70 protein-coding genes, 1 tRNA gene and 1 riboswitch are annotated in these 106,348 nt (G+C 56.7%); of the genes, 44 read left to right on the plus strand and 27 right to left on the minus strand.

Annotated elements, in window-relative coordinates:
• The first annotated feature begins 64 nt into the window (after positions 1-64).
• The 8 genes from ACFFK0_RS04720 to ACFFK0_RS04755 all read left to right on the plus strand — a co-directional run bounded on the left by ACFFK0_RS04720 (position 65) and on the right by ACFFK0_RS04755 (position 12,197).
• Complete coding sequence (locus ACFFK0_RS04720; protein WP_377468753.1) at positions 65-982, plus strand: carbohydrate ABC transporter permease; 918 nt, start codon at positions 65-67, stop codon at positions 980-982.
• A 19-nt stretch (positions 983-1,001) separates the two neighbouring features.
• Positions 1,002-1,820 (plus strand): carbohydrate ABC transporter permease, encoded by an 819-nt coding sequence (locus ACFFK0_RS04725; RefSeq protein WP_377468754.1) that lies wholly within the window; start codon positions 1,002-1,004, stop codon positions 1,818-1,820.
• Between the two features lie 13 nt (positions 1,821-1,833).
• Positions 1,834-2,577, plus strand: coding sequence for a glycerophosphodiester phosphodiesterase (locus ACFFK0_RS04730; RefSeq protein WP_377468755.1), 744 nt, complete (start codon positions 1,834-1,836; stop codon positions 2,575-2,577).
• A 197-nt stretch (positions 2,578-2,774) separates the two neighbouring features.
• Positions 2,775-6,119 carry an S-layer homology domain-containing protein gene (locus ACFFK0_RS04735; RefSeq protein WP_377468756.1) on the plus strand — a complete coding sequence of 1,115 codons (3,345 nt, stop codon included), beginning with the start codon at positions 2,775-2,777 and terminating at the stop codon, positions 6,117-6,119.
• Between the two features lie 1,104 nt (positions 6,120-7,223).
• Positions 7,224-8,225, plus strand: a complete 1,002-nt coding sequence (locus ACFFK0_RS04740; protein WP_377468757.1) for an AraC family transcriptional regulator — start codon at positions 7,224-7,226, stop codon at positions 8,223-8,225.
• A 121-nt stretch (positions 8,226-8,346) separates the two neighbouring features.
• A complete protein-coding gene (locus tag ACFFK0_RS04745) occupies positions 8,347-8,712 on the plus strand; it encodes a Na-translocating system protein MpsC family protein (protein ID WP_377468760.1) in 366 nt (121 codons plus the stop codon).
• Between the two features lie 99 nt (positions 8,713-8,811).
• Entirely contained in the window at positions 8,812-11,166 is a 2,355-nt protein-coding gene (locus ACFFK0_RS04750) for an FdhF/YdeP family oxidoreductase (protein ID WP_377468761.1), read from the plus strand.
• 167 nt (positions 11,167-11,333) lie between these two features.
• Positions 11,334-12,197 carry a formate dehydrogenase accessory sulfurtransferase FdhD gene (locus ACFFK0_RS04755; protein WP_377468762.1) on the plus strand — a complete coding sequence of 288 codons (864 nt, stop codon included), beginning with the start codon at positions 11,334-11,336 and terminating at the stop codon, positions 12,195-12,197.
• Here ACFFK0_RS04755 and ACFFK0_RS04760 read toward each other — a convergent pair.
• Complete coding sequence (locus tag ACFFK0_RS04760; RefSeq protein WP_377468763.1) at positions 12,194-13,450, minus strand: hypothetical protein; 1,257 nt, start codon at positions 13,448-13,450, stop codon at positions 12,194-12,196. The two genes, ACFFK0_RS04755 and ACFFK0_RS04760, sit on opposite strands and share 4 nt — an antisense overlap.
• A 495-nt stretch (positions 13,451-13,945) precedes the next feature.
• Between ACFFK0_RS04760 and ACFFK0_RS04765 the strand changes: the two genes are divergently transcribed.
• Both ACFFK0_RS04765 and ACFFK0_RS04770 read left to right on the plus strand, forming a co-directional pair.
• On the plus strand, positions 13,946-15,229 hold the full coding sequence (locus ACFFK0_RS04765) for a molybdopterin molybdotransferase MoeA (protein WP_377468764.1): 1,284 nt from the start codon (positions 13,946-13,948) through the stop codon (positions 15,227-15,229).
• A gap of 799 nt (positions 15,230-16,028) precedes the next feature.
• The gene (locus ACFFK0_RS04770; protein ID WP_377468766.1) at positions 16,029-16,631 is read left to right on the plus strand and encodes a hypothetical protein; all 603 of its coding nucleotides are present in this window, start codon (positions 16,029-16,031) and stop codon (positions 16,629-16,631) included.
• A 128-nt stretch (positions 16,632-16,759) separates the two neighbouring features.
• Here the strand turns inward: ACFFK0_RS04770 and ACFFK0_RS04775 are convergent, their stop codons facing one another.
• The gene (locus tag ACFFK0_RS04775; protein ID WP_377468767.1) at positions 16,760-17,317 is read right to left on the minus strand and encodes a hypothetical protein; all 558 of its coding nucleotides are present in this window, start codon (positions 17,315-17,317) and stop codon (positions 16,760-16,762) included.
• Between the two features lie 724 nt (positions 17,318-18,041).
• On the opposite strand from ACFFK0_RS04775, the gene ACFFK0_RS04780 reads away from it, so the two are divergent.
• Positions 18,042-21,680 (plus strand): CheR family methyltransferase, encoded by a 3,639-nt coding sequence (locus ACFFK0_RS04780; RefSeq protein ID WP_377468769.1) that lies wholly within the window; start codon positions 18,042-18,044, stop codon positions 21,678-21,680.
• 45 nt (positions 21,681-21,725) lie between these two features.
• Here ACFFK0_RS04780 and ACFFK0_RS04785 read toward each other — a convergent pair whose 3' ends face one another.
• Positions 21,726-21,941: a hypothetical protein gene (locus tag ACFFK0_RS04785; RefSeq protein WP_377468770.1), complete on the minus strand. Its 216-nt coding sequence runs from the start codon at positions 21,939-21,941 to the stop codon at positions 21,726-21,728.
• 187 nt (positions 21,942-22,128) lie between these two features.
• Between ACFFK0_RS04785 and ACFFK0_RS04790 the strand changes: the two genes are divergently transcribed.
• A complete protein-coding gene (locus tag ACFFK0_RS04790; RefSeq protein WP_377468771.1) occupies positions 22,129-22,269 on the plus strand; it encodes a hypothetical protein in 141 nt (46 codons plus the stop codon).
• Between the two features lie 57 nt (positions 22,270-22,326).
• Here ACFFK0_RS04790 and ACFFK0_RS04795 read toward each other — a convergent pair whose 3' ends face one another.
• On the minus strand, positions 22,327-23,013 hold the full coding sequence (locus ACFFK0_RS04795; RefSeq protein ID WP_377468772.1) for an SOS response-associated peptidase: 687 nt from the start codon (positions 23,011-23,013) through the stop codon (positions 22,327-22,329).
• Positions 23,014-23,488: 475 nt separating this feature from the next.
• Here ACFFK0_RS04795 and ACFFK0_RS04800 point away from each other — a divergent pair, with 475 nt between their 5' ends.
• From ACFFK0_RS04800 to ACFFK0_RS04810, 3 genes are all read left to right on the plus strand, one after another.
• A complete protein-coding gene (locus ACFFK0_RS04800) occupies positions 23,489-25,234 on the plus strand; it encodes an ABC transporter ATP-binding protein (protein ID WP_377468773.1) in 1,746 nt (581 codons plus the stop codon).
• A 705-nt stretch (positions 25,235-25,939) separates the two neighbouring features.
• On the plus strand, positions 25,940-28,027 hold the full coding sequence (locus ACFFK0_RS04805; protein ID WP_377468774.1) for an ABC transporter ATP-binding protein: 2,088 nt from the start codon (positions 25,940-25,942) through the stop codon (positions 28,025-28,027).
• Between the two features lie 50 nt (positions 28,028-28,077).
• Entirely contained in the window at positions 28,078-29,694 is a 1,617-nt protein-coding gene (locus ACFFK0_RS04810; protein ID WP_377468775.1) for a PAS domain-containing sensor histidine kinase, read from the plus strand.
• Between the two features lie 61 nt (positions 29,695-29,755).
• Here ACFFK0_RS04810 and ACFFK0_RS04815 read toward each other — a convergent pair.
• Positions 29,756-29,827 (minus strand) — tRNA-Gln (locus ACFFK0_RS04815).
• 139 nt (positions 29,828-29,966) lie between these two features.
• Between ACFFK0_RS04815 and ACFFK0_RS04820 the strand changes: the two genes are divergently transcribed.
• The 5 genes from ACFFK0_RS04820 to ACFFK0_RS04840 all read left to right on the plus strand — a co-directional run bounded on the left by ACFFK0_RS04820 (position 29,967) and on the right by ACFFK0_RS04840 (position 35,798).
• A complete protein-coding gene (locus ACFFK0_RS04820; protein ID WP_377468777.1) occupies positions 29,967-30,722 on the plus strand; it encodes a SanA/YdcF family protein in 756 nt (251 codons plus the stop codon).
• A gap of 233 nt (positions 30,723-30,955) precedes the next feature.
• Positions 30,956-32,017: a glycosyltransferase family 2 protein gene (locus ACFFK0_RS04825; RefSeq protein ID WP_377468778.1), complete on the plus strand. Its 1,062-nt coding sequence runs from the start codon at positions 30,956-30,958 to the stop codon at positions 32,015-32,017.
• 91 nt (positions 32,018-32,108) lie between these two features.
• Positions 32,109-33,581: a glycan biosynthesis hexose transferase WsfD gene (gene wsfD, locus ACFFK0_RS04830; RefSeq protein ID WP_377468779.1), complete on the plus strand. Its 1,473-nt coding sequence runs from the start codon at positions 32,109-32,111 to the stop codon at positions 33,579-33,581.
• 484 nt (positions 33,582-34,065) lie between these two features.
• Positions 34,066-35,016 carry a UV DNA damage repair endonuclease UvsE gene (gene uvsE, locus ACFFK0_RS04835; RefSeq protein ID WP_377468780.1) on the plus strand — a complete coding sequence of 317 codons (951 nt, stop codon included), beginning with the start codon at positions 34,066-34,068 and terminating at the stop codon, positions 35,014-35,016.
• 86 nt (positions 35,017-35,102) lie between these two features.
• Positions 35,103-35,798 (plus strand): pseudouridine synthase, encoded by a 696-nt coding sequence (locus ACFFK0_RS04840; protein ID WP_377468781.1) that lies wholly within the window; start codon positions 35,103-35,105, stop codon positions 35,796-35,798.
• A gap of 59 nt (positions 35,799-35,857) precedes the next feature.
• Here the strand turns inward: ACFFK0_RS04840 and ACFFK0_RS04845 are convergent, their stop codons facing one another.
• Positions 35,858-36,082 (minus strand): hypothetical protein, encoded by a 225-nt coding sequence (locus ACFFK0_RS04845; RefSeq protein ID WP_377468782.1) that lies wholly within the window; start codon positions 36,080-36,082, stop codon positions 35,858-35,860.
• Positions 36,079-36,567 (minus strand): hypothetical protein, encoded by a 489-nt coding sequence (locus tag ACFFK0_RS04850; protein WP_377468783.1) that lies wholly within the window; start codon positions 36,565-36,567, stop codon positions 36,079-36,081. Before ACFFK0_RS04850 ends, ACFFK0_RS04845 begins: the two co-directional genes overlap by 4 nt.
• A 330-nt stretch (positions 36,568-36,897) precedes the next feature.
• On the opposite strand from ACFFK0_RS04850, the gene ACFFK0_RS04855 reads away from it, so the two are divergent.
• From ACFFK0_RS04855 to sigJ, 3 genes are all read left to right on the plus strand, one after another.
• A complete protein-coding gene (locus ACFFK0_RS04855; protein WP_377468785.1) occupies positions 36,898-39,318 on the plus strand; it encodes an S-layer homology domain-containing protein in 2,421 nt (806 codons plus the stop codon).
• 190 nt (positions 39,319-39,508) lie between these two features.
• A complete protein-coding gene (locus ACFFK0_RS04860) occupies positions 39,509-40,705 on the plus strand; it encodes an NAD(P)/FAD-dependent oxidoreductase (protein ID WP_377468786.1) in 1,197 nt (398 codons plus the stop codon).
• Positions 40,706-40,749: 44 nt separating this feature from the next.
• Positions 40,750-41,613, plus strand: coding sequence for an RNA polymerase sigma factor SigJ (gene sigJ / locus ACFFK0_RS04865; protein WP_377468788.1), 864 nt, complete (start codon positions 40,750-40,752; stop codon positions 41,611-41,613).
• 164 nt (positions 41,614-41,777) lie between these two features.
• On the opposite strand, the gene ACFFK0_RS04870 is transcribed toward sigJ, so the two are convergent.
• Genes ACFFK0_RS04870 through ACFFK0_RS04880 form a run of 3 tightly spaced genes read right to left on the minus strand, consistent with a single transcriptional unit; the run spans position 41,778 to position 43,321 of the window.
• A complete protein-coding gene (locus tag ACFFK0_RS04870; protein ID WP_377468789.1) occupies positions 41,778-42,110 on the minus strand; it encodes a branched-chain amino acid transport AzlD family protein in 333 nt (110 codons plus the stop codon).
• Positions 42,107-42,820: an azaleucine resistance protein AzlC gene (azlC, locus tag ACFFK0_RS04875; RefSeq protein WP_377468790.1), complete on the minus strand. Its 714-nt coding sequence runs from the start codon at positions 42,818-42,820 to the stop codon at positions 42,107-42,109. Before azlC ends, ACFFK0_RS04870 begins: the two co-directional genes overlap by 4 nt.
• A gap of 27 nt (positions 42,821-42,847) precedes the next feature.
• Positions 42,848-43,321 carry an Lrp/AsnC family transcriptional regulator gene (locus ACFFK0_RS04880; RefSeq protein ID WP_377468791.1) on the minus strand — a complete coding sequence of 158 codons (474 nt, stop codon included), beginning with the start codon at positions 43,319-43,321 and terminating at the stop codon, positions 42,848-42,850.
• A gap of 370 nt (positions 43,322-43,691) precedes the next feature.
• Here ACFFK0_RS04880 and ACFFK0_RS04885 point away from each other — a divergent pair, with 370 nt between their 5' ends.
• Complete coding sequence (locus tag ACFFK0_RS04885) at positions 43,692-44,486, plus strand: alpha/beta fold hydrolase (RefSeq protein ID WP_377468793.1); 795 nt, start codon at positions 43,692-43,694, stop codon at positions 44,484-44,486.
• Between the two features lie 157 nt (positions 44,487-44,643).
• On the opposite strand, the gene ACFFK0_RS04890 is transcribed toward ACFFK0_RS04885, so the two are convergent.
• A complete protein-coding gene (locus tag ACFFK0_RS04890) occupies positions 44,644-45,267 on the minus strand; it encodes a pyridoxamine 5'-phosphate oxidase family protein (protein ID WP_377468795.1) in 624 nt (207 codons plus the stop codon).
• A gap of 238 nt (positions 45,268-45,505) precedes the next feature.
• On the opposite strand from ACFFK0_RS04890, the gene ACFFK0_RS04895 reads away from it, so the two are divergent.
• The 8 genes from ACFFK0_RS04895 (at position 45,506) to ACFFK0_RS04930 (ending at position 65,598) form a co-directional block, all read left to right on the plus strand.
• Entirely contained in the window at positions 45,506-56,053 is a 10,548-nt protein-coding gene (locus tag ACFFK0_RS04895) for a carboxypeptidase regulatory-like domain-containing protein (RefSeq protein WP_377468796.1), read from the plus strand.
• 288 nt (positions 56,054-56,341) lie between these two features.
• Positions 56,342-58,231 (plus strand): aminotransferase-like domain-containing protein, encoded by a 1,890-nt coding sequence (locus tag ACFFK0_RS04900; protein ID WP_377468797.1) that lies wholly within the window; start codon positions 56,342-56,344, stop codon positions 58,229-58,231.
• 105 nt (positions 58,232-58,336) lie between these two features.
• Positions 58,337-59,359 carry an NADP-dependent oxidoreductase gene (locus ACFFK0_RS04905; protein WP_377468798.1) on the plus strand — a complete coding sequence of 341 codons (1,023 nt, stop codon included), beginning with the start codon at positions 58,337-58,339 and terminating at the stop codon, positions 59,357-59,359.
• A 19-nt stretch (positions 59,360-59,378) separates the two neighbouring features.
• Complete coding sequence (gene ilvA / locus ACFFK0_RS04910; protein WP_377468800.1) at positions 59,379-60,626, plus strand: threonine ammonia-lyase IlvA; 1,248 nt, start codon at positions 59,379-59,381, stop codon at positions 60,624-60,626.
• 207 nt (positions 60,627-60,833) lie between these two features.
• Positions 60,834-61,892 carry a BMP family lipoprotein gene (locus ACFFK0_RS04915; RefSeq protein ID WP_377468803.1) on the plus strand — a complete coding sequence of 353 codons (1,059 nt, stop codon included), beginning with the start codon at positions 60,834-60,836 and terminating at the stop codon, positions 61,890-61,892.
• A gap of 130 nt (positions 61,893-62,022) precedes the next feature.
• Complete coding sequence (locus ACFFK0_RS04920) at positions 62,023-63,564, plus strand: ABC transporter ATP-binding protein (RefSeq protein ID WP_377468804.1); 1,542 nt, start codon at positions 62,023-62,025, stop codon at positions 63,562-63,564.
• Positions 63,557-64,639 (plus strand): ABC transporter permease, encoded by a 1,083-nt coding sequence (locus ACFFK0_RS04925; RefSeq protein ID WP_377468805.1) that lies wholly within the window; start codon positions 63,557-63,559, stop codon positions 64,637-64,639. Before ACFFK0_RS04920 ends, ACFFK0_RS04925 begins: the two co-directional genes overlap by 8 nt.
• Positions 64,636-65,598 (plus strand): ABC transporter permease, encoded by a 963-nt coding sequence (locus tag ACFFK0_RS04930; protein WP_377468806.1) that lies wholly within the window; start codon positions 64,636-64,638, stop codon positions 65,596-65,598. Before ACFFK0_RS04925 ends, ACFFK0_RS04930 begins: the two co-directional genes overlap by 4 nt.
• Before the next feature lie 592 nt (positions 65,599-66,190).
• Here the strand turns inward: ACFFK0_RS04930 and ACFFK0_RS04935 are convergent.
• Positions 66,191-67,171 carry a stalk domain-containing protein gene (locus ACFFK0_RS04935; protein WP_377468807.1) on the minus strand — a complete coding sequence of 327 codons (981 nt, stop codon included), beginning with the start codon at positions 67,169-67,171 and terminating at the stop codon, positions 66,191-66,193.
• Between the two features lie 171 nt (positions 67,172-67,342).
• On the opposite strand from ACFFK0_RS04935, the gene ACFFK0_RS04940 reads away from it, so the two are divergent.
• Both ACFFK0_RS04940 and ACFFK0_RS04945 read left to right on the plus strand, forming a co-directional pair.
• A complete protein-coding gene (locus tag ACFFK0_RS04940; protein ID WP_377468809.1) occupies positions 67,343-68,035 on the plus strand; it encodes a helix-turn-helix domain-containing protein in 693 nt (230 codons plus the stop codon).
• Positions 68,036-69,471: 1,436 nt separating this feature from the next.
• Positions 69,472-69,708: a DinB family protein gene (locus tag ACFFK0_RS04945; RefSeq protein ID WP_512700669.1), complete on the plus strand. Its 237-nt coding sequence runs from the start codon at positions 69,472-69,474 to the stop codon at positions 69,706-69,708.
• Positions 69,709-69,804: 96 nt separating this feature from the next.
• Here the strand turns inward: ACFFK0_RS04945 and ACFFK0_RS04950 are convergent, their stop codons facing one another.
• From ACFFK0_RS04950 to ACFFK0_RS05000, 11 genes are all read right to left on the minus strand, one after another.
• Entirely contained in the window at positions 69,805-69,969 is a 165-nt protein-coding gene (locus ACFFK0_RS04950; RefSeq protein WP_377468810.1) for a hypothetical protein, read from the minus strand.
• A gap of 105 nt (positions 69,970-70,074) precedes the next feature.
• Entirely contained in the window at positions 70,075-70,827 is a 753-nt protein-coding gene (locus ACFFK0_RS04955; protein WP_377468811.1) for an S-layer homology domain-containing protein, read from the minus strand.
• A 6-nt stretch (positions 70,828-70,833) separates the two neighbouring features.
• Positions 70,834-71,535: a hypothetical protein gene (locus ACFFK0_RS04960; RefSeq protein WP_377468813.1), complete on the minus strand. Its 702-nt coding sequence runs from the start codon at positions 71,533-71,535 to the stop codon at positions 70,834-70,836.
• A gap of 20 nt (positions 71,536-71,555) precedes the next feature.
• Positions 71,556-72,326, minus strand: coding sequence for an SDR family NAD(P)-dependent oxidoreductase (locus tag ACFFK0_RS04965; protein ID WP_377468814.1), 771 nt, complete (start codon positions 72,324-72,326; stop codon positions 71,556-71,558).
• Between the two features lie 22 nt (positions 72,327-72,348).
• A complete protein-coding gene (locus ACFFK0_RS04970; protein WP_377468816.1) occupies positions 72,349-72,714 on the minus strand; it encodes a hypothetical protein in 366 nt (121 codons plus the stop codon).
• Entirely contained in the window at positions 72,711-74,120 is a 1,410-nt protein-coding gene (locus ACFFK0_RS04975) for a radical SAM protein (protein ID WP_377468844.1), read from the minus strand. Before ACFFK0_RS04975 ends, ACFFK0_RS04970 begins: the two co-directional genes overlap by 4 nt.
• Before the next feature lie 11 nt (positions 74,121-74,131).
• Complete coding sequence (locus ACFFK0_RS04980) at positions 74,132-74,944, minus strand: prolipoprotein diacylglyceryl transferase (RefSeq protein ID WP_377468817.1); 813 nt, start codon at positions 74,942-74,944, stop codon at positions 74,132-74,134.
• Positions 74,945-75,624: 680 nt separating this feature from the next.
• Positions 75,625-77,424, minus strand: coding sequence for an ABC transporter ATP-binding protein (locus ACFFK0_RS04985; protein ID WP_377468818.1), 1,800 nt, complete (start codon positions 77,422-77,424; stop codon positions 75,625-75,627).
• Between the two features lie 17 nt (positions 77,425-77,441).
• Positions 77,442-78,269 carry a DUF8832 domain-containing protein gene (locus ACFFK0_RS04990; RefSeq protein ID WP_377468819.1) on the minus strand — a complete coding sequence of 276 codons (828 nt, stop codon included), beginning with the start codon at positions 78,267-78,269 and terminating at the stop codon, positions 77,442-77,444.
• On the minus strand, positions 78,262-80,751 hold the full coding sequence (locus tag ACFFK0_RS04995; RefSeq protein WP_377468820.1) for an FtsX-like permease family protein: 2,490 nt from the start codon (positions 80,749-80,751) through the stop codon (positions 78,262-78,264). The genes ACFFK0_RS04990 and ACFFK0_RS04995 overlap by 8 nt, the downstream gene beginning before the upstream one ends.
• The gene (locus ACFFK0_RS05000) at positions 80,748-81,440 is read right to left on the minus strand and encodes an ABC transporter ATP-binding protein (protein ID WP_377468821.1); all 693 of its coding nucleotides are present in this window, start codon (positions 81,438-81,440) and stop codon (positions 80,748-80,750) included. The genes ACFFK0_RS04995 and ACFFK0_RS05000 overlap by 4 nt, the downstream gene beginning before the upstream one ends.
• 300 nt (positions 81,441-81,740) lie before the next feature.
• Here ACFFK0_RS05000 and ACFFK0_RS05005 point away from each other — a divergent pair, with 300 nt between their 5' ends.
• The gene (locus tag ACFFK0_RS05005; RefSeq protein ID WP_377468822.1) at positions 81,741-83,153 is read left to right on the plus strand and encodes an AAA family ATPase; all 1,413 of its coding nucleotides are present in this window, start codon (positions 81,741-81,743) and stop codon (positions 83,151-83,153) included.
• A 5-nt stretch (positions 83,154-83,158) separates the two neighbouring features.
• On the plus strand, positions 83,159-83,785 hold the full coding sequence (locus tag ACFFK0_RS05010) for a hypothetical protein (RefSeq protein WP_377468823.1): 627 nt from the start codon (positions 83,159-83,161) through the stop codon (positions 83,783-83,785).
• Between the two features lie 68 nt (positions 83,786-83,853).
• Here ACFFK0_RS05010 and ACFFK0_RS05015 read toward each other — a convergent pair whose 3' ends face one another.
• A complete protein-coding gene (locus tag ACFFK0_RS05015) occupies positions 83,854-84,501 on the minus strand; it encodes a response regulator transcription factor (protein WP_377468825.1) in 648 nt (215 codons plus the stop codon).
• 12 nt (positions 84,502-84,513) lie between these two features.
• Positions 84,514-86,925 carry a sensor histidine kinase gene (locus tag ACFFK0_RS05020; RefSeq protein ID WP_377468826.1) on the minus strand — a complete coding sequence of 804 codons (2,412 nt, stop codon included), beginning with the start codon at positions 86,923-86,925 and terminating at the stop codon, positions 84,514-84,516.
• 439 nt (positions 86,926-87,364) lie between these two features.
• Between ACFFK0_RS05020 and ACFFK0_RS05025 the strand changes: the two genes are divergently transcribed.
• Positions 87,365-89,281 (plus strand): ATP-dependent DNA helicase, encoded by a 1,917-nt coding sequence (locus ACFFK0_RS05025; RefSeq protein WP_377468845.1) that lies wholly within the window; start codon positions 87,365-87,367, stop codon positions 89,279-89,281.
• A gap of 278 nt (positions 89,282-89,559) precedes the next feature.
• Here the strand turns inward: ACFFK0_RS05025 and ACFFK0_RS05030 are convergent, their stop codons facing one another.
• Positions 89,560-90,819 (minus strand): methyl-accepting chemotaxis protein, encoded by a 1,260-nt coding sequence (locus ACFFK0_RS05030; RefSeq protein ID WP_377468827.1) that lies wholly within the window; start codon positions 90,817-90,819, stop codon positions 89,560-89,562.
• A gap of 249 nt (positions 90,820-91,068) precedes the next feature.
• Here ACFFK0_RS05030 and ACFFK0_RS05035 point away from each other — a divergent pair, with 249 nt between their 5' ends.
• Entirely contained in the window at positions 91,069-92,319 is a 1,251-nt protein-coding gene (locus ACFFK0_RS05035; RefSeq protein WP_377468828.1) for a DUF6612 family protein, read from the plus strand.
• A 585-nt stretch (positions 92,320-92,904) separates the two neighbouring features.
• Here the strand turns inward: ACFFK0_RS05035 and ACFFK0_RS05040 are convergent.
• The gene (locus ACFFK0_RS05040; RefSeq protein WP_377468829.1) at positions 92,905-93,816 is read right to left on the minus strand and encodes an AraC family transcriptional regulator; all 912 of its coding nucleotides are present in this window, start codon (positions 93,814-93,816) and stop codon (positions 92,905-92,907) included.
• A 420-nt stretch (positions 93,817-94,236) separates the two neighbouring features.
• Here ACFFK0_RS05040 and ACFFK0_RS05045 point away from each other — a divergent pair, with 420 nt between their 5' ends.
• The 6 genes from ACFFK0_RS05045 (at position 94,237) to ACFFK0_RS05070 (ending at position 106,172) form a co-directional block, all read left to right on the plus strand.
• Positions 94,237-95,418, plus strand: a complete 1,182-nt coding sequence (locus ACFFK0_RS05045) for a galactokinase (RefSeq protein WP_377468830.1) — start codon at positions 94,237-94,239, stop codon at positions 95,416-95,418.
• Positions 95,419-95,729: 311 nt separating this feature from the next.
• Entirely contained in the window at positions 95,730-96,722 is a 993-nt protein-coding gene (gene galE, locus ACFFK0_RS05050; RefSeq protein ID WP_377468832.1) for a UDP-glucose 4-epimerase GalE, read from the plus strand.
• Between the two features lie 44 nt (positions 96,723-96,766).
• A complete protein-coding gene (locus ACFFK0_RS05055; protein WP_377468833.1) occupies positions 96,767-98,353 on the plus strand; it encodes a UDP-glucose--hexose-1-phosphate uridylyltransferase in 1,587 nt (528 codons plus the stop codon).
• A 232-nt stretch (positions 98,354-98,585) separates the two neighbouring features.
• A riboswitch (cyclic di-GMP riboswitch) is annotated at positions 98,586-98,681 on the plus strand.
• A gap of 86 nt (positions 98,682-98,767) precedes the next feature.
• Positions 98,768-104,155, plus strand: coding sequence for an OmpL47-type beta-barrel domain-containing protein (locus ACFFK0_RS05060; RefSeq protein WP_377468834.1), 5,388 nt, complete (start codon positions 98,768-98,770; stop codon positions 104,153-104,155).
• Positions 104,156-104,297: 142 nt separating this feature from the next.
• Positions 104,298-105,233, plus strand: a complete 936-nt coding sequence (locus tag ACFFK0_RS05065) for a hypothetical protein (RefSeq protein ID WP_377468835.1) — start codon at positions 104,298-104,300, stop codon at positions 105,231-105,233.
• 471 nt (positions 105,234-105,704) lie between these two features.
• A complete protein-coding gene (locus ACFFK0_RS05070) occupies positions 105,705-106,172 on the plus strand; it encodes an SRPBCC family protein (RefSeq protein ID WP_377468836.1) in 468 nt (155 codons plus the stop codon).
• Positions 106,173-106,348 lie beyond the last annotated feature (176 nt).

Raw genomic sequence — 106,348 nt, forward strand, 5'->3', positions numbered from 1 at the left:
TTCCGGAAGACTATCTCGGCGCTGATGCCGGGGTAGTCTTCTGTCGGATGCAGGGGGGACCGGCTTGACGCCGACACGAACAGAATCGCTTCCTATAGCGCGCACGAATAAGAAAAAATGGAACTGGAAGCCGCACGCCTTCGCCTACGCGCTGCTGCTCCCGTCTTTGGTGTTTTTGGTGCTGTTTACGATTTACCCGACGGTTAAGGCGGTTCACGGCAGCTTCTACAGCTCCAGCTTCGGAGCCAGCCAATTCGTCGGTCTGGACTTGTATAAGCAGGTCTTCGAAGACCGGGTGTTCCTGCAGGTGCTGAAGAACAATCTGCTGCTGGCCGTCGGAACGGTGCCGGCCAGCATCCTGCTTGCCCTTTACATGGCCGTATGGGTGAACGGAAAATTGAAGGGGCTCGGTCTGCTGCGGGCCGCCTTCTTCTACCCGACGATCCTTCCGATGATTGCGATCGCGAATATTTGGCTGTTCATTTACACGCCGAGCTACGGGCTGCTGGACAAGTTTCTCGGCGTGTTCGGCATCGCGTCCCCGAACTGGCTGGGCGATCCGCAGTGGGTGATGCCGGCGATGATTCTAATGGTCATTTGGAAGGAAGCCGGATTTTTCATGATCTTCTACCTCGCCGGCCTGCAAAATCTCCCCAAGGACATTTACGAAGCGGCCATGCTCGACGGGTCCCGTCCTTGGCACACGTTCCGCCGCCTTACGCTGCCGCTGCTCATGCCGACGACGATGTTCGTCCTGGTCATCGCGCTCACGAATTCCTTCAAGCTCGTCGACCATCTGTACATCATGACGAAGGGCGGGCCGAACAACGCGAGCAACGTGCTGCTGTACCACATTTACGAGACGGCGTTCTCGTTCTGGGATATGGGCAAGGCGTCGGTGCTGACCGTCATCATGCTGGTCATTCTGCTGGTGATTGCGATTATTAACTATGCTGTGTTGGATAAGAGAATCCATTATTAGGGGGGGGACGAAAACCATCATGTGGCTTCGACTATTCAACCGGTTGATTATCGCCATTCTGGCGGCTGTGTTCGCAGTCCCGCTCGTATGGGCGGCAGTAACGTCGTTCACGCCTTCCGGCGAAATCATTACGCGTACGAACCCGTTTGCCTTCACGGCGCCGACGCTGGCCAACTATGCGAACGCATGGTCCACGATTCCGTTCATTCAGTATTACGGGAACACGACGGTGATCGTGCTGGGGATTTTGGCGGCGCAGCTCGTTACAGCGACACTTGCGGCTTATGCGTTCGCGAGACTCACGTTCGTCGGACAGGGCGCCATGTTCATCCTGTTCTTGACGCAGATCATGATTCCGCCGGACATTCTGTTATTCCCGAACTATACGACGATGAAGGAATTGCATCTGATCGATACGAAGTGGGCGATTATGCTGCCGTACTGGGCCTCCTCCTTCGGCGTCTTTCTGCTGCGGCAGACGTTCAAGCAGGTTCCGCTGGAGCTGGACGAGGCTTCCCGAATCGACGGCTGCCGCTGGTGGCAGATGATTTGGCACGTCTACCTGCCTTCGGCGAAGCCGACTTATGTCGCGTTCGGTCTCATTTCCGTGAGCACGCATTGGAGCAACTTCATGTGGCCGCTCATTGTCACCAACTCGGTGGAAAATCGTTCGCTCACCGTCGGTATCGCCATCTTCGCGCAATCATTCGAAACGGGCGCGCAGTGGGGAACGGTGACGGCCGCAACGCTGCTCGTGATGCTGCCGCTGCTGGTTGCATTTTTCCTGTTCCAGCGCCAGTTTGTGGCGAGCTTTATGCATTCGGGTTTGAAGGGATAAGGAGGAGCTGACTATGGGGAGCTGGATTCATTCGGCCGGGACTCGGCCGCTCATCATCGCGCATCGGGGAGCGGCGGCTGAAGCGCCGGAAAATACGATGGCCGCATTCCGCAAAGCGATCGAACAAGGGTGCGATGCGATTGAGCTGGACGTACATCTCACAGCGGACGGCCAGGTCGTCGTCTTCCACGACGAGACGCTGGAGCGTACGACGAACCGGAGCGGGCCGGTCGGGAGCCTGACGTGGGATGAGCTTCGGCAGGCGGATGCGGGGGCGTGGTTCGGGCGGGATTTTGCCGGGGAGCGGGTGCCGCTCTTGTCCGAGGTGCTGGAGCTTATGCCGGCGGCTGTTGGACTTAATTTGGAGCTGAAGCTGAGCTACGGCGGGCGGATGGTCGCTCCGGTGGCGAGGCTATTACGGGAGTACGGAAGAGCGGAAACGACCGTGATCTCCTCGTACGATCATAAGCTGCTGTACCGGATGAAACAGGAAGCGCCGGAGGTGCTGATCAGCCTCGTATACGACGGTAGGCTGCTGAACCCGCTGCGGTTGGCGGACGATTTTGGCCATGACGTGTTCTCGTTCTCGCTGCACCACCGGATGGTGGAAGAGGACGACGTTGCGCCGCTGCGGGCGGCGGGGAAGCCGGTCATCGTATGGACGGCGAACCGGGAAGAGGATATTCGGCGGCTTGCGGCTTGCGGAGTATCCGGGATTATTACGGACGTGCCGGGGGCGGCGCGGGCGTGGCTGTGAAGGACGGGGTGGAGTGATCCCCCAGTCGGTCTAGTGGAAGCAACTTGTTCAGATAGTCGCTTGTCACCTGCTGATGGTAGACAAGCGGCTTTTTTTACGCAACCAGGTTTACCAATAATATACATACCCTGGGTTGTCTTTACAGGTAGATAATGATACAATTTGTATCAAAATTCAAGTAGAGGAAGATATAGTTTATGAGAACAAAAGGGAAAGGACTCATCTCCTGTTTGACGGCGTTAGCTACGCTAGGAGGCACGCTGGTTTTACCTGCGTCCATGTCGGCAGCGGATCGCATTGGTTTTCCTGATATTGCGGACTCCTATGCCGCGGCTGAAATAACAGAGCTTGCAAAGGCGGGAATTGTTTCCGGATATCCGGACGGTTTGTTCCAGCCAAAGAAGACGATCACACGTGCAGAGCTTGCGAAAATACTCGTATCTGCCAAAGGTTTGAAAGAAGACGCTGCTAAAGGAGCAACGTTCAGCGATGTGCCGTCAACCAGCTGGTTCAGCGGGTATGTCGGGGCCCTTGTCGGTGCGGGCATTACGCAAGGGACGACAGACACGACATTTTCCCCCGATGCGCCTGTGACCCGCGAGGAGCTTGTCGTATTTTTCATGCGCTCTTTTGAGTTGGAACAAACACCTGCCGAAGCGCTTCCGAAGCTCACTTTCGCCGACCAGACCAGCCTCTCCGACTGGGCCCGGTCATCTGTGGCGCTCGCTGCTGCCATTGAATTCGTAGGCGGTGTGGAGAACCCGGATAAGACCGTTTCATTCCGTCCCAAAGAACGAGCAGAACGGCAGGCGCTTGCCAGACTGGCTTATGAGTTCAAGTTCAAGGGACAATCGTATGTCGATAAGGCGAAGGCATTAGTCGCGGATGCGCAGAAGAAGCTGGAGGTTACGGCGATTTCAGCGGTGAGCAGCACGTCTATCGAAGTGACGTTCGCTGAAGATGTGATGACCGTTCGCAAAGAAGATTTCGTGTTCGAGCCGAAGTTAGAGGTGACTGCAGCCTATCTCAAACCAGGCACGAAGAAGGTTGTTGTCCTGAAGACAGCCGTTCAGAACGGAGGCACCGAATACACGCTGACTTATAAAGGCAAGGCGACCGGCAAGAAAACGACCGGGATCGGCGGGTTCTTCGGAGGCGGATGGTATGGCGGAGGAAGCACGAACGCTAACAACCCTCCCCCGAGCGAATCCGTGGCGCAAAGGCTGGCCAGCGGGAAGCCTCAGGGGGAGCTGACGATTGTCGACTCCGGTACTTACGGACCGGACAAGGGCGCCAAAACGAAAGTAACCAAGCTGACTGTAAACGCGGGTGTGTATAGTGATGTTACACTGCGTAATCTTGAAGTGGATCTGCTGGACATCCGATCGGGCGGCGTGGATTCGGTTAAGATGATTGGTACTACTGTCGGTAAGCTGCAAGTCAACGTCGCCGGTCAGCAGCAGACGCCGGTCCGCGTAGTGGCTGATGAGGGCACCGTCGTTGGGGCGACTTACGTTCAATCCCAGACCGTGTTGGAGTCGACCTATGAGCAAGCGACATTCGGCCCGATTGTCATCGAAGACGGTGCGGCGAACAAGAATGTCGTGCTGCGCGGAAGCATTACAGGGGTAGTGAGCGTGAACGCACCGGGCGTTAACCTGCTAATAGCGGAGCCCACACCCAAGAATGTGGTTACTACAGATGTATATAAAGTCATCGTGAAAGATGGAATTACCGGCATCAAGCTAAATCTGGAGCCCGCAACTTATGTTCGAGCCTTAGAGGCTCAAGGCGGTGTAACTATTGGCGGCGACCCGCTGGCCGTTGCACGTATTGCCGTGACAGGGGCTGTTGAGATTGAAGACTCTATTGCCAATAGGGTTCCAGTCCTGCGAGCTATTTTGGCGATGGAAGCTATCGTCGAATCCGGTCTGTCGTTCGAGGAGAGCTTAGCTAGGATAGAGCATGCGGATAAGGCTATTGCTGCGGCACGGGAGGCTGGGGCGGCAGACGACGACTTAACCGGGTATGCAAACTATGTGAATCGAAGAGACGCGATATTAAGCTTGCGTGATCGCTACAATGCCGTTCAGATCACATTCCAATCAGGCGACTCGGCTCAATCGGTCACTACAGACGTGAAGTTCTTGAATGGCTCGGATTGGAGCTCCAATAAACCGAAAGTGATTGACCGGAATGGACGGGTGCATCGTCCGGCTTATGGCGCCGGGGATGCGGAAGTGACTGTGACGGCATCCGTGTACGCAGGAACGCTCAAGTATCTGAAGAAGTTCGATCTGATCGTAAAGCAATACGAGTCAAAGCCCGTTGAAGCTCTAAGCCTGCGCTCCGATCTCGTATTAGTTGTCTTCGACAATCCTGTCATGAATACCGCCGTTGCAGATTTCAGCTTCGACAACGGCCTTACCGTACAATCATCAACACAGTACCCGCAATTCCCTCGATATGTGCTTCTGACCGTTGGGGGACAAAGCAGCAGCGCGTTGTATGCACTCGGATATAAAGGGAAATCGGCAGGCGTCTCGTTCACCGGGTCAACCTCGAATACTTGCTCGGAGCAGACGTGCGCGGTGCCGGGCTCCTCGGCCCAAATTCCGATTCCGGGAATCGCAGTGCCCGGGAGCGTCACGGGAGCAGTGTATCAAGACGTAACAGGAAGTATCATTGCGAATGCATCGGTGACCCTGTATGGTTCCGATGGGTCGGAGAAGACAATCGTGACGGGCCCTGCAGGAGAGTTCTCCTTCGCCGGCGTGTCGCCGGAGCTAAGCTACACACTGAAAGTAACGAAGGAAGGATGGTCAACGTACACCTCCCCCAGCTTCAGAATCGCTCCAGGCGAGCCGTACCGGTTTGACGCTTCCGACATTGTATTGTATTTGCCTCCGGAACCGGTCAAGAACATCAGGGGAAGTGACTTCGGCGGTGAGATTTTTCTGCAATGGGCAGGCGCATATCGTGAAGATCGCCCCGTTACGTATCATGTGTACAAGGACGATGTGGAAGTTGGCAGCGTAGAGAATCAAAACTATATCACACTGGGAGGGGCTGCGGCGGAAACCCAATATCGTTTTGCTGTGGCCGCTTGTAATGGCGCTGGATGCTCCGGGAAAACTTCCTACACCTATACGACGTCGGCTGTGCTGGAGATTTCTGGTGTCCTGCCGTATCACTCCGTAACGAAAGAAGTTTATGAACCTTTAGTTCGCACTTTGGACGGGAACGACGTGTACATGTATGTGTGGCCTGAGGGGCCAGCTGCAGCGGCGGATTCATTGCTCGTTGAGTTCCGGGATCCGAAAGTGGAGGATGGGTTCAGGGGAGCGGTGGACTACTCCGCCGCTACATACCTGGACAAACGGGGTCAGGCTGTTACCATCAACGGAATCACTTACGTAAAGTTAAATCTCACGAGGGAAAAATTGCCTGAGATTCCGATGTACATTAGCGGAATCAAGTACCGGATCGACTCTAAGGTGTATAAAGTTAACGTGCCAGGGTTATTTATTGCGACGAAGTGATCGTTATAGCCTGTTTGAAAGGTTCTCACAATACAATGGGGCCACTGTAGAACTGGTAAGTATAGTCTGCGTGGCTGTTCTGGAACTGAAAGGAAGACATTAACCCTCAGGGAGGTGTCTTCCTTTTCAACTCTATTTAGTTTTCATATCAGGACATTATTTAATATCTTATATTGAACTAGTATCACCTCCGAATGTTATATCAGATATTAACGCATTTTATTTCAATGGCAAGGTAAGTCTGAGCTGGTCTAATGGCGGAGGCTCTTACCCTACCTCTTATAAATTTTATCAGAATGGAGTTTTTGTCAAATCAGTCACTGGCTTCGTGGTTGAGACGGATCTGTTCCTACAGAGAAGACAGTTACTTTTGCTATAGAGGCAGGTAACGAGGCAGGCTGCTCGGCAAAGAAGGAGCTTCTGTACACGGCACCTGCCTGGCTACAGGTGAAGAAAATCTTTCCGTACAATTCGGTTGCGGAGAATGTCAATGCGGAACTTAACAAATCTAATGGGGAGAACGGCACATACATTTTTCCTGCTTCTGTATAAAACGCGTACTATTTGCTTGTCGAGTTGGCTGATCCGAAGTCGCCTAAGGACCTCAGGGGACAGCTGGATTGTACTCAATTAACCTACATTATCATTGGGTATAGGGACACCGCCGCAGGGCGAAACCAAAGATAAAGACGGACCAAGTATTTGAAAATACCTCTAATTTGGAATCCGATTTATGGCGGAGGAACCCGAGTTAACGAAGCAGGGTTAAGTATGAGATCAGGGAGAAAGCCTATGATGTAGATTTACTGAAAATCCTGGTTCTTCCGCAATGACAATATAGCTCCCAGGCTTGGGGCTTGGGGGCTTTTTTCCGTTTTCGAAGCGTCGCGGCAGACAAAGTGAACCCCAGGTGGGTTGACCTGATAATACAAAGAAACTCCAAGCAAGTTGGGGGTGTTGACAACACAACCTCCAAGCTCTGTGCTTGGGGGCTTCTTCTTTTGGCCGGCAGCAGAGCAATAACACAGCACACCCGATCAAAACCCGCCTTACCCCCTTATAGTAGAATGGTAGCATCAACCTCCACGGAAAGGGGCAGTCAAGTTGGCAGACTACTATACTAGAATGCAGCAAGCGATCGATTACATAGAGAGCCGGTTGACAGAGGATTTGAAGATTGCCGATGTCGCGGCGCGGGCGCATTGTTCAGCGTTTCATTTTCAAAGATTGTTTCAGGCGATTACGGGATTCTCGGTGCAGGGATATGTGCGCAAGCGGCGGCTGTCGGAGGCGGCCGGCCTATTGCGTTCGTCGCAGAAGGGCATTCTGGACGTTGCAGTCGAATACGGGTACGGGTCGCAGGAGGCGTTCACGCGGGCGTTCAGCTCCTTCTTCGGGATGACGCCGGCGCAGTATCGGAAGTCGGAGGGAGGCGGCATGATGCAGGGGAAGGTGGATTTTCACGAGTGGCGGTCTAGGGCCTCTGAGGAGGGGCGGGCATGGGAGTTCCATAAACCAACGATAGAGACAAGGCAAAATGTGACGATCATCGGTTATGCCTATAAGACGAGCTTGGAGGAAGAGCGGTATTATCACGATATCCCGGAGTTTTATCGCGCTTTCGGGGCGGAGGGCAAATATTTGCGTATCCCCTACAGGCGGGCGCCGGATCTGGCGTACGGCATCTCTTGCGGGTTCGAGGACGACGGAACGTTCTTGTTCGTAGTGGGGGAAGAGGTGGAGGACGTTTGGGGAGATGAGGGGCAGGCAGACGGTTCTTTCGGCCAAGACACTGTAGGGCGCGGGGCAACCGCGGAACGCTATGCAGCAAGCGACACAGCAACAGAGGGGGCGGACGCCTGTGACGAGACGAAAGCGCTGGATGAAGGCTTTGTACGTATGACGCTGCCGGCTGGGACTTATGCACATTTTCGCGCGCATGGTTCGGTCGATTTCGTTCAGGATACGAGGCGGTTCATTTACCGGTCATGGCTGCCGAATTCGAACTACGAGCGGGCGGAGGGGCCGGACTTCGAGGTGACGGACGTACGCAGCTCCAGGTACCCGGACATGCTCCGCATCGACATCTACATTCCGCTGAAATAAGTCCGGCTTCATATTGACCTTGGGTGCGGGGCTCCGGTAAGATGGAAATGATACGGAGAATCCCCGCGCGGTGCGGAGCAGCGACCCTGCCGCCGGCCTGCGGAGCGAGAGGACCCCTGTGATGAACAAGGTTGAAGCGGAATTCAGCAATTTGGTGAAAGCGTTTCGAAAGAAGCATATGGGCAAGGGGCCGAGCCGGGTGACGACGACGTTTTGCCGGAATTGGGCGATTTGCGAGCTGGAGAGCAACCTGTCGCCGGTCGAGAAGTTTATGGCCGGGGCGCCGGAGGGCAAGCATCTGCTCCGCGAAGCGCGTACCCAGTGGGTGAAGGATATGTACCGCCAGAACCGTCCGGTGGAGATGGAGGCGCTGCTTGGCGCGACGCTGCTGGATCTGTTCGTGGACATCGATATTGATAAAGATTACGGCATGTCGATCTTCGTGTTCGACTGCAATTTGCAAGAGAAGTTCGGAAGCGGCGCTTGACAGCGAACCTGTCGGAGGCTTATCCGTCTTGGAATCGTGGCTTATATGGCGCGGCTCCGGGGCGGATTTTTTATTTTACATAGGGAAAGTGGGAGAACGATGGGGACGACGAAGCATACGGGGCCGATCAAGCTGCCGAAGGTGCCGGATCCGAAGCTTTGGGTGGGCTTGCGGCCGTTCGGTCTGGGGCGGGTCAAGCCGCGCCACATCCGCGATACGCTCAAGGTGGCATGGGACAACCGCGATAACCTGCCGTACGCGGCGCGCATATTGACGCAAGGGGTGTGCGACGGCTGTGCGCTGGGCGTGTCGGGGCTGTACGACCGGACGCTGGACGGCCCGCATCTGTGCACGACGCGGCTGAACGTGCTGAGGCTGAATACGATGCCGGCGATCAAGCCGGAGGCGCTGCATGCGGACATCGATGAGCTGCGGCGCATGGACAGCACGCAGCTGCGGAAGCTGGGGCGCATTCCGTACCCGCTGCTGCGGCGTAAGGGGGAGCGGCGGTTCGCGCGCATATCGTGGGACGAAGCGATGGAGCTGGCTGCGGTGAAGATTCGGGGTGTAGATCCGAAGCAGGTGGCGTTTTATTTGACGGCGCGGGGCATTACGAACGAGTCGTATTATGCGGCGGCGAAAGCGGCGCGGCTCATCGGCACGAACAACATCGACAATGCGTCGCGGATCTGCCATTCGCCGTCGAAGACGGCATTGAAGCGGTCGGTCGGGATCGGGGCGTCGAGCTGCAGCTATAAAGATTGGATCGGCACGGATGTGCTGGTGTTCTGGGGGAGCGTAGCGGCGAACAATCAGCCGGTGTCAACGAAGTACATGTATGCCGCGAAGCGGGCGGGGACGCGGATTATTTGCGTGAACCCTTACCGGGAGCCGGCGATGGACGGATATTGGATTCCTTCGATCCCGGAGTCGGCGCTGTTCGGGACGAAGCTGGCGGACGATCATTATCAGGTCAACATCGGCGGCGACATTGCGTTCATGCACGGCGTGATGAAGACGTGGTTTGAGATGGAGGCGGCGGAAGGGCCGGGGACGGCTGTAGATTGGACGTTCGTGCGGGAGCATACGACGGGGCTGGAAGAGCTGCGCGCCTGCGTGGAGCGGCAGGACTGGGCGGCGCTGGAGCGGTCGAGCGGGCTGACGCGGGAGCGGATGGCGCAGTTTGCCCGGCTGCTGGCGGGTGCGCGCTCGGGCGTATTCGTGTGGAGCATGGGACTGACGCAGCACCGGTTCGGGACGGACAACATATCGCAGGTAGCCAATATGGCATTGCTGCGCGGCTTCCTCGGGCGCGAGCACTGCGGGTTGATGCCGATTCGCGGGCATAGCGGAGTTCAGGGCGCGGGAGAGATGGGGGCGGATCCGTTCTCGCTGCCGGGAGGAGAGTTCAAAGGCGACGATATTGCGCGCGTGGAGCAGGTGTGGGGGTTCGAGCTGCCGCGCTGGCAAGGGGATATTGTCGGCGTGTCGCTGGAAAATGCCCTGCTGCCCGAAGATCACGAGCGGCGTTTGAAGGTGTTCTATACGTCCGGAGGCAACTTCCTGGAGACGATGCCGGAGCCGGAGTTTGTGCGGCGGTGCCTGGAGGCGGTGGAGCTGCGGGTGCATCAGGATATTATTTTGAATACGTCGACATTGGCGGACGCTTCCGAGGCGGTATTGGTGCTGCCGGCGATGACGCGGTACGAGCAGCCGGGCGGCGGGACGTCGACATCGACGGAGCGGATGGTGTATTTTTCGCCGGAGATTGAGGGGCCGCGGGTGGGCGAGGCTCGTGCGGAATGGATGATTTACTGCGAGCTGGCGGCGCGGGTGAAGCCGGAGCTGGCGGGGCTGGTCGCGTATGAGGACGCCGCGGCGCTGCGGGTTGAGATCGCGCGGGCTGCGCCGAACTATGCGGGCATTGAGCAGCTGGGACGGCGGGGCGATGTGTTCCAGTGGGGCGGAACCTGGCTGTGCGAGGGCGGCGTCTGTCCGACGCCGGACGGCCGCGGCAGGCTGTTGCCGATCGAGCTGCCGGAGCTGCGCAAGCCGGAGGGGCATTTCTATGTAACAACGCGGCGAGGCAAGCAGTTCAACTCTATGATCTACGGCGAGAAGGACCCGTTCAACGCGGCGGACCGGTACGATGTGCTGCTTAGTGCGGAGGATGGAGCGGCGATCGGTGTGAGCGAGGGCGAGGCCGTCGTCGTGTACAATCGGTTCGGAACGTTTCATGGCAGGGCCCGGTATGCGGATGTGGCGCGGGGAAACGTGGAGGTGTACTGGCCGGAGGGCAATTGCCTGCTGCCGAAGGGCGTGTACGAGCCGCATGCGGGCATACCGGAGTACAATACGGCGGTCGTCGTGGAGCGGGCGGATACGTACCATGCGCTGAAGGATACCCGCTATGTGGAGAAACGGGTGGAGGAGCTGGAGACGGAGGTCGGGTGAGTGTACGGCGTGGAAGGGGGAAACTCCCGGAGTCGGGGTGAACCCTCGTTCCGAACGGGGCAGCTTTGGCGAAAGCTCGGGTGGGCCTATGGCTTGGCTAAGAGCGGCAGACGGCTGCACTTTGTTGCAGGCTTGCGGTGCCCCGGCAGCATACAGGAGGAACAGGGATGGCGGATTCAATGCATCGGGAAACCACTCGTTGGCAGGTCACACGGATTGATGACGGCTACAGATCTGAACAGGATGATGAAATTGCAACGGAATACCCGCTGACGATACGGCTGGATGGCGAAGAATTTGCCACACTCGTCTGCACGCCCTCCGATTTGGAGGAGATGGTCATCGGTTTTCTTGCTTCGGAGGGGGTAATCCTGTCGGCCGAAGAGGTGATTGGTTTGGCTATTGATGAGGGACGGGGCATGGCGGATGTCGAGCTGAAGCGGCGTCATACGGTGGGAGCGGAATTTTACGGTAAGCGGTTCATCGGGTCGTGCTGCGGCAAGGGGCGGCAATTTTACCTGCATAACGACGCCCGCACCGCCAAAACATCCACGACACAGCTGAAAGTGACGGCGGCGCACTGCATGTCGCTGATCGCGGAGCTGCAGGGAGCCTCGCAAGCGTACCGGCATACGGGCGGGCTGCACAATGCCGCGTTGTGCCGCGCCGAAGCCGGTTTTGAAGCAACGAATGGCGATGGACTTGCGAGCGGTGCTGCGGACGGTCCGGTTACCGGCAGCGTGCTGGCCGTAAGGTCGGACATCGGGCGCCATAATGCGCTTGATAAGCTGTATGGGTACTGCCTGCAGCATCGTGTGCGGACGCGCGATTTGATCGTAGCGTTCAGCGGGCGGCTGTCCTCGGAGGTTGTGCTGAAGACGGCGAAGCTTGGAGCGGGGGTACTGCTGTCCAACGCTGCGCCGACCGACCTAGCGCTCAAGCTGGCCGAGGAGCTCGGCATCACGGCGGCCGGCTTCGTCCGCGGCTCGAAGATGACGATCTATACGCATCCCGAGCGGATTGTCGGTTAATCCGCCGCAGTCCTCCAGGCACCGGCCAGCAGCAGGATGGCGCCCATCAGCATGACGGCCGCCGCTGCGGCCAGCAGCCAATCGCCTCCGGCGATAGGAGCTAGCCGCCACTGCTGCACGGACTGCAGCGCCAGTACCGATTCGTTCGCGAGGAAGCCGGCCGCGATCAGGCCGGCTCCCCAAGCAGCGAAGCGGGAGCGGGCGGGGATCCAGCCTCGCTGCCCGAAGAGCGCAAGCAGCAGCAGGCTGATGAAGCCAAGCAGCGCGAGGTGCAGGTAGGCGATAACGAGGCTTCGCGTTCCGGCGACTAGCGGCGCCAGCCCGGGCAGCGCCGGCAGCGGATCCAGCGCGGCCTTCAGCAGCAGGCAGAAGAGAGCCAGCGCGCCAAGCCGTTCGCTCCAGCTGAAGCTGCGAGCCCGGCGCAAATCAAGCCACGCCTTGACGAACAGCAGCAGAAAACCGCAAACGAAAACCAGCTGAAGGAGTCCGGCCAGCAGCGCGACCATTTTCCCGGCGGTATTCAAGTCGGCTGTGAAGGATAGCAGGATTGATGGAAGCAGCGTTGCCATAAACAGCCGGTACAGGCGGATGGCGGTCAGCTGCGAATACGGCGCCGGTGTCCCCAGCTTGTCCAGCCGCGCCAGCAGCAGCGCCGCCAAGCCGAGCAGGAACCATCCGTTATACTGGACATGCAAATAAGCGTAAACGGCGTCGTTGAAATAGATCGTATCGGAGCGTCCGGTCGCTCCCAGCACGGCAAGTGTCCACGGCCCAAACGAGGACAGCAGCAGGCACAGCAAAGCCCCCTGAGCATACCGCAGCGAAGCCGGTTTGCGGTCCGCTGCCGAGCTACCGAGTGCCCTTCCGTTGACCGCCCGCCGCGACTGCAGGCGAAACCACGCCATATACACATAATTTAGTATGATGTGAATGCTCGAGAATGCGATCGACCACGCCGCATAGCCTTGCATAAGGAAGGCCGCCGTCATCGGCACGACAACCGCTTGCGTCACCCCGAACTGGATGCGAAACGATCGCCCTCGAACGGCTTCCTCTCCCCAAAATTCATGCGTCAGCAATAACGTCAGCGCCACGTAGCCCCAGCCCAGCATCGCCAAGTGCGAATGGGCGTGAAGGACGTGCACATAATTGACGGAAGGCATCGGGTACAAAGCGTAGATCCGCATATACAGCCCGAAGCCGGCGGCTGCAATCAAGTATACGAGCGGCACCGCTATCCATAGCCTGGACATTGGCGTGCCCCCTTTTTTCGGTTGAATTGTACACGGCCTTAAAGCCGGGCATTGCACTTATCATACTACAAATCGGCTCTTATTTTGTTGAAGTGATCCCATATGGTTGTCCTGGGCGGCTCACGGCGGTATTTTTGCTCTATGAAATCGTCTTGCTTGCCTCAGTGTTTCTGAGATAAACTGAAGGAGTATTTCGCATGAATCGTGCGGTGGAACGGATCTTCAGACATTTTCATGGGTGTGGCCATCTGGGCTCAGCGTGAGCGTCGTCGAACTTCGGAGGCGGCCCGGAAGCAGCTGAACATGAGATCATGCAGGGCTGGGCCGGTATGGAACGGCCCTTTTTCGTATATCGGCGAGAAGGAAAAGTCGGTGGCTGAAGCCTATTCGGCTGCTGACCTAGCGGTATAAGGAAGGGCCGGTGGAGAAGAGCTGATTGGGCTTTCCTCATCCGTGATGGTTAGAGTGTTTAAGCATTGGAAGGAGCAGTAAGCGATGACAGAGCGAAGGCAGGCGATTTCGGTCCCGCTGGCGGTGGCTAAAGTGACGGGGAGCGTTCGTGCGCTGCCGCCGGAGAGCGTGCCGGTGGAGCAGGCGTATGGACGCATATTGGCGGAAAATTTGTACGCCGACGCCGACATCCCGAGCTTCGACCGCTCCGCCTTCGACGGCTATGCGTTGGCGGCGAAGGATACGGAGTCGGCGTGTCCGGACCGGCCGCTGGAATTCGAGATCGTCGAGCGCATTGCGGCGGGGCAGGTCGGGACGAAGGCGGTCGGGCCGTTCCAGGCCGTGCAAATTATGACAGGGGCGCCGCTTCCGCCCGGCTGCGATGCCGTGGTGATGAGGGAATGGACGCAGGAATACGTACGGGAAGGTAAAGCCTGGGTTGTGCTTAAGCGTGCGATGCGCGTCAGGGACAATGTGTCGCTGCGCGGAGAGGAGGCGAAGCAGGGCGATCTGCTCGTCGGCAAGGGTACGGTCATTCACCCCGGCATCGCGGCGGTGCTGGCCTCGTTAGGCATGACGGAAGCGAAAATCGGCCGCAGACCGGTCGTCGGCGTCATGGCGACGGGCTCCGAGCTGCTGCAGCCCGGCGAGCCGGTACGTCCCGGACGCATTCGCAACAGCAACGCGGCCATGCTGGCCGCACAAATCGAGCGGGCCGGCGGAGAGTGCCGCTATTACGGACAGGTGCCGGACGAGCTGGAGCCGCATCTGGCAACGTACCGGCGGATGCTCGCCGAGTGCGACCTGATCGTCTCGACCGGAGGGGTGTCCGTCGGCGATTACGATCTGATGCCGCGAGTGTATGCGACGCTTGGCGCAGCGCTGCTGTTCGACAAGGTGACGATGCGTCCCGGCAGCGTGACGACAGCTGCGCAGCTGGACGGCAAGCTGCTGCTCGGATTGTCAGGCAACCCGTCGGCCTGCTATGTCGGGTTCGAGCTGTTCGCAAGGCCCGCGATCCGTCTCATGCAGGGAGCCGAGGCCCCTTTCGCGCCGCTGATCGAGGGCGAGCTGCTGGCCGATTACCCGAAGCCCAATCCGTTCACGCGATTCGTCAGGGCTCGAATCGTCTACCGGGACGGCAAGGTCGGCGGCGTTCCCGTCGGCTTTGACAAGTCGAGCTCGCTGACATCCCTGGCGGAGGCGAACGGCTTCATCGTGCTGCCGGGCGGCTCAAGAGGCTACAAGTCGGGCGACCGGGTGAAGCTGATGCTGGTCGATGACCGGGACGGGGCGGAATGGCCGTGGGGGGATGACGGGGACGGCTAAGGCCGTTGACTGGGTCTATTACGTTGCAGACTGTGGACGGACGTTGCCGACGGTGGTGCATGGTCTACTATATATGTAATGTGGACTGGGTTGATGGTAGGCGCATTGCCTGCTATGTCGGCGGTGTGGACTGGGTTGACGGTAGGTACATCTGCCTGTTATGTCGGCGGGTGTGGACTGGGTTGATGGTAGGCGCATTGCCTGCTATGCCGGCGGTGTGGACTGGGTTGACGGTGGGCGCATTGCCTGCTATGCCGGCGGTGTGGACTGGGTTGACGGTGGGTGCATTGCCTGTTATGTCGGCGGGAGTGGAACACGCTGACGAGACGGGGATTGCACTGTTTGCTTCTTCGGCTATGCGGACTGTGTTGACTGTACTGACTGCGCCGAATTTATTTATTGAAGTGTGCAGACTACCTTTTACTGCGCTTATAGTTCGTCCTGACAACGCCGTCTGAACAACCGCACACGCCGTCTTCACCGTACCCGCTTCCGCGACGTTAACGATGCAATTCATCGTTAAACCGGACATTGGAGCTGCGTGGGGCAGCGTTAACGAAGTGGGACATCGATAACGGCACCAAGATTCGAGGCTTCCTTGCCGTCTTGTATACTTGGGCAGGCCGCACAGCCGACCGAGACGTCTTTGTGCCGCTTGCTCTTGCTCGAATATTGTCTGTGCCGTCTGTTCTTGCTATAACATTGTCTGTGCCGTCTGTTCTTCTCGAGCATCGGCTGGCCGTTGGCAGGTTCCTGAGCTTTCGGTATAATAGCGCAATCGGAGGGGGACCGTTACTGCATGTCGTTCAAATCGCCCAAATATATCCAAGCACTCACCATGATTCTCATCCCGGCCCTGCTGTTAGCCGGCTGGCTGTTGGCCAAGCCGAAGCAGCCGGCGGAGCTTAAGGCTCCGGACCGGCTGCAATGGAGCGACAAGGCGTCGCAATATAAAGCCATGCCGGGCGGCACGGTCGATGCAACGTCCCCCGCCCCGGCTGGTCAGAACGATGTGCTGCGGATTTCGCCGGAGCAGCTGGACGCGGCCGCGCTGCAAATCAGCTTGCGCATTAAGCCGCGCGGATCCGAGTCAGCGTCTGAAGTCCAACCGGCCGGCAGCGGAACGCTGACCGTCGGCGGGAGCAAATTCAGCTTCGCGATCGATTCCATGTCGGTGCTGCGCCGATATGTGCTGTCGGACGGCAGTATATATGTGCGGGGACCGATGGGCATTACAGTGCAGACTCCTCAGGGAGCACGGCAAGCCGTGCTCGAGGTCAGCTCGGTACTGGACTCCAAGGAAGGCATATGGTTATATGCGAATCCGGACGGTCTCGGTATCGTTCAGTTCGGAACGGGCTTCAAGCCGGAGCGCCAGCCGGAAATCAACGGACTACCGTAACGGGCGCTCCCCCGCTGCAATCCGGCACTCAACCGCAAACCCGCCCTTCCCTACAAAAAAGCACTTTCCCCGCAACCGCACTTCCCCGGCAACTACGCATTCTTGCCCCGCTCTCGGGTGCCGCCCGCTCAATTCCGACCCTTCAATGCTGAAAGCGCCGCCCGGATTTCGTCCATGATCACCATCCCGTATTCGGCTCGGTTCAGCTCCACCAGATCAGGCAGCAGCATTTCGAGCAGCTCGAGGGCGTTCTCAAGCGGCCGGCGCGCTTCAGCGGCGCCGCCCGCAAAAGGAACAGAAGCACCGGCACCAGCCGCACCGCTTACCGCTGCACTGCTTACCGCCGCACCGCTTACCGCTGCCCCGCCTACCGCCGCCCCGGCATCGCTTATCGCCCTACCGCTTGACTGCGGTTGCTCCCGCAGCAGCATGGCATCCTCGGCCGGGCGTACCTTGCTCTGCACCGGAACGAACACCAAATGCCCGATTTCCTCCTCATCCCACTGCTGGTATACGTCGCAGAGGATCGAGCCGCTCTCGCCTGTACGAATATTCAGCTCAATGCGCTTGCCGGAATGGGCCGGTACCAGATACCGCAGAGCCTTGTTCTGCGAACCGTCATCCAATGCGCTCAGCACCCCCGAGCTTCCGTTCAGCAGTTCTATACCGAGAATTGAAGCGGCCACGATCCGGTAATTCCTGTCGATACGAATATAAGGTACGGGCAAATTGACGTAATCTCTAATCTAAACCACCCCGAACCTTCTTCGTCTATTGTCACTCGCGGCATACTCCCGGATCCCCATCATCATGTCCTGCAAATTTTTAACGACAACCGTCTCGCCGCTTCCGTCGTACATCGAAGCTAATCGTCCGCCTATCATCACGGTCGGCAGGTTGGGCCGTAATAGCGAACGTGCCGGCCCTGCTCCCGCATCAGAGCGGAGGCCATTCTTACGCCGAAGTCATGCTCCTCGCTCTGCAAACAGGCTGTCATCGTGTCCTGCCCATTGGCCTCCGCAGCCTCCTCTACCGTCCGCATCCAGGCCAGCGGCAGTTCGCAAACGCCAGAGGCAAAATGCTCGTCGGCGACGGAGATCGGCGATTGTCCTTCTATAACCGATATATCGCATAGCTTCCGTCAAAATATTCTGATATACATAAGCAAATTTAGCCGCCCCGCACGGGTTCGACCAACAAGGTTCAGGAGCTTCGACCACCCCTGGCCGGCATCGATTCGGCCATAGACTCTATTCAGACCGGATTCATCTCTTAATCTTCCGTTAAACTTGTCGAAAATATGTCGATTCTTTAATCATATTGTATACCTTTGACCGATCGATTGACGATAGGAAATAGCTGACTTATAGTGATTAGGATGAACGTTTCGAGACTAAGGAGAATACCTTCATGGGCAATGATTATATCATACCGCATGTGCCTGATGCGCAAGTTTCTAGACAAAGTCACGACGATAGTATGGGTTTAGAGGTTCCTTTTTACGTGGTCGGTATCGGTGCTTCTGCGGGCGGGCTGGAAGCTCTTGAAGTATTCTTCGATCATATGGAACCGAATAGCGGCATGGCCTTTGTCGTTATTCAACATCTCTCTCCGAACTACCGAAGCTTTATGGCGGAGCTGCTGTCTGCAAGAACGTCCATGCAGATTATTCCCGCCGAGCATCGGATGAAGGTGATGCCGAATTGCGTCTATCTGATTCCCCCGAGGAAGACGATGACGATTTCGAAAGGGCGACTCGAGCTCGCGGATAGCGAAGCACAGACGGGCATGACGTTCCCGATCGATTTGTTTCTGCGATCGTTAGCGCAGGACTGCGGGGAACGCGCGATCGCCATCATTTTGTCGGGAACCGGAAGCGACGGCTCGAGGGGGATCGTCGATGTGAAGCAGGCCGGTGGTATGGTGCTGGTGCAGGACGATCAGTCGGCCAAGTTCGACGGCATGCCGAACAGCGCCAAGCTGACCGGCATCGTCGATCAGACGCTTGCGCCGCAGCATATGCCGCAGGCGCTGCTGCAGCATATTAAGGTCTTGGCGGAAAACGGTTTCACGAATTCGCTGCCGGGCAATACGTTGGAGAAGGTTAATATGGATCTGCATTTAAACTATATTTTTGACTTGATCAAGCAAGCGAGCGGGATCGACTTCAACTATTATAAGAGGAACAGCGTATACCGCCGTCTTGAGCGTCGTATGGTGTTGAACAATATCTCTTCATTAGGCGAGTACACGGAGTTTCTGTATCAGAATCCGATGGAGCTGGCCGCTCTCCGCAAGGATCTGCTGATCGGGGTAACCCATTTTTTCCGCGATCCGGAGGCGTTCCACATTCTTCGGGTCAAGGCGCTCCCCCTGATTTTCAAGGAGAAGGAAGCCGACAAGGAAATTCGCGTATGGGTAGCGGGCTGTTCGACGGGGGAAGAGGCGTATTCGGTCGCGATTTTGTTCAAGCGGTACATGGAGCAGCACAATGTCGATTACACCGTCAAAATATTCGCCACCGATCTGGACAAGGAATCGATTGAGTTCGCCGGTCAAGGCTTGTATCCCGAATCCACCATGAAGAACATGCCCTCGGAGCTGCTCGAGCGGTATTTTGTCAAGGAGGACGACTTGTATCGGGTGACGAAGGAAATCCGTAAAATGGTTCTGTTCGCCCCGCACAACATCATTAAGGACCCTCCTTTCAGTAATTTGGACCTCATTACGTGCCGCAACATGCTGATCTATCTGCAGTCGGAAATGCAGCGGAAGGTGCTGTCCCTGTTTCATTTTGTGCTGAATCCCAAGGGGTTCCTGTTCTTGGGACCAAGCGAGAGTATAGGGAGACTGACGAATCAGTTCGAATCGACGGACAGGCGTTGGAATATTTTCCAGCATAAGCGGGCGAACCATCAGGATTTCGAGAATGCCATGGACGTAAGAAAAGAGCTGGAAGGTGCGGACAAGTTAGAGAAGATGGCGGCGAATCGGGTCTATCCGTCCGTCACGGAGGAGCGGCAGTACAAGAAGGCGGACGACCTGTACAAAATTCTCGTCGAAGAGCACATGTACCCTTGCATGCTTATTGATGAGAACAATGACATCATTCATCTCAGCGGGAAGATTAACCCATACTTGAACTTGGCGAAGGGCAAGCCGAGCTGGAATTTGCACAAGATGCTCAATCCGCATTTGTCTGTCGCTATCGCTACAGCCGTGCAGAAGGTCCGCAAGGATCACCAGCCGGAGATCGTCTATAAGAACGTGAAGGCGGCGGAATCGGAGCCGGAGCTGTACGTGAATCTGTTCGTCCGGCCGTTCTCGAAGAAGTTCAAGACGACGGAGAAGCTTGTCCTGGTGGAGATTCAGCAGGCGGAGACGTTGAATGCCAAGCCGCGTACCGGGGAAGAGATGGAATACGATGTCGCGAGCAATGTCAGCCAGCGTGTGATCGATCTGGAATTTGAGCTGCAGCGGGCTGAAGAGACGCTTCAAGCGACGATCGAGGAACTGGAGACGTCGAACGAAGAGTTGCAGGCGACGAACGAAGAGCTCGTAGCCGCGAACGAAGAGCTGCAGAGCACGAATGAGGAGCTGCAGTCGGTCAACGAAGAGCTTATTACCGTGAATACGGAATATCAATACAAAATTCAAGAGCTCACGGATTTGAATAACGATATGAACAACCTCTTCGTGAGCACGAATATCGCAACGGTTTTTCTGGACAAGAATATGTGCGTTCGCCGGTTTACCCCTGCCGTAACGAAGGAAATCAATCTGATGGAGATAGACCACGGACGGCCGATCGCGCACATTTCGCACAATTTTTATTATGACGAGATGGTCGAGGACGCCCGGAGGGTGCTGCTCAACGTAACGCCGGTTGAACGGGAAGTGGAGAGCAAGACCGGGCATTGGTACATCATGCGGATGCTGCCGTACCGGACCTTGGAGCAGCATGCGAACGGCATCGTGATCACCTTCATCGATATTACCGAGCTGAAGCTGGCCAATAACGAGCTGATCAAGCTGTCCAATGCGATTGAGAAGAGCCCGAGCGTAACGGTGATTGCCGACGCGGCAGGATATATCGAATATATGAATCCCTACTTCACGGAGCTGACCGGCTATTCGCAGGATGAGCTGCTGGGCAAGCCGATTTGGTCGTTGAACGAGTGGTCGGCTACGGAGCCGTCCTTGGAGACCGTTCAGAAGCTGCTGTCGGAAGGGCGAATGTGGCAGGGTGAGCTGGAAAACCGCAAGAAGAACGGCGAGGTATACTGGGAATCGGTCAAGCTGCTGCCGGTTAAGGATAGGAAAGGCCACATCGTTCAATATTTGAAGGTGGCGGAGGACATTACGGAGCAGAAGCTGGCGGAGGAGCTGCTGCGCAAGTCGGAGATGCTGTCCGCCGTCGGGCAGCTGGCAGCGGGCATCGCTCACGAGATCCGCAATCCGCTGACCGCGCTCAAAGGGTTTACGAAGCTGATGGCGACGAGCGAATCGAACAGATCCTACATTTCCATTATGCTGGATGAGCTGACGCGAATCGAAGACATTGTAAGCGAGCTGCTGTTCCTGGCGAAGCCGCAAGCGGTCGATTTCAAGTCGAACGACCTGGGCGCGATTATGGGAGACGTCATGCTGATTGTCGACACGCAGGCGATCATGAGCAACGTCGAAATCAAGATGGATATCGAGGATCAGCTGCCTACCGTGTATGGGGTAGAGAATCAGCTGAAGCAGGTGTTCATCAATTTGCTCAAAAATGCCATCGAAGCGATGCCGAACGGCGGACAAATTCGGATTGACATGAAGCAGCACTCGAGTGAAGGGGTGCAGATTGTCATTGCGGATAACGGGGTCGGGATTCCGGAGGAGAAGCTGGCCCGTCTGGGTGAGCCGTTCTATTCGACGAAGGAGAAGGGGACCGGACTCGGGCTGATGGTTACGCTGAAAATTATTGAAAATCACCGCGGCACCGTGACATTTACAAGCGAACTGGGCAAAGGCACGGTAGTGCAAATATTGCTGCCGGTAAAATAGAGCGAAGAGAGGACCCGTTCCTCTCTTTTTTCATTTGAGCGGCCTTCAGGGAAAATCGGAAATAGGAAGCCGCTGCTTATTCGGCATATACTTGTTCTGAAGCTGCACCCAATCTTCGCGAAGATTGGGCCGGTCCAGCAATTCGATCAGAAGCGGCTTCGGCAAATAGCCTAATGTCATCTGTATGCGGCGGTTGGTAGCGTCGATCTTGGAACGGGTCATATGCAAAATATCGTTAAGGTCATACAGCCGATCGTTCATGGCACTTACCCTCTCTGCAGTAGGTTAATATCTCCAAACACAAGAAATATAATAAAACAAGGGAAAAGGGCTGTAAATGAAAAAGAATCGACGATGTTCGCCGCTAATTCGGCGGAAATCGTTGATTTTGTCGTTTTTTTAGATGTATCGACGTTTTGGTGGCGAGATCCGATTTGTCGATGGCAGAATGGGATCGCTCAATGCAACGCTGATTTTCGTCGATCCGGCCAAGCAGCCTCCGCTGAACGAGCTGGAGTCGATGGATGTAATCGGGTATCGTTTTCCTTGTCACCTCACCGCAGCCTCCCGAATGATTGTCGAAAAGTGATCTGTTTTTAGCATAAAAAACAGCCCCGCCGAAGGCAAGGCTTAAATAAAAATCAACTTAAATTTTTAGAAGGGGCAGGCGCAGATCAAGCTCTTCCACGCAGTCAGGCTCCTCGTGGTCGGTACTGTTCACCCGCTGCGAGACGGGATAGGCGCGCATGGTCTCGGCAGGCGCCGGCCGCAGCAGGAAGCGCAGACGGTTCTTATCGGTCAGCGACGGGTCAAGCCACTGCTCGATCCCCTCTTCATCCAAAATGACGGGCATCCGATCGCTCATCGATTCGACGACCCGATTCGCCGCCGTAGTCAGCACGGTACAGGTGCGGATTTCGTAATCGTTCTGAGGAGACGCCCATACCTCGTAGATGCCGGCCATCCCGAAGACGCGGCGGTTCGTCGTGACGATGCGCATCGGCTGCCGGGTCTTGCCGTCTTCCCCTGTGCGCCAGACGTAGAAGCCGTCGGAAGGAATGACGCACCGATTTTTCACATAAATGCGCTTGAAGGCCCGCTTCTCGTCCATCATCATGCTGTCGGCATTGATCGCGTCCTTGCCCCAGAACGGGACGAGGCCCCAGCGGAATTCGTCGAGCCACCGTTCGCTGCCGTTCGTGATCACCGCATGGATCGTTTGGCGGGGGGATACGTTATAGCGAGGCTTGTAGAACGTCAGCACTTTATCGATACGGAACTGCTTGGCCAGCTCGGGCACATCCGTCGTCAGCGAAAATCGTTCGCACATCATCGAGCACCACCTTGTTGGTTTTTTCCAGTATTTGCTCGTTGGGAATAATTATGCGCCGGCGGCGGCGAATCGTTATAGTTATTTTCGCCGTTGACACGGCTGTCAGGTCGATGGTACATTGCACATGTAGATGATTTCCAAATAACTGGATGGACGGAAAGGGGTGGAACCCGGTATGCGAATGATGAACCTTACTGCTGTTCACGGCAAGCCGCATATGGGTATCCGTAACCGATCCGCGCACAATCTTGACGGACTCGTCAAGGTTATGGCCCGCTGAAGCTGAGGCGCATGGTTACGGTAGAGGCTCTCTGCGTAATCATGCGCCTTCTTGACGGCTTGCCGCTCCCGGCAGGCCGGTCATACGAATCCGGCAGCGGATTCACAAAGGCGTATCGCTACTCGAGCGGTATGCCTTTTTTGCTGCTATTGAAAAGTTGGAGACTTGGAATGAAGGAAGGAGAGGACAGCGCTCATGTTCATCGTATTGAGAAAATTAAGCTGGTTCTGGCGGCTCGAGTGGAAGCGGTACACGTCGGCCGTGCTGCTGCTGACGCTGGCAGGGATTATCGACGTTATTCCGCCGAAGCTGATCGGCTATTCGATCGACGGACTGCATCAAGGCACGCTGGGCGGCAGCCAGTTCTACAGTGTGCTCGGCTTCTGGGCGGCGCTGACGGTAGTCGGCTATGCGATTACGATTGTGTGGCACTACCAGCTGTTCGGCGGCGCATTCGTGCTGGAGCGGCTGCTGCGAAACCGGCTGCTGGGGCATCTTGTTCGCATGACGCCCACGTTCTTCGAGCGTAACCGAACCGGCGACCTGATGGCGCGGGCGACGAACGACCTGCGTGCCGTTTCGACGACGGCGGGCTTCGGGATCCTTACGCTGGTTGATTCCAGCTTGTTCATGGGAACGATTCTCGTCGTGATGGTGTTTATGATTTCATGGAAGCTGACGCTGGCGGCACTGCTGCCGCTGCCTTTGATGGCGATCGCGATGCAGGTGTACGGCGCCCGCATTCACCAGCGTTTTACGGATGCGCAGGATGCGTTCGGCCGGATGAACGACGAGGTGCTGGAGACGGTGGCCGGCGTGCGGGTCATTCGCGCGTTCGTGCAGGAGCGGGCGACGGAGCGGAATTTTGCGGCTATGACAGACGATGTGTATCGGAAAAATGTCGCCGTCGCCCGCATCGATTCCCTCTTCGAGCCGACAATCAAAGTGCTGGTCGGCCTCAGCTACTTGATCGGGCTGTGCTACGGCGGGTATCTCGTGTTTCGCAGCGAAATTACGCTCGGCGAGCTCGTGTCGTTCAACGTCTTTCTGGGGATGCTGATTTGGCCGATGTTCGCGATCGGCGAGCTGATCAATATTATGCAGCGCGGCAACGCTTCGCTGGACCGGGTCAATGAGACGCTGGGCTACAAGCCGGATGTTGAGGATGCAGCGGTGAACCGGACGGTTGCTGTGCCGGAGACGATCGCGTTCGAGCATGTGACGTTCCGTTACCCGTCGTCTCCGATCGATAACTTGGTGGATGTGTCCTTCAAGCTGAAGCGGGGCGAGACGCTCGGCATCGTCGGGCGGACCGGCAGCGGCAAGACGACGCTGCTGCGCCAGCTGCTGCGGGAATACCCAGTCGGCGAAGGTGCGGTGAAGGTATCCGGGGTGCCGATCGAGCAGATCCCTCTCGACCAAGTTCAGGGGTGGATGGGCTACGTGCCGCAGAACCCGGTCCTGTTCTCCCGCACCATCCGCGAAAATATATGGTTCGGCCGGACGCCGGGCACGGAGGAGGAGCTGCAGCGCGCGCTGGAGCAGGCATCGTTCGCCGCCGATATTCAGCATTTGCCGGACGGACTCGAGACGCTCGTCGGCGAGAAAGGCGTAGCGCTGTCCGGCGGGCAGAAGCAGCGGGTGTCGATCGCCCGGGCGCTTATCATCGACCCGGAGATTTTGCTGCTGGACGATGCGCTGTCCGCCGTCGACGCCAAGACCGAGGCGCATATTATTGAGGCGATTCGGCGCGAGCGCGCGGGCAAGACGACGCTGATTACGACGCATCGGCTTTCGGCCGTGCAGTATGCCGACCGGATCCTCGTGCTGGATGAAGGGCGCGTTGTGGAGGAAGGCACGCATGAGGAGCTGCTCGCCTTGGGCGGCTGGTACAAGGAGCAGTACGACCGCCAGCAGCTGGAGCAGCAGATTGAAGGCTAGGGAAGCGGCTTGGCGGGCGGCTTCGGCCGCAGACGTGTCGGCATCGCCGGTGAGCGCATGAGGCAGCCGTTCGGCGATTGCGGGGCCCGGTGGCGTGTGGAATGTGGCTAATAAGCCGTACCGGTTCCGGTGACTGATGCGCGCGCTGTTGCCCTTACCGCTGCCGGTGCGGGTGCGAGTTTCCGTGGCAGTACCAGTACCAGTACCAGTGCCAGTACCAGTGCCAGTGCCAGTACCAGTGGCAGTACCAGTGGCAGTGGCAGTGGCAGTGCCAGTGCCAGTGCCAGTGCCAGTGCCAGTGCCAGTGCTCAGTGGCAGTACCAGTACCAGTGCCAGTGCTCAGTGGCAGTACCAGTACCCAGTACCAGTGTAACTGCCAGTACCTGATGCACGCCTCGGAGTGGGATGCCTTCTCTTCGTGGGGAGAGCCGGCGGCGTAGCCAGGCATCCTCCCCGTGCCACGGACTTCGCAATAAAATAACGGACTTTCACGGTCTTATTCATGAGCAATTAAGCGGCTCCCGCCCGATAACGGTTTGCCAGGGTCTTATTTTAGATCAAACGGCAAAAAGAGGGGCGGTAATCGCAAAATAAATCCCTCCCAGACCGCTATTATGCGTGGAGTGCGGTTTTGCGGCCAAATAGCGGTCCCGCAAACCGTTGTGGCCATCAATCCCCCATTTTAAGTAAAGTAGGTGATTGCCTGTGAAGCATCAGACGGGCAAACGACTGTTTCAATATGCTTGGACGTTTCGCAAGCCGACGATTCTCGCCCTGATTATGCTCTTCGCGGCCGTATGCGCCGAGCTTGCCGGGCCGATGATCGCCAAGCAGATGATCGATACGAACATTCTCGGCATCGAGAAGCCGTGGTACGAGACGGCCGACGCCGGCAGCCCCTATGCGGTAGCGTACAACGGCAAGCATTATGTTCGTGAGGACCACGCTGCCGCCGAGGACATGGCTCCGTCTAAGCAGGTGCATGTGCTGCAGGTCGGACGCGGCTTCGTCTTCTTCGAAGGGCAGCTGGCGTTCGACGGCAAACGGAGCTTGCAGGACGGGACGCTGACGTTCGAGAAAGACGGCCGGTCGGCGAGCTATGCGGTTCGGACGTTAAGCGCGGGCGAGCTGTATCCGTTTTACAGGCCCGAATTCGGCAGCTTGCTGGCGCTGGCGGGCCTATACTTCGGCTTGCTGCTGCTCGTCGCGTTGTTTACGTTCGGGCAGCGCCTGCTGCTGCAGACGTCGGCGAACCGGATTATCCAAAATATGCGCAACGACGTATTCGCACACATTCAGAAGCTGCCGATTCAGTACTTCGACAACTTGCCCGCGGGGAAGGTCGTCTCCCGCATAACGAACGATACGGAATCCGTCCGGGAGCTGTATGTCGCGGTGCTGGCCAACTTCTTCTCCGGCATCATCTATATGGTAGCGATCATCGGCGCGCTGTTCATGCTGGATTGGAGACTGGCGCTGATCGCGCTGCCGCTCGTCCCGATGATGGTGATATGGGTCATCGTCTACCGGCGCTTCGCCGCAGCGTACAATCATAAGATCCGCGAGCGCCTGAGCGACATTAACGGCATGATCGCCGAGTCGATTCCGGGAATGCCGATCATCCAAGCGTTCCGCCGCCAGAAGATGACGCTCAGCGAATTCGGGAGCATGAACGATGATCACTTCCGCTATCAAAATAAACTGCTGATGCTGAACTCCATCACGTCGCACAATCTTGTCAACGTCGTGCGGAACGTTGTGTTCATTGCCGTCATCTGGATGTTCGGCGGCGGTTGGCTGGGGGCGGCCGTCACGGTCGGCGTGCTGTATGCATTCGTCGATTATATGAACCGGATGTTTCAGCCGATCGTCGGCATCGTTAATCAGTTGTCCAACTTGGAAACGGCTCTCGTCTCGGCGGAGCGGGTGTTCGAGCTGCTCGATCAGAAAGGCATCGATGTGGCGGACGGCTCCATGCCCCGCTACCGCGGCAACGTCAGCTTCGAGCATGTTACGTTCGCCTACAAAGACAAGGAGTATGTGCTCCGCGATATCTCCTTCGAAGCGAAGCACGGCGACACGGTGGCGCTTGTCGGCCATACCGGCTCCGGGAAGAGCTCGATATTGAATTTGCTGTTCCGGTTCTATGAGGTGAACGAGGGACGCATTCGAATCGACGGAATGGACCTGCAGGACATCCCAAGGCAGCAGCTGCGCCGGCATATGGGTATCGTGCTGCAGGATCCGTTCCTGTTCACCGGCACGATCGCATCCAACGTATCGCTCGGCGATCCGCGAATATCGCGCGAACGGGTCGAACAGGCGCTTAGGGAGGTCGGCGCCTACGACATGTTCAGCGCCCTGCCCGGCGGCATCGACGAACCGGTAATCGAGAAGGGGGCCACACTGTCCGCGGGGCAGCGGCAGCTCATTTCCTTCGCCCGGGCGCTCGCCTTCGACCCGGCGATCCTCATTCTCGATGAAGCGACCGCCAGCATTGATACGGAGACGGAGGCGGTCATCCAGCGGGCGCTGGACGTGCTCAAGCAAGGGCGGACGACGTTCATCATCGCCCACCGGCTGTCTACGATCCGCAGTGCGGATACGATTCTGGTGCTGGACCGCGGACGTATCGCGGAGCGTGGCAGCCACGACGAGCTTATGGCGCTGCAAGGCCGTTATTACCAGATGTACCTGCTGCAGTCCGGGGAGAAGCCCGGTGTGCAGCCCGGCACCCAGCCCGAGCGAAACGGCTTAACGCCCTCACTCTCTGCGAGCCCCCGCAACCTGTGATATGATAGATTCATAGTGAGCGGGCAGTCAGAGGGGAGACTCCAGTCCAAATGAGTCGCAGGAATCGTATTCTATTCGGTATTGCCGCCGTGCTGTCGACCGGCATGCTGGCGTACGCCATTCCATGGGAAACCAGCTTGGCTTTTACCAGTATAGCGCTCATGATATGGATGAGCGCTATTTGTGTTGTTTACGGGATTGCCGAGAAGGCCTCGATCCGTCAGAAGGAACATAAGGTGTTGCTGGAGTGGACGATGGACCGGGTGCCCGGCGGCATTATTTTCTTTGATCGGACGGAGCGGATTCAATATATGAATCAAAGCATGCTGGGCATATGGGAGCGCCTTGGGCTGCAGAGACATGCCCGGGCTGGGGGGTCTCTGCAGGAGCTCCTGCAGGATTTGGGGATTGCACCGGATGAATCGATTACGTACCGGGCGCTTCGGCAAGGCGTCGTTGTGAACAAATTCCGCAAGCGGTTCGGTGAAACCGTTGTTATGCTCGATGCCGTGCCGGTCGTTCATCCGAATACCCGGGAGTTCTTGGGGGCCGTTGTTTACATTCAGGACGTAACGGAAGAGACTCGCGCTGCCGACCGGATGCTGGCAAGCCTGTTCCATCAGGAGAAGCTGGCGGGCCATTTGCAGCAGCTGCTCGACATGCTCCCCGTATCCGTGCTGGCTATTGACAGCGAAGGGACGATTTTGGCGACGAACGATCAGTTTGCTTCCCACTTTGCCGGGCTTACGAAGGAACAGCTTGTAGGCGCATCCTGCAGGCAATTGGCCGAATCCCGCGGTCTCAACTACGACGCGACGGATATCGTGAAAGGGCTCCGCGGCGAGCGGGTCATCGCGCAGTATTCCGCTTATAAGGACAACTCGTTCCTGAACTATGTGTATCCGCTGCAGAGCAATGAGGGCGGTCCGATTCAGGGGGCCATAGCCATCTATCAAGATATAAGCGAGCTGGAGAAGCTGAAGCAGGAAATCGGCCAAATGGAGCGGCTCGATTTAGTCGGACAAATGGCCGCCAGCATCACGCATGAAATCCGCAATCCGCTTGCGGTCGTTCAGGGCTTCATTCAGCTCTTGAATGAGCGCGAGTCCAAGGCCGCCGCACCTGCGCCCAATCAGCGCTACTACGATATGATTTTGGATGAGCTGGGGCGCGCCAACGAGATCATTAGCGATTTCCTGTCCTTGGCGCAGAATCGGATCGTCGAGATGGAAAGCCGAAACCTGAACGCCTTGATTGAATCTGTCTATCCGATGATTCAAGCCGAAGGGAATTTATACGGGATTACCGCCCGGCTGGAGCTGAACGACACTGTGCCGGATGTGCAGATGAACGAGAAGGAGATCAAACAGCTGCTGCTGAATTTGGTCCGCAACGGCATCGAAGCGATGCAGCCTAACGGTACGCTAACGATTCGGACGGCTGCGCTGGAACGGGGAGGAGCGGCGCTCAGTGTAAGCGATACCGGGACCGGTATTCCGGAGGACATTCGCCAGCGTATGTTCGAGCCGTTCTTCACCTCCAAGGAGCGGGGCACCGGGCTCGGGCTTCCTGTCTGCTACAGCATCGTACAGAAGCATCGGGGCACGATTGACGTTCATTCGGAGCCGGGACGGGGCACGACGTTCACCGTCGCGCTGCCTTGCTGAGCAAGGCCGAAGAATAAAGAAATCCACCGAACGCATTCATGCGCACGGTGGATGGGGTCGACTGGGAAACTAGGATTTGAACCTAGGCATGACGGAGTCAAAGTCCGTTGCCTTACCGCTTGGCTATTTCCCATCGTGACATCCATTATTGTGTCTCGGCTTCAGCAAAATATACATCCAGGCGCAAAATTCGGCATCGGCAACTTTCCGCTTCGGCTGCGCGTATAAGGGTAGGAGAACAGCTAACAGCAGGAACGGAAGGTGCAGGCAAAATGGAACGACAAATAGCCGGGCCGGCGTCATCCGGCGGCAAGGGGCTTAAAGAAGATGCCCGCAGCCGACGATTTCTTCGCCCCGGCCGGAAGCTGGCGATGCGCCTTGTGACGATAATGATTATAGCCGCTCTGGCTGCAGTCGGCTGCGGCTGGGCGATCCACGAGCACGTAGTCCGCGAGGGCTCCGCCTATATCGTCGAAGCGGCCGAAGCGCCTCAAGCCGATGCGATTCTGGTGCTGGGAGCCAAGGTGACCCCGGGCGGCGGCGTATCCGCGATTCTCGGCGACCGGCTGCAGGTCGGACTGCAGCTGTACCAGGCCGGGAAGTCGAACCGGATTCTCGTCAGCGGCGACCACGGGCGAACGACCTATGACGAAGTCAATACGATGAAATCGTTCTTGAAGGCGCGCGGGGTGCCGGGCGATCATATTTTTATGGATCACGCGGGGTTCAGTACGTATGAGAGCATGTACCGGGCTCGCGACATTTTTCAGGTGAAGAAGGTTCTCATCGTAACGCAGCGCTACCACCTGATGCGGGCCGTGTATGAGGCGCGGCAGCTGGGCCTGGATGCCTACGGGGTCGCGTCGGATTTGCAGCGCTACGCGGGGATGCCGAGGTTCGAGCTGCGCGAGGTGCTTGCCCGGATTAAAGATTTCTTCTGGGTGAACGTGTGGAAGCCGAAGCCGACGTACCTCGGGGAGACGATCCCCGTGTCCGGAAGCGGGGCGCTGACGGATGATAAGCAGTAAGCGAGGCGAGCCGCCTTTCCATGGGGAATGGAGGGGCGGTTTTTGCTGCGGCGAAAATAAAAGATAGTAGTGATCCGGAATGATTTGCACGGATGGAGGAGCTTCTTCTTCGTCATGGTGCGAGGTGAGCGCAAGCTGGATGTCAAGCTGACAAAATCTTTGAATCCGAGCAACAATTCCGCGAAACATGCGTCTAAAGGGATATTGAGGAAATAATGGAGTGCGATTGTAAAATGGACTATTCGAGAGTTTTGCCGGTGCTGGCTGTCGTCATCCCTTGCTACAACGAGGAGGACGTTCTCCCCGAGACGATCGGCCGGATTACTCAAGTACTGGAAGAGCTGACGCGGGACCGGTTCATTGCCGAGGGGAGCTTCCTTGTATGTGTGGACGATGGCAGCAAGGACCGTACGTGGGCGATCATCGAAGCGCATCAGCGTCTGAACCGCCGGGTGGCCGGAATCAAGCTGGCGCGGAACGCAGGGCATCAGAGGGCGCTGCTGGCCGGGCTGCAAAGCGCGCGCGCGCGTGCCGATTGCGTCGTTTCGATCGATGCCGATCTGCAGGACGATCCGGAAGCGATCCGTGAATTTATCGCCAAATTCCGCGAGGGCTGCGACATCGTTTACGGCATCCGCCGGAGCAGGGGCACGGATTCGGCATTTAAGCGGCATACGGCGCAGTGGTTTTATAAGCTGATGCGGAAGCTCGGGGCCGATGTGGAATATAATCATGCCGACTACCGGCTGATGAGCAGGCGGGCGCTGGAGCAGCTGGACCGTTTCAAAGAGGTGAATGTGTTCCTGCGGGGCATCGTGCCGTTAATCGGGTTTCGGAGCGAGTGCGTGTACTATGACCGAAACGAGCGATGGGCCGGGGAGTCGAAATATCCGTTGAAGAAAATGCTGTCGTTCGCCTGGGATGGCATCACCTCGCTCAGTGTGACGCCGATCCGCCTCGTGACGGCGGCCGGATTCGCGCTGTTTGTGCTCAGCCTGTTTGCCGGAGTGTATGCGGTCGTCCGGAAGATGACGGGCAATACGGTGACGGGATGGGCTTCGCTCATGGTATCGCTCTGGTTCGTCGGGGGCGTCCAGCTGATCAGTCTCGGTTTAATCGGGGAATACATAGGGAAAATTTATAAAGAGGTTAAGCGAAGACCGCTTTACGTTATCGAAGAGGACGTTCCTGCACAGACGGAGCAGATTGCGGTATCGGGCCCCTTCGAGCAGGGGGGCTCGGGACTTTCGGCAGGCGCGGGATTGAACAGAAGGCAGGTGCAAGAAATTCGATGAGGCAGACGGTTAGAAATGATATGTGGAATACCAATGGGAAGTTATGCCCGGGAGCGCGGGCTCTTGCGCTTCGTCAGGCAGGTGAGCCGATATGAGCTGGAAACGGGCCGCCGTGTACGGGCCGCTTGCCGCTGCCTTCGCTGTGTTCGTGTATGTGTGCCTGATCCGGCCGATCGTCGGAATTGCAGACAATGGCGATTTTCTCAGAATCATGAGCTCTACCGGGCTGGATGATTTGCAGCGGGACTTGCCCCGGGAAGAGAGGTACTTCAGCTATTTCATCCGTGAGTTCCAGCTGACGAACCTCGGCCTCGGCGGCTACATTTCGACGCAGGTGCCGCTTGTCTTGCTGGCGACCGGGTTGAACCGGCTGTTTTACAGCACGACTGTATTCGATATACGGTTTCTGGCAGCGGTCTACATGGTGCTGCTGCTGGCGGCTTTCGCAATCGTGCTTCGCAGCCAGCGGCAGCTTCCGGTACTTGTACGGGTGCTGCTGGCCGTCCTACTCGTCGTCGTGTTTACGGATGTCGGCTATATCGGCTATTTCAATTCTCTGTTCGGCGAGCCGGTTTCATATGTATTTCTGCTGCTTACGGTCGCGCTTGCTTTGGCGCTTTCTTCCGCCGGCCGGCCGTCACGGAAGCTGCTGCTTGCTTTTTTCGTCTCGGCGGTATGGCTGACCTGCTCGAAAATCCAGAACGCGCCGATCGGCGTGCTGATCGCCCTGCTCGGCTTACGCTTCGTCCCCCTGCGGCCGGATGCGGCATGGAGAAGGCTGGTGCTCGCTTGCTCCGCCGTACTGGCGTTAGGCTCCATGGCCATGTACGTGCTGGCGCCGAAGCAGCTGAAGGACATCAACATGTATCAGACCGTGTTCTACGGAGTGATCAAGGATTCCCAGTCGCCGGAGCGGGATCTGGAGGAGCTGGGGCTGCCGGCTGAGCTGGCTGTGCTTGCGGGGACGAACTATTTTACGAAGGATACGGCCATCCCGCAGCAGGACCCGCGGCTTAAGGAGATGTTCTACGACCGGATCAGCCATGGGAAGGTCGCTCTGTTCTATGCGCGGCATCCGCTGCGCCTGCTCGGCAAGCTGGAGGTTGCGGCGGAGAACGGGATGACGATCCGTCCGTACTATCTCGGTACGTATGAGAAGCGGGAGGGGATGCCGGCCGGAGCCGTTTCGGAGAAGTTCGGGTATTGGAGCGAGTGGAAGCGAAGCGTGCTGCCGAATACGCTGTGGTTCCTGCTTCCGTTCAGCGCCTTGTACTATGCCGTTTTGTGGCGGGAGTGGAGGCGGGCTGCGTCGGCGGCAAGGCGTGTTTGCTGCGAGACGTTTGCGTTAATCGGTTTGATCGGCGCCGTTTCCTTCGTCATCCCGGTGGTCGGCGACGGTTTGGCGGATCTCGCGAAGCATCTGTTTCTTTATAACGTCTGCTTTGACATTATGTTCGTTTCCGGTGTGCTATGGGTGAGCGGCAAAGCTGTGGTATGGGCGGATCGGCTCTGGCTGCGCAGGAGGAAGCTACAGGCTAAGGAAGGCCGCGAGTCGATTGTTTAAGGGGCAGGATCGGGAGGCGCAGTTGCGGATTGGGGCGTAGTGCCGATGTAAGGGCTGACGGTACTGTCGGTGCTCTTTGCGGCCCTTGTTACATTGGCTGTGTACTACGTTAGGCCAATCCGCGGCCTGCCCCCCTGTATACTGGCAAGCCCGGAGAGCTTTGGCAGCGACATCGGATCGGCTAAGAGGATGGATGTAAGCGTTTCGCTATGAAAATAGATACAGTTTCTTTCGTAAACCCCCAATACCATAATCCCCATCCATATTAGGACTACTTTTCCCCTTTACCCTATTGGAAAGCCCCTGTGCATAAGCAACATCAGAGCGAGCCATAGTAATATGGAAAAATCAGGGCGGCCATACAAATAAACGTCGAATCGCCTCATGCAAAATCCAGTAATTCAATGGTTGTGCATCATCACGCTTGACGTAAAGTGACCGCGGAGTCTTCATGAACAACGAAATGGATGGAGAACACATACGGATGGAAATTCGAATCGGCTTCGTGGCGAACGCCTTGGCGGTGTATGCGAATACCCCGAGCTCGAGCTATACGTACAAACAATTTGCCCGGCAGGATCATCGGGATGCGGCGATGGAGCGGGCGGTCGAGGTCGGACGAAGCAATCTGCGTGCAACGCAGAGGATTCTGTATTACTGCGCTGCTCACGGCATTCGGCTGTACCGAATGTCATCGGCGCTCGTGCCTCTCGCCACTCACCCGGACGTGCGCATCGATGTCGGCGAGGTTTATACGAAGGAGCTCGGCGAATTGGGGGCGTTCGCCCGCCGTGAGGACATTCGGGTGACGATGCATCCGAACCAATTCACGCTCCTCAACGGCTCGGACAAAGTGGTTGCGGCCGCGATCGAGGATCTCGAGTATCATAACGCCATATTGGACGGCATGGGAATGGACGCTTCCTGCATCATCAACATTCACGTCGGCGGCATGTACGGCGATAAGGGGGCGGCGATCCAACGGCTGTACGGGAAGCTTCCGGAGGTGCCGGAGCGGGTCATGCGCAGACTCACTTTCGAAAATGACGACAAAACCTATACGGCGGAAGAAACGCTTGCGGTATGCGAAACGGCCGGGCGGCCAATGATGCTCGACCTGCATCACGACTGGTGCAATCCGTCCGGCGCCAAGCCGCTGGAGCTGCTGCCGCGCATTGCGGCTACGTGGGGGGAACTGCCGCTGAAGCTGCATATCTCCTCGCCGAAGTCGGAGGCGGATTTTCGGTCGCATGCGGACGATGTGGAGCCGGGGCTTTTGCTTGATTTTCTCAGAGGGTGTAAGGAAGCGGGCCTTGGGCGGGTAGATGTCATGGTCGAAGCCAAGCGAAAGGACCTTGCCTGTCTGAAGCTGGCGGAGGAGCTCGGGCGGGTGCGCGGGGTGAAGCGGATCGACGGTGCGGTGCTGCGATGGTGAACGGACTGGAATGCCGCTATCGTTACGGATCCATAGGCCGTGCTACAATAGGGCTGACCAACAGGAACCGGGGGGGTGCGTACACGATGAAGCTGCACGCATGGATCGGAGATACGGGACATTGCTCCCGAAGGGAAGCGCAGAGGCTTATTAAAGCGGGGCGGGTAACGGTAGACGGACGGGTCGCCGGCATACATACGCCAGTCCGCGAGGACGCCGACATTCGGATTGACGGGGTACGGCTCGGGCCGCGGCGGAAATACGTTTACATCATGCTGAATAAGCCGGTCGGCGTCGTATGTACGATGGCTCGGAGCGTGGAAGGCAATATCGCCGATTTTATATCATCTGATACCGCGATATCGCCGGTCGGCCGGTTGGATAAAGACTCGGAGGGGCTGCTGCTGCTGACAAATCATGGTGACGTTTCGCAGCGGCTGCTGCACGGTGAGCACGAGCGCGAGAAGGAGTACAGGGTAACGGTAGACAAGCCGCTTACAGCGGCAGCTCTGGAGGGGATGGCGGCCGGCGTGGAGATGCTCGGGACCGTGACGAAGCCGTGCCGGACGGAGCAGGCGGGGGAGCGAACGTTTCACATCGTGCTGACGCAGGGGCTGAATCGCCAAATCCGGCGCATGTGCCGGGCTTTCGATTACCGGGTGGAGCGGTTGCAGCGGGTGCGGATTATGGAGCTGGAGCTGGGCGATCTGGACATGGGCGCCTGGCGGGAGCTGACGGAGGCGGAGCGGATCAAGCTGCTGCAGCCGCTCGGGCTGCTGTAGCGGGCAAGAGAAGGGAAACCGTATGGCGTTAGAAAATGCCGCAGCAACGTGAAGTTGCTTTATGCAGATAAGGCAACCTGCAGAAGTCGCAGGGCAGCAGGCCGCTCTTGCTTGACTGGAGCAGCTTGCTGCTCTGCGTTTGCGATTTCTCCATAAGCTCCCATGACCGCCGGCGATGCAAGCCGCATGCCCCCGCCATGCAGCTCCGGCTCCGCGCAGCTGTCCGCTTCCTCTAACCGCAGCAGTCGGCCGGCCTGCGCCGCCGCTTGGCCCCGACTGGTCACTCCCCGCCAAAATTCATGATCAGCGTCTGGATTTTCTGCAGCCGCACATATTCGTGCTTCTCAAGCTTCTGCCGGAAATAGCCGTACAAGTACACGGCCTCCATGAAGGTCAGAGCCGGATAACAAGCCACATCCTGGTTCGTATACGGATTGTCGAGCAGCACCTGCCACTCTCCGTCCCGGTCGCCCGGCGCAACGGCAGCAAGCGCCTCCTTCTTATAAGCGGCCGTCTGCTCCAGCTCGTCCCACAGCTTTTCCCACGATGGACTGAACCCGGCCGGCTGGGGGAACAGCTCCCTTCCCCTGCGCAGCAGCGCGTCGACCCGCTCGATCTCCTCGTCTCCAAACGATCTCAGCAGTGCGGTAAAGCCTTCTACAATCGGGTAAAATGCCGGATACCGCTCTGCCTCCACCGCCTCGCGCACATGCGCCTGCTCCTCGGCCGTACCGGCTGCGGCGAACCGCTCGAACCAACCTGTCGTCATGACCGCAATCCACTCCGTTATCAGGTTTTCCCTTACTGTCATGCAGCGAAGGACTTGGTGTAAAGGGGCGAAAGAATGTATGGTTATTATTTTACGTCAACACTACAGATATCTCAATTTATGGATTGTAACCGGTTACGGAAATGGTAAGCTGGCCTGCTGGGCAAACGATCTGCTTGGAGGCTGACTAGGACCAATCCCAGAGCAATGGCTGCGAACGGCGAAAAAACCGCTTTAAAATTTTTCCGGACGTGCAGCAACCTTTGCCGAGGGACCCGCGTCTGGTAAGCAAACGGAAAATTCAAGCAGCTCCCAAGGAGGGTTTTCTTAATGAAGCTACTCAAGACTCTCAGCGCACTGACGCTGGCTACGACTTTATTCGGCGCACCGCTCGCCATGGCGGAAGATACGACGGCTGCTGGCGGAACGGCAGCATCCGGCGGCAGTGAAAGAACGAGCAGCGCGGCTGCGATGCCAATGCCGACAGATATCCCGATGCCTGCGCCGGTCGACGACGAGAAGTCGAAGGCGGAAGCGAAGATTACGAAGGAACAGGCTATCGACATCGCCAAGAAGCTCGTGACGATTCCCGAAGGCTATACGATCCAGAACGTGAATTTGTCCGGCCGCAATTACATGATTCCCAACCCGAGCTGGAACTTGAACTATGTGAAGAAGGAAGGCAGCCAATATCTCGGCAACCTGAGCGTGCAGATCGATGCGGTCGACGGCAAGCTGCTTGGCTACAGCATTTATAACAGCGACCCGTCCTACAAGCCGAGCTACCCGCCGAAGGTCAACTTCCAGGCAGCCAAAGACGTTGCGGCCAAATGGCTGGGGCAAATCAACCCGGAAGCGCTTGCCCAGACGCAGTACAACGACAGCAACGAAAAATCTTCCCGTCCTCCGCTCAAAGGGGAAGTGAACTATGAGCTGAAGTATGAACGGGTGGTGAACGGCATCGTTTTCCCGCAAAACTTCGTGTCGGTCACGGTGAACGGGGACGGCGAAGTGACGCAGTACCAGAACGTCTGGAACGAGGAGCTTACGTTCGAGGATCCGAAGGGTATCATTGATGCGGCAGCCGCAGAGAAGAAGGTCCGCGAGCTGACGGAGCCTGAACTGACCTATCAGATTCCGTACCGCAGCAGCACGAAGAAGCCTCTGTTGGCCTATACGATGGGCACGTACCCGATCAGCGCCAAGACCGGTGATGTATACGTCCCGGAGGGTAGCGAGCTGGATGTGAAGCCGAACCGCACGCCGCTGACCGAACAGCCGCTGGCGGGCGCCCCGGCGGCAACGCTGAATTTGACGAAGGAAGAAGCGATTGCCAAGGTGACGGCATCCTTCAAGCTGCCGGAAGGAATGATCGAGCAGGAGTCCGGTTACTCGGAGAATTCCGATGATATCACAGGCAAGACGATGTCCACGTGGAACTTACGCTGGTCCAACCGCCCGAAGGATGCGAGCCCGAAGGATGGGGGACCGTATAAGGAAATATACGCAACGGTGAATGCGAAGACCGGTGAACTGATCAATTTCAACCACTTCGAGCCTTATTCCGGAGAGGCTCTCGCCGAAGTGAAGGTGAAGCAGGAGGACGCTAAGGCGAAGGCCGTCGAGCTGGTCAAATCGCTGATGCCTGCTTATACGCACCAGCTCGTGCTGGAGAATCGTATCGGCGGCGAAGTGATCCCGTTGGATGTCGTAAAGCGCGAGCGCGGCTACACCTTCATGTTTAGCCGGTATATCGACGGAGTGAAGGCGGGCTACGATTCCGTATCGGTTACGATTGACGCGGTCACAGGCGAGGCGCGGAGCTTCTCCGGCAATTTCTCGCAAATCGATTATCCGGCACAGAAGCCGGAGACGATCGCCGCAGACAAAGCGGAAGAGCTGCTTCTCTCAAACTATGAGCTGAAGCTTCAATACGTGAATAATATTGCAATGTACCCGTACATGTACGCTGGCGGCGCTTATGTCGATATGATCAAGCTCCAGGCCGCATCCGGCGAGCCGACGCCGGAGCAGGAGTCGAAGAAGGCGGCATTGGTTTACGCGCTCACGCCGAAATACTCGTACGGCCCTGCCTTCGTGCTGAATGCCGTAACGGGCGGCTGGGTATCGCCGGACAGCGGCGAGCCGGTCACGCTGGGCAAAGTCCAGGTGACGGACATCGAAGGCCACTGGGCGCAGGCGGAGCTGCAGCTGATGCTGGATTACCAAGCGCTTAGCGTGAAGGACGGCAAAGTAAGCCCGGACACGTCGATCTCGAAGGGCGAGCTGATCAAGATGCTCGTAATCTCCATGAACGGCGGCGACTACGGCATTATGTACGATACAGCTTCGCGCGCGAATTCTTTTGCCGACGTGAAGGGCGAGTCTCCGTACTTCCAGTACGTGGAGCGCGCCGTCGACCTGGGGATTCTGGACATTAAGGACGGCAGCACGTTCAATCCCGAAGCGAACGTAACGCGGGAAGAGCTCTCGCAGCTGATCGTTCGCGCGCTGGGCTACAGCAAGCTGGCCGAGAAGGACGGCATCTTCGCCAAGCCGTTCACGGATAGCGCTTCGCTGAAGCGTCCGGGCGAGGTCGCGATCGTTGTCGGGCTGGGCATCATGTCCGCTTCCGAAGCGGGCAGCTTCCTGCCTGCGGAGACCGTCACGAAGGCGCAGGCGGCGACGGCGTTCTACCGTTATCTGGAGGCGCGTGCCGATCTGCAGGGCAAGAGACCGATCTACTATTAATACTCAATGAAAGAACGCCCCAGCCTGTTTTTTGCGCAGGTTGGGGCGTTTATTATGGGCATTTTTTTAGAGCGAGCATTATGTTTGACGTTGATGAGCCCATGCATGGGATTTCCATCGTTCGTTTCCGATGTCACAACTCAGAGGCTTACGTTGTTATATGTGCAAAACGTAAAGGAGCTGAGGAGAGATGAACGATTTGACATGCGTAATCGTCGGAGGCGGCCACGTGGGGCTTCACTCGCTCAAAGCGATAAAGGAAGAGACCCGGGGCATGGCGAATGGACGTAGGATCCGGTTTGTTCTGATCGACAAGCAGCCCGGTCATATGCGCAAAATGCTCTTGTTCCGGCCGGCGGTGGGCCAGGAAGAGATTATGATTCCCTGGACGCACTATTCGTTCTCGGAAGGTGTCGAATTTGTGCAAGGGAAAGTTACGTTCGTGGATAGCGGGGAAAAACAGATTCGATATGAGGATGCTCAAGGAGATCATGCCTGCATACAGTTTGACCTGTTGGTCGTGGCGGCGGGCAGCATCGTTCGGCAACCGGAACCCGATCGGGGCGGCATCGTCTTGACCGACCCGCAAACCGCGGTGGACATCCGGGAACGCTGGCGCGCCAACCTGCGGAAAGCCGCCGGGGAGACGAACGCTGAGGAACGAAAGCGACTGATGGCGATCGCGGTGGCAGGAGCGGGCATAAGCGGTGTTGAGACATCCGCCGAGCTGGCGCTTGAGATGCGGAAGGAAGCTTCGTCGCTAGGACTGAACCCGTCCGATATCACTGTTTATTTGCTGAGCGGCCAGAAACGATTGTTCCTGGAAGGGCCGGAAAAGGTTGCGAAAAAATTGGATCAAGTTCTCGGCGAGTGCGGCGTAACCGTACTTTACAACCGTAAGGTGATGCAGGCGGAAGCGGGAGCGGTGAAGCTCAGTAATGGCGATCGTCTGCCGGTCGGCCTATGCATATGGACAATTGGCCTTATCCCGAATCCGGCCCTTCGAAGTATGGGGTTGCCGCTTACTCCCGAAGGGCAAGTGCTGGTGGATGAATGCTATCGCGTCAAAGGGGCGCCGGGCGTATACAGTATCGGCGACTGTGCGAGAATCGTCGATCCGAGAAACGGCAAGGCTGATCTGATGAGGGCCGGAGAAGGCGTGCTGCAAGCAGAGAGACTGGGAAAAATCGTGATGGCCGATCTGGAGGGCCGCCCTGCGCCGGTTCATAAATCCGCCAGCTCGATCCTGGATTTCTTCTGCATCGGCTTGGGGGAGAATCGCGGATTTGTATGGGGAGGCAAATGGGGACTTTCTATGATCATAACGGGAAGTCTGGGATGGAAAATCAGGAAGCTGGCATGGGATAAAGGCAGTATGCTGCGATAGCAGCCAGATCCCAATCCTAACAGCTGGAAAAGGTGAGACGGCGGATGGAGGAACTATACGGTCAATATAGAGCACTGCTGTTCACGCTGGCCTATCAGCTGACAGGATCCGCTGCAGATGCGGAAGATGCGGTGCAGGACGTGTTTGTTAAGGCATGCGACGTCCATCCCGAACGACTGGAGCAGCCGAAGGCGTATTTGTGCAAAATGGTAACCAATCGCTGCCTTAATCTGCGGAAGTCGGCGCGGAAGCAGAGAGAAAAGTACGTCGGTCCTTGGCTGCCCGAACCGATTCGGATCCCGGAAGCGGAATCGCTCGAGATGACGGTCGTCCGCCGCGATCTTCTGTCATACGCCATGCTCGTGCTGCTCGAACGGCTGACGCCGGCAGAGCGGACGGTTTTCGTTCTGCGTGAGGCACTGGGCTTCGAGTATCCCGATATCGCGGAGCTGCTCGGCAAGAAAGAGGTGAACTGCCGCAAGCTGTTCAGCCGGGCAAGAAGCAAAATGGGCATATCCGAGGAGGAACCGGTTGCTGCCGAAGCGGCCGAATTGGAATGGGTGAGCCGGTTCCTCGACTCCCTCGAGCAAGGGGACGCCGATCGTGTGATGTCACTGTTAGCCGAAGACGTCGCGTTCGTCGCCGACGGAGGCGGAAAAGCAATCGCGTTCAGGCATCCGGTACAAACGCGCGATCGCGTGGCCCAAGTCCTGCTCGACGGGCTTCGGAGCTTAAGGTCCTATTTTCACGGAGATTTTCACTTCGAGCTTGCCCCTTTGAACGGGGAGACCAGTATCGTAATCCGGTCGGGGGACGAAACCGTGGCCGCTTTATTCATGCAGCTCCGGAGAGGAAAGCTTGCCGGAATGTATGCCGTTCGAAACCCGGATAAGCTCGCCCGGGTTTAGGCAGCGGCTGTAGATTTGTAGCTTGATGAACATGAATTCGATGAAACGTTAAGCGACGATAGCAACGATCCGAGGAGCAGTTTGCCGCAGCTGCTCCTTCTGTCATTGAACTTTCGGGGCATACCGCAATCACAGTGCTCTCGCTGCACTCATTTGCCATATGATTAAAAGAACATTTGAACCAATATCATGTAGGCAATGGTTCCTCCGGCTATGGAGAGAAGCATCTGTTTCTTCCAAAAGTGTAGACATGCAACCACTGCCACCCCAATGAGTTCAGGAATACCGTGACTTCCGGATAGAAGGCTTACATCCTTAAAACAATAAATGACCAATAGCCCAATTACCGCCGATGGAAGCACCTTGCCGAGATACTGCACATAAGGCGGGGCCGGTTTGCCTGACGGGAAGACAAGGAACGGAAGAAACCGTGTAAGCATTGTTCCTAAAACAACCATTGCTATCGTAATAACTTGCTGCGTTATATTCATTGTCATACAGGGGTAACCTCAACTTTTTCGATTGACTTTCTAAGCAGGGTGAGCACACCCAAAATGGCCATCATAGCCGGGATAATGAAACGGGTTCCACCAAAAATAGAAAGGCTGATCACTGAAATCCCAATACCTACGAGAGCGCTGTAATGCTTTTTCTCTTTCATCCACTGTTCAATAAAAATGACTGCAAAAAGAGCCGTCATGACAAAATCGAGCCCTTCTGTATTGAACTTCATATAGGAACCAAAAATGCCGCCAATGGTTGCTCCCAGAACCCAATAGAGTTGGTTAAGAAGTGTTACGAAAAACATTACCCAGCCCTTCTCCACATTCTTCGGTACATGAATCGTATTATTAATCGCAAAAGACTCATCGCAAAGTCCAAAAATCATATACCACTTTTTCTTCCCCGCTGCCCCATACTGATCTAGCAATGAAATGCCATAAAACAAATGCCTCGCATTTACCATCAAAGTTAGAAAAAGAGCATAAAACGGATTGAACGCTCCCATCAATAAATTTGCTGTAACAAACTCCATAGACCCTGCAAATACGGTTAGACTGATCAGCATAGGATAAATTGCACTAAAACCTAGTGAGTTCATATAGATTCCATATGCGATTCCCAAGAACATAAATCCAGCAAAGATGGGTATTGTGGACGGGAAAGCTGTTCTAAAGGCCATCCATATTTGTTTTCTTGCTTGCATGACAATTCACATCCTAAGAGAATTACGCTAAACCTCGTCAATCGGCACAAAGACAGTTCTTTTTTCTGTACTCATAACCATACTGGTTTCAACTCTGCTAATTGCAGAATTCTGCATCAACGAATCAATAATAAAATCCCGGTAACTCTCCATATCCGCTGCTACAATCTTGAGCAAATAATCGTGGCTTCCTGTAAGTGTGTAGCATTCTTGAACCTGCGGGAATTTGTGTATGTCCGCTAGAAATGAATGAATGGTTTCCCGATTCAAAGGTGTTAAGTTGACAAGTACAAAAGCAGTGACTTCCATCCCTAGTTTTTTTTCATCAACTATGGTTGCAAATTTTTTGATAATCCCTGTTTCAACTAAATTTTTTGTTCTTGCAAGGCAAGCCGATGGTGAAAGCCCAATTTTCTTGGATAAATTCAGATTGGATATGGAAGCATCCTCCTGCAATTCCCTCAAAATCGCTTTATCAATATCGTCAAGCCTAATCGCCATACTGCACACCTCACAGGATGTTTTTGGATTTTTGTTTTGTGGTGCTTAAACGATATCGAATATTATTCTGTATGTCAAGTTATTGGTAGAATTAAATTCAAGAAATTCGAGCGGCGGGTGAATTATATGGCGATAATGACGATGTAACCCCGAATGGCCCCATGCCTCATGTCCCATGCCATGCAGGATATCCACGACCTCTCTACTCCGCGTTTATCCCGGATGGATTCCAGTTCCTGAAGCGGATTTCGCACGATAAATAACGAATTGATGCGCTGCCGCATGCAGGGGCCATGCATCGGACATCCTCGTTTTGGAAAAAATAAACCCGGCTTTTATTTCAACCCATCACGGAAGGGCCGCCAAAATCATGCCGTTCGCAGACATTAACGGAACCAGGTTGCATTACAGCATTACGGGCTCGGGTTTGCCGGTCGTTTTCGTCCATCCTCCCTTATTGGAGGGAAATAGCTTCGTCTATCAACAGGAACAGTTGTCCGACAGCTATCAAGTTATTACATTCGATATCCGCGGTCACGGGCGGAGCCGCTATTCCGAGCTGCCTGTCACGTTCCCGCTGCTGGCTCGGGACATCTGTATGCTGCTGGAATATCTCCATATCCCAAAAGCTTATATTTGCGGCTATTCGATCGGAGGTGCGGTAGCGCTGGAGACGATACTTGCCGATCCGGGGCGGTTTTACGGGGGAATTCTGCTAAGCGCTATGTCGGAGGTCAGCGATCCTGTGTTGAGAAGAAGTCTTCAGGCATGCGTTGCTGCGGCGAAATACAGAGCCCGGAGATTTCTGACGGCAGTTATCACCATAGGGAATGCCAATTCGTTTCAAACCTTTCGAAAGTTGTACCGCGATTCCATGAAAGGCGATATTCGTAACCAGGAGCAGTATTACCGGCAAGGGCTGATTTATAATTGTACGGTTCGATTGAAGGACATACACGTTCCGATGCTGCTGCTATATGGGGAAAAGAATTTCGTTTTTCACAAGTACGCCAATGTTTTGCATCGCCATCTGCCGTTCTCGTCCCTGCAATTCATTAGAGAGGCAAAGCATCAATTGCCGACCAAATGGCATAGCCAGACGAATGAGCGGATTCGCAGGTGGATCCGGGAACAGATAACGGAGAAGGAGTCTCCCTCCGGCTAGGATCGTCGTTACCTTTGCGATGCAGAACATCGTTAAGCGGCCGCGCCTTTGCCGGAATGCGGGACTACCGTCCCGCGTCGCGTCCAGCTGTCCTTCCTAGTTAGTCACAGACCGAGCCGGTTGGCGCTTAACCGCCCTCCAATCTATTATCGCCCTCTTAATTTCCCCCTTGATGATGCGGGCAGTACCGGCGCATCAGCTCGGCCGTCTCCGCATCGAGCTCCAATCCGCGCTCTTCCAGCTGCGCGGCGACGCGGTCATGCGCTTCGGACTTGAGATTTTGCCCGAACTTGTATTTGCCGGTCATCTGTTCGATGCGAATGCGCACGACGGAGGTTGCCTTTAGCTGCCCCTCGTAGTCGGCGTCGGCCGGGGTGATCGGCGCGTAGCCGCCCTCCGGCTGCAGCTTGCGCATGAAGGCGCCGAGCGCGTCGGCCTTCTCCTCAAGATTGTCAACGATTTCCCCATAGCCTTTGATGATCACGGATTTGAAATAAGCGGTAGCCGGGCAGGCGAGCTTGTCATGCTGGAAATACGACGGGATAATCGCGTACTCCTTGGATACCGAGAACGTCACGCGGGCGTCGGCCTTCAGGTTGCGCATCTTCTGTCCCGCACGGCTGCCGTGAAAATAGATGGCTCCCCCGTGATACACATAATTCAGCGGCGTCAGCTCGGGCCAGCCGTCGTCCCCCCATGTGCCAAGCACCCCATACGAGATGTCATGAAGGAGCTCGGCGAGCTCCTTATCGTTCATTACGGCGAACTCGTCTCTGCGCATCGATTCGGCGCCTCCTTAGCGGTGTCGATTTTACGTTAAGGGTAAACGACAAATTGGCTTAATGAAAGATCCAATTATTCAAAATTTATATGGGCCACTTCGCAAGACATCCGCCAGTTGTACAGTTATGGAAATAACTTGATTTAACTTAACAATTTCTTTAGATACTTCAGACCTACGCGAAATATGCAATATAGTATAATAATTGCGACTAATTTACTAAATTGTGGGAGGTATTATGCAGCGGACCCGTAAAACCTCGGCAGTCATCGTCTGGCTGTTACTGTTGAATTTGATCGCCTCGGCCGTTATTCCACCCGCATCGGCATCGCCGACGGCAGTGAGCTTCGACTCGACGCGGCTCGGCTTGAACGTAGCCGGGGAGGTGGACGCCGTGCTGGGCCGAACCTTTATGATGAACGTGACCCTGTCCAATACGGATGCGTCAGCGTGGGCCTACAATGCAGGCGTGGAGCTGGTGCTGGGGGACGGGCTGTCTCTCGCCGGAACGAATGCTGCCGCGCCGACGACGAATACGGTTTCGGCCTCAACGTACAAGCAGACGGTGTTCTGGCAGGACATTAAGGACTTGGCGCCTGGAGAGACGTATACGTTTGCCGTAACGCTTCAGCAAAATTCGACTAAGAGGGAGAAGGACGAAAACCAGGAAGCACTTCCGGTACAGTTCGGCGATAAGCTTCCCGTGGACGTGCGAGTATACGCCGGCTCGGTTGCGCGGGATTTGTATTACAATCCGTCCGCTCCGACGAAGTCGGCGAGCACAGTAGTGAACGTTACGCCGTACCAAATCACGCTCAGTGCGGTCGGCAAGCATGTGAAGGGCGCGGGGGATACGTCGGCGTCCGGCGACAATTGGGACGATGTGAACTATACCGTAACCATTGTCAACAACAATTTGTACGCTTCGGAATTTATCGGATTGAAGAATACGATGCCCGGCGAACTGGAATCCCCCCATTACTCGTCAGGAGCCCCAACCGGACCGGTTACCGGTTCGACCTACCGCGCGCAGCTGGACGGCAGCGGGAATGTGACCGGCGCCGTGTACGAGCGGGTGCAGCAGTGGAACACGGTGAACCTGGCTGCCGGGGCTGAATATAAGATAGAGTACAAAACCGCCATTTTCGATAAAATGCAAACCGAGCTTGGCGAAAACGCAGGCAGTCAGATTAAGGACGGAACTTCGCTGACGAGCACAATCAGCTTTGATCAGGTCGTTGTGCATCAGGCGGCGGACGCCATCTACGGCGGCCGGTCGATTCCTTATTCGGTCGTGGCGAAGGATATGATCGTCTCCAAGACGGTTAGCGGTACGGTTGGCTACGGCAATACGCTGACTTACACGATTGCCGTCAAGACGAATCAGTATTACAACGTCGATAATGTTGTCGTAGCCGATACTGTCGGCGACGGGCAGACGTTCCATCAATACATCACGACTCCTGCGGGGGCAACGATTACAAAGCCGAGTCCGGGGAAGAATGCGGACGGAACGACGAGCCTCGGCTGGAGGCTCGGCACCGTGCAAGCGGAAACGCTGGTCACACTGCAATACACGACGAAGGTGGACACGACGTGGGGCAATCCGGCATCCCCATACACGAGCAATGGCGTGCCGAATCCGATTGTGGCCGGCGATACGCTGTCCGGCAGTGTTACGGTAACCGGCGACACCTATGTATCCGGCCCGGTGTCGGATAGCAGCGGGGTGACCATGGGCACGAATGAACCGACCATTACCGGCATCATTGCGGCCGTTGACGGGCAGGCGCCGGCGGATCCGAAGCTCGCGACGGTAGCGGTCGGTCAGTCGATTGATTTTCGAATTACATATAATGCCGCAGGTGTGCCGGTCAATCAGCGTAACGTGCAAATCTACGATTATTTGCCGATCGGTACGAAGCCGAAGGATCTTAACGGCAACGGTACCATTGACAGTGCGGATTTGAGCGCCTATGGGTTGAATGGCGTGACGCCGCAGTACGATGCCGCCAGCAACGCGCTGTATTGGGATTTGCAGAGTGACGATGTCAATGCGAATTCGACGTTCACCACGACGATCCATGCGGTGGTATGGGACGATGCCACGAATGTGGCGATGGACAAGGCGGCGCAAAACCTCGTGAAGCTGTCGTTCGCGAGTACGCTAGGCAAGGTCAAGAGCGTGCGCGATACAATGGCGCTGACGTATGTCGAGCCGCAGCTGACGATGAGCCGTACCGTCAGCAAAACGACGGTGGACGGCGGGGACGAAGTCACCGAGACCGTCGTGCTGACCAACACGGGGACATCTACGGCTTATCGGGTTGCTTTCACCGAAGCGATTCCGCCCGAGCTCGATCCGGACTCGATCGTTACGGTTTCCGGGCCGGCAGGGATGACGTATACAGCGGCAGGAGCTAACCCGGTATTCGGCGGATTTTCGATCGCTCCGAACGGCGGTCAAGCGGTCATCACTTATAAGATTAAGGTGAAGAGTCCGGCCGGAGCGGGCAGAGATATTTCCCAAAGCTCCTCCTGGACATACCACAGCTCTGCGGCAGAGCCGGGCGACCGGACCTATAACGGAGCGGAAACGCTCAAGAAGCAGATGACCGTGAACAAGGGCGCGATCAAAGCGACTGCGATTGATGCCGCTTCGGGGAATGTGAACCAAGTACGGATCGGCGAATGGGTCGTCTACCAAATCGAAGTGACGGTGCCGAGCAACGATGTCACCTATGAGGCGGCGTTAACGGCAACGCTGCATAATAATCAAAGTCCTGCGACGAATAACGGAGTTCCGATCGTGTTCTCCGCTTATGACGGAACAGGAACCGGGACCGGAACCGCGCTCGCTGAGGGCGAGGAAGCGTCACTGACCGGCAAGCAAGTGAAGATCGCGAAGGTGCCGCTTCGCACCGGGACTTATACGTATGTTTATTATGTCAAAGCCATTGTTAACCAAGTGTCATCGGGTAACTCGGAGTCGCAGGGCATTACGGCCAAGTTCGATTGGAAGGACGCCGCTTCCGGAGGCGTCGGCCGCAGCATCTCCGACAGCACCGGCAAAGTCGACGTTATGAAGCCTAATCTGACGGCGAGCATTGCACCGGCCTCTGTCCCTATGGCCCAGAACGATTCCGCCAGCTTTACAATGACGATTACGAATAACGGGAAGAGCTCGGCGTACGATTTTGCCCCGTCGGTTACGATTCCGGCCGGCTTCTCATTCACCTCGGGCGGCGGCACGGTGACGGTAACGGACGAAACGTACACGATGACGTTCGCCCCGGTAGGGGAGCTGCCCCATACCGGCTCCAACAGCGTGTCGTATCCGTTCTCGATTCAGCTTGATGCGGTGAAGGGCTCGGGCTCGACGCAGTCGATCACCGGTTCTTCCGGCGCGTACTATACGACGCACGGCGCCTATCAGCGGGATACGGACGGGGACGCGGGCAATAACCCGACGGCGTTCGAGAAGCTGACGCCGGCTGCGGGCAGCGCAACGGTGACGCTGCCGGCCGTTCTGCTGACCAACAGCATCAAAGCGACGACAAGCGGCAGTCTGACCGCTATAGCGCCAGGGGACGTTGTCACGTATGAGCTGGTGCTGACCGTGCCGAAAGGGACGACTGCGTATCAGGTTAAAGTCACGGACACGTTCGATCAAATCCTGAAGTTCGATGTCGTCTCGGCGCCTTCTGCTGCGGCGATCTCAGGCAGCATCATGACGATCAATTATGGGACGCTCGATGCGACCGCAGCACCCGTAACGATAACGGAAACGATTCAGCTGCGGGCTAAAACAAACGGAAGCTCGCCAACGAGCGGTGCAATCCAAGCGCTGAACGAAGCGTTCAAAAGCACGGCGAAGGCGGATTGGAGCACGCAGGACAGCGGAGGAACGGTCAAGAGCACAGCGAATGCGGTAACGACGGTCAACGTTCGCCAGCCGAGCCTGGTATTCGATGTGCTGCCTATTGTAACCAGCGAGTTTTCGAGCGGCAACCGGAGCATACCCGTTACGCTGAAGCTGGATAACGGCACGGGCCAAAGCGCTGCCGTCGACGCGGCGTTCCGGGCCGATCTGCCGCCGGGAATAACCGCAAGCAACGTGAGCGACGGCGGCGTGTACGATGCATCGGCCCGGACGATCACTTGGAGCGGTATTACGGTAGGGGCGGGTCTGGCCAAAACCGTTACGTTCCAAGCCTCGCTGGAGCCGGGGGTGTTGGGGGCCGGTGTGACGCAGCTGAAGGTTCAAGGGACGCTGCTGAGCTACAAGTCGACGCCAGGGACGGCGGGCAGCCAGCAGGCGAAGCTGTATACGCCGAACGCGGCCGATGAAGTCGTACTGTCCGTCGCACCGGCGGCGCTAAGCGCCGCCATAACGGACTCCTCCAACGGAGGCAGTAGGACGGCGGTAAGGCCGGGCGATACGGTGACGTATAAGCTGACGATCCAAGTGCCGGCCGGTGCCGTCGCTTACAACGCTGTTTTATCTAAAGTGTCTTCGTGGACGGAAGCGGACGTACAGTCGGTAACTTACGGCGGGACGCCGATTGCGGCTGTCGGAAGCGTGTTCCCGCTAGGCAATATCACGGGGACGAAGGAGTTTGTAGTAACGGCCAGGGTCAAGACGGAGACGAATGTGACGCCGAAGCCGTACCAAGCGGTGTACACACCGTCCGTAACGTATGAGGAGGCAAGCTCGAACGGGACGGTGCACGATTTAACAACGGCTCCGCTGTCGATCGGCGTCGTGGAGCCATCCGTAGGATTAACGCTGACGGAGCAGAACGGGAAAACGGGGTTCAGTCAAGCAGGCGAGCAGCTCACCTACACGGCTAGGCTGAATAACACAGGACTGAGCACGGCTTACGACCCGGCGGTGACCTTCACGCTTCCGGGCTGGGTCAGCATCGTGTCCATCGGCGCTGCGAGCGGTACGACGAAAATGACGGGCAGCGGATTCGTTTGGAGCCCGGACGATCTGGAAAATGGCTTGCAGGATGCTATCTCCTTTACCGTGCAGGCGGAACCGGGCACGGCGGCGAATACGCAAGCCGACATTCAGGCAGTGCTGCAGCCATACTATTCACTGAATGACACCGAAGGCAAAACGTACGGTCCGGCAGCAGCCAATCAGCCGGCCACGATTTTAAGTGCCGTAACTGTCACGGGCGCAGACTCGCGGTCGACTACGGCAGGACGCGATGTGGTGTATGACCACACCGTAACCAATAACGGAGCCGGACGGGACACATACACATTGAGCTGGTCGGCGCCATTTGCTTCCGATATTTATGTAGACAATGTTCTCGCCGGCGGTGGTCCGGTCTCCGTGACGCTGAATGGAGGCGAATCCCGGAATGTGAAGCTGGTCGTCCACGTGCCGGAGAGCGCCCCGTATGACAACGGGATCGCTCACGTGCTGCAGCTTACGGCGGCAAACGGCGGCGGTCAATCGCAATCCGCTCAAGACCAGCTGACGGTGACGGGCACGCCGCTGAACGGCTGGACTTCGGCGACAGCGGAAGCTGCCTGGGAGAAGCCGGCCTACAAGCCGGGAGAAGCAGTGAAGTGGCGCGCAGTCAGCGCCGTGAATGCAGCGTCGGTTAAAGTAGTGTACGCCTATGATGGCGGCTCCGGCGAAGCTGTAATGGAATTGACGAATGCGGGCACATATGTACAGGACGGCTTTAAGACATGGGCTGTGGTGCTGCGGCTGCCGGACGACATCCCGTTGGGCGATTACGGAGTTACGTTCAAGTCTTTATCGGCGCCGGATGCGCTGCTGGAGAGCGAATCGTTAGCAACGGCGGTCAGAGGAACGAACAATGCCTTCGCCATCGTGAACATCATTACCTTATCCGGAACCGTGACGGATGCGGCTCGCGGGACGCCGGTAGCGGGAGCGACGGTCGTGCTGACGGACTTGTCCGGCCATACGGAGCTTGGACGAAAGACTGCTGACGGCAGCGGGTATTACGATTTCGGTCCGATACCGGCCGGCAGCTATGTCATCGCGGCATCCGCCGCAGGCTACGGCACGACGACGCATACCGTTGATGCGAAACCGGCTCCAGCAGCGGTGACGCGCGTGACGGCCGACCTGCAGCTATCAGCCTACCGGCTGACACTGACGGTATCGCCCTCCTCCATCGTCGGGGACGGGAAATCGGCCGCTGAGCTGATTGCCGCCGTGACCGATTCGGCGTACCGGCCGGTCGAAGGCGTCACCGTATCGTTCGACGCGCCTGTCGGGGCGCCGAACGGAACGTTCCCGCTAGGGAAGACAGGCGTAACGGACAGTCAAGGCCGTGCGGTTATCCGCTATCAATCAACCGCGATGGAGGATGTACGGACCGTGCGGATTCCGGTTACGGCGACTGTCGTTGATGCCGCACACGGTCTGAACGCTTCGGGCTCGCTCGTCTTGACGTTCGAGCCGGGCGCCGTCGAAGGCGTCGTCACCGAGCTTGGCAGCGACGGCATAAGGAGGAGCGTTGCGGGTGCTGCGGTAGGGATTCGGAAAGATTTTGACGGGGATGGGGCCATCGACTTCTCTGCCAGCGCTGTGACTGGAGCGGACGGCTCGTACCGGATCGGCGTGCCGCGCGGAAATGTTTCGTATGCGCTCACGGTCGATCAGGCGGTAACGGTGAACGGGCAAGATTCTACCAAAACGTTCCTGCAACAGGCGAATGCCGGTGTCATCGACGGGCAATCTGATCGCAGCTACCTCTCAAGCCGCTCGCTTTCCGGTATCGTCGTCATGCACGGCTCGGATGGAGCCGATACGTGGTGGCCGGCGGGCATGCTGAGCCATATGCGCGTGTATTTGAGAAATGTGGATACGAATACGGATGTGCTGGACGGCAGCGGCAACCGCCGGGCGTTCGCAGTCGGGACAGACAGTGTGTTTAACGCGGTGGATCTCCCTGCCGCCCGTTACGGCGTGACGCTGGCCTACGAGGTGGAGAGCGGCAAGGAGCTCGCGCTGGTCCGCATCCCGGCGGTCGATCTGACCGGGGCAGGTGAAATTCAGCTCGTCCGGCTGACGGTCAACCCGTACAGCCTGGTATATGACGCGAACACAGGCGTACCGCTCGTCGGCAGCGGGCAGGATCAGGCGCACGTGGCGCTGTACATCGCCGATACGCCGCGCAATGCGCTGCAAGGACTGCAGGCGGGAACGCTGGCTGCGCTTCCGGCAAGCCGCGACGCAGCTGTACAGAAGGACGGGAACCCGCAGGATGTCGACGGATACGGGCATTATGCATTTTACGTGCTGCCGAATACTGATTATTACGTGCAAGTATCGAGGCCGGGGTACTTGACCTACACTAGCGGCACGCTGCAGGTGGACGGGGACATGCTGCGGTTTGACGTTCCGATGCTGGGCGGCAGCGGGGAGCGGACGGTTACCGCCGGCAAGAGCGCAGCCTTCACGCATACGCTAACTAACAGCCGCGGGGAACCGCAGCAGTATAAGGTCGAAGTGGACTCCCCTTATCCGCTCGTGCTGTCGTCCGGGACAACGAGCATTGCGTCGGGTCATCCGGCGGGCAGCGGCGGCTGGATATGGGATACGATTGCACCGGAGTATGCCGCCGGAGGCGGTTCGGATGTGACGCTTCCGATTGGGGTGAAGCAGGGATTAAATCTGGATCTTCTCGTTACCGTTCCTCTGGGTACACCGCCGACCACAGTTGCATCCTCCGTGTACATGACGGTGTACTCGGCTCAAGACCAGTACAGCTGGACCGACAGTATCCATGTCGTGGAAGCGCCGCTGGACGGCTGGACGGGACAGATGGACGCGGCCGATTGGAAGGAGCCGGTCGTGACGGCGGGCGACGGATTGATCTTGGCAGCGAGGAGTACGGTCAACGCGGTGAAGCTGACCGCTTCGTATGTATGGGGCAATGCTGGCAAGACGGAGACGGTGGAGCTGACTTTGAGTAATGCCGATACGTTCATTGCCGATGGGTTTAAGTCATGGAAGGCATTGGGGCACTACGTGCCGATCGGCGCCGGGTCGGGCGAGTACTTTGTCACGTTTACCGCTTTGGACGGCCATGGGACGGCGCTGCAGGGCGACGGCGAAGGCGGTCCGCGGGCTGGGAATAACCGATTCACTGTGCGCAATCAGATCGATTTGGACGGCACGGTGACGGACCGCGATACGGGCTTGCCGATTGCGGGCAGCACCGTGGCCTTGTGGGACAGCATCGGCTTACGGGAATGGGGATCGGTGATGACGGATGCAAACGGCTATTACCGCTTTGAAGGCGTGAAGCCGAAGGTGTACCTGATTACTGTACGACACGACGGCTACAGCACGGCGAGCCGCATGATCGACGCGCTGCCGGCATCTCCGTCGGTAACGAAGATAACGGCGGATTTCGAGCTGGTGCAGTTCACCATCAAGCTGACCGCCAACCCGACTTCCATTATCGGGGACGGCAAGTCGTCGTCGGTGCTGACGACGGTTATTCTCGACAAGAACGGGCTGCCGATCGCCGGAGTGCCGGTGACGTTCTCCGCAGCGAGGGGGACGTTCCCGAACGGCGCGAATGCCGTAACGGATGCGAACGGTACGGCCAATGTGCGGTATCAATCCAGCAGGATCGAGGGCGTGATGTCGCAGCGCATTCCGGTCGTGGCGACCGTCAACGATCCGGAGCACAAGCTGTACGCGGAAGCCCAGATCATTATGACGTTCGAGCCTGCGGCCATCGCCGGTATTGTCACCACGATGGTGAACGGTGTGCCGGTTCCGGTGGAAGGTGCGATTGTGACGGTGGAGAAAGATTTTGACGGGGATGGGGTCATCGACTTCTCTGCGCAAATGATCACCGGTCCGGACGGGAAATATTCGATTGCGATTCCGCGCGGCAACGTGCAGTATGACCTGCTGATTCAGAAGCCGATGACTATCGGCGGCGAGGTCAAGTACATTACGTTCAGGCAAAAGGCTGAAGCCGGCGATATTACCGGATTGGGCGATCAGTTCTTCGACTCGAAGAAAACGGCGACAGGACTTGTGACGATCTCAACGACCGACCATAAGGTGATCCAGTTCCAGCCGGCTGTGTACCAGAAGATGAAGGTGTACTTGAAGGACAAAGACGGTAAGTATTTGCTGGATCTGCAGGGCAACCGCCAGGCATTCCCGCTTGATGCGAACGGCGTATTCACCGCTCAGGACGTGCCTGCGGGCGAATACCAGATGGAGGTTGTCGCAGAGGTGGAAGGCGGGGAGATTATAGTGAACCGTCAGCGGAACGGCAGTCTGCCGAAGCTGGTGGTGCAGCAGAACGGCGAGATGAACATCGGGGAGTCGTTGATCGACCCGTACGGGATTGTGACGGACGCGGATGACGGCTCGATCATTGCTGGGGCTCGCGTAGAATTGTACTATGCCGATACGGCGCGGAACAGCGCTGCTAAACGTGTACCTCATACGTTGGTTAACTTGCCGGAGCTGATCGGCTTTCCGCCGAACGACAACCACAATCCGCAAAATACGGACGCGGCCGGAAGTTATGCCACAATGGTGTTCCCGTACACGGATTACTACTTGAGGGTAACCAAGGCGGGATATCAGGATTACACCAGCGAGACGATTCCGGTCGAGACGGATATTGTGCGTAAGGATGTTCAATTACGGCGTATTCCTGCTCCAAAACCTGGCGGTGGCGGAGGCGGCGGAGGACTGATCATTCTGCCTGTGGAGGAGCCGCCGGAAGCGTCGGATTCGGATTTGGATTTGGCCGTCAGCGTATCGACGGATAAGGCGATGTATGAAGAAGGCTCGGTCATTACGTACACGATCCGGTATATGAATCGTTCGCCGCATACCGCGCATGATGCAGAGCTTGCGGGAGATATTCCGGGTATCACGGAGATCGAAGATGCGGCAGGCGGCAAAATAACCGGAGCGCGAATTGTATGGACGCTAGGCGAGCTGAAGGCGGGTCAAAGCGGCACGCTGGTGTACAAGGTACGGATTCCGGCTTTGGGGCTCACGGCGCCTACGGTCATGGTGCGTAACGATGTGTTGATCCGGACGAAGGATCGGGTCGTGCATGCCGAGGACGACAAATCTTCGATTAACGTTATGATGTTCACAAACCGGTTCGGGCCGGGATCGCACCGCGGATACATTCTCGGTTATCCGGACGGCACGTTCAAGCGCGAGCGGGGCGTGACACGGGCTGAGGTGGCGGCGATTTTTGCCCGGATCCTCGATCTGAAGAGCACAGTGCAAGGTGTGACGTATTATAACGACGTGGAGCGGTCGTTCTGGGCGGCGGACTACATTGAGGCCGTGACGCGCAAGGGGCTGTTCCAGGGCTATGAAGGCGGCTTGTTCCGTCCGAACGACGCCATTACCCGCGCGGAGCTGGCGACCGTGCTGACGAGATACTTAAACCTGGAAGGTGCAAGCTCGTTTGAAGTGCACTTCGCCGACATCGTAGGACATTGGGCGGAGCAAGCGATCGAGCAAATGCATCGTTATCACATTATTGATGGATACGAGGATGGAACGTTCCGTCCAAGCCAGACGATCAATCGTGCAGAGACTGTGGCGATGATCAATCGGCTGTTATATCGCGGTCCGTTGTACGGTCAGCCGCAGGCTTTCCCGGATATGGGCGAGGATGACTGGGCTTACGGACACGTACAGGAAAGCACGAGCAGCCACCGCTACGAGCGCAATCCGGATGGTTCGGAGCGGTTCGTAGAGGATTTGGGCGAAGTGATTTGGTAGGTTTTAAGGGCCGTCGGCGCGTTTAGGCGCCGGCGTTTTTTTGTATGATCAGGTTAATGGCAGAGTAGTTTTGTATTTTTTGTACGATTTTTCATCCAAAGCAGATGCAAATCCGCCCGCTTACAAATGGATCAGCACCCCGATGGTTAATATCAGCGCCATAGCATGGAGCAGTTCAAAGCTGAATGACGAAATGGATGACTTCGGGTGCGCTCACGAGACATTGACAATAGAAATAGCAGGTATATCATGAAAAATATTAGACCACATGCAAGGGGACGGCGCCTCGTGAACGTACAAATCCCATATCACAGCTATGTAGAGCTATATCCGACGAAGCTGTTGGCGTTGTATCACGCTCTGCGTGACTCTGTCGTGGACGGAAGGTTCGGGGCGGCGTCACGGCTGCCGTCGACAAGAGAGCTTGCGAAAATGTACGGGCTGTCCCGCGGTACCGTGAGTCAGGCTTATGAGATGCTGGCGGCTGAAGGATATTTGTCCAGCGAAAAGGGCAGCGGTACCTATGTAGCGTACCGGGATGAGGCGGGAGCGGAAGGCAGCGGAGCTTCGCGCGAACGGGCATACGGGGCGGCGGTGGGCAAGCTGGGGCCGGGGGATTCTCCGGTACGAGCAGCTGCAGGCGATGAAACGAACGGAAACGGGTTCGCAGCAACGAATGGAGGCGCCGATGGCGGAAGGGACGAAGCTGTATACGCGAGGTCTGCCGAAAGCTTAGCGGGCCGGGTTGACAGGAATGCGGGCGGCCTCGGGTACGGTTTTGCCGTACAGGAGGAAGGCCCGGGTATGGCCGACGACAAGCGCGGCGTGCGGCTGTCGGCATGGGGACAGCGCGTTGCGGCGCTGCCCGCCCTGAGGATGCCGGCGGCCGCGCCGGGCGGAGTAGACTTCGGGCGCTTCGTGCCCGATGTGACGGGGTTCCCGCGCGAGGCGTGGCGCCGCTGCCTCTACGCAGAGGCCCGCGAGCTGAGCGGGCTCGCGGGGGGAGGCGAGCGGGCGGAGCCGCTCGGCAGCCCCGAGCTGCGCGCGGCGATCGCGCGCTACTTGAGGCGGGCGCGCGGCATCCGCGCGCTGCCCGAGCACGTGGCCGTCACCGGAGGCTCGATGCAGGCGCTGGCGCTGGTCGCGCAGCTGCTGCTCGGCCCGGAGGAGACGGCCGTGGCGGAGCTGCCGGCGTTCCGCGGCGTCCGCCAGGCGGTGCGCGCCTCCGGCGCGCGCTGCATCGACGCTCCCGTCGATGCGCAGGGGATCGTCCCCGCGGATTGGGACGCGCGGCTCCTATTCGTTACGCCGGCACGGCAGTTCCCGACCGGCGCTGTGCTCAGCCTCTCGCGGCGGCAGCAGCTGCTGCGCTGGGCGGACGAGCGTGAAGCCGTCATCGTCGAAGACGATTATGACAGCGAATTCCGCCACCGCGGCAAGAGCTTCGAGCCGCTGAAGGTGCTTGACCGCAGCGAGCGCGTCGTGTATGTCGGCAGCTTTACGAAGACGCTGCTGCCGGGCACCCGCATCGGCTATGCCGTGCTGCCTCCGTCGCTCGCAGCGCCGTTCGCCCGCGCCCAGCAGCTTATCGCCGGACCGTATCCGGTCAATTTGCTCGAGCAGCGGGCGCTAGCCGCCTTTATGGATGCCGGCGAATACGAACGGCATTTGAGGCGCATGAAGCGCATCTACTCGCGCAAGTTTCATGTGCTGGCGCAGCTGCTGCAAGCCCGCCTTAGCACATGGTTCGATTGGGTCGAGAGCGACGCCGGCCTCCATCTGTTCGGCTGGTGGCGGGGGGATGAAGCGTCCTACCTGGCGTACAGGGAGCGCTGCCGCTCCGCAGGTATCGGCTGGGCGGAGGCGGAGATGGATACTGAAGCTCTACAAAAGCTGTACCACGATCCGCACAACCAAGAAACCAGCCGCAATCCACACCAAAAGCACAACCAAGAATCCACCCAAGACCCGCACGGAAAGCACGACCAAGAAACCGGCCGGGATCCGCACAAAATGCCTCCTGAGCAGCTGCAGCCAGCTTCACCTCAAACATCCCTTCAGCCGCCGCACCTTCGCCGCCGAGGCATCTACTTAAACTTCGCGCACCTGTGCGAAGACGAGCTCCGGCGCGGCGTCGAGCTGATGGCGCGTTGTGCGGACCCGGCGAACTTGATATGATGCTAGAAGGAAGCCCTATGTGAAGACTCATCGTGAAAGCCCGGCTTGAAAAATTCCTATGCGCCCCGCCTCTATATGAACCACTAGAAAGGAGCCGCGCCCTTCATGAAAGCGATGGTCCTGCGCCGCTTCGGCAAAGACGAGCCGCTCCGCCTGCAGGAGTGGCCCGAGCCCGTTCTGGGCGCCACCGACGTGCTTGTCGACATTCATGCCGCAAGCGTCAACCCGCTCGACTTCAAAATCCGTGCAGGCGGCGCCATCCGGCTCGCCCTGCCTTACCGCGCGCCGCTCGTGCTCGGCAACGATTTCGCAGGCGTCGTCGCGGCGATCGGCGCCAAGGTGACCCGCTTCAAGCCCGGAGACGAGGTATACGGCCGCCCGAGCAAGGAGCGCAGCGGTACGTTTGCCGAGCGGATCGCCATACCCGAGCATGAGCTTGCCCATAAGCCGCGCACGATCACGCTGCAGGAAGCGGCGGGCCTCCCGCTCGCCGGTCTGACGGCGTGGCAGGCGCTGACGGAGGAGCTTCGCCTGAAGCCCAAGCAGCGCATCCTGATTCACGCCGGGGCGGGCGGAGTCGGCTCGCTCGCGATCCAGCTGGCGAAGCATCTCGGCGCGTATGTAGGGACGACCGCGAGCGAACCGAATCACGAGCTCGTCCATTCGCTCGGAGCCGACTTCGCCGTCGACTACCGCAAGTTTCCGATAGAGAAAGTATTCGAAGACTACGACTGCGTGCTCGACACGATCGGCGGCGATACGCTTCTCCGCTCCTTTCAGACGCTGAAGCCCGGCGGAGGCATCGTCGCTTCCGTCTCCGGCCTGCCGGACCGCAGCTACGCGAAGCGTACGCACCAGAACGCGCTGAAGACGCTGCTGTTCACGCTGGCCGGGCGCCGCTTCGCCAAAGCGGCAAAAGCCCGCCAAGCCGAGTATCGCTTCTTCTTCATGCATCCGAGCGGAGAGCAGCTCCAGCACCTTGCCGGCCTGGTCGATCGGGGCGTGCTCCGGCCGCTGGTCGACCGCGTTTACCCGCTCAGCGAAGCGAACGAAGCGCTGGCCTACGTCCAGACCGGACGCGCCCGCGGTAAAGTCATCGTCCAAGTAAGCTCATCATCACCCCAATAGAGAAAGGAGCCTGCCCATCATGGCCAAGCTTCCCGTCGAACAGATCATCAAGGCCCGCCACGCCCTCAGCCAAGTCATCGAGGAGACGCCGCTGCAGCTGAACGCCGTGTTATCCCAGCAGTACGGCTGCAATGTGTACTTAAAGCGCGAAGACCTGCAAGTCGTACGTTCCTTCAAAATCCGCGGCGCCTACAATTTCATCCAGAGCCTTACGGACGAGGAGCGGGTCCAGGGCGTCGTGTGCGCCAGTGCCGGCAACCATGCGCAAGGCGTCGCTTACTCCTGCAATGCGCTCGGGATCAAGGGAACGATTTTCATGCCCACCACCACGCCCCGGCAAAAAATCACGCAAGTGAAGCGGTTCGGAGGAGATTTCGTCGAGGTCATTCTCAGCGGCGATACGTTTGACGATTCGTCCGTGCAGGCCCAGGCGTACTGCAAAGAACGCGGCATGTCGTTCATTCACCCGTTCGACGATCCGCGCACGATTGCCGGACAAGGCACCATCGGCTTCGAGATCGTGCACCAGATGCCGGTGCAGCTGGACTATGTGTTCGCGGCGATCGGCGGCGGCGGACTTGTCTCCGGCGTAGGCTCCTATATCAAAAGCATCAGCCCGGCTACCCAAATCATCGGCGTCGAGCCGGAAGGCGCCGCCTCCATGCAGCGGTCCATCAACGAAGGCCGCGTCGTCGCCCTGGAGTCCATCGACAAATTCGTCGACGGCGCAGCCGTCAAGCAGGTCGGCCAGCTGACGTTCGACATATGCCGCGAGGTGCTCGACGATATCGTCCTGCTGCCCGACGGCAAGGAGTGCACGACGATCCTCGAGCTGTACAACAACAGCGCGATCGTCATCGAGCCGGCCGGGGCGCTGCCGGTGGCGGCGCTCGACGCGTACCGCGACCACATTCGGGGCAAGAACGTCGTCTGCATCATCAGCGGCTCGAACAACGACATCGACCGGATGCAGGAAATCAAGGAGCGTTCTTTGATTTATGAGGGATTGAAGCACTATTTTATCATCAGCTTTCCTCAGCGTTCCGGGGCTTTGCGCGAATTTCTGGAGGAAGTGCTCGGACCGAACGACGATATAACCCGCTTCGAATATACGAAAAAAACGAACCGGGAGAGCGGCCCCGCCCTCGTCGGCATCGAGCTGAAAAACAAAGACGATTACGGTCCGCTGATCGCCCGAATGTCCCGCAAAGACTACGATTTTGTTGAAATCAATCAGGACCGGACGCTGTTTAATTTGCTCATTTAAGCGATATCACACAAACATTCTGCACGGTGTTATATCCATGTGAGCAATTATATTTACAAATGGATAATTAGTAGATATAATTTTTTCGTGGCTTGGAATTTGACAAATTTTGCGCCGCAGCATACATAATTTACCGTGCTGATAGACATACTAACCGCACTAAGCACGCGTACGACCCAAAACTTTTATAATAGGGGGAACATCGCAATGAAAAAAATGGTTGGCTTATCCCTGACGCTCATGCTCTCCGCAGCAGTCGTCCTGTCCGGTTGCGGCGCCAAGGACAACGGCGCATCGAACGGCGGCACTGCGCCGGCTCCGGCGAACAACGCTTCGGGCGGCGCAGCTCCGTCCCAAACGTTCAAGCTCGGCATGGTTACCGACATCGGCGGCGTGAACGACAAGTCGTTCAACCAATCCGCTTGGGAAGGCCTGAACAAGCTGAAGGGCAACGGAGTGGAAGTCAAATACCTGCAATCCAAGTCCGATGCCGACTACGTTCCTAACCTGAACCAATTCGTAAAGGATGGCTACACGCTGACTTGGGGCATCGGCTTCCTGATGGGCGACCAGCTGAAGACGGTAGCGACGCAGAATCCGGACGCGAAGCTGGCGATCATCGACAACGTCGTTGACGCAAAGAACGTCGCTTCCGTAACATTCGCCGAGAACGAAGGAGCCTACCTCGTGGGTGTCGTTGCAGGTCTTATGACCAAGACGAACAAAATCGGCTTCGTCGGCGGCGTGGACATTCCGGTCATCAAGCGCTTCGACCTCGGCTTCGAGGCAGGCGTGAAGGCCGTTAACCCGAAAGCGGAGATCGTGAAGAACTACACCGGCGCATTCGACAAGCCGGACCTCGGCAAAGCGGCTGCCGCTACGATGTACAACAACAATGTCGATATCATTTTCCACGCAGCGGGCGCTACCGGTAACGGCGTATTCAACGAAGCGAAGGATCGCGTGAAATCCGGCAAAAAAGTATGGGTTATCGGCGTAGACAAAGACCAATCGCTCGAGTTCGGCGACGACGTTACGCTGACATCGATGCTGAAGCGTGTTGACGAAGCCGTTGTGAAGGTGTCCAAGGAAGCGATGGAAGGCAAGTTCCAGGGCGGTGTGGTGCAAGTGCTCGGTCTGAAGGAGAACGGCGTAGGTCTGCCGGATACGTCCAAGAAGAACGTTCCTGCCGACGTCCTGGCGAAGGTTGACGAATATAAGCAGAAGATCATCAAGGGCGAAATCAAGGTTCCGACGGCACAATAACAGTGCGGACCCGAACGAAGCCTGCAGAATCACGACAATAACGCATAGCATCACCCGGGAGCAAGGCTAGTTGCTGGAACTGGCCTTGTTCCTTTGGTTTTTGCAGCGGTAATGGGAAAGGATGAAACGCATGAGCGCGGCCGAAACGGTAGTGGAGCTGAAGGGCATCACGAAGCGGTTTCCCGGCATTGTGGCCAACGATTCGATATCGCTGCAGCTGAAGAAGGGCGAAATTCACGCTCTGCTCGGCGAGAACGGGGCGGGTAAATCGACGCTGATGAACATCGTGTTTGGCCTTTATCAGCCGGATGAGGGCGAAATTTTCGTGCGCGGCGAGAAGGTGCACATCGACAGCCCGAATAAGGCGTTCGACCTCGGGATCGGCATGGTTCATCAGCACTTTAAGCTGGTGCAGCCGTTCACGGTAACCGAGAACATTATTCTCGGACTGGAGCCGAAGAGCGGCCTGAATATCGATTACAAGACGGCGGTCGCCAAGGTGGCCAAGCTGTCCGAGCAATACGGGCTGAAGGTGGACCCGAAGGCGCGTATCGAAACGATTTCCGTCGGTATGCAGCAGCGGGTGGAAATCTTGAAAACGCTGTACCGCGGCGCGGAGATTTTGATCTTCGACGAACCGACGGCCGTGCTCACCCCGCAGGAAATTCACGAGCTGATCGAGATCATGCGCGGTCTCGTCGCCGAGGGCAAATCGATCATTCTTATCACCCATAAACTGAAGGAAATTATGGAGATCGCCGATACGGTGACGATCATTCGCCGCGGCAAGGTGATCGACTCGCTCAAGGTGAAGGACACGAACCCTCAGGAGCTGGCGGAGAAAATGGTCGGGCGCGGCGTCACGTTCCGCACCGAGAAGAAGGACCCGCAGCCGGGGGCGGTCGTGCTCGATATCGACAAGCTCACCTGCTTCGGCGAGAAAGGGCTGCCGGTGCTGAAGGAGCTGTCGCTGCAGGTGCGCGCGGGCGAAATCGTCGGCATCGCCGGTGTCGACGGCAACGGGCAGAGCGAGCTGATCGAGGCGCTGACCGGGCTGCGTTCCGTCCAAAGCGGGCGCGTGCGGTTGAAGGGCGAGGATATAACGAATCGTTCGCCGCGGCATATCTCCGAGGCGGGACTGTCCCATATTCCGGAAGACCGGCATAAACACGGACTTGTGCTTGATTTTTCGATGAACGAGAATATGGTGCTCGAGACGTATTTTCATAAAGAATTCAGCAACGGGATTTTCATGAACTACGATGCGATCGACAAGCATGCGGCGAAGCTGATTCAAGAGTTCGACGTACGTACGCCGAGCATCTATAACAAGGCGCGCTCGCTGTCCGGAGGCAATCAGCAGAAGGCTATCATCGCCCGGGAGATCAACAAGGATCCGGACCTGCTTATCGCCGCGCAGCCGACGCGCGGTCTCGACGTCGGCGCGATCGAATTCGTGCACAAGCGGCTCATCGAGCAGCGCGACCGGGGCAAGGCGGTGCTGCTCATCTCCTTCGAGCTGGACGAGATTCTCAACGTGGCGGATCGGATCGCGGTCATCTATGAGGGGCAGATTGTCGGCGAAGTGCTGCCGAAGGAAACGAACGATCAGGAGCTCGGCCTCATGATGGCCGGCAGCAAGAGAATGCAGGGAGGTGCGGCTCATGGGTAAGCTGCTCAAATGGTTCGGCGGCGACTCGATCGTTGTCTCTTTGGTTGCGGTGCTGCTCGGCTTGATTTTCGGGGCGATCATTATGCTGCTCGGGGGCTACAACCCGGTGGATGCTTACGCGGCCCTGCTTAAGAAGGTGTTCGGATCGCCGAGCGACTTCGGTGAAGCGATTCGCGAAATTTCGCCGCTGATCTTGACCGGCTTGTCCGTGGCGTTCGCATTCCGGACGGGGCTGTTCAATATCGGAGCGGAAGGGCAATTCCTAATCGGGATGACGGGCGCGACGGTGATCGGCGTGAAGCTGACCGGCCTGCCGTGGATCGTGCATGCTCCGCTGGCGATGATCGTGGGCGCGCTCGCCGGCGGCTTGTGGGGCGCGTTCGCGGGCTGGCTGAAAGCGACCCGCGGGGTGAACGAGGTCATCACGACGATCATGCTGAACTGGATCGCATTGTTCTTCAGCAACTATATCGTTTCGACGTTCCTGCTCCAGCCGGGGCAGCAGCGCTCGCGTATGATTCAGGAGACGGCCTCGATGACGATTCCATGGCTCTCGGAAGCGCTGGGCCATGCCCGTATCCATTGGGGGACGCTCGTTGCCTTGATCGGCGCAGTGCTGTTCTATGTGATCCTGTGGCGGACGAAGCTCGGCTATGAGCTCCGTGCCGTCGGCCATAACCCTCATGCGGCTCAATATGCGGGCATGAGCGTCAATCGGCGTATGATCACCGCGATGTTCGTGGCGGGCATTTTTGCCGGACTGGCCGGTGTGTTCGAGGTGCTGGGCGTGTTCAAGTATCAGACGGTGATGGCCGGCTCGCCAGGCTACGGCTTCGACGGCATCGCCGTGTCGCTGCTCGGCATGAACAACCCGTTCGGCGTTGTGATCGGGGCGGCGCTGTTCGGCGGCTTGACTTACGGCTCCGCCGGTATGAGCTTCGGCGCCGACGTGCCTCCGGAGATCATTCGGATCGTGATCGGCAGCGTGATTTTCTTCGTGGCGACGCAGGGCATTGTCCGATTTATTCTGCTGCCGTTCTATCGGCGCCGCAACCCGGAGGTGGCTAAAGCGTGAGCTTCTTCTCGCAGCTTGGAGACTTGATCAACATTACGCTCGTGTTTGCGACGGCTCTCCTGTTCGGTGCGCTGGGCGGAATCGTGTCGGAACGGGCCGGCGTGGTGAATATTGCGATTGAGGGCTTAATGATGGTCGGGGCGTTCGCTTCCGCCGTCGCGGCGTTCTACATGGAGGAAGCCGAGCTGCTCGGTGCGGCCCCTTGGGTGGGCTTGCTCGCCGCAGTGGTGCTCGGCGGCTTGTTCGCGCTCATTCATGCGGTAGCGTCCATTACGTTCAAGGCGGACCAGGTCATTAGCGGCGTCGTTATCAACTTTCTTGCAGCCGGGGCAACGGTGTACCTGGTGAAGCTGCTGTTTGAAGGCGCGGGCCAGACGGAGACGCTCAATGTGGCGTTCACCAAATGGGCGATTCCGGTGCTGTCCGACATTCCGTTCCTCGGGAAGGCGATCTTCACGGCGTATCCGACGACGTACATTGCGGTGTTACTGGTGGCGGTCGTGTACTACGTGCTGTTCAAGACGCCGTTCGGTCTGCGGCTCCGCTCCGTCGGCGAGCACCCGAGCGCGGCCGATACGGCCGGCATCCGCGTGCTGCGCATCCGCTACATCGCGGTTATGCTGAGCGGCGCGCTGGCTGCGCTCGGCGGGGCGACGATTACGCTGACGACGACGAGCAATTTCTCGCACAACACGATCTCCGGACAGGGCTTTATCGCCCTGGCGGCGGTCATCTTCGGCAAGTGGAACCCGCTTGGCGCCCTCGGTGCGACGCTGTTTTTCGGCTTCGCTCAGGCGCTCAACAACTGGATTCAGCTGTTCCCTTGGTCGAAGAGCATTCCGCAGGAGTTCATCTTCATGCTCCCGTACGTGCTCACGATCCTCGTGCTGGCCGGCGCGGTCGGACGCGCCCGCGCGCCGTCGGCGCTGGGCGAGCCTTACGATCCGGGCAAGCGGTAGGGTAGGTGTGTAAGGAAAGAGCGAGTCTCCCTCGCTGGCCGTAGATTGCGGTCGGCGGTAGGGGGCTCGCTCTTTTTGCGCTACTGGCTCTATTCTAATGTATGTATACCTTCAGTACTTGCGAGCTCCACAATATCATTCGCCAATTGCGCTTCACCACCTCTTCGTTTGAGAGGCTCCGCAATGCTTAACACTGTTCTACGTACATCCCCTTTGCAAAGGACGTGCTTTCAGCGTTCTGGTACGATATTACATTCAATACCGAGGCATACTCCACGAACACCTGCTTTTTGAGTGAAATTTCGTATAAACGGGACGAATCATTGCCTATTTCTTGGCGATTTGAACGAAAAATCATACAAATCCGTCCCATTTAATACAGATCGAGATGGTTTTGAACGAAATATCGTACTAACTCCTTCTTTTTTACACGAATCCGTATGGGTTTGTACGGAATTTCGTACAAAGTTCATTTCTTTACTTATAGAGGTGGTCTTTGGACCTGAGAATTGCCCATCAGAGCAGCGGTATCATAGTTTTGCACAAAAAAGCCATGCACAGGTGCGCATGGCTGAGGGTTCATTTTATCTCACTATTCCTTGTAATCCGCCTTCGTATCGATCCCGACCATGTTCGCCGTACCGTCCCAGGTTACGCCGATATTGAACGCTTGGGCTACGTCCCGAAGCTTGAAATAGTTATTGCCGTCGATGTTGTAAGCGGTGAGGCGGACCTCTTTGCCGTCCACATAGATTTTGGAGTTCGTTGAAGCTGCTTGTTTCGATCCCGCGGCTGCGCTAACGGCAAGCTCTCCGCCGACCTGGGTGTACGCCTTCTTGGAAATGAGGCTGATGGCATTGTTCGCATTGTCCCAGCTGACCTCGAACTGCTTGTCGGAGCCGTTCACAGCCTGAGCAAAATCGCGCAGTTTAAAGTAGTTGTTGCCATCGATATTATACGCTTCGAAAGTGACTTCTTTCCCGTTGACCATCACTTTGGAAGCGGTCGGATTTGCGGCTGCCGATTGGGAGGCAGGGGCAGTGGCAGCGGCCGTTTCCGGTTTGGCCGCTTCCGGCTTGGCCGGCTCGCTTGGCTGCGGCTTCGCACCGGCGTCCGATCCGGCAGCTGCACCTGTTTCCGAATCGCCGACAATTTGAATCATCAATTCGGCAACGTTGAGGTTCGTGTAGTCAGCTCCAAACCTCACGTTAACGGAATAATAACCTGGCTTCGTCAATTCGGCAGCATTATCGGTTACTTGGATAGCTTCAAACACTTCGCCGATATCCATATAGTCATTAACCAGTTTCGCTTCCGGGCGGTAACTAATTCTTGGGTGTGGATCTTCACCGGATACGCTCACTTTCACAGGGCCGCTCGCTACGTAGATCGTATCGCCGACGCCGGCGCCTTCATCCGTAAATGCAATCTCTTTGTCCACGTTGGATACGGTTACATATCCGCCCGCCTGGGTAACAATTTTCTTCTCCTCCGCTGCGAACGCCGTAGCCGATGCTACAGCGGAAGTCAGCAGCGAAAGAGCCAATGTTGCTGAAAGTACATGCTTTTTCATGTTCTACTCTCCCCTTGGTCCGTTATGTGTTTTTTATATTACTCGATCCGAACGTTGACGTCTGTCGACTATAAGTCACAAGGGCTTCATTTTTCCAAAAGACCTACATCGAAAGACCCGCATTGCCGATAACAATACATAGCAAAATATGGGCGACAAGAGGGATACGCGATGGATATACGACTTGATTTCGGACAGCGGATCAGGGAGCTGAGAGCGAGAAGCGGGATGTCGCAGGAAGTGCTGGCGTACCGGGCGGGATTGGACCGGACTTACATATCGGGGGTGGAGCGCGGCGAGCGGAACGTCAGTTTGGTGAACATCGGGAAAATCGCCGAGGCGCTTCAAGTATCGGTGGCCTATTTGTTTTCGGGGGAACGCTTCTCGGATACGCCTGCTTATCAGCAGAAGGATTTTTCCGTACCGTTCACGCAGCGCTTCAAATATCATGTCGACAGCGAAAATAAAGTACTGTCCTTTCAAGTACACGGATTGCTGAACGGGGAAGCTGTCGATTATATGTCGAAGACGCTGCTGGGAATTTGCAATGCATACGGCCAAGGGGAGCTGAACATCCTGGTCGATCACCGGGACATGCGCACATCCGACGGAGTGCCGGTCGTATACTCGCCCGAGGTTGCGGAGCGAGCCATCGTCTTTCAGCAGGAGCTTCTCAATTACAGTAAGCAGGTCGTAGCCTTGTGCAACTCGGAGTTTATGGTGGAGAACCTGAATCACGTAGCTGCACACAGCGGGATTATTCATAAAGCGACGCACTTGTTTGAAAGAGACAGAGATATGGTTGGCAAGGCGTACGGCATGTTCGGCATTACCGGCAATGAGCTGGTCAAGGTGAAGACGTAATGAAGCTGCCGCCGAGGGTTGGCGGCTTTTTTGTCTTTGAAATAATGTGGGGGATAGTGCGTGCAACAAGGTCCGGAAGGGCGTTGTTGCAGGGCGAGCGGGGCCAACTGCGTTACAACAAGGCCCAAAGGGGCGTTGTTGCGGGGCCGCCGAGGCCAACTGCGTTGCAACAAGGCCCAAAGGGGCGTTGTAGCGTGGCGAGCGAGGCGAACTGCGGTACAACAAGGCCCAAAGGGGCGTTGTAGCGTGGCGAGCGAGGCGAACTGCGGTACAACAAGGCCCAAAGGGGCGTTGTTGCAGGGCGAGCGAGGCGAACTGCGTTGCAACAAGGCCTCAAAGGGGCGTTGTTGCGTGGCGAGCGGGGCCAACTGCGCTGCAACAAGGCCCAAAGGGGCGTTGTTGCGTGGCGAGCGGGGCCAACTGCGCTGCAACAAGGCCCAAAGGGGCGTTGTTGCGTGGCGAGCGAGGCGAACTGCGTTACAACAAGGCCCAAAGGGGCGTTGTTGCGGGGCCGCCGAGGCCAACTGCGTTACAACAAGGCCCAAAGGGGCGTTGTTGCAGGGCGAGCGAGGCGAACTGCGTTGCAACAACGCCCAAAGGGGCGTTGTAGCGTGGCGAACGAGGCCAACTGCGGTACAACAAGGCCCAAAGGGGCGTTGTTGCGGGGCCGCCGAGGCCAACTGCGGTACAACAAGGCCCAAAGGGGCGTTGTTGCGTAGCGAGCGAGGCCAACTGCGGTACAACAAGGCCCAAAGGGGCGTTGTTGCAGGGCGAGCGAGGCGAACTGCGTTGCAACAAGGCCCAAAGGGGCGTTGTTGCGTGGCGAGCGAGGCCAACTGCGTTGCAACAAGGCCCAAAGGGGCGTTGTTGCGTGGCGAGCGAGGCCAACTGCGTTGCAACAAGGCCCAAAGGGGCGTTGTTGCAGGGCCGGCGGGGCCAACTGCGTTACAACAAGGCCCAAAGGGGCGTTGTTGCAGGGCGAGCGGGGCGAACTGCGTTACAACAAGGCCCAAAGGGGCGTTGTTGCAGGGCGAGCGGTGCCAACTGCGTTGCAACAAGGCCCGAAGGGGCATTGTTGCAGGGCGAGCGAGGCGAACTGCGTTACAACAAGGCCCAAAGGGGCGTTGTTGCAGGGCGAGCGAGGCGAACTGCGTTACAACAAGGCCCAAAGGGGCGTTGTTGCAGGGCGAGCGGTGCCAACTGCGTTGCAACAAGGCCCAAAGGGGCGTTGTTGCGGGGCCGCCGAGGCCAACTGCGGTAAAACAAGGCCCAAAGGGGCGTTGTAGGGGGACCCCTAGTCGCTCCTAAACCTAGGCCCCACTAAACCTAGGCCCCACTAAACCTCCCCTAGCGCTCCCTCGTTCAGCTATATCAGGGTGCGGTAAATCGTAGCGGAGCTCAAGCCGGGGCTGCTGCAATACGAGCAGGACGCCTGGGTGGAGAATGCACGCTCGAATGCGGCCGACATCAATGACATTGTAGCGGCGTTCGAGGCGATTTTGCAGTACAATGCTTTATTCTACGAGCGTCTGCCGGAGCAGAATTGGCAGCGGACCGGCTGGAACGACGGCAACGAGGTATCGGTGGCGGACTTGTTCCAGGGCTTCATTCGCCATGTGCAGAACCATCTGGGGCAGATCGACCGGACGAAAGCGGCGTTTGCACAGCGGTAAGGCGGGTTGGAAAAACAGAAGATCAGAGCGGGCTCTCCGCCGCATTCGGTCAAGCCGATCGCCGCCGGAGGCCCGCTGTCTTATTCGTAAGAGGGACTATTTCCTAACGTGCAGATTGTGCAGAATCAGCAAGAGTACCCCGATCACCATGCCGAAGTTGATTTGCGTTCTGGCTTGTTCGTCGAGCAGTGTTCCGGTCATTACCATGTAAATCAATGCAAAGAGAGAAACCAGCAGCAGGGCCTGCAGCAGTCTGAGCATCCCGGTGCGCCTCCTCTAGTAGACCGTGAAAATGGTAATCCAAGCAAGAACGATGGGGGCACGCCGCACCGGCGGCAATCGCATGATCGGCGCTCCTCAATGCAGTCACTTCCCCTTTAAAGCATCCTCGATCGCTTGCTCGATCTTGTCCATCGGATCGTCGGACGGCTTCGCGCTTGCCGCATACAATCCGCTTGCCGCAGCCGCCGCGGCGTCTACCGCCTTGTCCTCCTCGACGAGCTTCTGCAGCAGCGTTTTGCCAGAGTCCCTTATCTTGGCGGAGACGGCGCGGTAAGCGACTTCCACCATGTCGCCGCGCAGGAACGAGGCGGTCTCCAGGAGACGGGAACGGTCGGTGTCTGTGAGCAGACCGTTCGAGACCGCGAGCGCCGCCGCGCTGTCCGGCTCCGTTTCGCCGTAGCCGAGCGCCCGCAGCACAAGCGCGGTGAACTGCGTGCCGGTCATCAGCCCGTCCGGGGCGAAGCCGCTGTCGCTTACTCCGCGTACCAGACCCTTGCTGTAGGCGAAGCCTATGTACCTCTGCGCCCAGTGCTCGGCCGGGACATCCTGGAACGGGAATGTGCTGTCGACCGTGTACACGGCAGCCGCTTGCTCCCACCCGAACAGACGCAGCAGCATGACGGCGCCCTGTGCCCGGGTAAAAGGCTTGTCCAATTCATAACCCAGCTCCGTACCTTGGAACAGCTTCAGGCTGAACAGCGTATCGGCTTGCTTCTTCCTGGCCGCCTCCGCGTCTCCTGCATTCTCTGCCGCAGCCGCAGTCGAGGATACGGCGAGTATTGCCGCTAGGAGCACAACGCTGCAGATCCGCGACCACCCGCTACGTCCGATCCGCATCCGCATCTAGTTCACCCCCGGATTGCCGACTTGCTTCCAAGTCCCCATGTCAACCGTATAAGAAGTTTGAGCCAGCTGACGGAAGAAAGCGTCGGGCGATCCTTTGGCGTCGGCTTGGAACGACAAGGAAACGTTCGTCATATTGAAATATTCATCCCAGCTGCGGCTCAAGTAAATGGCATTCATGCCGTCGGAGTAATCCTTCACGACAGAGCTCCCCTCCAGCTTCTTGCCGGTCAGGAAATTCGTATCCATCCCGATCACACGGCTTCCCGCAAACCGGTTGGTGAGTCCGTTCGACAGCGCCCGCAGGGAGTTCGTGCCGTCGGACACCTTGATGAACTGCTCGGTAAAGCTGGAGTAGCCGCCCGCCGGGACCAGCTCTACGACGCCATACATCACCTTCAAAGGCTTCGGCCCGCTGTCCGGCACTGTCACAGGCGTCTGCGTCCCCGCACCATACACCCAGCCGTTGACGGAGCTGTACACCGCAGCCGTGACGGGCGAGCTTGCGGCAGAAGGCGCGGAAGCAGGCTCCTTCGGCGACACATAGCCTTGCGGGTAAGCGGTAAATTCCGCCGCAAAGAGCACCTTCACCTCTTGAAAATCATACTTAACCGCAATCCCATCCTTGGCGGCGGCTTGAGATGCAGCAATACTAGCCGCCAACAAGACAACTAGGAATAGAGGCAGCAGCTTCTTCCTCATCGACGTCCGGTCCCTCCTCATTATGAAAAATCCCTAATATCGACGACAGGCTCGTCACCGAATTCCGGCATCTCCAGCAGCCGCAGCAGGCGTTCCGCCGCATCGTCCGGAGACAGCAGGCCGCCGCTCTCATGCAGCTGGACGAACCGCGCCTTGTCGCGGAAGCGGCTCACGTCGGCGGCGCGGATGGACGCCTGCATGGCGGTGTCGATGACGCCGGGGGCGGCGGACACGACCTTGGCGCCGTTCGCCAGCGCATCCTGCTCCAGCTTCAGGCAGCGGGTGAAGTGGTCGAGCCCCGCCTTCGCCGCGCAGTAGCTGCTCCAGCCGAAGTAGGGCTTGCGCCCGGCCCCGGAGGAGATGTTGAGGATTCGCCGGTCTCCGCCGTACGCTTCCGTCAATCGCAGGAATGCGGACGTAAGCGCCATAGGCGCCGTCAAGTTGACGGCAATATTCAGCTCCGCCGCGTAGAGGTCCGCATCCTGCGCCGGACCGATGGGCTCCAAGACGCCGGCGTTGTTGATCAGGCGCCAGCGCTCCACATTGCCTTCCGCCTGCACCTGTTCCATCCGTTCGCCCAGCTGACCCGACAGCCGGTTCCAATCGCCGGAGGCAAGGTCGAACTCGAGCCAATCTAGCCGCGCACCCGCCGTACCAGCCTCCTCCATAAGCCGCTCGCTGCGGCTCCTTGCCACGCCGAGGACGCGGCTGCCCGGCTCCCGCAGAACTCTGCGCACCAAAGCTTCTCCCAAGCCGCGCGAGGCGCCGGTAATGACATAGAACGTTCCCATTCGAACAGCAGTCCTTTCGTAGTTAATTCAATGCTATGAATACATAGCCGAAGCACGCCGCATTGAGCAGGAAGGTGACGCCGAGCACGATCAGCAAGCCTTGCACCATACCCGGCCGGTTTCGCAAGAAGATCATCGCCGGTATTAAATAAAGGAACTGCACAATCCCGATGCCGAAGTACAGGACGGGAAACAGCCACGGCAGCAAGTGCAGCAGTGTGCCGAGCCCGACGCCCTTCCAAATTTCCGCTTTGCGGGAACGCGGCGGAGGGTCTTGCGAAGGGAAAGGAGGCTGCGGCGAAGGCGGCGCCGAATGCCCAGCCTCCGTGCCGCCGCCGCCAGCCTGCGCATCCGATGCGTTCACCCCATTTTCACGCTCATGGCTCATGCCGGACCACCCGCCTCATTCCGAATTTGCTTCAGCAGCTCTTCCTTTCCGTCCCGGTAAAACAAATTGTACGTATCGAACGGAATGATCCGCCCGTCCGGATGCGCGATATGCACGCACGACTTCTTCACCGACCGGACGTCAAAATTGTGCGCATCAAGAAACTGCATAATAATAACGCGGAACACGTTGTCGTACCCGATGCCTTCCGGCACTTTGACGAACGGCAGGCAGCAGAGCAAATTTTTGAGCGACAGCGCCGAGGAGACCGGCGAATGCGCGGTCGAGAACAGCTCGAACAGCTTGGAGCGCAGCGACGCATCCTGCTCGAATACGATCGTGTTGCGTCCGCCCTCGAGCAGCACCTCCGGATCGATCAGACCCGTCAGCGGAACGACCTCGCCGCCCAGCTTCAGCGCGTAGCCCATCGCCAGACAGTCCGGATGACACGGCACCGGAATCATATCCTCGGCCCTGAATACGCCCGACTGCTCGATGATCCCTTGCCGCACTTCGCTTAAGGTCAGCCGATCCTGCGCCGGGTCAAAATCTTCCGTCCGTCCCGCATCCTGAATCGGCTGGAACGTCACGCCCCGCACGCAGCGCTGCTTGAGGCCGTACTGAATGATTTTGCCGATCTCGCTGTCATTCAGCCCCTTCTTCAGCGTCACCACCAGCGTCGTCGACACATTGAATTCATTGAGGTGCCCGATAGCCTTGCGCCGCACCTCCCGCAGATCGACGCCGCGCAGCTCGCGCAGCGCCTCCTCCTCGAACGAGTCGAACTGCAGGTACAGCTCGAATCCCGGCATATAAGACGCCAGCTTGCGTACGAACTCGCGGTCTTGGGCGATCCGCAGCCCGTTCGTATTCACCATCAGATGCTTGATCGGCTTCGACTTGGCCAAATCAAGAATATCGAAGAACTGCGGATGAATCGTCGGCTCCCCGCCGCTGATCTGCACGATGTCCGGCTCGCCTTCGTTGCGGACGATCGCGTCCAGCATCCGCTCGATCGTCTCCAAGGACCGCCACGTTTCCCGGTGCGGCGACGAATCGGCGTAGCAGATCGGGCATTGCAGATTGCAGCGGTCCGTCACCTCAACGAGCGTCAGGCAGCTGTGCTGCTCGTGATCCGGGCACAAGCCGCAGTCGTACGGACAGCCGTACTTGATCGGCGTGTTCCAGTGCAGCGGCATCTCCGCCGGCTTAATAAACTCGCGGCAGCGCTTGTAATATTCCACGTCCGTGGAGATGAGCACCTTTTCCCGGCCGTGGCGGGAGCAGTATTTTAACAAATAGACGCGCTCGTCCTCGATAATGACCTTCGCTTCCGCCTTGCGCAAGCATTGCGAGCAAATGCTGTTCGTCAGCTCGTAGAACAAATACGGGCGGTTCTTCGTCATCGGACCGTGGGTCATGGATGGGTACCTTCCTTCGTCGTCAAGGTGGGCGTTGCCGGCCGGGCCGTTCTCCACTTGGACAGCAGCCAGCCGTAATACAGAAGTCCCGCCAGGGAGGCGAGCTGAATGTTGTTCAGCCCGAAGTACGGATGCGGCGTCGGCTTCCAGAAGTCGATCGCGAGGCGGAACAGCAAATACCCGAACATGAACAGCTGGAAAATGCCGCCTTCCGGCACGATCGCCCCGCCCGGCCCCGTGTGCCGCCGTTCGCTCGCCCAGCCCCGCAGCGCCAGCAGCACCGCGCCCAGCATGAGCAAATAGGCGATCTCGTACAGCTGCGTCGGATGGCGCGGCACGCCGTCGCCGAAGTCGACGCCGGTCGGCCAGTCCGTCGCTACGCCGTATGTATGGTCGTCGAGGCCCGTCAAGAAGCAGCCGACCCGTCCGATGCACATGCCGATGATGAGGGGGATCGCCATATCGTCGCCGGTCGAGCGGGTGACGCCGATCCTTTTCTTGATCCACTCGACGCCGATCAGCCCGCCCAGCAGGCCGCCGACGATCGTTTTGCCTTCAAGCATATACGACACATCCCGCCACCGCGCCGCCGTCTGAGCCGGGTCCTCCAGCCAGTACAGCGCTTTGGAGCCGGCAGCAGCCCCCAGCACGGCGCCGATAATGACCCAGATGGACTTCTCCAGCGGCAGCTTCTCCTTGCTGCGCGTCCACATGTACAGCCGAAACCCGAGAAAATACGCCAGCGCCTCGAACACGAGATGCGGATGCAGTGTTAACGGGCCGATATGAATATAAACCGGAAACGTCATGATAGCCTCCAGACGGGCTTGTTAGCCGCAATGTTGCTTTCATATGGGAAATTATAACATGAAACTCAGCCTCCCGCTGTTCGAAAACATCCGAAACGGTGACACACGAGCATACGGAGGAAGTTGAAGGGGCCGCGAGGGGAATGCACCGTCAACGATTCCGGCGTAATCGGATCCGGCCGTCCGGCCTCCATGGAATCGATTCGTCAGCACGTTCGACACGAAGGCCGGCGTAATCATTGCTGCGCGAGGGAATAGCCGGCAGGGCGGCTTCGATACCACGGTAAAAACGAAAACAAGCATAGCAGGCGAGCGAGCCCGTTGCTTGTCATAGTGGGAATCGTTGTGCCGGCAGGGCGGTAAGGCTGCTTGCAGGAAGGACCTTGAACTGACTTACAGGAAATCCTCCCTTTAATTTTTAAGAATGGCTCTGAAATTCTCATTTAGGTGGAAAACCTCCCTATAATTTCGTAGTATAACGAATCGAATGCGCTTCCATGAATAAAAAATAGGGAGGATTTCCGCTTAATATATGAAAATCAGCTTATCTCAGAAAATTAGCTCCAGCCTTTCCCTTTAAGGTCTTCGCGACCTGCCCAACGTACGGACTCCACCTCTCGGCCGTAAAATAAAAGTGCAGGTGTTGCGAACGAAGTTCGTCACCCCTGCACTTTTTCCCCTCACCAGCCTTCGGCAGCAACGGACGGCAGCAGATCATCGGCCGGCATTCCCGCATCTCCGTAAGGATGCTGCTTCTCATACAGCTCCTTATAGTACCCGCCCCGTGCGAGCAGCTCCGCATGGCTGCCGCTCTCTACGATTCGGCCGTCCTGCACGACGAAGATCGTATCCGCATCAACGACGGTAGAGAGACGATGGGCGATCATAACGACCGTCTTGCCGCTGCCGAACGCCGTAATGGCCTCCTGCACAAGCTTCTCGCTTTCGTTATCGAGGGCGGAGGTCGCTTCATCCAGCAGCAGAATGGGCGGATTCTTGAGAAACACCCGGGCGAGAGCAATCCGCTGCTTTTGACCGCCGGACAGCTTCACGCCGCGCTCCCCGACCTCCGTATCGTAGCCGCGAGGGAGCGCCTCAATGAATTCATGAGCATGAGCAAGCATTGCCGCCGTACGCACTTCCTCATCGGTGGCGCCGGGCCTGCCGATCCGGATGTTGTCCCCGATCGACGAGCTGTACAGGAAGTTGTCCTGTGTCACAATGCCGGTCAGCTTCCGCAGGCTGGATAGCGCAACCTCTTGAATGTTCACTCCGTCCACGAGCACCTCGCCGCGGTCCGCATCATACATCCGGGTAAGCAGCTGCAGAACGGTGCTTTTCCCGCCGCCGCTGCCTCCGACGAACGCATATGTTTTGCCCTTTTCCAACGTAAAGGACATGTCCCTCAGCACCTCCCGGCCGTCCGCATAGCTGAAGCCGACCTGGCGAAACTGCACCGAATGCCGAAACTCCGTGAGCTCTACCGGCTGCGCCGCCTCTTGAATCGACGAAGGCGTATCGAGAAAATCGAACACCCGCCGCAGCGCCACATTGCCCTCGGTGATAGCCGGGTACGCCTGTACCAGCGCCGTCACGGGGCTGCGCATACGGTCGACGTAAGCGAAGAAGGCCATCAGGCTGCCGAGCGTCAAGCTGCCGTCCATCACGAACCAGCTGCCGGCCAGCACGACGATGAACGGGGTCAGATCGCTGAGCATATTAACGGTGGCCAGCGACAGCGCCTGCACGTCGGCCTGCCGGTCGGTTAACTGCTCGTACCGGTCCAAATGCCGGCCCAGCTCTTCGCGGTCCCGCTTCTCGGCGGCGAATAGCTTGGAGACGAAGGCCCCTTGAATTTTCTCGAAAATAAAGCCGCTAAGCACCGACCGATAGCTCATCATAGAATGCGTCGTCTGTTTGAGCCGCCTGGACAGCACATGCGCCAGCGCGAACTGGAGGGCGACGAACACTACGGCCAGCAGCGTCAGCTTGATATTCAGCGTCAGCATGACGGTGACGACAAAGCCCAGCACGATCAGTTCAATCCATACATTGGAGAACACCGCGGTCAAATACCCGCGGATTCTCTCAATATCGTCGAAGAACCGACCGCCGATTTCTCCGCTCTTGTGATCGGCCAAATAGCGGCTGTCAAGCGTGTGCACTTTGCGGAAGGCATCCGTACGAAGCGCCTTGATGATGTGGTTATTCGCCTTATGCATAAAATATTGCCGGATATACTCCATCGGGCCGCGAACGAGGACGAAGACGACCAGCATCGCGCCGGCGATGTACAGCAATTGCTGTACTCTCGCGGCTGCGGGCATGGCTTCATTTTGCAGGAGCTGGTCGAACATGTATTTCACGACAAGCGGTACGGAGAGCGGAATCAGAAACCGGAACAGGCTGCCGATGAAGCCGAGTGCATACAGATGCCGTACCTTCGCGACATACGGGGTAAAGCGCCGGAATTCAGTCATATCGATTCCCCCCGATTTCAGCGGACGTTAACGACGTAGGGAACAGTGAACACTTGCCCGGCGTGCTGAAACTGTCCCCAGATTTTGTAGACGCCAGGCTTCGGAAATGACGTCTCGAACACGGCGTCGGGCCCGGAGCCTTGATCCGGCTCGGCATGCACGTGCAGGTACGTCTCGCCGTCCTCCGACAGCACAACCACATGGCCGATGGCGCCGAGGTACGGCTCCAGGTCGGTAACCGGCTGGCCGGTGCTTTCATCCGTAACGCGGAAGCTCAGCTTCGTGTCCGCGCCCACGGCGAGCTGATCGATCGACAGCTGAACCCGTTTGCCTTGTTCAGTGCGCTCCAGCTTTTGATCGGGGACGATATCGGCAGGTGCAGCCGCGGCCGGACCGCCGACGCGGGTCCACTCCATTCGGGTGACCGCATCGCCGCCGGTCGGCTTGAAGTCGGCAATCAGCCGGTACTCGCCGCCGGACGGGAACTCGTTCTCGATCTCAAACACGCCCTGTCCCTTGTATTCGGGGTGAATGTGTTGGAAGTAGGACAGGTCCTTGCTGACAATGATCAGATGCAGCAGCTTCTCGTGAGTAATATCGAAGCTCTCGATCGGATTGCCGTCCTTCTTCTTGATGCCGAGCCGGATAAACGCCTTTTGCGCGCCGGCGGACGAGCCTTGCTCCTTGACGGTCCATACGGTGTCCACTTGGTCGGCCATGATCCTGCTTGCGGCGACGACGGTGCTGTCGCTGTCCCAAGTCGCCTTGGGGGTGCAAGCTGTTGCCGTTAGCAGGGCGGAGCCCAGGGCAGAGAGCAGAAAGAGGTGACGAATGGTTTTATTCATAGCGCAGCGCCTCGCTTAAATGAGTTTTGGCGGCTCGGGATGCCGGAGTGAAGGAGGCCATCAAGCTGACAGCCAAGCCGAACAGAGCGATGGCGGCCAGCATCCAGCCGCTGACCCCGAATGTAAACGTGAGTGACCGGAAATTCATAAACGTCGATGTCATATAGATCAGCAGGGTACCGAACAGGAGGCCGACCGCGGTGGCGGCCGCTCCGATACCGAGCCCTTCGAGCAGCACCATGCGAACGATTTGCTTCTGTGCTAAACCGACAGCGCGCATCATGCCCAGCTCCCGCACCCGTTCCATAATGTTCATGAGCAGCGTGTTTGTAATCCCCATGCCGGATATGATGATCGAGAGAACAACCAGAAAATGAATGACGCTGAACGATCCGGTAAGCGTAGCCCCGACGACCGATACCCAGTCCTCCGGACCGAACATTTCCTCAATGCGCGAGCCGAACTGGTTGAAAATATTTTCCCGCAGCTGCAGAGGGCTCGTCTTATCGTCCTTGATGACAAGCGCGTTGCGTTCATATTTGAGCCCGAAGCTCCGGCGGAACGTTTCGTCGCTCATGAAGGCGCCGTAGCCGCTGTTTTTCATTGTCTCGACGACGGCGGCGACGCGGAACGGGCGCGCTCCTTGCAGCGTCTCCAGCGTGATCGTGTCGCCCAGCTTGCCGCCCCACACGCCGAAAGCGATGTTGTCGAGCGCAAGCTCGTCAGGCTGCAGGCTGCGGATGAGTTCGCTCTGCGGCCTATTCTGCCTGGCGGTGAACAGCGGAAACCTGTCGATCCAATCGGCGCCGACGCCGTATACCGGCAGCTTGCGATTATGGCCGTTCAGCGACCAGATAGCGGCTTGCAGCGGATACGTTTGGGCGTCGGCAACGCCGGCGGTACTCTTCAGCTGCGCCAGGTCGGTCTTCTCGATATGGTGGAACATCACATCCAGGCTGCCGCCGTAGGACGCATGGATGACCCGTTCGTAGGATTGGATCATCGCCGAGTTCAAGGAGCTCATCAGCACGATCATCGCAATGCCGAGGCTCAGAATGACGGACGTCATGGACGTTCGGCCAAGGTTGCGGAGCAAATTGCGGGCGGCGACTTCACCGCTGAAGCCGAAGAGAAGGCGATACAACGGCTTGATGGCGGAGGCGAATCCGCGGAATAAATACGGATATACCAGGATGATGCCCAGCAGCAAAGGGGCTACCATCAGCAGATGCTTGATGAAGAAGGCGGAACCGATCAGCAGTATGCCTGCGATAGCGCGTCCCTTCGAAAGCGGCGGCTTCTCCGACGGCTGCTCCTTCAATACGGCGATTACGCTGACCTTGCCGGCCTGGCGGATCGGGTACAAGGAAGCGGCGAGCGGGATGAGCAGCCCTGTCAGAGCGGCGATGATCAGACCTTGAAGCAGCTGTAGGCCGGACTGGTCGTGGATACCGAACAGCAGGAAGATGGCGGCTTTGAGCAGCAGGGCAAGACCGTATCCGATCAGCAGGCCGACAGCCGTTCCGGCGGCGGCGAGCAGAAGCGCTTCGTTCAGCACGAAGCCGCGCAGCTGGGCGGGCGTGTAGCCGATCGTCTTCAGAGCGGCGAATTCCTTCTTCCGCTCCGTGATGCTGACGTAGAACGAGTTGAAAATCACAACGGCGCTTAAGACGATGCCCAGGAAGCCGGCGATATACAGCGCCATGAAGAACGTTTCGGCATCCTTGAATTGAGTGTCGGCATCAATAATGACTGGCTGGATGTAGACGCTGCCGTCATGGGCAACCGCATGCTCCAGCGTGTGCTCGAGCTCGGCCGTGCGGGAAGGATCGAGCGACTTGACTTGAATGCCTTCCACCTTGCCCTGAAGGCCGAACCATTGCTGCAGATCGGCCAGCGGGACGGCGACGGTCCACGGATGATATTTGGCCATCGTCCAGCTGGAGGGGCCCATCAGCTCAACCGTATATTTTACAATGGCTGTGATCGGGATCTGTTTCACGCCGTTGCTCGTATTGAGGGCGATCGTATCGCCGATATCGGACTGCCACACTTTGGCCGTCCGGTCCGTAATGACGGCGCCGCTGCGGCTGAGGTCACCCTTGACGAGCCTGAAGTTCGTAATCGGGGTATCCAGGCGGCTGTAGCCTTTCAGATCGATCCGTTTCTGAATGTCGGTAATCCCCTCTTTATCAAGCTGCAGCCTCGTGTTTTCATTCAGGACGGCCACGGCCGCCGTACCCTCCAGGCGGCCGACGCTCTTGTGCAGCTCCTCCGGAAAGTAGGCTTCGGTACCGAGAATGGTGTAGTCCGCTTTGCCGAACGCGGCTTTGAGATAGAGAGGGAACGCCAGCTTCGCCGTATTGACGGAGGCAATGACGGCGAACGTCGAGCCGACGCCGATCACAATCGACAGCAGCGTCAGCAGCGTGCGCAGCTTGCGGCGCATCAGGCTGCGCCAAGCGATCAGCCATGGATTCACTGGAGCTCGCCGCCTTTCCAGTCCGTATCGACGATTTCTCCGTCCTGCAGCATCACGATCCGGTCGGCGGCCGCCGCCGCTTGGCGGTCATGCGTCACCATCACAATCGTAATGCCCTCTTCCTTGTTTAGCTGCGATAAGAGGCGGAGCACAGCTTCGCCGTTCCTGCGGTCCAGGTTGCCGGTCGGTTCGTCCGCCAGCAGGAGCGCGGGCTTCATCGCCAGCGCTCTGGCAATGGCCACCCGCTGCTGCTGTCCGCCGCTCAGCTGCGAAGGGAACTGGCCGGACTTATCGGCCAGGTTGACCGCTGCGAGGAGCTGGCTGACTCTTGCGGCAATCTCCGCTTTCGGGGTTTTGTTGGCCGATAGCGACAGCGCTACGTTTTCCGCCACCGTCATCGTCGGCAGCAGCTGATAGTTTTGGAAAACAAAGCCGAGCTTTGTACGGCGGAACAATGTGCGCTCATGTTCATTGAGCGACTCCAGCTGGACGCCGTCGACGGCGATGCTGCCGCTTGTCGGCAGGTCCAGCCCGCCGATCAGCTGGAGCAGGGTGCTTTTGCCGGAGCCGCTCGGCCCCATGATGGCGATAAATTCGCCCTTGTTGATGCGAAGGGAGCTCGGTTTGAGCGCGGTGAACGGGCCGGACTCGAGCTGGAATGTTTTCGTGAGATCTTGCGTGTGGATCATGGATGGTTGCCTCCTGTTTATGTTGTGGTCCCGATACCTCAGTGGGGTATGAATCCATCATAAGACAGGAGGAAGCCTCTGGAAGCGCAAACGGTGGGGAGTGGCCCGCAATTATTTGCGGTGGGGACGCAATAAATAATAGTAGTGGGAATATAAGCTCTTAGCTTGAGAGGTTGGAATGAATTGCTTATTTAAGTTTGTGCAATTGGTACAAGATTGATATCATTGAAGGACAAACAGTAATAAATGATAGCGAATAGGGCATAAATAATCGTATGTAATATTTGGAGGAGGGTTATCATGCCCACAAATAAATGGGATCTTTATATAAAGGAATTTGGGAAAATAAAGGAAGCAAATATTTCGGTTACCCCATTCATGATTTTTGTTGGGAAAAATAATAGCGGAAAAAGTTATTTAATGCTTTTGTTGTGGGGGATTTTATCGGAGAGTAGATCTTTGATACAAAAATACATCGATGAGTATAGAGGGTTTAATGAGTTATTAACAAAATTTACAAATCAATTTAATGAGAGTGATTCCAATACTATTATTCTCAATGAAGAAGATCAGGATAAGCTTCTGGAAGCATATAATCAGATGTTAAGAGATCAGCAGGATAGCTTACTAAAAAAAGTATTTCGGTTCCCCATTAATATTAGGGAACTGGTAATAAAAAGGGACAACCAGATTCCTTTCAAACTTGGAGTAAAACATAGCATCCGTTCAGTAAAGAGAAAAGAGATAAACGAGGATTCGAAGGATGCATCAATACAAATCTATCATGGGACAAAGGAACTTCTTGAAGCAGTGTATATAAATCCTGATCCGGAAGGGGTAGTAAGGTTCTTTCTACGCTATTCGCTTACTTTAATGATTACAGAAGGCTTTTATAATGATCCTTTTTCTTATAATCAAGATAAACAGCCACTCTACTTACCGGCCTCTAGGACCGGTTTTATGCATACATACAGAGCCATTGTAGGCAATTTATTTGAATCCAGCATGTCAGAAAATATATTGGTAAATGAACGTGAGGATTCGGCAAACCAGAAGATAAACGGCACCGAACTTACCTACCCGGTAATTCAATTTTTATCTAAGCTTCAAAGACATAGCTTTGATGACCAGAATATGAAAGTTTTTCAAGAGGAAATTGACTTTTTAAATCAAGAACTGCTAAGTGGTGAAGTTCAAAAGGATGAGAGCAACATGTTCAGATTTAGACCGTTGGATTCAGAGATTGCTTATCCTATGCACATAACCTCTTCATTAGTTGCTGAAATTGCACCAATCACGATATTCCTATCTTCTAACACGAATCCAGATTTATGGATTATTGAAGAAATTGAGTCGCATCTGCACTCCGAAATGCAGTTAAAGATGGCGAGATTTTTATTCAGGCTGCTTAACAAACAAAAGTCGGTTTGGATTACAACACATAGTGATAATCTGGCACAGCAAATCAATAATTTGCTTACTTTATCGCAACATCCCAAAAGGGATGATATTTTGTCCAAACTTCAATATTCCTCCAAAGATGTCCTTGACGATGTTACAATAGTAAACGCATATCAATTCAGCCTTGAAGACGGGTTCACTACAATTAAGAGTCTTCCACTAAATGAATACGGATTTGTAATGGAGACATTTAATGATACTTTAGTAGATCTGGTTAAAATCACAGACTACATTCAAAATTATTCGGAGTGAACTGCATGATCGATATTGGTTTTAATATAAATCGTGCCAAAGCACAATTTTATGAGATATTCGAAAGCGAAGTAGTCATAAGTGAAAATAGTGACGAAGGGAGGGCCGAATTAACCGTTATCTTCCAAGACCATAGAGGCAAAAAGTTTATTAGACTATTAAGAGAACATGATCCCATCTTGCAGTATGCAGATAATCAGAAATGTGCGGACGGGATCATCATTGAATGTACAGCTTCCGATTGTCAAAGAGCCAAAATTTATATTATCGAATTAAAAACGACAATAGGAGTAATGACTTGGAACGATGTAAAAGCGCAGTTCCGGGGAGCCACACTTCGGGCATTGGCCTTTGCAACCTCCATTGGAATTAACCATATTGAGGCCATTTCCTATTGTACAGCTTATTTGGAAGATAGCGAAATAAAGAAAATTGCCGAGGCGATAGAAAGGCAGTCTAATTTGACGGGGACGGTTGCTAAGAAACGTCCAATTGGAATTAATCCTTCTGAGATAAAGGAATGGAATGACACTAAAATCACGCCTTTTAGAGAACAGAAAAACAGCTTTCCTCATAGTTACTGTATACTGTCAAGAGAAGCAGACATCAATAAAGGACTAATAAGTATGTAGGGAAAAGGGTACCCCACCGTATTGTCCCAGCGGGGTACCCTGATCTATTTTCATAAGCCGCACTCGCTCTAATACAAATCCTCCGCAGGTAAAATCCCCAGGCTCTTCGCCTTCTTGATCGCCTCGACCCGCGAGCTTACATGCAGCTTCTGGAACAGCTCGGTCAAGCTGTATTCCAGCGACCGCTGGCTGATCATGAGCGTCTTCGAAATGTCCTTGTTGCTCTTCCCCTTGGCCAGCTCCCGCAGCAGCTTGTCCTCTTCCTGCGTAATCATCGTTTTCTCCTGTTCGCCGCCGCCTTGCACAATAATCTCCTGGCGCCGCAGCTGCTTGAGCAGATGCATCGGCACGACGGCCTCCTTCCGGGCGGCGCAGCGGACCGCCTGCACTAGCTGCTCGCGGGTCGACGTCTTGGCGATAAAGCCGGACACCCCGGACTCCATCAGCAGGTTAAAATGCGGCGCAATCTCAAACCCCGAATAGATCAATATGACCGCATCCGGCACATACTCGAGCACTTTGCGCGTCAGGTCGGCTCCGTTCATATTCGGCATATAGAGGTCGAACAAGATGACATCGAACCGTTTCAGCCGCACGAGGTCGGTTACGCAATAAACGTCCGTCTCGATCGTCACCTTCATATCCGGCTCGGACTCCAGCAGCATCTTCGTGCCTTCCACGACCGAACGGTGATCGTCCACCAGTAAAATTTCCATCTGCATTCACCCTTAGTTCATGAATTTGGGCAGTTCAATCCGGACCTGCAGTCCTTCCCCCGGCGCCGACCGGAATGTCACTGTCCCTTCCAAGCTCATTACCCGCTTCTCGATCCCGGCCATGCCCATATGGGCGAATGAACCCTCAAGCGCGGACAAATCCATGCCGACTCCGTCATCGGTATACATGAAGCGAATCCGGTCGCCCGCGCCGTCCAGAACGATCGTCACCTTGCCCGCCTGAGAATGCTTGGACGCATTGTTGAGCAGCTCCTGCACGATCCGGTAAACGCCGAGAATTTGCTCCTCCTGCAGCGCTGCATCCATCTCCGCCGCGTGAAAATCAATCTCGTAATTCGCAAACATTTTCGCGTAGGAAAACAGGCTTCGAAGCGATTCGACCAGACCCATTTTCATCAGGAAAGGAGGGCGCAGCTCGTTGCACGTAATTCGGATTTGATGGATCGCATCAAGCAGCCCGTCTTCGATTCGGGCCAGTTCCTGTGTTGTGGCCGGGTCCAAGGCTTCCGACGAGGAGCGCAGCGATTCCAGCTTGCGGTACCAAATGATGAGATCCTGCAGCACGGAGTCGTGCAGGTCGCTTGAGAGCGAGGCGCGCTCCTTCTCGGACAGCTTGAACAGCAGGCGGAGCATCCAGCGCGGCGTATCGCTCCGGGCAACGATGTGCTCCATCCGGTGCATGAGATCTTCCAGCAGGCCGAGATTGTCATATAGAATCGTAACATAGTGAACGGCCGTCTCCAGCCACTGCTTCTCTATGGGCAGAAGGCCGTCCGCGGCCTCGATGCGGAGGTACACGGGCAGCTGCTTCTCCCCGATCCGTACGCGGATACCGCTGCCGCCGACCGAGCCGGGTTCCGGCTCCCCGTCTCCTTCTTCGATCCAAGCGCTTCGCACGGGAAGCACATTCATAATCTCATCGAGCAGGCGCTTTTCGAGCTCCGACACCTTCGTTACGCCAGCCAGATCGGCCGACAACCGGTTCAAGCTTTGCTGCAGCGCTTTGTGCCGTTCCTCGCTGCGAATGAGCTCGCGTTCCTCTTGCTTTCGCTTCGTAATATCTTTGGCTATGCCGTGTATGCCGTTAAGGCGGCCGGACACGTAGATCGGCACGAAAGTAAAGGTGACGATTCGCTCTCCGGATGCGTAATCCGTCAAACGGCACTCGATATCGCCGGGCTCGCCGAGCTGCGTGACGCGATGAAGCGTTTCGTAGACGGCGGCGTGGTCCTCGTCATGAACGAAGCCGAGGAAGCAGCGGTTCGCCAGCCGGTCGGCCGGAATGCCGACGACCGCTTCGAAGGCCCGGTTCGCTTGAACGATATACAGGCCGGTCAGCTCCATCGAGAACACGCCGTCAAGGTTGTTGTCGAAGAGTGACTTGTACCGCTGCTCGCTTTGCTCCAAGGCCAGCTCCGATCGCTTCTTCTCGGTAATATCCTGAATAATCCCATCGAGCCTCTCGACACTGCCGTTATGGTCAAGATAAGGATGTACGAAGAGGCGGGCCCAGCGGGTTTCGCCCGGCACATGAATGAGCCGAAGCTCTTTCGTAACCGGCTGGCCGCGGTCAAGCCGCGCTTTCACTTCCCCCATCAGCGCCTCGTTATCCTCGGGGTGGATGTGATCGTGAAGCCGGATCGGATGGCTCATAATCACGTCCCGCGGGAGACCGATCAGGCCTTCCATGCTTCTGGAGCAGTACGTATACCGGGAAAAATGCGGATCCGTCGACCATACGGCGGCATTCACGTTGTCGAGAATATTTTCGAGCAGCTGCTCGGCGTTCTTTCGTTCGGTAACGTCTCTCACCACGGCGACCACGTACTTGACGTCGCCATGCGGATCCAGCACGGGCTTCACGCGGGCCTCGATATGCAGCATGCGTCCGTCGGCATGAAAGAGGCGGTATTCCACATCGACCGGCTGCTTCATATGAAGCGCTTGCTCGAACGAGAGACGGGTTTTCTCCTTGTCGTCGGGGTGGAGAACCTCGAACGCATCCATACCTTCATACTCTTCGACGTAATAGCCCGAGAGGCTGTACATGGAGGGCGAGACGAAGCGTACAATCGCTTGGCGGTCAACCAGCACAATGGTATCGGATGTGTTCTCGGCGACAAGCTTGTATTTGTCCTCGGCGGACAAACCCGGGGCGTTGTCTCTTACGGTCACCGTATAGCCTGAGAGTCGGCCTGCCTCATCTTCTATCGGTACGGCCGTATGTCCGGCCTGCAGGAGGCTCGATGTGTCGGCAAGCAGCCGGAAATCGGGATGCCTGCGGAAAGCCTCGTTGCCCCATACAATCCGGTGCTCGGTGTCGGTCACGCAGACCGGGTCCGGCATGTGCCGCAGCAGCAGCTCGGCGCTTCGGATCAAGCTTTGGCGGAATTCCATAACCATAGGGGAAGTCTCCTTAAATCTTTAAAAATCATTACGTTCATTATAGAGGATTCGATCCGACCGCGCCCCGCAAAAATTTCGGGAATCCCCGCAATTTCTGCGCCGAACGGAACCGTGGAACGGGGATTTCGTTTTGTATGCTTGCCATCCAAACGGTGCATATAAGGCTTACATACAACGGAAGGGAGCAGGAGTGAAAATGCATGTGAGGAAATGGATTCGTAGTTCTTTATCGGCAGCGCCGGGCTGAATCGGAACTTGGGAAAGGTTGCGGGAACGCCCGCACGGCGGAGTCGATCACACTTCTATGCCCGCGTAGAGTCCCCTTTAAATGGGCAATTATTATTTATGAGCATGTATCCCTGGACTTACGCGCATGGCCACGTATAATGATACGAAGGTTATAGTTTCAGTTTGGAGGCACAACCCATTGACGATCATGTATCCATTCGCATTCGACCCCTCCCTTCCATTCGTACAGCAAGCAAGCGACTGGATTGCGGATGTATTTTACGAAAAACTGCCTGAAGCCGGCTTCGAGATTCGGGACGAGCAAATTTACATGGCATTTCAGCTGGAACGTGCGTACCGCGACAAGCAGACGATTTTTGCCGAAGCTGGTGTCGGAACGGGTAAAACCTTCGTGTATCTGCTTTACGCTATTACCTACGCCCGTTATACGAGGAAGCCAGCTATTATTGCTTGTGCGGACGAATCGCTCATTGAGCAGCTGGTCAAGCCGGAAGGCGACATCGCCAAGCTGGCCCGGCACCTGGATCTGACGATCGACGCCCGGCTCGGCAAATCCCCCGATCAGTACGTGTGCCTTAACAAGCTGGACGAAGCCAGGTCCGCCGGGGACGTTGATCATGAGTGGGCAGAACGGTATCAGGAGATCTACCGCGGATTACCCGACTTCGTGCGAACGCCGGATACGCTGCAGTCGTTTCAGCCTTACGGGGACCGTAGAGAATATGCGGATTTGACGGATGAGCAGTGGGCGCGTATCGGCTGGGATGTGTTCCAGGATTGCCTTGTCTGCAGCCAGCGTCATCGCTGCGGTCAGACACTGTCCAGGGAGCATTACCGCCGATCTGCGGATATCATTATCTGCTCCCATGATTTCTATATGGAGCATGTGTGGACATTCGAAGCGCGTAAGCGTGAGGGACAGCTGCCGCTGCTGCCGGCGCATAGCTCCGTCGTTTTCGATGAAGGACACCTGCTCGAGCCCGCGGCGCAAAACGCCTTAACTTATAAGCTTAAACATGCCGTCTTCGAGACAATCATTACCCGCTTGCTTGAAGGTGAAGTTCGCGAGACGCTGGCGGTCGCCATTGAGCGGGCTATCGAGCAGAGCGATTCATTGTTTGCTGCCCTGGGGCGTTACAGCCGAAAGGTGCCCGCTTCCGACCGGCGCGATATCGAGCTGTCAGGCGAGCTCACCCGCGAGGTGAACCGGTTTCGGGACCTGCTTTCGGCGATCGAGGAGGAGCTCGTGTTTGAAAGCGGCCTGTTCACGCTGGACGCCTATCAGCTTACCATTGTAGAAGAGCATATCGAGATGCTGCAGTTGGCGTTAGGTCTCTTTGTACGACCCGAGCGGCTGATTACTTGGGTGCAGGAAGACCAGGACGGCCTCACCCTGGTCGTCATGCCGAAGCAGGTGCAGGAAATTTTGAAGGAACGTGTTTTTTCGCAGCGCATGCCGATTGTTTTCTCATCCGCAACACTTTCGGTCGGAGGCTCTTTCGATTACATCGCGCAAAGCCTCGGGATCGACGACTTCCTCTCGTTCTCCGTTCCTTCGCCTTATAATTACAAGAAGCAGATGAGAGCCGAGCTTTGGCCGGATCAACCGGGCACCGATAAAATCAAGCTAGTCTTAGACTCGCTGAACCGCTCGGCTGGAAGAGCTCTCATTTTGTTTCCGTCCAGGGACGAGCTGCACGACTTTAAGATGAGGCTAGGCGAATATAAGGAGGCTGAAGCATTCCGCATTATGTTTGAAGGAACGGCAGAGATCAGCTCGCTGATCTCCGCCTTTCAGCATGACGAGCACAGTGTTCTGTGCGCCGTCACGCTCTGGGAGGGCTTGGACATTCCCGGGCCGTCCCTGTCGAACGTCATTATTTGGGGGCTCCCGTTCCCTCCAAAGGATCCTGTGTTCGAGGCGAAGCGAATGGACTCGCGCGATCCGATGGCCGAGGTGGACATGCCGTATATGATTTTACGTCTTCGTCAGGGGATCGGGCGGCTCATTCGTACCCGTGAAGATGAGGGAATCGTAATGATAATGGGGAATGCCTTGCATGATGAAGAGGTGCGCAGGCAAGTTCTGGCGCTGCTGCCTTGATTGGCGACCGTGGAGGCATTTGTAAAGTAGGGGAAGGAGTCTGGGGAAAGGATGGGCCGCTGTGACGTCTTGGCAGAGGGAAAGACGGCCCGAATAGGGCGGTCTTGGGCTGTGGTGTCGGCAGGGTGCGGTGAAGACGGCCCGAATAGGGCGGTCTTGGGCTGTGGTGTCGGCAGGGTGCAGTGAAGACGGTCCGTTTTGGGCAAGCCACAAATGCCGTTGTCATCCAAAAAAATCACCCGTCCATCTGCCTCGAGGCAAGTGAACGGGTGATTTTGCTACAGCTTGAAAATTTGCACCGTCTTCCGCAGCTCCCCGGCGATTCGGGTCATCTGCTCCGACTTGCCGACGACTTCAGCGACGGCGGCGATCTGCTCATTCATCGAAGCGGACATTTCCTCCGTCGAGGCGGCGGATTGCTCGGTGATGGCGGAGATGTTTTCCATGGAGGCGGCAATCTGCTTGGCGCTTTGCAGCATGCTCTGGCTTTCGTCCGCAAAACGGCGAATTTCCTCCGCCATATACGTCACGCTCTCGACGACCTGCGAGAAGACGCCTTTCGTTTCGACGATAAGCTCGGACTGCTTGTGCACGACTTGCTCGTTGATTTTCATTTGCTGAAGCGTAGCCGATATCCCCGTTTCAATCCCCCGTACAAGCTGGAACACTTCCTTCGTCATCGTGCTCGACTCCTCAGCGAGCTTGCGCACCTGCTGCGCAACGACGGCGAAGCCCCGGCCGTGCTCGCCTGCGCGGGCCGCCTCAATGGAAGCATTCAGCGACAGAAGGTTCGTTTGCTCGGCGATTTCGGAGATCGCATGCGTAATCGTCGAAATACCCTTCGCCTGCTCGGCGAGCCGGTCGATCGTTTCGGCGATCTGAGCCGTAACCTGTACGTTGGTTTTCGTCCCTTCGCTTTGCAGCTCGACGGCGCGGCGCCCCTTCTCAACCAATTGCAGCGTTTCATCCGACTTGCCGCTCATCTGCTGCGTGGATTGGGCGTAGCCCGAGATGCGTTCCTCGATATCTTTGGTCGTCTGGGACGCTTCCGAGATTTCCTCGGAGATTTGCCCCGCGCCTGTAGCGAGCTCGTGAGCCGATACGTTGACCTGCTCCAGAACCCCGCGGAGATCGTCGTTTTTCTGGAAAATATCGCTCCCCACCTCATACACCGAACCGGAGATACGCATCGTCTCGGTTAAAATGCCGCGCAGCTTGTCCGTCATCTGGTTGAGCGAGGTAGCCAGCTCGCCGAGGGCGTCGGAGGACGTGACCGGCACCTTCTGCGTGAAGTCGCCTTTGGCGATGGCACCCGCTACACGGGTCAATTCGCTGATCGAATCGCTAAGCGAGCTCTCCAAACGGCGGGCGATCGGATACGTTGCGGCGAGCAGCGCGGCGGCGATCAGGATGCCGAGCCATTTGGCGGAAGCAGGCAATACGAGTACAAGAACGATATCGAGCGCAAACAATGACGCTATCAAATAGCAGCCGATCAATACTTTGGACCAGAACGACAGAGAGGAAAGCTTGTTCATAGTAAGACCCCTTTGCAATAGATTCCACGAATTGGATTTTCATAATATTGTGAGTATTATAGTACGGAGGACCTACTTTTGGAAACGTTTACTTGTCGAAATATGGAACGTCAGGGAATGCATGTGGCCCTAGAAAGATAGGATGAAGATTACATTTTCGAAATGAGGCGGCACTTTGCTAGGTTTGTATGGTAGAGTATGGTAAAATTTCCTGTGTATTCGTTATCTACTAGTTGGGAGGTTTTCATCATGCGTCAAACTATGAAGCATATTACAGCTGTTACCGTGCTTGCCTCGTCTCTGCTTGTGCCTGCAATCGGTCATGCGGCGGATGCAGGGCCGGTTACTCGAGGCGAATTCATCCGTCTGATTGCCGAACGGCTGGAATTGTCCCCGAAGGACAATACTCTTGGACTGCCGAAGGACGTTGCGGCGGATTCGGAATTTGCGAATGCAGTGCGGGTTATGATGGAGCGTAAAATTTTGCAGGGCTACGAAGACGGTACGTTCCGCTTGTCGCAGCCTGTGACAGACACGGAAGCGAGCTATATTCTCGGCCGTCTCCTCGGCGTGAGGGATGGGGACGCGGCGAAGGCATTGCCGGAACGGTTCGGGGCGGCGATTGGCGGCGCGGGGAATTTGTCGGCGGAATCGGCGCAGCAGCTGGTGGACACTGCGCTGAAGAGCGACGAATCGGCGCTGGAGTGGCTGAAGAAAGCAGCCGAGAAGCAGAAGGAGGTCGTGTCGTTCCGCACCGCTGCCGAAATGGATATGACGATGGCCATGAAGGCTTTCTCCGACAATCCGGCCATGACGGTCGATATGAAGGCCAGCTCCAAGCTGGAGTTCCATATCGAGCAAGGACTTCATCAGGCGATGGAAACGGAAATGGTGGGCCCGACAGGTCCGGTTAAGATCCAAATGAATCAGTATACAGTCACTTCGGGTACGTATGTGGAAATGAATGACCCGGCGACAGGGAAGCTGACGTGGTTCGACATGACGAAGCAAATGCCGTATTCATTCGAACAGCTGATTGAGATGCAGAAGAACAGCTCGCTCAGTATGGAGAACTGGACGCTGCCGGGATTCTTTTACCGGGATCATGGTACGGAGACGGTGGACGGCGTCAAACTGCGCAAAGTTGAAATGAATGGTTCCCTCACGAGTTTCAAAGAAATTATGGACATCTATGCGAAGGTGTCCGGCGGGACCAACTCGGGCATGACGGATACGCTGAAGGCCATGCCGGGCTTCGAGGACTTGTCGCTGAAGATGTCGGGTGTCGTTTGGATTGATGAAACCAGCATGTTGATACAGCGGATGGATATGGACATGGTGATGAGCTATGGGGACAATTCGGTAATCCCGATTAGCGAAGTCGCGATGTCAATGGATATGAAGTATGCGGACTATAACGGTGATGTGGAAGTGAAGCTGCCGGAGGCGGCGAAGCAGGCTGTGCCGCTGCCTATGCCGACGGCCGGTGCGGGGAGCTAGTGCTGATGCTGAAGCTGATGCTAGTGCTGATGCTGAAGCTGATGCTAGTGCTGATGCTGATGCTGAAGTTAAAGCTAAAGCCGGCGCTGGTTCTGGTTCTGAAACGTCACGGATGATGCAATGATAAGAAATGGAAACGGCCGACTTTCCCTCAGCGAGGGAGGGTCGGTTTATTTTTTATGGGAAGCTTATTTGCGGATACGTTGGGGGACTCTTGCGACACCTGTAGAATTCAGTCATACGCCAGGTTTGAATGATGATCCAGTCTATGTTTGCGGCTTGAAATCCGATTTCCTTGTTGTATATTCGAGAGCAAGCGAGATAACGGGTCGACGCGGAGTTATTTTATCAATTTGAACGAGGATTCCCCGACAAGTAAAATAACGCCTCCAAAATCCTTTAATCTAGGCCGCGGATCCTTGTCCTGTGTGCGGCTGTTAGGGTAGATAGAGGTCGAGTATAGTGCATAGAGGAAGTCGGAAATTTGCGATCGTCTTCGGCTGGGCGGCAATTTTAACGCCGGCAACAAGAGCCCCGCCTATCGAGGAGCCGCAGCCCTGCTCATGTACGATCTGGCTTGCCTGCTCAAAACTTCTTCACCGCACTGCGATATTCGGTCGGCGACTCTCCGTACTGGCGGTGAAACTGCTTGGAGAAATACAGCGGGTCCTGGAAGCCGACCGAGGCGGCGATCTGCGCCGTGGTCAGGTCGTGGCGCTCGCGCAGCATGCGGCGGGCTTTGTCCAAACGGAGCCGGAGCAGGAAGGTGACGGGCGTTAGGCCGGTTTCCCGCTTAAACAGCTTGGATAAGTATGCCCGGTTGTAGCCCAGCGTCTCGGCCATGAGCTCAATAGAGATAGGCTCGGCGTATTGCGTGGACAAGTATTGAATCGCTTGACGTACTGTCGCTTCAATCTGGGGCGGGGTCGCCGGGCCGCCGCCCCCCGCTTCTTCGGCGGAGCGGGCGTCACGGTAAGCGGCGAACAGCAGCTGGAGATGGCCGGAGGCTTGCAGCGACGCGCTCAGCGATCGGGAACGAAACGCTTGCTCGATCGCACGGATATGGCGACCGGGCCGCAGGCTCGTCCCGGCTCGTATAACGGGTGCGCCGGATGTGAAACCGGCTGCCGCAAGAAGCGGGGCGCTGCCGTCCCCCCGGAAGGCGACCCAGCGGTACATCCAGGGATCGGCCGGTTCGGAAGCGTAACGGACGAGCTCGCCGGGCGAAATCAGGAAGCTGTCTCCGGCGGAAAGCCGATGGACGTTGCCCCCGGATGAAAACTCACCCTGACCGGCTAGCACATGGTGAAGCAAGTAGTGGTCGACGACTTTGGGGCCGAGCTGGTGGCCGGGCTTCGTTTGGCTGTGGCCGGCGAACAGCACCGTTACGCCGCTCACCTCTTCGGGCTCGGGGTTCGACACGACGAAATAACTCTCCGGGCGCCCGGGTCCGGTCGGCGTGGAGACGATGTCCGTTGCGGGATGTGACGATACCATACGGGTTCCTCCTCTTTCGGTGGAAATGGTCTAGCGGAACGTGGATATCTTATTTTTCGAAATGGACTCGAACGGCTCGAATTTCAACAGCGCATCGACATTCCTCAAGCGAGCCAACTGGCGGGATACGGGCATCTTAAGCGCAATGACGTTCCGTGGCGTCCGAATCGGCGTGTCCGGTTCGGAGATGTACCGTAACCACAAGCCGGAGCCGCGACTGCACCTTAATTCCGTACTGCATTCCATGACAGCAACAGTGTATCATTTTCCATGCCTCAACCCAATAGAAAATCACAAAATTCCATGTTGAGCTAACATGCTTCCATGGCAGGCGGCCGGCAGGTACGCTATACTGAAGCTAAAGAAGCGGACTTACCCGCGCGACGAAACCAAATTCGAGCTAAGGCGGTGCTAGCGGTAATGGCGGATGTGCAGCTGTTGAAGAAGCGTTTTATAGAGATTCATGGGGGAACGGAAGAGGGCATCAGGGTGTTCCACGCGCCCGGTCGGGTCAATCTGATCGGCGAGCATACGGACTACAACGGGGGTTACGTGTTCCCGGGCGCGCTGACGTTCGGCACGACCATGCTGCTGCGCAAGCGGGCTGACGATCAAGTGTCGCTGGCTTCCACAAACTTTGAGATGAAGAAACAAATTTCCATAAAAGGTCTGGCATACGACGAAGCGGATGACTGGATGAATTACCCGAAGGGCGTCATCTACTTCCTGCAGCAGAAGGGCCACGATATCGGCGGCTACGATGTGCTGTACCACGGCGAAATTCCGAACGGCGCGGGCCTTTCTTCCTCGGCTTCCATCGAGGTGGTTACGGCGTTCGGCTTGCTGACGGCGGAAGGCCGCGATGTAACGGCTGCCGAGGAACGCGTGCAGATCGCCCTGCTGTCGCAGCAAGTGGAGAACAAGTTCGTCGGCGTCAATTCCGGTATTATGGATCAATTCGCGGTAGCGATGGGCAAGAAGGATCACGCGATTCTGCTCATGTGCGACACGCTGGAATATGAGCATGTACCGTTCAACACGGGCGCTTATAAAATCGTCATCGGCAACACGAACAAGCGCCGTGGCCTCGTCGACTCCAAGTACAACGAACGCCGCAGCGAGTGCGATCAAGCGGTCGCCGAGCTCCAGGCTGCGTTCCCGGGTCTGACGCTGCTCGGGCAGCTGACGCTGGAGCAGTTCGAAGCGGAAGCGCACCGCATCGTCAGCGACACGGTCCGCAAGCGGGCACGCCACGTCGTGGAAGAGATTGACCGCGTGAAGCGGGCGGTCGAGGTGCTGAAGCAGGATAACCTCGAGGCTTTCGGCCAACTGATGATCGGCTCGCACAACTCGCTGCGCGATCTGTACGAAGTGACGGGTGTCGAGCTTGACACGATGGTCGAGGAAGCGCTCCGCATTCCGGGAACGATCGGCTCCCGGATGACGGGTGCAGGTTTCGGCGGCTGTACGGTATCGCTTGTACATGAGGACAGCGTCGAGCTGTTCAAGCAGCAGGTAGGCGCGAACTACAAGGAACGCACCGGACTGACGGCGGATTTTTACGTGTGCGATATCGGGGACGGCGCAGTTGAAGTGAAGTAGGGCTTGAGCGGGGTGGGGCCTGACGGAGGCTCGACAGCGGGCAAGCAGCACAGCGGTACGAAGCCATAGGGGCAACGGCCAGGACACCGTGATTCGAGCAAGCATACATGAGCAAGAATAAAGCGATACGAGAGACTGGTGCGTATGTGCACGCCAAACAAGGAACACGAGTAAGCAGCGGCGCTTCGAGCAAGCAGGCTGCAATCCGTAGCACAACGATTCATTTCAACCGCGAGGCAATCGGATTGCGAATAAGAACGCAGTAAGTCAATGGAGTACGGAAGAATCCTACGGAGAGGGGATGCACGATCATGGCGATTATGGTAACAGGGGGAGCGGGCTATATCGGCTCGCATACGGTGGCGGAGCTGCTGGCAAGAGGCGAGGAGGTCGTTGTCGTCGACAATCTGTATCAAGGCCACAAGGCTGCGGTGCTGGGCGGCAAGCTGTATGTCGGCGATTTGCGCGACGGGGAGTTTATGGATACGGTGTTCCGCGAGAACGAGATCGATGCGATCATTCATTTTGCGGCGAATTCGCTGGTTGGCGAGAGCATGACGAATCCGGCCAAGTACTACCACAATAACGTATACGGTACCTTATGCCTGCTGGAGAAAATGAACCAATACGGCGTAAAGCGCATCGTCTTCTCTTCGACCGCCGCAACCTACGGGGAGCCGGAAAACGTGCCGATCCTCGAAAGCGACCGCACGCTGCCGACGAATGCATACGGCGAGACGAAGCTGGCCATGGAGAAAATGATGCGCTGGTTCGACACGGCCCACGGCATCAAATACGTGTCGCTGCGCTACTTCAATGCAGCCGGCGCGCATGAGAGCGGCAAGATCGGCGAAGACCATCTGCCGGAAACGCATCTTGTGCCGCTCATTCTGCAGGTTCCGCTCGGTCAGCGGGCGCATATCTCGGTGTTCGGCGACGACTATCCGACGGAAGACGGCACCTGTATCCGCGATTACATCCATGTCAGCGATCTCGCCGACGCGCATGTGCTGGCGGTGGAGAAGCTGCGTCACGGCGGGGACAGCGATATTTTCAACCTGGGCAACGGGACGGGGTATTCGGTCAAGCAGGTCATCGACGCAGCGCGCAAAGTGACGGGGCATGCGATTCCCGCGGTTATGGAGCCGCGCCGCGCCGGCGATCCGGCGGTGCTGGTCGCTTCCTCGGAGCGGGCCCGCGTGGAGCTCGGCTGGAAGCCGTCGCGCACATCGCTGGAGCAGATCATCGAGAGTGCATGGGCTTGGCATAAACACAATCCGAAAGGATACAACGACCGGACCTAGACTAGGCCGACATGGCTTGCAGAAAGGATTGGAGGACATTACGTATGGATAGAGAGCTGAGGGCGGGACTTGCGATCGAGCGGCTGCTGCAGTTTGGCGTGCAGCGGGGGCTGTTGGAGTTGCTGGACACGGTTCCGGTGCGGAACGCACTGCTCGACCTGTTCGAGCTGGCGGAGCCGTATGCGGGCGAGGTGCCGGAGGAACAGCTGGACAGCCCGGTTGAAGCGCTGAACGAACTGCTCGATGCGGCGGTCGGAACGAAGCTGCTGCCGGAGGATACGCTGACGTACCGCGACCTGCTCGATGCGCGGATTATGGGGCTGCTCATGCCGCGTCAATCCGAGGTGGCGAACCGGTTTTGGGCGACGGCGAAGTCGGTTGGCGTGGAGTCGGCGACGGAGGCGTTTTACGGGATGTCGATCAACTCCCATTACATCATGATGGACCGCTTGCAGCGCAACCAGTACTGGCTGACGGCAACGGATTACGGCCAGCTGGAGATCACGGTCAACCTGTCCAGGCCGGAAAAGGACCCGAAGGAAATCGCGCTGCTCAAGACGCTGAAGTCGAGCCATTACCCGAAATGCCTGCTGTGTCTCGAGAACGTCGGCTATGCAGGACGGCTGAACCATCCGGCACGGCAAAATCACCGCGTCGTCCCGCTTCAGCTCGACGGCGATACGTGGTATCTGCAATATTCGCCTTACGTGTACTACAACGAGCACTGCATTGTGTTTTATCAGCATCATTCCCCGATGAAAATATCGGCGGAGACGTTCTACCGGCTGCTGGATTTCGTGGAGCAGTTCCCGCACTATTTTATCGGATCGAATGCGGATTTGCCGATTGTCGGCGGGTCGATTCTCGACCACGACCATTTCCAGGGCGGGAGGCATGCGTTCCCGATGGCGAAGGCGCCGGTAGAGGTGCTGCTTCGCTCCGAAAAGTATCCTGCGGTGAAGGCGGGCATCGTGAAATGGCCGATGTCGGTGCTGCGGCTGTCGAGCTATAACAAGGAGCAATTGTTAAAGCTGGCGATCGAGGTCCTGAATACGTGGAAGGGCTACAGCGATCCTTCGGTCGACGTACTGGCGTTCAGCGAGGCCGGGTCCGGCGGTGAAGGCGGAGCAGGTGCCGGGCAGGTACCGCATAATACGGTGACGCCGATTGCGCGCATTAATCCGAGCGGCGAGTTTGAGCTCGATCTTGTGCTGCGCAACAACCGGACGAGTGCGGAGCATCCGGACGGGATTTTCCATCCGCACCGGGAGCTGCACCACATCAAGAAGGAAAACATCGGCTTGATCGAGGTCATGGGATTGGCCGTGCTGCCGGGGCGCCTGAAGGGGGAGCTCGAGGCGATTGCCGGCGTGCTGACCGGAGCGGCGCCTCTGGAGGCGGGCGCTCTGGCGGATGCGGGCCATCCGCTGCATAAGCATGCCGCTTGGATTGATGCGCTGGTGAGCGAGCACGGTACGGGGCTTAGCGCAGACGCGGCAGCGGCGCTTCTGCAGCAGGAGGTCGGCGCCAAGTTCCTGCAGGTGCTGGAGCATGCGGGCGTGTATAAGCGCGACGTGCAAGGGCAAGCGGCGTTCCTGCGGTTTGCGGAGACGCTTGGGTTGAAGGGATAGAATAGATTTTGATCAGCACCTGCGGAAGTGCCTTCAAAAAGGCGGCTTCCGCGGGTGTTTATTTTTTGCCCGGATACCACGTATCTCAAATTCCCTAATTGGTGGATTTCTATACACACCTTAAGACCTTCTATAGATTCACATAACAATAGTTATTCTCGATCACATAGTTCTATAGGCCTATTAACAAACATAGGCTATTCGGAATATGATTGGGATAATCATATCAGCCAAGTGACAAAGGCAAACCGCAGGAAACTGCGGGACGCAAAGCCAAAGGGCCTGACCCGAGCGGGTTTTTCCGTTCGGATGGCAGCCGGTTGCCACAAGGAATCATAGTCTTTATGCCTATGGACCCTTGTTGGGTTCATTTTTTTGTTTTTGTCACAATTTGTTGTAGGGGGATTATTTAGGATGAGACAACGAAAACAATGGGCAGGATGGCTTGCATTGCTGCTTACTCTTCAGCTGCTGCTTCCGGCTATCACGGCAAATGCGGCGGCTGATAGCGGAACGCTGCTGCCTCCAAGTAACGTCGCGGCTCAGAATGTTACACCAAGTGACATTAAATTGACTTGGAGTCCGGTTTACAGTGCCACCGGCTACAATGTTTACAGTATTGTTTATGGATCCATGGACCTGGTGGGGACTACAGCAACAACGTCCTTCAGTTTAAGCGGTCTGTCTGAAGGTTCCTACAGCTATGTGGTTTCCACGCTTAGCTCAGGCTCGGAGTCCGGACCGGGAGCGCCGGTCACGGTTACGGTCACATACCCTGAATTAGCGGCTCCTGCATCGTTTACTTATGCGATTCAGAATGGGAACGATATTGTGTTAAGTTGGGGAGCTGTGCAATATGCCCAAACATATAACCTATACCAAGTAGGTTCGGACGGGTCGAATACGCTGCTCTATTCGGGGGCGGCACGTACTTATACGATTCCGAACGCACCTGACGGCAATTATACATACACGGTTTCTGCATCGCATTCCAAATATGGTGTTTCCCCAGAAACCGCACCTTTGAAGGTGGCGGTAGCACGCCCGACGATGACGGCTCCTGCCGGCTTCAAAGCTGCATTGTCCAACTTGGTGGATGTTACTCTGAGCTGGAGTGCCGTGCCGTTTGCGACGAATTATAAAATTTATCAGGTCACCGAAGGCGAGAAAGTGCTGAAGAGCACGATAACGGCTACGAGCGTTAAGTATACCAATTTGCCTGCCGGCGATTATGTATATGAAGTTCATTCGAACAGCGACCGTTTCGGTGAATCTGCAGACGGCAGCCAAGCCTCGATTACGGTCGGGACCGTCACGATGGCGCCGCCGGCAAGCGTAACTTTCAAACTGCAAAATCTAAACGATGTTGTCCTTTCCTGGACAGCTTCCGCGAACGCAACAGCTTATAAAATTTATCAGATCGTCGATGGTCAGCCAGTGTTGAAAAGCACTGTAACGGGACTGACGGCGACTTATGCCAAGATGCCTGCTGGTGATTATACGTATGAAGTGCGCGCTTATAGCGACCGATTCGGCGAGTCGAATGGCGGTACTCAGGTTAACGTAACTGTCAGTGATGTCGTCATGGAAGCGCCGCTGAATGTAGCTTACAATATTGTGAACGGCAATGACATTGTGCTTACGTGGGATGCGGCGGCGAACGCAACCAATTACAAAATATACTTGGTTGCCAACGGACAAGAGACGCTGAAAAACACTATAACGGGCAGGACAATCACTTATGCGAATCAGCCTGCGGGTGAATACACATACAAGGTGTACTCCTACTCCACGCGATTCGGCGAATCCGCAGAAGGCAGTTCGATTTCCGTTTCGCTGGTACACCCGGTCATGGTGCCGCCGGCGAATGTAACACAAACCGTGAAGAGCGCGACGAGTTTTGCATTGAACTGGGATGCTGTGACCTACGCGACCAGCTACAAAGTTTATATCATCGATAATGGGCAAAAGGTTTTGAAAAGTACGGTGACAACGCCGACAGTTACTTACACGGGTGTTGCACCGGGAACATATACGTACGAAATCAACACCTTCTCCAGCCGATTCGGCGAGTCGGCGGCAGGAACACGCGTTGAAGTCACAATGAATGGAGAGACGATGCAGGCGCCGGGGAATCCGACGTATACCGTTGAGTATATTAATGACTATACCCTTAAATGGACGGCTTCAGCGAATGCCACCGGCTATAAAGTGTATCAAATCATAGACGGTGAGCGTGTGCTGAAAAGTACGGTATCCGGGTTATCAGTTTCCTACACATATTTGCCTGAAGGTAACTATGAATATGTCGTGCATTCATATTCGACGCTGCTTGGGGAATCACCGGAAGGTGCGAAGATTTCGTTCACGGTTGTTTGGCCGGAAATTTCCCCTCCAAGCAACGTCACATACAAAGTGCAGAATGGCAACGATGTGGTAGTCAGTTGGGCTGCAGTTGCGAATGTGAACGGCTATAAAGTGTACGAAGTGTTGGATGGACAGACTATATTAAAGGCGACGGTTACAGTTCCAGCGGTTACGACGACAATAACTGATGTAACAGCTGGAAAACACGTGTACGAGATTCGCTCTTTCAGAAATCGATTTGGTGAGTCAAAGACGAAAAGTCAGCTGAGTTTGGATATGGTATATCCGGTTGTACAGTCGCCGGCGAATCTTACCTACACGATCTCCAACGGCAATGACGTAACGCTGAAGTGGAATGCTGCGCTGTATGCATCGTCATATAAAGTATATCGGGTGGTAGACGGAAATAAAGTGCTTGTAAGCACCGTTACCGGAACATCGACTACATATGCCAAAATGCAGGCTGGTACTTATAATTATGTTGTGTATGCCGTCAGTAACCGGTTTGGAGAGTCTCCGAACGGAAGTCCTATAGAAGTGAACGTTGCGGAGCACACGATGGAAGCTCCGAATAACCTGGTGTACACTGTAACGAACGGCAATGATATAACTCTGAAGTGGGATGCCGTAACCTATGCCGCTTCATATAATGTTTATGAGATTAGTGGAGATCAAAGGACATTAAAGAAGACGGTAACTACCACATCAGCTAGCTTCGTCAATATGCCTGCCGGCGATTACAAGTATGAAGTCCGATCGCTTAGTATGAGGTTTGGAGAATCGCCCGAGGGTGCTCAAATTGCATATGCTGTTGTTCTCCCGGTCATGCAAGCTCCAGGTAATTTGACCTTCAGTGTTGCGAATGGTAACGACTTAACTCTGAAGTGGGAGGCTACAACTTATGCTACCTCTTATAACGTCTACCAAGTTATCGACGGGGAACGTTCGTTGAAGAGGACAGTCAGTACGCTTGCGGCGGCTTTCACCAATATGCCGGCCGGTGATTATTTGTATGAAGTTCGCTCGGTCAGCACCAGATTTGGAGAATCTCCTGAAGGTGCGCAAATCGCCTTTGCGGTTGTATATCCAATTATGCAAGCCCCGGGCAACCTGACGCAAAGTATCGCGAACGGCAACGATTTTACGATCCGGTGGAGTGCCGTAACATATGCAACAGCGTATAAAGTATATCAGGTCGTTGACGGCCTGCGGGTGCTCAAGGCAACGGTAACGAGCACATCGGCGTCTTTCCCGAACATGCCGCAGGGAGATTACACATACGAAGTAAATTCGTTCAGTTCTCGATTTGGAGAGTCACCTGTAGCGGGAAAAATCGACTTCTTGTTGAAATGGCCGGTACTGCAAGCACCTCAGCTTAAGGGTACGGTCTTTAACGCGAATAACATTACGTTTACTTGGCAGTCGGCTGCATGGGCAAACGAATATCGCGTCTATGAAGTCACCGCGGGTAACCGTCAGCTGGTTTACAAAGGAACGGCGTTAACGTCGAAAGTGTATAACTTGTCGGAAGAAACGCATTCGTATGAGATGACGATTTATAGCAATCGATTCGGCGAGTCCGCACCTTCGCCGGTATATGCGGAAACGATCGTATATCCGACCATGCAAGCTCCGGAGGCGACATTAACGCTAACCAGTTCGACAAGCGCTCGGATTTATTGGAACTTCGTTACTTATGCGAACGGGTACAATATCTATGAACTGGTAAACGGACAACCGGTGGAAATCGCTAGAAATATTAATAACTTGTCTTACACCATTTCGAATTTGTCTTATGCAGATCATCAGTATTACGTAACGTCGTATAGTAACTCCTTCGGCGAATCGGCAGCATCGAATATCGTATTGGCGAAGTTAATCGTTGATACGGAGGCGCCAGTAACGAAGGCGAATGCACCGGCAAGTTGGTCGAATCAAGATGTAGTCGTGACACTGTCCGCTACGGACAATGAAACTGGTGTTGTACAAACGTACTATTCCTTAAACGGCAGTGCTTATGTTCCAGGGAATTCGTTTACCGTTTCTCAGGAAGGCATTACAAAGGTTTCCTACTACTCGGTAGATAAGGTCGGAAACCAAGAGACGCCAACTACGATCGATGTGAAAATCGACCGTACCGCACCGGTCACAACGGCAAGCGCACCGGTAGGCTGGTCGAAGGAAGAAGTGACGGTAAGCTTGACGGCAGAGGATAGCGGAAGCGGCGTAGCGAAGACATACTACTCGGTTAATGACGGAGAGTACGTAGAAGGTACTACGGTGAAGCTGAGCCAAGAAGGCGTGAGCAAGGTGTCGTTCTACTCGGTAGACGCAGCAGGCAACGCGGAAGCGGCGCAGTCCATCGATGTCAGCATCGACCGCACCGCACCGGTCACAACGGCTAGCGCACCGACAGGCTGGTCGAAGGAAGAAGTGACGGTAAGCTTGACGGCAGAGGATAGCGGAAGCGGCGTAGCGAAGACATACTACTCGGTTAATGGCGGAGAGTACGTAGAAGGTACTACGGTGAAGCTGAGCCAAGAAGGCGTGAGCAAGGTGTCGTTCTACTCGGTAGACGCAGCAGGCAACGCGGAAGCGGCGCAGTTCATCGATGTCAGCATCGACCGTACCCCGCCGGTCACAACGGCAAGTGCACCGGCAGGCTGGTCGAAGGATGAAGTAACGGTAAGCTTAACGGCAGAGGACAGCGGAAGCGGCGTAGCGAAGACATACTACTCGGTTAATGGCGGAGAGTACGTAGAAGGTACTACGGTGAAGCTGAGCCAAGAAGGCGTGAGCAAGGTGTCGTTCTACTCGGTAGACGCAGCAGGCAACGCGGAAGCGGCTCAAGACGTATCCGTTCAAATTGATAAGACAGCTCCGCTGATCGACATGGTGGTGGAGCCTGAGTACGGCTTAGGCAGCGTGGTCCCATTGAATTTTACGGCAACTGACTCGTTGTCAGGCATCATTAATTCGGTTATGACAGTTAAATATCCGAATTCTGCAAGTGCAGTAACCAAGGAAAGCGGAGAGAGCATTTCGTTAAATGTGCCGGGAACGTACACGGTAGAAGTTACCGCAACAAACGGTGCTGGGCTTTCGACGAAAATAGTCAAACAATTCTCCGTGTATATTCCGGCAACCATTACGGTAACGCCAACAGTCATCAAGGGCAATAATGGGGTCTTTACCGTAAGAGTAGACCTCCCGTCCGGTTATAGTACGGCAGGGTTTAATCTGGATAGTGTCCGACTCAATGGTGTAAAGGCTCTGACAAGCAATAACGGTTATTACAACCAAGCAAAAAATGGGCAGTTCAAGTTTGAACGATCTGATTTCGCTTGGAGCGGCTCGGAAGCTGTATTGCACTTTACCGGGTTGGTCAACGGTAATGAAGTATCCGGTCAAACGACAGTGAAATTACAAAAATAAAGCTGTTCGCATCACCATTTCCTTATGTGCCCCAAGCATGTAAGGGGATGGTGATTTTGTTCTTCAAAGGATGATCTTCAATGCGGTTGGTTAATAGTAGTATGAGGATACTGTTAGTTCGGGTTCGTAGGAGGAGATTGAAGTGGCGGAGTTTGACGTGTATGCCTTTGCCGATTACTCAGGAGCCGCGTCGGATAAAGAACAGCGTCGCCGGATCGCTTGGTGCGTAGGGCGGCGGTTGAGTGGCCTGCTGGACGGTCGTGGAGAGCTCCCTGCGGAGGTTTCGAATGGCACAGGAGATGAGGGGAGGCCCCTGTCGATTGTCGGTTGTACGCGAAGAGAGCTTGTCGAGGTGGCTTTACGTCTTCTGCAAAAGGCGACTGCGGCGCGAGAGCGGGTGTTGTTCGGCTTCGATCATAACTACAGCATGCCGGTAGGATTTTACGAAGCGGCTACGGGCCGGGAGCAGCGTTCATGGCGGCAAATGCTTGATTGGCTCGCGGATGAGCTGGAAGTGGGGCTCGAAGAGGGTGTCGAGCCCCACCCGAGGCAGTGGGCCGCTCGGGTGAACGAGGCGATCGCGCGCAGGCTGAAGCTGCCGGTAGGACCGTTCTGGGGCCCGCATTTTTCGCCTGGCCGGCGGATGTTCCCGTTCGGCGAGTTCGGCGCGAGGCTTCCCGAGCGACGCCTCGTGGAAACCCGCCAGACCGGCATGAAGTCGGCGTACCAGCTCGGCGGAGCAGGCTCCGTCGGCCTGCAGTCGCTGTTCGGGATAGCCCGTCTGCGGCAGCTGCTGCGCCGCTGCGAGGCGGCTGACATCCCGCTGCACTGCTGGCCGTTTGACGGCTGGTCGCCGCCGCAGCAAAAGCATGTTATGGTCGAGGTATATCCGACACTCTACCTGCCTGCCGCCGCTGGGCGGCGCACTGACGCCGGCGATGCCGCCGCCTGTGTGCGCTGGGCGCGCGAGCAGGATCGCCTCGGGCAGCTCGACGAATGGCTCGCCGAGCCGCCCGGGCTGACGCCCGCCGAGCGCCGGCGGGCAGCGCTTGAGGGCTGGGTGCTCGGCGTGCGCTGAGCTCCCTCGCACAAATGCGATTAGGCATTCAGCACCTCGGCCTCAACAGCACCCCGTCGCAAATGCCTTGCGTAATTGGCACCTCAGTCTCACTGGCATACCTATCGTATATGGCTTGCGTAATTGGTACTTCGTCTTCACTGGCATCCGCCTCGCATAAGCCTTGCACATTCGCATTTTATATCTGAGGCATCTTCCATCGTATTTGCCCTAGGCATTTACGCCGACCCATGCATCTCATCTCATCCCAAAGTCCTCGAGCAAATCTTCCATCAGCCCTCGCTTAATCTGTCGCTCCGGGACCTTCATAACCGTGCCGGCATGGCTTTAAGCGTCTCGCGCCCCGCACAATAGGCCCCCAAGCTCCGCCGTCTCGCAGCCTTCAGCATCCGTCCCCGCCAAGCAGACGCCTGTCACTGACATATGCTAAAATAGAAAAAACTACCTATTCACACGAAGGAGATCTTACCGATGCTAACGCTGAACCGCGAGCCGGAAGTCAAGGCGGAAATGTTAATCCGGAGGCCGGCTGAAGAAGTGTTCGAAGCTTTCGCAGACCCGGCCGTCACTACAAAATTTTGGTTCACCGGAAGCAGCGGAAGGCTGGAGGCGGGCAAACAGGTCCGTTGGGAGTGGGCCATGTACGGCGTATCGGATACCGTCACCGTATTGGAGTTTGACCCTTACCGGCGGATTCTGGTTGAGTTTTCCGACGGTACTCGGACCGAATGGACCTTCACACAACGCGCAGCGGACGAAACGATGGTCGCAATCATTGATTCAGGGTACAGCGGCAGCGGAGACGACATCGTCGCCCGGGCTATCGACTCCATGGGCGGCTACACGATAGTGCTGTGCGGGTTGAAGGCGCTATTGGAGCACAATGTTTTGCTGAAGCTTGTGGCGGACAAGGCTCCCGACGCCCATGTGAAAGACTAGCTAAAACGAGGTATGCGCTTACAAATAGGGTTGTACGGTCTAGCAAACCCCTTAAACGTAAAGATGCACTACAGCAGGCCCCCAGCACGCTGCAACAATGTCCTTAGGGACCATGTTGGACCTCCGTCAAGAAAATAGACACGCGTTACGATGTTTTTCTCTTAGAAACCTGTATG

The sequence above is a fragment of the Paenibacillus chartarius genome (assembly GCF_042432825.1).
Taxonomy (GTDB): domain Bacteria; phylum Bacillota; class Bacilli; order Paenibacillales; family NBRC-103111; genus Gordoniibacillus; species Gordoniibacillus chartarius.

Excerpts from the sequence above, each read along its gene's own strand:
- ACFFK0_RS04855 (WP_377468785.1), top strand. The coding sequence starts at position 36,898 with ATGAAGCTACTCAAGACTCTCAGCGCACTGACGCTGGCTACGACTTTA.
- ACFFK0_RS04885 (WP_377468793.1), top strand. The coding sequence starts at position 43,692 with ATGCCGTTCGCAGACATTAACGGAACCAGGTTGCATTACAGCATTACG.
- ACFFK0_RS04935 (WP_377468807.1), bottom strand. The coding sequence starts at position 67,171 with ATGAAAAAGCATGTACTTTCAGCAACATTGGCTCTTTCGCTGCTGACT.
- ACFFK0_RS04730 (WP_377468755.1), top strand. The coding sequence starts at position 1,834 with ATGGGGAGCTGGATTCATTCGGCCGGGACTCGGCCGCTCATCATCGCG.
- ACFFK0_RS04840 (WP_377468781.1), top strand. The coding sequence starts at position 35,103 with ATGAAGCTGCACGCATGGATCGGAGATACGGGACATTGCTCCCGAAGG.
- ACFFK0_RS05000 (WP_377468821.1), bottom strand. The coding sequence starts at position 81,440 with ATGATCCACACGCAAGATCTCACGAAAACATTCCAGCTCGAGTCCGGC.
- ACFFK0_RS04915 (WP_377468803.1), top strand. The coding sequence starts at position 60,834 with ATGAAAAAAATGGTTGGCTTATCCCTGACGCTCATGCTCTCCGCAGCA.
- ACFFK0_RS04975 (WP_377468844.1), bottom strand. The coding sequence starts at position 74,120 with ATGACGAAGAACCGCCCGTATTTGTTCTACGAGCTGACGAACAGCATT.
- ACFFK0_RS04780 (WP_377468769.1), top strand. The coding sequence starts at position 18,042 with ATGGGCAATGATTATATCATACCGCATGTGCCTGATGCGCAAGTTTCT.
- ACFFK0_RS04960 (WP_377468813.1), bottom strand. The coding sequence starts at position 71,535 with ATGAGGAAGAAGCTGCTGCCTCTATTCCTAGTTGTCTTGTTGGCGGCT.
- ACFFK0_RS05040 (WP_377468829.1), bottom strand. The coding sequence starts at position 93,816 with ATGGTATCGTCACATCCCGCAACGGACATCGTCTCCACGCCGACCGGA.
- ACFFK0_RS04750 (WP_377468761.1), top strand. The coding sequence starts at position 8,812 with ATGGGGACGACGAAGCATACGGGGCCGATCAAGCTGCCGAAGGTGCCG.
- uvsE (WP_377468780.1), top strand. The coding sequence starts at position 34,066 with ATGGAAATTCGAATCGGCTTCGTGGCGAACGCCTTGGCGGTGTATGCG.
- ACFFK0_RS04940 (WP_377468809.1), top strand. The coding sequence starts at position 67,343 with ATGGATATACGACTTGATTTCGGACAGCGGATCAGGGAGCTGAGAGCG.
- ACFFK0_RS05055 (WP_377468833.1), top strand. The coding sequence starts at position 96,767 with ATGGATAGAGAGCTGAGGGCGGGACTTGCGATCGAGCGGCTGCTGCAG.
- ACFFK0_RS04800 (WP_377468773.1), top strand. The coding sequence starts at position 23,489 with ATGTTCATCGTATTGAGAAAATTAAGCTGGTTCTGGCGGCTCGAGTGG.
- ACFFK0_RS04880 (WP_377468791.1), bottom strand. The coding sequence starts at position 43,321 with ATGGCGATTAGGCTTGACGATATTGATAAAGCGATTTTGAGGGAATTG.
- ACFFK0_RS05010 (WP_377468823.1), top strand. The coding sequence starts at position 83,159 with ATGATCGATATTGGTTTTAATATAAATCGTGCCAAAGCACAATTTTAT.
- ACFFK0_RS04745 (WP_377468760.1), top strand. The coding sequence starts at position 8,347 with ATGAACAAGGTTGAAGCGGAATTCAGCAATTTGGTGAAAGCGTTTCGA.
- ACFFK0_RS04925 (WP_377468805.1), top strand. The coding sequence starts at position 63,557 with ATGGGTAAGCTGCTCAAATGGTTCGGCGGCGACTCGATCGTTGTCTCT.
- ilvA (WP_377468800.1), top strand. The coding sequence starts at position 59,379 with ATGGCCAAGCTTCCCGTCGAACAGATCATCAAGGCCCGCCACGCCCTC.
- ACFFK0_RS05020 (WP_377468826.1), bottom strand. The coding sequence starts at position 86,925 with ATGGTTATGGAATTCCGCCAAAGCTTGATCCGAAGCGCCGAGCTGCTG.
- ACFFK0_RS04850 (WP_377468783.1), bottom strand. The coding sequence starts at position 36,567 with ATGACGACAGGTTGGTTCGAGCGGTTCGCCGCAGCCGGTACGGCCGAG.
- ACFFK0_RS04970 (WP_377468816.1), bottom strand. The coding sequence starts at position 72,714 with ATGAGCCATGAGCGTGAAAATGGGGTGAACGCATCGGATGCGCAGGCT.
- ACFFK0_RS04895 (WP_377468796.1), top strand. The coding sequence starts at position 45,506 with ATGCAGCGGACCCGTAAAACCTCGGCAGTCATCGTCTGGCTGTTACTG.
- ACFFK0_RS05070 (WP_377468836.1), top strand. The coding sequence starts at position 105,705 with ATGCTAACGCTGAACCGCGAGCCGGAAGTCAAGGCGGAAATGTTAATC.
- galE (WP_377468832.1), top strand. The coding sequence starts at position 95,730 with ATGGCGATTATGGTAACAGGGGGAGCGGGCTATATCGGCTCGCATACG.
- ACFFK0_RS04905 (WP_377468798.1), top strand. The coding sequence starts at position 58,337 with ATGAAAGCGATGGTCCTGCGCCGCTTCGGCAAAGACGAGCCGCTCCGC.
- ACFFK0_RS04985 (WP_377468818.1), bottom strand. The coding sequence starts at position 77,424 with ATGACTGAATTCCGGCGCTTTACCCCGTATGTCGCGAAGGTACGGCAT.
- ACFFK0_RS04825 (WP_377468778.1), top strand. The coding sequence starts at position 30,956 with ATGGACTATTCGAGAGTTTTGCCGGTGCTGGCTGTCGTCATCCCTTGC.
- ACFFK0_RS04890 (WP_377468795.1), bottom strand. The coding sequence starts at position 45,267 with ATGCGCAGAGACGAGTTCGCCGTAATGAACGATAAGGAGCTCGCCGAG.
- ACFFK0_RS04735 (WP_377468756.1), top strand. The coding sequence starts at position 2,775 with ATGAGAACAAAAGGGAAAGGACTCATCTCCTGTTTGACGGCGTTAGCT.
- ACFFK0_RS04820 (WP_377468777.1), top strand. The coding sequence starts at position 29,967 with ATGGAACGACAAATAGCCGGGCCGGCGTCATCCGGCGGCAAGGGGCTT.
- ACFFK0_RS04860 (WP_377468786.1), top strand. The coding sequence starts at position 39,509 with ATGAACGATTTGACATGCGTAATCGTCGGAGGCGGCCACGTGGGGCTT.
- ACFFK0_RS05035 (WP_377468828.1), top strand. The coding sequence starts at position 91,069 with ATGCGTCAAACTATGAAGCATATTACAGCTGTTACCGTGCTTGCCTCG.
- ACFFK0_RS04755 (WP_377468762.1), top strand. The coding sequence starts at position 11,334 with ATGGCGGATTCAATGCATCGGGAAACCACTCGTTGGCAGGTCACACGG.
- ACFFK0_RS04770 (WP_377468766.1), top strand. The coding sequence starts at position 16,029 with ATGTCGTTCAAATCGCCCAAATATATCCAAGCACTCACCATGATTCTC.
- ACFFK0_RS04965 (WP_377468814.1), bottom strand. The coding sequence starts at position 72,326 with ATGGGAACGTTCTATGTCATTACCGGCGCCTCGCGCGGCTTGGGAGAA.
- ACFFK0_RS04785 (WP_377468770.1), bottom strand. The coding sequence starts at position 21,941 with ATGAACGATCGGCTGTATGACCTTAACGATATTTTGCATATGACCCGT.
- wsfD (WP_377468779.1), top strand. The coding sequence starts at position 32,109 with ATGAGCTGGAAACGGGCCGCCGTGTACGGGCCGCTTGCCGCTGCCTTC.
- azlC (WP_377468790.1), bottom strand. The coding sequence starts at position 42,820 with ATGCAAGCAAGAAAACAAATATGGATGGCCTTTAGAACAGCTTTCCCG.
- ACFFK0_RS05045 (WP_377468830.1), top strand. The coding sequence starts at position 94,237 with ATGGCGGATGTGCAGCTGTTGAAGAAGCGTTTTATAGAGATTCATGGG.
- ACFFK0_RS04765 (WP_377468764.1), top strand. The coding sequence starts at position 13,946 with ATGACAGAGCGAAGGCAGGCGATTTCGGTCCCGCTGGCGGTGGCTAAA.
- ACFFK0_RS04790 (WP_377468771.1), top strand. The coding sequence starts at position 22,129 with ATGGGATCGCTCAATGCAACGCTGATTTTCGTCGATCCGGCCAAGCAG.
- ACFFK0_RS04920 (WP_377468804.1), top strand. The coding sequence starts at position 62,023 with ATGAGCGCGGCCGAAACGGTAGTGGAGCTGAAGGGCATCACGAAGCGG.
- ACFFK0_RS04760 (WP_377468763.1), bottom strand. The coding sequence starts at position 13,450 with ATGTCCAGGCTATGGATAGCGGTGCCGCTCGTATACTTGATTGCAGCC.
- ACFFK0_RS04870 (WP_377468789.1), bottom strand. The coding sequence starts at position 42,110 with ATGACAATGAATATAACGCAGCAAGTTATTACGATAGCAATGGTTGTT.
- ACFFK0_RS04990 (WP_377468819.1), bottom strand. The coding sequence starts at position 78,269 with ATGAATAAAACCATTCGTCACCTCTTTCTGCTCTCTGCCCTGGGCTCC.
- ACFFK0_RS04955 (WP_377468811.1), bottom strand. The coding sequence starts at position 70,827 with ATGCGGATCGGACGTAGCGGGTGGTCGCGGATCTGCAGCGTTGTGCTC.
- ACFFK0_RS04980 (WP_377468817.1), bottom strand. The coding sequence starts at position 74,944 with ATGACGTTTCCGGTTTATATTCATATCGGCCCGTTAACACTGCATCCG.
- ACFFK0_RS05025 (WP_377468845.1), top strand. The coding sequence starts at position 87,365 with ATGTATCCATTCGCATTCGACCCCTCCCTTCCATTCGTACAGCAAGCA.
- ACFFK0_RS04810 (WP_377468775.1), top strand. The coding sequence starts at position 28,078 with ATGAGTCGCAGGAATCGTATTCTATTCGGTATTGCCGCCGTGCTGTCG.
- ACFFK0_RS04795 (WP_377468772.1), bottom strand. The coding sequence starts at position 23,013 with ATGATGTGCGAACGATTTTCGCTGACGACGGATGTGCCCGAGCTGGCC.
- ACFFK0_RS04950 (WP_377468810.1), bottom strand. The coding sequence starts at position 69,969 with ATGCTCAGACTGCTGCAGGCCCTGCTGCTGGTTTCTCTCTTTGCATTG.
- sigJ (WP_377468788.1), top strand. The coding sequence starts at position 40,750 with ATGGAGGAACTATACGGTCAATATAGAGCACTGCTGTTCACGCTGGCC.
- ACFFK0_RS05060 (WP_377468834.1), top strand. The coding sequence starts at position 98,768 with ATGAGACAACGAAAACAATGGGCAGGATGGCTTGCATTGCTGCTTACT.
- ACFFK0_RS05030 (WP_377468827.1), bottom strand. The coding sequence starts at position 90,819 with ATGAACAAGCTTTCCTCTCTGTCGTTCTGGTCCAAAGTATTGATCGGC.
- ACFFK0_RS05005 (WP_377468822.1), top strand. The coding sequence starts at position 81,741 with ATGCCCACAAATAAATGGGATCTTTATATAAAGGAATTTGGGAAAATA.
- ACFFK0_RS04725 (WP_377468754.1), top strand. The coding sequence starts at position 1,002 with ATGTGGCTTCGACTATTCAACCGGTTGATTATCGCCATTCTGGCGGCT.
- ACFFK0_RS05015 (WP_377468825.1), bottom strand. The coding sequence starts at position 84,501 with ATGGAAATTTTACTGGTGGACGATCACCGTTCGGTCGTGGAAGGCACG.